This window comes from Pseudarthrobacter sp. S9, from assembly GCF_050156545.1.
In the GTDB taxonomy this organism is placed as follows: domain Bacteria; phylum Actinomycetota; class Actinomycetes; order Actinomycetales; family Micrococcaceae; genus Arthrobacter.
Genome location: NZ_CP189577.1, coordinates 1 through 112057, shown reverse-complemented (window position 1 = coordinate 112057; position 112057 = coordinate 1). Strand labels below are relative to the sequence as shown.

General features: G+C 64.6%; 99 protein-coding genes, 13 pseudogenes and 2 other annotated features. Of the genes and pseudogenes, 54 read left to right on the top strand and 58 right to left on the bottom strand.

Going from position 1 to position 112057, the window contains the following annotated elements:
* Nucleotides 1-6: 6 nt before the first annotated feature.
* From ACQCSY_RS22545 to ACQCSY_RS22535, 3 genes are read right to left on the bottom strand one after another with little or no spacing between them, the layout of a single operon-like run.
* Entirely contained in the window at nt 7-786 is a 780-nt protein-coding gene (locus ACQCSY_RS22545; protein ID WP_427136553.1) for a carbon-nitrogen hydrolase family protein, read from the bottom strand.
* A 36-nt stretch (nt 787-822) separates the two neighbouring features.
* Nucleotides 823-2178: an APC family permease gene (locus tag ACQCSY_RS22540; RefSeq protein ID WP_427136552.1), complete on the bottom strand. Its 1356-nt coding sequence runs from the start codon at nt 2176-2178 to the stop codon at nt 823-825.
* A 9-nt stretch (nt 2179-2187) separates the two neighbouring features.
* Nucleotides 2188-3066, bottom strand: a complete 879-nt coding sequence (locus ACQCSY_RS22535; RefSeq protein WP_427136551.1) for a carbon-nitrogen hydrolase family protein — start codon at nt 3064-3066, stop codon at nt 2188-2190.
* Between the two features lie 94 nt (nt 3067-3160).
* On the opposite strand from ACQCSY_RS22535, the gene ACQCSY_RS22530 reads away from it, so the two are divergent.
* Nucleotides 3161-3922, top strand: a complete 762-nt coding sequence (locus tag ACQCSY_RS22530; RefSeq protein ID WP_427136550.1) for a FadR/GntR family transcriptional regulator — start codon at nt 3161-3163, stop codon at nt 3920-3922.
* Between the two features lie 700 nt (nt 3923-4622).
* The gene (locus ACQCSY_RS22525; protein WP_211878316.1) at nt 4623-5915 is read left to right on the top strand and encodes an IS256 family transposase; all 1293 of its coding nucleotides are present in this window, start codon (nt 4623-4625) and stop codon (nt 5913-5915) included.
* Nucleotides 5916-6309: 394 nt separating this feature from the next.
* Here the strand turns inward: ACQCSY_RS22525 and ACQCSY_RS22520 are convergent.
* Nucleotides 6310-6850 (bottom strand): annotated as a pseudogene (locus ACQCSY_RS22520) (MmgE/PrpD family protein); the annotation flags it as partial.
* A 98-nt stretch (nt 6851-6948) separates the two neighbouring features.
* A complete protein-coding gene (locus ACQCSY_RS22515) occupies nt 6949-7092 on the bottom strand; it encodes a hypothetical protein (RefSeq protein WP_211878314.1) in 144 nt (47 codons plus the stop codon).
* 41 nt (nt 7093-7133) lie between these two features.
* Here ACQCSY_RS22515 and ACQCSY_RS22510 point away from each other — a divergent pair, with 41 nt between their 5' ends.
* Nucleotides 7134-7418 (top strand): cupin domain-containing protein, encoded by a 285-nt coding sequence (locus tag ACQCSY_RS22510; protein WP_211878312.1) that lies wholly within the window; start codon nt 7134-7136, stop codon nt 7416-7418.
* Here ACQCSY_RS22510 and ACQCSY_RS22505 read toward each other — a convergent pair.
* Nucleotides 7329-7724, bottom strand: a complete 396-nt coding sequence (locus ACQCSY_RS22505) for an alpha/beta fold hydrolase (protein WP_211878356.1) — start codon at nt 7722-7724, stop codon at nt 7329-7331. The genes ACQCSY_RS22510 and ACQCSY_RS22505 overlap by 90 nt on opposite strands.
* A 285-nt stretch (nt 7725-8009) precedes the next feature.
* On the opposite strand from ACQCSY_RS22505, the gene ACQCSY_RS22500 reads away from it, so the two are divergent.
* From ACQCSY_RS22500 to ACQCSY_RS22480, 5 genes and pseudogenes are all read left to right on the top strand, one after another.
* A complete protein-coding gene (locus tag ACQCSY_RS22500; protein ID WP_211878310.1) occupies nt 8010-8669 on the top strand; it encodes a GntR family transcriptional regulator in 660 nt (219 codons plus the stop codon).
* 41 nt (nt 8670-8710) lie between these two features.
* Nucleotides 8711-10339, top strand: coding sequence for a BCCT family transporter (locus ACQCSY_RS22495; RefSeq protein WP_211878308.1), 1629 nt, complete (start codon nt 8711-8713; stop codon nt 10337-10339).
* Nucleotides 10340-10341: 2 nt separating this feature from the next.
* On the top strand, nt 10342-11481 hold the full coding sequence (locus ACQCSY_RS22490) for a mandelate racemase/muconate lactonizing enzyme family protein (RefSeq protein WP_211878307.1): 1140 nt from the start codon (nt 10342-10344) through the stop codon (nt 11479-11481).
* Nucleotides 11478-11786 (top strand): annotated as a pseudogene (locus ACQCSY_RS22485) (hypothetical protein); the annotation flags it as partial. The gene ACQCSY_RS22490 and the pseudogene ACQCSY_RS22485, both read left to right, overlap by 4 nt.
* A 34-nt stretch (nt 11787-11820) precedes the next feature.
* Nucleotides 11821-12594 carry an enolase C-terminal domain-like protein gene (locus ACQCSY_RS22480; RefSeq protein WP_427136549.1) on the top strand — a complete coding sequence of 258 codons (774 nt, stop codon included), beginning with the start codon at nt 11821-11823 and terminating at the stop codon, nt 12592-12594.
* Between the two features lie 269 nt (nt 12595-12863).
* On the opposite strand, the gene ACQCSY_RS22475 is transcribed toward ACQCSY_RS22480, so the two are convergent.
* The 9 genes and pseudogenes from ACQCSY_RS22475 to ACQCSY_RS22435 form a co-directional block, all read right to left on the bottom strand.
* Nucleotides 12864-13091: a hypothetical protein gene (locus ACQCSY_RS22475; RefSeq protein ID WP_246527397.1), complete on the bottom strand. Its 228-nt coding sequence runs from the start codon at nt 13089-13091 to the stop codon at nt 12864-12866.
* A 47-nt stretch (nt 13092-13138) separates the two neighbouring features.
* A pseudogene (locus ACQCSY_RS22470) lies at nt 13139-14619 on the bottom strand (NAD-dependent succinate-semialdehyde dehydrogenase).
* A gap of 50 nt (nt 14620-14669) precedes the next feature.
* Complete coding sequence (locus ACQCSY_RS22465) at nt 14670-16355, bottom strand: thiamine pyrophosphate-dependent enzyme (RefSeq protein WP_211878301.1); 1686 nt, start codon at nt 16353-16355, stop codon at nt 14670-14672.
* Nucleotides 16356-16662: 307 nt separating this feature from the next.
* The gene (locus ACQCSY_RS22460) at nt 16663-17991 is read right to left on the bottom strand and encodes an MFS transporter (RefSeq protein WP_211878299.1); all 1329 of its coding nucleotides are present in this window, start codon (nt 17989-17991) and stop codon (nt 16663-16665) included.
* Between the two features lie 97 nt (nt 17992-18088).
* Nucleotides 18089-18469 (bottom strand): RidA family protein, encoded by a 381-nt coding sequence (locus tag ACQCSY_RS22455; RefSeq protein ID WP_211878297.1) that lies wholly within the window; start codon nt 18467-18469, stop codon nt 18089-18091.
* The gene (locus ACQCSY_RS22450) at nt 18466-19206 is read right to left on the bottom strand and encodes a hypothetical protein (RefSeq protein WP_427136548.1); all 741 of its coding nucleotides are present in this window, start codon (nt 19204-19206) and stop codon (nt 18466-18468) included. Before ACQCSY_RS22450 ends, ACQCSY_RS22455 begins: the two co-directional genes overlap by 4 nt.
* The gene (locus ACQCSY_RS22445; protein ID WP_211878293.1) at nt 19199-20191 is read right to left on the bottom strand and encodes a membrane dipeptidase; all 993 of its coding nucleotides are present in this window, start codon (nt 20189-20191) and stop codon (nt 19199-19201) included. Before ACQCSY_RS22445 ends, ACQCSY_RS22450 begins: the two co-directional genes overlap by 8 nt.
* Nucleotides 20188-21906, bottom strand: a complete 1719-nt coding sequence (locus ACQCSY_RS22440; RefSeq protein WP_246527396.1) for a hypothetical protein — start codon at nt 21904-21906, stop codon at nt 20188-20190. Before ACQCSY_RS22440 ends, ACQCSY_RS22445 begins: the two co-directional genes overlap by 4 nt.
* Nucleotides 21907-21908: 2 nt before the next feature.
* On the bottom strand, nt 21909-23360 hold the full coding sequence (locus ACQCSY_RS22435) for an aldehyde dehydrogenase family protein (protein WP_427136547.1): 1452 nt from the start codon (nt 23358-23360) through the stop codon (nt 21909-21911).
* 128 nt (nt 23361-23488) lie between these two features.
* On the opposite strand from ACQCSY_RS22435, the gene ACQCSY_RS22430 reads away from it, so the two are divergent.
* From ACQCSY_RS22430 to ACQCSY_RS22420, 3 genes are all read left to right on the top strand, one after another.
* On the top strand, nt 23489-24388 hold the full coding sequence (locus ACQCSY_RS22430) for a LysR family transcriptional regulator (RefSeq protein WP_427136546.1): 900 nt from the start codon (nt 23489-23491) through the stop codon (nt 24386-24388).
* A gap of 466 nt (nt 24389-24854) precedes the next feature.
* Nucleotides 24855-25277 carry a hypothetical protein gene (locus ACQCSY_RS22425; protein ID WP_427136545.1) on the top strand — a complete coding sequence of 141 codons (423 nt, stop codon included), beginning with the start codon at nt 24855-24857 and terminating at the stop codon, nt 25275-25277.
* A gap of 217 nt (nt 25278-25494) precedes the next feature.
* Nucleotides 25495-25794, top strand: a complete 300-nt coding sequence (locus ACQCSY_RS22420; protein WP_427136617.1) for a helix-turn-helix domain-containing protein — start codon at nt 25495-25497, stop codon at nt 25792-25794.
* Between the two features lie 298 nt (nt 25795-26092).
* Here the strand turns inward: ACQCSY_RS22420 and ACQCSY_RS22415 are convergent, their stop codons facing one another.
* A complete protein-coding gene (locus ACQCSY_RS22415; protein ID WP_427136544.1) occupies nt 26093-26821 on the bottom strand; it encodes a hypothetical protein in 729 nt (242 codons plus the stop codon).
* Nucleotides 26822-26865: 44 nt separating this feature from the next.
* Entirely contained in the window at nt 26866-27249 is a 384-nt protein-coding gene (locus tag ACQCSY_RS22410) for a hypothetical protein (RefSeq protein WP_427130533.1), read from the bottom strand.
* An 842-nt stretch (nt 27250-28091) separates the two neighbouring features.
* Between ACQCSY_RS22410 and ACQCSY_RS22405 the strand changes: the two genes are divergently transcribed.
* On the top strand, nt 28092-30581 hold the full coding sequence (locus ACQCSY_RS22405; RefSeq protein ID WP_427136543.1) for an ATP-dependent Clp protease ATP-binding subunit: 2490 nt from the start codon (nt 28092-28094) through the stop codon (nt 30579-30581).
* 36 nt (nt 30582-30617) lie between these two features.
* On the opposite strand, the gene ACQCSY_RS22400 is transcribed toward ACQCSY_RS22405, so the two are convergent.
* Nucleotides 30618-30821 carry a cold-shock protein gene (locus ACQCSY_RS22400; protein ID WP_427130535.1) on the bottom strand — a complete coding sequence of 68 codons (204 nt, stop codon included), beginning with the start codon at nt 30819-30821 and terminating at the stop codon, nt 30618-30620.
* A 624-nt stretch (nt 30822-31445) separates the two neighbouring features.
* Between ACQCSY_RS22400 and ACQCSY_RS22395 the strand changes: the two genes are divergently transcribed.
* Together ACQCSY_RS22395 and ACQCSY_RS22390 are read left to right on the top strand one after the other, a co-directional pair.
* Nucleotides 31446-32003, top strand: a complete 558-nt coding sequence (locus ACQCSY_RS22395) for an NADPH-dependent FMN reductase (protein WP_427136616.1) — start codon at nt 31446-31448, stop codon at nt 32001-32003.
* A gap of 254 nt (nt 32004-32257) precedes the next feature.
* Nucleotides 32258-32842 carry a recombinase family protein gene (locus ACQCSY_RS22390; RefSeq protein WP_427136542.1) on the top strand — a complete coding sequence of 195 codons (585 nt, stop codon included), beginning with the start codon at nt 32258-32260 and terminating at the stop codon, nt 32840-32842.
* A gap of 41 nt (nt 32843-32883) precedes the next feature.
* Here ACQCSY_RS22390 and ACQCSY_RS22385 read toward each other — a convergent pair whose 3' ends face one another.
* The 3 genes and pseudogenes from ACQCSY_RS22385 to ACQCSY_RS22375 all read right to left on the bottom strand — a co-directional run.
* Nucleotides 32884-33270 (bottom strand): VOC family protein, encoded by a 387-nt coding sequence (locus ACQCSY_RS22385; RefSeq protein WP_427136615.1) that lies wholly within the window; start codon nt 33268-33270, stop codon nt 32884-32886.
* A 206-nt stretch (nt 33271-33476) separates the two neighbouring features.
* Nucleotides 33477-33908: a DUF309 domain-containing protein gene (locus tag ACQCSY_RS22380; RefSeq protein WP_427136541.1), complete on the bottom strand. Its 432-nt coding sequence runs from the start codon at nt 33906-33908 to the stop codon at nt 33477-33479.
* A 128-nt stretch (nt 33909-34036) separates the two neighbouring features.
* Nucleotides 34037-34162 (bottom strand): annotated as a pseudogene (locus tag ACQCSY_RS22375) (VOC family protein); the annotation flags it as partial.
* A gap of 745 nt (nt 34163-34907) precedes the next feature.
* Between ACQCSY_RS22375 and ACQCSY_RS22370 the strand changes: the two are divergent.
* From ACQCSY_RS22370 to ACQCSY_RS22345, 6 genes are all read left to right on the top strand, one after another.
* Nucleotides 34908-35501 (top strand): hypothetical protein, encoded by a 594-nt coding sequence (locus tag ACQCSY_RS22370; RefSeq protein ID WP_427136540.1) that lies wholly within the window; start codon nt 34908-34910, stop codon nt 35499-35501.
* Nucleotides 35489-36190 carry an ABC transporter ATP-binding protein gene (locus tag ACQCSY_RS22365; RefSeq protein ID WP_427136539.1) on the top strand — a complete coding sequence of 234 codons (702 nt, stop codon included), beginning with the start codon at nt 35489-35491 and terminating at the stop codon, nt 36188-36190. The genes ACQCSY_RS22370 and ACQCSY_RS22365 overlap by 13 nt, the downstream gene beginning before the upstream one ends.
* Complete coding sequence (locus ACQCSY_RS22360; protein WP_427136538.1) at nt 36187-36873, top strand: ABC transporter ATP-binding protein; 687 nt, start codon at nt 36187-36189, stop codon at nt 36871-36873. Before ACQCSY_RS22365 ends, ACQCSY_RS22360 begins: the two co-directional genes overlap by 4 nt.
* Complete coding sequence (locus tag ACQCSY_RS22355) at nt 36870-39530, top strand: FtsX-like permease family protein (protein WP_427136537.1); 2661 nt, start codon at nt 36870-36872, stop codon at nt 39528-39530. Before ACQCSY_RS22360 ends, ACQCSY_RS22355 begins: the two co-directional genes overlap by 4 nt.
* Nucleotides 39527-39769: a hypothetical protein gene (locus ACQCSY_RS22350; RefSeq protein ID WP_427136535.1), complete on the top strand. Its 243-nt coding sequence runs from the start codon at nt 39527-39529 to the stop codon at nt 39767-39769. Before ACQCSY_RS22355 ends, ACQCSY_RS22350 begins: the two co-directional genes overlap by 4 nt.
* Nucleotides 39770-39855: 86 nt before the next feature.
* Complete coding sequence (locus tag ACQCSY_RS22345; RefSeq protein WP_427136533.1) at nt 39856-40515, top strand: histidine phosphatase family protein; 660 nt, start codon at nt 39856-39858, stop codon at nt 40513-40515.
* 671 nt (nt 40516-41186) lie between these two features.
* Here ACQCSY_RS22345 and ACQCSY_RS22340 read toward each other — a convergent pair.
* Both ACQCSY_RS22340 and ACQCSY_RS22335 read right to left on the bottom strand, forming a co-directional pair.
* A complete protein-coding gene (locus tag ACQCSY_RS22340) occupies nt 41187-41576 on the bottom strand; it encodes a nuclear transport factor 2 family protein (protein ID WP_427136531.1) in 390 nt (129 codons plus the stop codon).
* A gap of 166 nt (nt 41577-41742) precedes the next feature.
* Complete coding sequence (locus ACQCSY_RS22335) at nt 41743-42120, bottom strand: VOC family protein (RefSeq protein WP_427136529.1); 378 nt, start codon at nt 42118-42120, stop codon at nt 41743-41745.
* 252 nt (nt 42121-42372) lie between these two features.
* On the opposite strand from ACQCSY_RS22335, the gene ACQCSY_RS22330 reads away from it, so the two are divergent.
* Complete coding sequence (locus tag ACQCSY_RS22330; protein ID WP_427136527.1) at nt 42373-42756, top strand: hypothetical protein; 384 nt, start codon at nt 42373-42375, stop codon at nt 42754-42756.
* Nucleotides 42757-43385: 629 nt separating this feature from the next.
* Here the strand turns inward: ACQCSY_RS22330 and ACQCSY_RS22325 are convergent.
* Both ACQCSY_RS22325 and ACQCSY_RS22320 read right to left on the bottom strand, forming a co-directional pair.
* Entirely contained in the window at nt 43386-44327 is a 942-nt protein-coding gene (locus ACQCSY_RS22325) for an alkaline phosphatase family protein (protein WP_427136525.1), read from the bottom strand.
* A gap of 508 nt (nt 44328-44835) precedes the next feature.
* A complete protein-coding gene (locus tag ACQCSY_RS22320; RefSeq protein ID WP_427136523.1) occupies nt 44836-45312 on the bottom strand; it encodes a hypothetical protein in 477 nt (158 codons plus the stop codon).
* 566 nt (nt 45313-45878) lie between these two features.
* On the opposite strand from ACQCSY_RS22320, the gene ACQCSY_RS22315 reads away from it, so the two are divergent.
* Nucleotides 45879-46070 (top strand): hypothetical protein, encoded by a 192-nt coding sequence (locus tag ACQCSY_RS22315; protein WP_427136521.1) that lies wholly within the window; start codon nt 45879-45881, stop codon nt 46068-46070.
* A gap of 418 nt (nt 46071-46488) precedes the next feature.
* A complete protein-coding gene (locus tag ACQCSY_RS22310; protein WP_427136519.1) occupies nt 46489-46881 on the top strand; it encodes a hypothetical protein in 393 nt (130 codons plus the stop codon).
* A gap of 126 nt (nt 46882-47007) precedes the next feature.
* Here ACQCSY_RS22310 and ACQCSY_RS22305 read toward each other — a convergent pair whose 3' ends face one another.
* From ACQCSY_RS22305 to ACQCSY_RS22290, 4 genes are all read right to left on the bottom strand, one after another.
* The gene (locus tag ACQCSY_RS22305) at nt 47008-47181 is read right to left on the bottom strand and encodes a hypothetical protein (RefSeq protein ID WP_427136517.1); all 174 of its coding nucleotides are present in this window, start codon (nt 47179-47181) and stop codon (nt 47008-47010) included.
* A gap of 292 nt (nt 47182-47473) precedes the next feature.
* Nucleotides 47474-47989: a hypothetical protein gene (locus ACQCSY_RS22300; protein WP_427136515.1), complete on the bottom strand. Its 516-nt coding sequence runs from the start codon at nt 47987-47989 to the stop codon at nt 47474-47476.
* 457 nt (nt 47990-48446) lie between these two features.
* Entirely contained in the window at nt 48447-49907 is a 1461-nt protein-coding gene (locus ACQCSY_RS22295) for an ATP-binding protein (RefSeq protein WP_427136513.1), read from the bottom strand.
* Nucleotides 49904-50602 (bottom strand): response regulator transcription factor, encoded by a 699-nt coding sequence (locus ACQCSY_RS22290; protein ID WP_427136511.1) that lies wholly within the window; start codon nt 50600-50602, stop codon nt 49904-49906. The genes ACQCSY_RS22295 and ACQCSY_RS22290 overlap by 4 nt, the downstream gene beginning before the upstream one ends.
* A gap of 474 nt (nt 50603-51076) precedes the next feature.
* Between ACQCSY_RS22290 and ACQCSY_RS22285 the strand changes: the two genes are divergently transcribed.
* Together ACQCSY_RS22285 and ACQCSY_RS22280 are read left to right on the top strand one after the other, a co-directional pair.
* On the top strand, nt 51077-52348 hold the full coding sequence (locus ACQCSY_RS22285; protein WP_427136509.1) for a hypothetical protein: 1272 nt from the start codon (nt 51077-51079) through the stop codon (nt 52346-52348).
* A gap of 386 nt (nt 52349-52734) precedes the next feature.
* Nucleotides 52735-53568: a hypothetical protein gene (locus ACQCSY_RS22280; protein WP_427136507.1), complete on the top strand. Its 834-nt coding sequence runs from the start codon at nt 52735-52737 to the stop codon at nt 53566-53568.
* 561 nt (nt 53569-54129) lie between these two features.
* Here ACQCSY_RS22280 and ACQCSY_RS22275 read toward each other — a convergent pair.
* From ACQCSY_RS22275 to ACQCSY_RS22265, 3 genes and pseudogenes are all read right to left on the bottom strand, one after another.
* Complete coding sequence (locus ACQCSY_RS22275) at nt 54130-54336, bottom strand: hypothetical protein (RefSeq protein ID WP_427135274.1); 207 nt, start codon at nt 54334-54336, stop codon at nt 54130-54132.
* A gap of 207 nt (nt 54337-54543) precedes the next feature.
* Complete coding sequence (locus ACQCSY_RS22270) at nt 54544-55155, bottom strand: hypothetical protein (RefSeq protein ID WP_427136505.1); 612 nt, start codon at nt 55153-55155, stop codon at nt 54544-54546.
* Between the two features lie 73 nt (nt 55156-55228).
* A pseudogene (locus ACQCSY_RS22265) lies at nt 55229-55495 on the bottom strand (ATP-binding protein); the annotation flags it as partial.
* A gap of 192 nt (nt 55496-55687) precedes the next feature.
* Here ACQCSY_RS22265 and ACQCSY_RS22260 point away from each other — a divergent pair.
* The 3 genes from ACQCSY_RS22260 to ACQCSY_RS22250 are packed head-to-tail and all read left to right on the top strand — an operon-like array spanning nt 55688 to nt 58802.
* Nucleotides 55688-56887: a tyrosine-type recombinase/integrase gene (locus ACQCSY_RS22260; protein ID WP_427134901.1), complete on the top strand. Its 1200-nt coding sequence runs from the start codon at nt 55688-55690 to the stop codon at nt 56885-56887.
* Nucleotides 56884-57816 carry a tyrosine-type recombinase/integrase gene (locus ACQCSY_RS22255; RefSeq protein WP_427134903.1) on the top strand — a complete coding sequence of 311 codons (933 nt, stop codon included), beginning with the start codon at nt 56884-56886 and terminating at the stop codon, nt 57814-57816. Before ACQCSY_RS22260 ends, ACQCSY_RS22255 begins: the two co-directional genes overlap by 4 nt.
* Nucleotides 57813-58802 (top strand): tyrosine-type recombinase/integrase, encoded by a 990-nt coding sequence (locus ACQCSY_RS22250; RefSeq protein ID WP_427134905.1) that lies wholly within the window; start codon nt 57813-57815, stop codon nt 58800-58802. The genes ACQCSY_RS22255 and ACQCSY_RS22250 overlap by 4 nt, the downstream gene beginning before the upstream one ends.
* On the opposite strand, the gene ACQCSY_RS22245 is transcribed toward ACQCSY_RS22250, so the two are convergent.
* Together ACQCSY_RS22245 and ACQCSY_RS22240 are read right to left on the bottom strand one after the other, a co-directional pair.
* On the bottom strand, nt 58803-59456 hold the full coding sequence (locus tag ACQCSY_RS22245) for an ATP-binding protein (protein WP_427136503.1): 654 nt from the start codon (nt 59454-59456) through the stop codon (nt 58803-58805).
* Nucleotides 59453-60037: a CYTH domain-containing protein gene (locus ACQCSY_RS22240; protein WP_427136501.1), complete on the bottom strand. Its 585-nt coding sequence runs from the start codon at nt 60035-60037 to the stop codon at nt 59453-59455. Before ACQCSY_RS22240 ends, ACQCSY_RS22245 begins: the two co-directional genes overlap by 4 nt.
* 85 nt (nt 60038-60122) lie before the next feature.
* Between ACQCSY_RS22240 and ACQCSY_RS22235 the strand changes: the two genes are divergently transcribed.
* From ACQCSY_RS22235 to ACQCSY_RS22215, 5 genes are all read left to right on the top strand, one after another.
* A complete protein-coding gene (locus ACQCSY_RS22235; RefSeq protein WP_427136499.1) occupies nt 60123-61328 on the top strand; it encodes an IS4 family transposase in 1206 nt (401 codons plus the stop codon).
* Between the two features lie 233 nt (nt 61329-61561).
* Nucleotides 61562-61702 carry a hypothetical protein gene (locus tag ACQCSY_RS22230; protein WP_427136497.1) on the top strand — a complete coding sequence of 47 codons (141 nt, stop codon included), beginning with the start codon at nt 61562-61564 and terminating at the stop codon, nt 61700-61702.
* A gap of 116 nt (nt 61703-61818) precedes the next feature.
* Nucleotides 61819-62238 (top strand): SRPBCC domain-containing protein, encoded by a 420-nt coding sequence (locus tag ACQCSY_RS22225; RefSeq protein ID WP_427136495.1) that lies wholly within the window; start codon nt 61819-61821, stop codon nt 62236-62238.
* A gap of 390 nt (nt 62239-62628) precedes the next feature.
* Nucleotides 62629-62814, top strand: coding sequence for a three-helix bundle dimerization domain-containing protein (locus tag ACQCSY_RS22220; protein ID WP_427136493.1), 186 nt, complete (start codon nt 62629-62631; stop codon nt 62812-62814).
* Between the two features lie 80 nt (nt 62815-62894).
* Nucleotides 62895-63107, top strand: coding sequence for a helix-turn-helix domain-containing protein (locus tag ACQCSY_RS22215; RefSeq protein ID WP_427136491.1), 213 nt, complete (start codon nt 62895-62897; stop codon nt 63105-63107).
* A 241-nt stretch (nt 63108-63348) separates the two neighbouring features.
* Here ACQCSY_RS22215 and ACQCSY_RS22210 read toward each other — a convergent pair.
* The 9 genes and pseudogenes from ACQCSY_RS22210 to ACQCSY_RS22170 form a co-directional block, all read right to left on the bottom strand.
* Nucleotides 63349-64467: pseudogene (locus tag ACQCSY_RS22210) on the bottom strand (IS630 family transposase).
* Between the two features lie 277 nt (nt 64468-64744).
* On the bottom strand, nt 64745-65944 hold the full coding sequence (locus ACQCSY_RS22205) for an alkaline phosphatase family protein (protein WP_427136489.1): 1200 nt from the start codon (nt 65942-65944) through the stop codon (nt 64745-64747).
* A 123-nt stretch (nt 65945-66067) separates the two neighbouring features.
* Nucleotides 66068-68128, bottom strand: coding sequence for a phosphocholine-specific phospholipase C (locus ACQCSY_RS22200; protein ID WP_427136487.1), 2061 nt, complete (start codon nt 68126-68128; stop codon nt 66068-66070).
* A gap of 645 nt (nt 68129-68773) precedes the next feature.
* Nucleotides 68774-69025 carry a hypothetical protein gene (locus ACQCSY_RS22195; RefSeq protein WP_427136485.1) on the bottom strand — a complete coding sequence of 84 codons (252 nt, stop codon included), beginning with the start codon at nt 69023-69025 and terminating at the stop codon, nt 68774-68776.
* A gap of 586 nt (nt 69026-69611) precedes the next feature.
* Nucleotides 69612-69884, bottom strand: coding sequence for a hypothetical protein (locus ACQCSY_RS22190; protein ID WP_427136483.1), 273 nt, complete (start codon nt 69882-69884; stop codon nt 69612-69614).
* A gap of 39 nt (nt 69885-69923) precedes the next feature.
* Nucleotides 69924-70154, bottom strand: coding sequence for a hypothetical protein (locus ACQCSY_RS22185; protein ID WP_427136481.1), 231 nt, complete (start codon nt 70152-70154; stop codon nt 69924-69926).
* Nucleotides 70155-70744: 590 nt separating this feature from the next.
* On the bottom strand, nt 70745-71833 hold the full coding sequence (locus tag ACQCSY_RS22180; protein WP_427136479.1) for an ABC transporter substrate-binding protein: 1089 nt from the start codon (nt 71831-71833) through the stop codon (nt 70745-70747).
* A 69-nt stretch (nt 71834-71902) separates the two neighbouring features.
* Nucleotides 71903-72775, bottom strand: coding sequence for an ABC transporter permease (locus ACQCSY_RS22175; RefSeq protein ID WP_427136477.1), 873 nt, complete (start codon nt 72773-72775; stop codon nt 71903-71905).
* Entirely contained in the window at nt 72772-73629 is an 858-nt protein-coding gene (locus ACQCSY_RS22170; RefSeq protein ID WP_427136475.1) for an ABC transporter ATP-binding protein, read from the bottom strand. The genes ACQCSY_RS22175 and ACQCSY_RS22170 overlap by 4 nt, the downstream gene beginning before the upstream one ends.
* A 513-nt stretch (nt 73630-74142) precedes the next feature.
* Between ACQCSY_RS22170 and ACQCSY_RS22165 the strand changes: the two genes are divergently transcribed.
* Together ACQCSY_RS22165 and ACQCSY_RS22160 are read left to right on the top strand one after the other, a co-directional pair.
* Nucleotides 74143-75750 carry an ATP-binding protein gene (locus ACQCSY_RS22165; RefSeq protein WP_427136473.1) on the top strand — a complete coding sequence of 536 codons (1608 nt, stop codon included), beginning with the start codon at nt 74143-74145 and terminating at the stop codon, nt 75748-75750.
* A complete protein-coding gene (locus ACQCSY_RS22160) occupies nt 75728-76402 on the top strand; it encodes a response regulator (protein ID WP_427136471.1) in 675 nt (224 codons plus the stop codon). The genes ACQCSY_RS22165 and ACQCSY_RS22160 overlap by 23 nt, the downstream gene beginning before the upstream one ends.
* 354 nt (nt 76403-76756) lie before the next feature.
* On the opposite strand, the gene lgt is transcribed toward ACQCSY_RS22160, so the two are convergent.
* The 3 genes from lgt to ACQCSY_RS22145 all read right to left on the bottom strand — a co-directional run bounded on the left by lgt (nt 76757) and on the right by ACQCSY_RS22145 (nt 79525).
* Nucleotides 76757-77656, bottom strand: coding sequence for a prolipoprotein diacylglyceryl transferase (gene lgt / locus ACQCSY_RS22155; RefSeq protein ID WP_427136469.1), 900 nt, complete (start codon nt 77654-77656; stop codon nt 76757-76759).
* A 55-nt stretch (nt 77657-77711) separates the two neighbouring features.
* On the bottom strand, nt 77712-79052 hold the full coding sequence (locus tag ACQCSY_RS22150; protein ID WP_427136467.1) for a dihydrolipoyl dehydrogenase family protein: 1341 nt from the start codon (nt 79050-79052) through the stop codon (nt 77712-77714).
* A gap of 101 nt (nt 79053-79153) precedes the next feature.
* Nucleotides 79154-79525: a DUF427 domain-containing protein gene (locus ACQCSY_RS22145; RefSeq protein WP_427008681.1), complete on the bottom strand. Its 372-nt coding sequence runs from the start codon at nt 79523-79525 to the stop codon at nt 79154-79156.
* A gap of 326 nt (nt 79526-79851) precedes the next feature.
* Between ACQCSY_RS22145 and ACQCSY_RS22140 the strand changes: the two genes are divergently transcribed.
* The 5 genes from ACQCSY_RS22140 to ACQCSY_RS22120 all read left to right on the top strand — a co-directional run bounded on the left by ACQCSY_RS22140 (nt 79852) and on the right by ACQCSY_RS22120 (nt 83344).
* Nucleotides 79852-80853: an acetamidase/formamidase family protein gene (locus ACQCSY_RS22140; RefSeq protein ID WP_427008680.1), complete on the top strand. Its 1002-nt coding sequence runs from the start codon at nt 79852-79854 to the stop codon at nt 80851-80853.
* A 142-nt stretch (nt 80854-80995) separates the two neighbouring features.
* Nucleotides 80996-81592, top strand: coding sequence for an acetate uptake transporter (locus ACQCSY_RS22135; protein WP_427136464.1), 597 nt, complete (start codon nt 80996-80998; stop codon nt 81590-81592).
* A gap of 19 nt (nt 81593-81611) precedes the next feature.
* On the top strand, nt 81612-82373 hold the full coding sequence (locus ACQCSY_RS22130) for an SDR family NAD(P)-dependent oxidoreductase (protein ID WP_427008678.1): 762 nt from the start codon (nt 81612-81614) through the stop codon (nt 82371-82373).
* A gap of 68 nt (nt 82374-82441) precedes the next feature.
* Complete coding sequence (locus tag ACQCSY_RS22125; protein ID WP_427136461.1) at nt 82442-82876, top strand: recombinase family protein; 435 nt, start codon at nt 82442-82444, stop codon at nt 82874-82876.
* Between the two features lie 36 nt (nt 82877-82912).
* Nucleotides 82913-83344 (top strand): recombinase family protein, encoded by a 432-nt coding sequence (locus ACQCSY_RS22120; RefSeq protein WP_427136459.1) that lies wholly within the window; start codon nt 82913-82915, stop codon nt 83342-83344.
* Between the two features lie 378 nt (nt 83345-83722).
* Here the strand turns inward: ACQCSY_RS22120 and ACQCSY_RS22115 are convergent, their stop codons facing one another.
* The gene (locus ACQCSY_RS22115) at nt 83723-85018 is read right to left on the bottom strand and encodes an MFS transporter (protein ID WP_427136457.1); all 1296 of its coding nucleotides are present in this window, start codon (nt 85016-85018) and stop codon (nt 83723-83725) included.
* Complete coding sequence (locus tag ACQCSY_RS22110; protein ID WP_427136455.1) at nt 85015-86388, bottom strand: MBL fold metallo-hydrolase; 1374 nt, start codon at nt 86386-86388, stop codon at nt 85015-85017. The genes ACQCSY_RS22115 and ACQCSY_RS22110 overlap by 4 nt, the downstream gene beginning before the upstream one ends.
* A gap of 107 nt (nt 86389-86495) precedes the next feature.
* On the opposite strand from ACQCSY_RS22110, the gene ACQCSY_RS22105 reads away from it, so the two are divergent.
* The 4 genes and pseudogenes from ACQCSY_RS22105 to ACQCSY_RS22090 all read left to right on the top strand — a co-directional run.
* A complete protein-coding gene (locus ACQCSY_RS22105) occupies nt 86496-87191 on the top strand; it encodes an ArsR/SmtB family transcription factor (RefSeq protein ID WP_427136453.1) in 696 nt (231 codons plus the stop codon).
* Nucleotides 87146-88359, top strand: a pseudogene (locus ACQCSY_RS22100) (cysteine desulfurase family protein). The gene ACQCSY_RS22105 and the pseudogene ACQCSY_RS22100 overlap by 46 nt, the downstream one beginning before the upstream one ends.
* A 40-nt stretch (nt 88360-88399) precedes the next feature.
* A complete protein-coding gene (locus tag ACQCSY_RS22095; protein ID WP_427136451.1) occupies nt 88400-88753 on the top strand; it encodes a DsrE/DsrF/TusD sulfur relay family protein in 354 nt (117 codons plus the stop codon).
* Nucleotides 88754-88912: 159 nt separating this feature from the next.
* Nucleotides 88913-89059, top strand: a pseudogene (locus tag ACQCSY_RS22090) (ISAzo13 family transposase); the annotation flags it as partial.
* A 129-nt stretch (nt 89060-89188) separates the two neighbouring features.
* Here ACQCSY_RS22090 and ACQCSY_RS22085 read toward each other — a convergent pair.
* Nucleotides 89189-89947, bottom strand: a pseudogene (locus ACQCSY_RS22085) (IS630 family transposase); the annotation flags it as partial.
* Nucleotides 89948-90131: 184 nt separating this feature from the next.
* On the opposite strand from ACQCSY_RS22085, the pseudogene ACQCSY_RS22080 reads away from it, so the two are divergent.
* The 3 genes and pseudogenes from ACQCSY_RS22080 to ACQCSY_RS22070 all read left to right on the top strand — a co-directional run.
* Nucleotides 90132-90392, top strand: a pseudogene (locus ACQCSY_RS22080) (transposase); the annotation flags it as partial.
* Nucleotides 90393-91039: 647 nt separating this feature from the next.
* Nucleotides 91040-92524, top strand: a complete 1485-nt coding sequence (gene ltrA, locus ACQCSY_RS22075; protein WP_427136427.1) for a group II intron reverse transcriptase/maturase — start codon at nt 91040-91042, stop codon at nt 92522-92524.
* A gap of 60 nt (nt 92525-92584) precedes the next feature.
* Nucleotides 92585-92699 (top strand) — a sequence feature (AL1L pseudoknot).
* Nucleotides 92625-93527 carry an IS3 family transposase gene (locus ACQCSY_RS22070; protein ID WP_427136429.1) on the top strand — a complete coding sequence of 301 codons (903 nt, stop codon included), beginning with the start codon at nt 92625-92627 and terminating at the stop codon, nt 93525-93527. It overlaps the preceding feature by 75 nt.
* A 137-nt stretch (nt 93528-93664) precedes the next feature.
* On the opposite strand, the gene ACQCSY_RS22065 is transcribed toward ACQCSY_RS22070, so the two are convergent.
* Nucleotides 93665-95002, bottom strand: coding sequence for an alpha-hydroxy acid oxidase (locus ACQCSY_RS22065; RefSeq protein ID WP_427136449.1), 1338 nt, complete (start codon nt 95000-95002; stop codon nt 93665-93667).
* Nucleotides 95003-95094: 92 nt separating this feature from the next.
* Between ACQCSY_RS22065 and ACQCSY_RS22060 the strand changes: the two genes are divergently transcribed.
* Together ACQCSY_RS22060 and ACQCSY_RS22055 are read left to right on the top strand one after the other, a co-directional pair.
* On the top strand, nt 95095-95418 hold the full coding sequence (locus ACQCSY_RS22060; RefSeq protein ID WP_427136447.1) for a FadR/GntR family transcriptional regulator: 324 nt from the start codon (nt 95095-95097) through the stop codon (nt 95416-95418).
* Entirely contained in the window at nt 95400-96839 is a 1440-nt protein-coding gene (locus ACQCSY_RS22055) for a DDE-type integrase/transposase/recombinase (protein ID WP_427136445.1), read from the top strand. Before ACQCSY_RS22060 ends, ACQCSY_RS22055 begins: the two co-directional genes overlap by 19 nt.
* A gap of 19 nt (nt 96840-96858) precedes the next feature.
* Here the strand turns inward: ACQCSY_RS22055 and ACQCSY_RS22050 are convergent, their stop codons facing one another.
* Nucleotides 96859-98094, bottom strand: a complete 1236-nt coding sequence (locus ACQCSY_RS22050; protein WP_427136443.1) for an IS110 family transposase — start codon at nt 98092-98094, stop codon at nt 96859-96861.
* Between the two features lie 325 nt (nt 98095-98419).
* Here ACQCSY_RS22050 and ACQCSY_RS22045 point away from each other — a divergent pair.
* Nucleotides 98420-98893: pseudogene (locus ACQCSY_RS22045) on the top strand (FadR/GntR family transcriptional regulator); the annotation flags it as partial.
* Here the strand turns inward: ACQCSY_RS22045 and ACQCSY_RS22040 are convergent.
* From ACQCSY_RS22040 to ACQCSY_RS22025, 4 genes and pseudogenes are all read right to left on the bottom strand, one after another.
* A complete protein-coding gene (locus ACQCSY_RS22040) occupies nt 98862-101366 on the bottom strand; it encodes a tyrosine-type recombinase/integrase (protein WP_427136441.1) in 2505 nt (834 codons plus the stop codon). The pseudogene ACQCSY_RS22045 and the gene ACQCSY_RS22040 overlap by 32 nt on opposite strands.
* The gene (locus tag ACQCSY_RS22035; RefSeq protein WP_427136439.1) at nt 101251-102627 is read right to left on the bottom strand and encodes a tyrosine-type recombinase/integrase; all 1377 of its coding nucleotides are present in this window, start codon (nt 102625-102627) and stop codon (nt 101251-101253) included. The genes ACQCSY_RS22040 and ACQCSY_RS22035 overlap by 116 nt, the downstream gene beginning before the upstream one ends.
* A gap of 392 nt (nt 102628-103019) precedes the next feature.
* Nucleotides 103020-103118, bottom strand: a pseudogene (locus ACQCSY_RS22030) (LexA family transcriptional regulator); the annotation flags it as partial.
* 372 nt (nt 103119-103490) lie between these two features.
* Nucleotides 103491-104141, bottom strand: a complete 651-nt coding sequence (locus ACQCSY_RS22025) for a helicase associated domain-containing protein (RefSeq protein ID WP_427136437.1) — start codon at nt 104139-104141, stop codon at nt 103491-103493.
* Between the two features lie 210 nt (nt 104142-104351).
* Between ACQCSY_RS22025 and ACQCSY_RS22020 the strand changes: the two genes are divergently transcribed.
* From ACQCSY_RS22020 to ACQCSY_RS22005, 4 genes and pseudogenes are all read left to right on the top strand, one after another.
* Nucleotides 104352-104954 (top strand): DNA-binding protein, encoded by a 603-nt coding sequence (locus tag ACQCSY_RS22020; RefSeq protein ID WP_427136435.1) that lies wholly within the window; start codon nt 104352-104354, stop codon nt 104952-104954.
* Between the two features lie 1057 nt (nt 104955-106011).
* Nucleotides 106012-106317 (top strand): annotated as a pseudogene (locus ACQCSY_RS22015) (IS110 family transposase); the annotation flags it as partial.
* 76 nt (nt 106318-106393) lie between these two features.
* Nucleotides 106394-107656 (top strand): tyrosine-type recombinase/integrase, encoded by a 1263-nt coding sequence (locus ACQCSY_RS22010; RefSeq protein ID WP_427136433.1) that lies wholly within the window; start codon nt 106394-106396, stop codon nt 107654-107656.
* Entirely contained in the window at nt 107653-108639 is a 987-nt protein-coding gene (locus ACQCSY_RS22005; protein WP_427136431.1) for a hypothetical protein, read from the top strand. Before ACQCSY_RS22010 ends, ACQCSY_RS22005 begins: the two co-directional genes overlap by 4 nt.
* On the opposite strand, the gene ACQCSY_RS22000 is transcribed toward ACQCSY_RS22005, so the two are convergent.
* The 3 genes from ACQCSY_RS22000 to ACQCSY_RS21990 form a co-directional block, all read right to left on the bottom strand.
* Nucleotides 108607-109509 (bottom strand): IS3 family transposase, encoded by a 903-nt coding sequence (locus ACQCSY_RS22000; protein WP_427136429.1) that lies wholly within the window; start codon nt 109507-109509, stop codon nt 108607-108609. The genes ACQCSY_RS22005 and ACQCSY_RS22000 overlap by 33 nt on opposite strands.
* Nucleotides 109435-109549 (bottom strand) — a sequence feature (AL1L pseudoknot). Its footprint overlaps the gene before it by 75 nt.
* 59 nt (nt 109550-109608) lie before the next feature.
* Nucleotides 109609-111093 carry a group II intron reverse transcriptase/maturase gene (gene ltrA, locus ACQCSY_RS21995; RefSeq protein ID WP_427136427.1) on the bottom strand — a complete coding sequence of 495 codons (1485 nt, stop codon included), beginning with the start codon at nt 111091-111093 and terminating at the stop codon, nt 109609-109611.
* 563 nt (nt 111094-111656) lie between these two features.
* The gene (locus ACQCSY_RS21990) at nt 111657-112028 is read right to left on the bottom strand and encodes a transposase (RefSeq protein WP_427136425.1); all 372 of its coding nucleotides are present in this window, start codon (nt 112026-112028) and stop codon (nt 111657-111659) included.
* Nucleotides 112029-112057 lie beyond the last annotated feature (29 nt).

Below are 112057 nucleotides of genomic sequence, written 5' to 3'. Positions count from 1 at the left end.
TACTGGTTACAGCCGGCGTTGGCGGAACATCGGGAACAACTCCCGCACCCGCGCCACCGTCTGCGGGGAGATGTCCACCGCTGCGACGCCGACACCGAGCCCGAGATCGGCTTCGGTGACCCCCATCGGATCGACCAGAATGCTGCGCCCTACCGAGACCGGCGGCGCCTGGCACACCCCGGCTACGTAGAGGCTGTTCTCGATGGCGCGCGCTGTATTCAGCGCCAGCCACTGCTCGGTTTTATGGGTGCCCGGCACCCAGGATGAGCAGACGAGCAGGACCTGGGCGCCGGCGTCGGCCAGTTCCCTGGCCAGCTCCGGGAAGCGAAGGTCATAGCAGGTCATCAGGCCAAAGCGCGTTCCCCCGTGCTCGAAAACCACCGGATCAGTGGACGGGCCCGGCTTGATGAACGTCGACTCCCCGAAGCCCTGCGCATCGAAGAGGTGGATCTTCCGGTAGCAGGCCAGCCGGCTTCCGTCCGGCCCGAACGCCACCACGGTGTTGTACGCCTTGCCCGGCTCCTCCGAGCGTTCCACCACGCCCGCCACCAGCGCGATGCGGTGGCGGCGGGCAGTGCCGGCCAGTTCCTGGCAGATGGGACCGTCCAGCGGCTCAGCCATCACGGGGAACGTAGCGTCCACCTTCTTCTTCTCGTACGTGGCATATTCCGGGAATGCAACCAGCTCGGCGCCCTCGCGCACGGCTTCGGCGGCGAACCGGTCGATCACGGCGAGGTTGGCCGGGATATCGGTGCCCGACTCCAGCTGCCCGAGCGCTATCCTCACGGTTGTTCCTTCCCTCCGGTCAGGCGGCGGCCCGGCTCAGGCTGCAGCCTCAACCGTCGCCCTCTCCGTGGCCGACATTTCCGGCGGCGCCGCTTTGAAACCACGTGTGATCAGGGCCAGGACCACGACGCCCAGCACCAGCCATGACAGTCCCAGCGTAATCGCGTTACCGTCCAGCTGGGAGAGCAGGTAGGCGCAGATGATGGCTCCCACCACCGGGACCACCACGTAGGACACGGCGTTGAGCTGATGCCCGGCACGGCGCTGACGCACGTAGTGGAACACCACGGAGACGTTGACGAGGGTGAAGGCGGTGAAGGCGCCGAAGTTGATGAACGAGGTCGAGGTGGCCACGTCCAGGAAGATCGCGATCAGGCCGACAATGCCGGTAAGGATCAGGTTCACCACCGGGGTGTGGAACTTCGCGCTGAGCCGGCCGAAGACCGCCTTGGGCAGCACGGAGTCCCGGCCCATGGCGTAGAGCAGGCGCGAGGCGCTGGCCTGCGCCGCGAGGCCGGAGGCGAACTGAGCCACCACCAGGCCGGCGAGGAACACGGCTCCGAAGAGCTGACCGCCGATCTGCAGTGCGATGGAGCTGGCCGCGGAAGCCGAGTCTTCGAACACCCCGCCGGGGTGCACCAGCTGGGTCACGTAGGACACGGTCACGAAGATGCCTCCGCCGATCAGGGCGATGAGCATGATGGCGCGCGGCATGTTCTTGCGCGGTTCGATGGTCTCCTCGGTGAGGGTGGTGACGGCGTCGAACCCCAGGAACGAATACGCAGCGATGGCCGCACCGGCGGAGATGGTGGTGAAGCTGGAGGTGTCGTTGAAGAACGGCTGGGTGCTGGCCGGGCCGCCGGCACCGGAGGTGGACACCACGTTGCCGATGGACAGCGCCACAAAGAACACGATGACCAGCAGCTGGAATGCCATCAGCACGTAGTTGGCCTTGTCCGCCACCTTGATGCCCAGGATATTCAGGGCCGTGGTGATGAGGATGAAACCAATGACCCAGCCACCGATGGGGATTTCGGGGAACTGCGCGCTGAGATAGGAGCCGCCGATCAGCCAGATCACCATGGGCAGGAAGAGGTAGTCCAGCAGGATGGCCCAGCCCACCAGGAACCCTACCCTGGGATCGATGGACCGCCGGACGTAGGTGTAGGCGGACCCGGCCACCGGGTGTGCGACGGCCATCCGGCCGTAGCTGTGCGCCGTGAACAGCATGGCCACGAGCGCCACCAGGTACGCGGACGGTGAGGCCCCGCCGGTGGTTTCGGCGATGATGCCGAAGATCCCCAGGACAATCAGCGGGGTCAGGTACGCGAGGCCGAACAGGACCAGGGAGGGCAGTTTCAGCGTGCGCGTGAGGGTGGGTGTTGTTGTCACGGTGTTTCCTTAGGCGTTGAAGGACTGGGGAGCCCAGGTGGCCGGGGTGATCCGGCCCTGGTAAACGGGCAGTTCAATGGCGTCTTCGCCGTCGCGGAACTGGGACCAGGGGCGGTTGAGGTTTTCGGTGCCGTGGGTCCTGACATGCTCGACGGCGGCAAGGTCAAGTTCGGCTGTGAGCAGTACCGGGGTGTCGTCGGGCGCCTCGGTGAGGGTGTTGCCCTCGGGGTCCACGATGATGCTTCGGCCTGTTCCGGTGGGACCGGCGCAGTTGACGCTGACCATAAAGACCTGGTTCACGATGGCGTTGGCCTTGGCGAGCACCAGTTCCTGCCTGCGGTCCGGCGTGGTGGTTTTTACGACGTTGAGGATGACTTCGGCGCCCATCCAGGCGAGCTGGCGGGACACCTCGGGGAACCACGCGTCGTAGCAGATGTTCAGGCCCACCCTCCCAATGCCGGCGAGGTCCACGGTGGTGAACCGGTCACCGGGATCGTAGGGCTCGAAGGGCCGCCAGGGGAAAACCTTCCGGTAATAGCCGGCAAGCCCGCCCTCCGGGGAAAGGACCAACTGGGTGTTGAACAACTGCCCTTCCGGGCCCCGCTCGCACACACTGCCAGGGACCAGCCAGATGCCAAGATCACCGGCGATCTGCCGCAGTTCCTTGACCCGGGGGCCCTCCAGCGGTTCCGCGGAAGCCTGGAGCGCTTCCGTGCGCTGCTGGTCGGGATCGGAATCCCCGAACAGGTGAAGCTCCGGAAAGACCACCAGCCTGCTGTGGGGCTGGACGGCGAGGGCGGCTTTGACCTCGTCCGCAAACGCCGAGACTGGCTCGCCGATGAGCCGGGGCCGGGTCTGGGCTGCGATGAGGGGAAGGATGCGTTGCATGGTTATCTCCACGTTGGGGGTGTGATCTGCACTATATTAGATCAGAATGATCTAATTATGGGAAGAGGAAGGATTGGGCCGTAAAGTAGCGGATATGACCCGTCAGTTGGAGGACACCGCCGACACTTCGCCCATCGAGGCCGGAAGCCTGGCCGGCATCGACCGTCGCAGCGCCATTGACGCCGTGCGGCTTCGGATCGGCATGGCAATTTCCCTGGGCCTGCTGAAGCCTGGCGATCGCCTGCCCGATCAGGAGGACGTCGCCCTGGGACTGTCGGTCAGCCCGATCACCGCCCGCCGCGCGCTGGCGAGCCTGGCGGAGCACGGTGTGGTGGTCCGCCGGCGCGGCCGGGGCGGTGGAACGTTCGTGGCCGACGAGCCCCCGCGGAGCGTGCTGGCTGAACTCTCCGCATCACCGGCCGAGTCCCGGGCCGTGAACCGGATGGTGGACCGGAGGCTGCTTTTCGAATGCGCCGTGACGCACTACGCGGCGGTAAACGCCACGGCAGAACAGCTCGATGAGCTCGAACGGCTGACTCATGACATGGCCGAATCTGCGGACTGGTCCGACTACCACAAGGCAGACGAGCAGTTCCATCAGCTGGTGGGCACTGCGTCGGGGCTGGGCACCGCGGTGCAGGAGTACCACGAGACTCTGGCACAGCTCTACGCCTACTTCATCCCCTACCCGATCCAGCTCCTGCACAAATCGAACTACGACCACATCGCACTGGTGGCGGCCCTACGGGGACGCGATGTCCATGAAGCCGTGGAGGTCTCGCGCAAACACGTGGACATCCTGCACCGGACGATGTTCATGGGCCTGACGAACGGCGGCGCCACCTCCGAGGGATGAACGACGGCATCGACTCATGGTGGATGCCTTTCGGGCATCCGGGGGAGCCCTTGTTGACCCATGTCCAGAGGTCCGGGAAGGCGCCTTGGTTGCCCGATATGGGAAGTCCCGGTTCGGCGACAGTTTATAGATGCGGTGTTGACGTCCCGTGGTGGCTCTTTAGCTTGAGAGAGGGCTTCGACCTCTGCCGTGAGCCCTTGGATCCAACGGGGCCGATGCATCCCCGTTAGCTCTGCGTGGCCTCCAGCAACAAGTCAGGCTCACCCAGCGTGGCCACAGACGACAAACGCGCTGCCTACGACGCAGGCCCTTACATCCCGGAGTTCGGTCACCGCCGTCTCGGCCCCCTCACCAGCGACGCGGGCTCGGCCTGCATGGCACACAAACGCCCACGGCGTCCCTCCACGCCGTGGCCGAAGGCCAATGTGGGCTCCGACTAAGATGACACAATCATGCCATCACGGGCAGCACCGTTCCGCTGCCCACAACCGGGGACAATCCTCACGGGTTATCCACCGCTACGGAGGCCCGTGAACTACCCCCCAACGGCTCCCAATTTCCAGCCGCCGATATCCCTGACTGGCCCCTCGGCTGCGGACAGCTCAAAGTCACCTTCAGCTCCGGCTGGACGGGACTGTGGAATTAACGGTGTATCCGGCTCGACACGCCAGGCGGTGTGCCTGGCAGGAATGAGCTGGTTATGACGGTGACACTGGATGCCGTGAAGAGTGCGGACACCACTGCGAAACTGAACGAAACTTCCGAGGCTGAGGCCGCCCGTGAGCTGGTGAGGATGGCCCGGGAACGGGGATTGTCCCTGACCGGTCCTGGCGGGTTGCTCAAACAGCTGACCAAGACGGTCATCGAGACTGCGTTGGACGAGGAGCTCACGGAACACCTTGGCTATGAGAAACACGACGTGGCCGGGAAGCAGACCGGCAATGCCCGCAACGGGACCCGGTCCAAGACCGTGCTGACGGAGACCACCGGGCCGGTGGGCATCGACGTTCCGCGGGACCGCGACGGCACGTTCGAGCCGGTCATTGTCCCCAAGCGCCAGCGCCGCCTGACCGGGGTGGACGAGATGGTCCTCTCGCTCTACGCCAAAGGCCTGACGACCGGCGAGATCAGTGCGCACTTCGCCGAGATCTACGGGGCGTCCGTTTCCAAGGAGACCATCTCGCGGATCACGGACCGGGTGCTCGAGGAGATGAATGAGTGGCAGAACCGGCCGCTGGACGAGGTCTACGCGGCGATCTTCATTGATGCCATTGTGGTCAAGATCCGCGATGGTCAGGTGGCCAACCGGCCGATTTACGCTGCCATCGGCGTCACCCTGGACGGGGAGAAGGACATCCTGGGGCTGTGGGCCGGGACCGGCGGTGAAGGCGCCAAGTTCTGGATGAGCGTGCTGACCGACATCAAGAACCGTGGTGTGAAAGACAGCTTCTTCCTGGTCTGCGACGGACTCAAGGGCCTGCCGGAGGTGGTGGGCAATGTCTGGCCGCTGACGACGGTGCAGACGTGCATCATCCACCTGATCCGCAACACCTTCCGGCTGGCCTCGAAAAAGGACTGGGACGCGCTCAAACGGGACGTGAAACCGATCTACACGGCGCCGAATGCTGCGGCGGCCCGGACGGCGTTAGCGGAGCTCACGGAGCGGTGGGGCAAGAAGTATGGCGCGATCGTGCGGTTGTGGGAGAACGCGTGGGAGGAGTTCATCCCCTTCCTGGATTACGACGTGGAAATCCGGCGGGTGATCTGCTCGACCAACGCCATCGAATCGCTCAACGCCCGGTACCGGCGGGCGGTGAAGGCACGCGGTCATTTCCCGACCGAGCAGGCCGCGCTAAAGTGCCTGTATCTGGTCACCCGGTCACTCGATCCGACCGGTGCCGGCAGGACCCGATGGGCCGTGCGTTGGAAGCCCGCTTTGAACGCCTTCGCCATCACCTTCAGCGACCGATTCCCGGCAGCTGAAAACTACTAAAGGAAACCGCCGGATACACCGTTAATGAGATAGTCCCGGCTGGACGGCCCAGGAATCAACCTTTGTCCTTGACAACATCATTGAGATTCCTTTCGAATTGCGGGGGGTGACCGGGGGCCGCGGCGTAAGTAGACGGTGGCCCCGTCCGCCGGATCCATCGCCGCTACAGTCTCGGACTGTCCGTAGTGTGCTCCTGCCATCCGCTGTGGTGCCGGTTTGCAGAGCAGGGGAGGTGTGCCGGTGTGCCGCCGTGGGAACGGTGATACCGCCGGTCAACAATGTGGGCATTGCCACGGACCAAGCTCCTGGCAGGGCCGCCGACGCGGGCTGGCTGTGCCCGCTGCCCGCCGAGGCGCATCCTGTCCGTATATCTGCGGGTGCCGGATCGGGCCGGGATGCCGGCCGCGGTGGAGGGGCCCAGGTGCGCAACGTGGTCATCTTGTTCCTGTGCAGGCAGACGGCCGTCACCAGGTTGGCCTAAAGCTCGTAGCCGGTGGTGATATCGCGGACCAGCTCCTTGCCACTTGAGCCGATGTGCTGCGCCACAGCGAGGATCGGCGGAATGTAGTCCCCGGGGTGGGAGTACTCGGCTGCCAGGAATGTGTCCTAGCAGGCCAGCTCGCGCACGGCAACCCCGTTTGCTTGATTCGCCCACTCGGGCGACATCTGCTCCCCGATGCCGAACACGTTGTAGCCCTTGCCGTCCGTCGAAGGTGGATGAGGGCCTAGGCGCGGGCAGCCACAATGGGGGAGCGAATCGGCGATGAAATGGCCACAGAGGCGTTGTCGATGATGCGGTTGATCACCATTTCGGTTACGTCAGCCGTCACGGCTACCGGGTCGGCCGCAACGACTGTGATCTTGTGAGGCAGCTGTTCCTCGCTCGGCAGGTTGTCCTCGCTCTTGTAGACGCGGACGTGCTGTTTCTTAACCATGGTGGCTCCGTGTTAATTAGGTGTGTGTAGTCGAGCGGACTTCCCAAGCAGTGCGATGACGTCAGCTGAGCTGCGTACCCCTCGTCAGCCGTAACTGGTCAGGAGCGATGTGAGAGGTGGGACGGCGGCGTTAGCGTCGTGCGCCATCGAGAATTTCCCAGATGGCTCAATCCCATGAATTGGCTGCTTCCCCAGTTAGGCTTTCTGTCTTTATCGACCAGCGCAGCACGGATACCCTCCACAAAGTCCGGCGTGGGAACTCCCCCCGGGCGGATTCGAAGGTATGCATGCCCATACTGAGAATGACATCCCGCTGGAGGAGATCTATATCGTCATCGAAGGTGCCGGACGCATGCGTATCGATGACGAGACCTTCGACGTAGCTACGGGAGATTCGGTATTAGCCCGTGTTGGGACGACCCACGATTTGCGCAATACCGGCGACGGGCCGCTAAAAATACTGGTCGTCTGGGGAAAATCAGGGACAGCGGACTATTCGGATTTCGGCTCCGCCAAGCTGGCACAGGCTGCACGTGCACACGATGTTCCACAGGCTAAGCCTGCATAGCGCCTCCCTTCGATGTTCGTGACGCACGTGTCCGCAAAGTCGTCTGCGGACGTCACTCGTCTTAAAATGTGAGCCGAACGGGGTGGGGGCATCGAGGGCGAGCCATTGGGCGACGCGCCCGCCCATCGAGTGCCCGTAGACGTGCGCACACGTTACTCCCGCAGAGTCGAGAACGGCACAGGCGGCTCGGGCGAACGAGCACGTTTTGTACGCGCGTTCCTCCCCCTCGTCACTTGCCCCGGTTCCCCGATGATCGAACGTGATCACCCGGTGCCGGGCGCTGAATGCCGCAGGACCGCATCCCAGGCAGACGAATCCACACCCTGCCCGAAGACGAGCAGCAGAGGTTCACCGGCCTGATCTCGGAACAGGCCAGCGCCGCTCCATCCCGTATGGTCGCGGCGGGTTGCTTCGGCGGCGGTTCGGTGGAGCGGCGTGCGTGACGGCAGCGGACGCGGCCGCGGTGAGCCGCGTCAGGTCATGCGTCCCCAGGAATTGTGGATGTGACGATTGCCGCTGTCCAAATGTGGGGATACTCACTATAGTCAGATTGTCGACAATCGACCGTTAGTGTTTTGAGGGAGTAGAAACATGGGCAAGTTGGAGAGAATCTCGATGAAGGACCGTCTCGCGACGGAGCTTCGGCGCAAGATCCTGGCTGGCGATCTTTCTCCTCACTCTCGCGTCGTCGAACAGGATCTTGCCGATGAGTACGGGGTGAGCCGGGCGGTGGTGCGGGAAACGATGTTGGTCCTGGAGCTGCAGGGTCTCATCATTTCCACTCCGTATAAGGGTTCGGAAGTCGCTTCGATTTCGAGAACGGAAGTTGAGGGGCTGCTGTTGCCGCTTCGTGTTCACATCGAGCAGTTTGCCATCGCGGAGGGCCTTGCCCTTTTTGATGCGGACACGTTTGAAGACTTCGGACGTGTTCTCGTTGAAATGGAGCGGGCGATCTACAACAAGGACATCAACGCGTTCAACGAAGCTGACATGCGGTTCCACGCGATCATTGTCGACGGCTGCCCGACCGATTCCGCGCGAAGCATCTGGGATTCCATCCATCCACGGATCAGGATGCACTTCGCTATGCAAACCGGACGGACCGGCGCGCTCTCGGAATTCCTTGAGGATCACAAGCGCCTGGTGGATGTGTTCCGGACCGGAGACGTCGCGGCCAGCCGTGAGGCGATCGCGGCCCACATCATCGGGACGAACGAGCCCCACCTGGGTCTGCTCGATGAATCCGCGTAGTCACACCCCATACGTATCAAATCACTGCCAAAGGAGACATCGTGATTGAAACCCAGGCTGCCGTTGAGGCGCCAAGCAAGAACCAAAAGCACAGACCCACGGTTGACAGGGTGCTCGTCGTCGGGGCCGTGATCGTTGTGGGCATAGTCGTGGCAGCCCTGCTGCTGTGGCCCAACGAGGCCCAAGCCTCTGCAAATATCCTCTTCGACGGGTCCACGCGCATCTTCGGGGCCCCTGTGCAGGTACTGGGGCTGGGCTGCTTCCTCTTAGCTGTCCTGCTCGCCGTATCCAAGTTCGGGCGCATCAAACTCGGTGAAGGCAAGCCGGCCTATTCCACTTCCAGCTGGCTGTTCATGTTCATTTCCGCCGGCCTCGGATCCGCCACAATGTACTGGGCTTTCATGGAATGGGCTTATTACTATCAAACGCCCGGACTCAATATCACGCCTGAGTCCCGGGAAGCCCTGGACGTCAGCATGTCGTATGCCTTCTTCCATTGGGGTCCCATCCCGTGGGCAATGTATGTGGTCGCCGGAATCTCGATGGCCTATTACATCCACGTTCGGAAGGGCAAACGGCTCAGCTACGCCGGAAACGTCGAAGCAGTAATCCCGAAGGTGAAAGCTGCCGGCATTGGCGGACGCGTCATCGATCTTTTGTTCCTGTTCGGCACGTTCGGCGGGCTGATCCTGACGGTCACGGTCACGGTCAACACCGTCTCTGCCGGTGTGGCAGGACTGATGGGCATCCAAAACGCTTTTTGGCTCAAGGCCATCATCCTCACCCTATCCACCGTAGTCTTCGGACTCAGCTCCTTCATTGGCATCGACAAAGGATTGCAGAAGCTCGCCAAAACGGCCGTCCTGGCGGCGTTCGTCTTTGCCGCCGTGGTGTTCCTGATCGGTCCGTCTGAATTCATCGTGGCCAACGTCGTTAATGCGGCCGGCCTGGAGGCCCAGAACTTCCTCCACATGAGCCTGTTCACGGACCCCAACGGCGGGAGCTCTTTCTCGCGCGACTGGACTGTCTTCTATTGGCTCTACTGGATTTCCTACCTGCCCGGCGTCGCCATCTTCATCACCCGCGTTTCCAAGGGACGAACCATCCGGCAGACCGTTATCGGACTGATCGTTGGCGGATCCGCCGGCATCATGTTCTTCTTCGGCATTCTTTCCAGCTACGCCATGAACCAGATGAACCACGGAACCGTGAACGCCCCACAGGTACTGACCGATAGCGGCGGGGACAACGCCGTGGCCCAACTGCTCAACACCTTGCCCTTTGGCACCGTCTTTTCCGTCGTGTACTTCCTGATCATGCTGGTCTTTTTGGCCTCGCACATGGATGCGACGTCCTACACGGTGGCAGCCGTCAGCACCCAGAATCTCCCCAACGGCACGGACCCGTCACGAAGCCTTCGACTGTTCTGGGTCATTATGCTGGCGGCGGTGCCGATGGCAATGCTTGCCATCAACGCCAACCTGGGCACGTTGAAAACGGGGCTGACCCTGACAGCCATCCCGTTCCTCTTCCTGCTGGTCACCCAAATCTGGGGCCTCATCCGGTGGTTGAGACAGGATTCGGACCGCATCGACACGAAAACCGGCCTCATCCTCCCGACGAAGCCGGAACACGCAGCAGAGCCAGCACCCTCGGAAGGCACCCGCTGACCATGAAAATTATTGACGTCGAAGCGATCTGGCTTCGGATCCCTTCCTTCGGTGAACGGTGCGAGTGGGGCGAGGACGCCTTCCTGGTAAAGGTCCACACCGATACCGGCCTGATCGGCATCGGTGAATCCGATAGCGCCCCGGCCGTTCTCAAAGCCTTGATCGAGACGCCTTCCTCTCATTCCACAAGTCGAGGACTACGGGAAGTCCTGCTGGGGGAAAACCCCCTCGACATTGACCGGCTGTGGAACAAAATGTATGACGAGTCCTCCTACATGGGGCGGCGTGGCGCGGCCATTCATGCCATCAGCGCCATCGACATAGCCCTGTGGGACATAGCATCACAGCACTACGGCGTGCCGATCCACACGCTGCTCGGCGGCAAGGTCCGCGACGAGATAGCCGCCTACGGGACCTTCATTCCCAGGGACAACCCCGCCGACAACGCATCTCTGGTCGAGGGACTGCTGGAGACTGGGTTCTCCAGCCTGAAGTTGGGCGGAGGCCTGTTTGGCAACGATCCAAGCCATGACCACGAGGTCCTGCAGGTCGTCCGGGATACGGCAGGTGACAACATCGACCTTGCCATCGACCTGGTCTACCGGTGGAAGAACTACCGCTACGCCAAAACCCAATGCGACCAGATGGGCGAGTTTAACCTCAACTGGATCGAAGAACCACTCCCCAGCGATGACCACCTCGGGCTCCGGCGCCTGGCGGAATCATCGGAGAGCAGGATCTCCGGGGGTGAAGGACTGTCCACCGTGGCCGAATTCACCGAATTCATCCGCGAGTCACGACCGGACATCATCCAGCCGGACATCACCCGGTGCGGCGGCATCAGCGAGATTCGAAAGATCCACGACGTCGCCACACGCTACAGCACACAACTCGTCCCGCACGGATTCAGCACCGGCATCCTCATGGCAGCTACGGTGCAGTTCCTGGCCAGCATCCGGGACGGTGAACTCATTGAATTCTCACAAAGCACCAGCCCGCTCTCCCTTGACCTGGTCACCAATCCCATCGTCCTGACCAACGGCAAAGTCACCGTGCCGGACACGCCGGGCCTGGGCATCGAGCTGGACGAAGACCTCATTGCCAAGTACCGCGTTGAGATGACGTTAGGAGCCAGGCCATGACTAGCACGATCGACTCCGTCGACGTGTTCGTCCTGACAAACCCCGAAGCACGGTACCGGACCTCGGCACACTACGACGAGCTGCAGATCACCAACACCGTGGTGCGAATAAACGCCGGCGATACGTTCGGCGTCGGCGGGGCCATCTCATGGACCGAAGGTGGCGTCGATACGGCCTTGGGCAAGGCCATCGAACACGTGGGAAGCGTCCTCATCGGTCAAAACGCCCTGAACCGGGAACGACTCCACGGGCTGATGTCCAACAGGTGCGCATCCATGTTGCCGCTCTCGCTGGCACCGCTGGACATCGCCTTGTGGGATTTGGCCGGAAAAGCATTCGATGTCCCCCTCTACCAGCTCCTGGGGGGGACACCGGGATACGATCCCGGCGTATGCCAGCACCCCCTTCTTCGACACCATCGAGGAATACCTGACCATGGTTGCCCAGTACCTCGACGAGGGGTACCAAGCAATCAAGTTCCACACCTGGTGCTACCCGGACAAGGACCTGGAGCTCGTCAACGCCGTCGCGGAAAAATTCGGCGGGCTGGATATCACCTGGATGCTGGACGTGGAAGGACGCTACAACAGGCACGACGCCCTGCGCGTCGGACGCCGGCTCCAAGAACTCGGATACACCTGGTTCGAGGCACCCTTGCCGGACAGCGACCTGGAAGGGTATCGCTGGCTGCGCAGCAAGCTGGACATCGAAATCATTCCCGCTGGCAACGAACTGGTGACCCTTGGCCTGATTCAGACCGGGATGTCCATGGGGAGCTGGGACCACGCACGGGTTGATGCAACACTCGCCGGTGGCATCACCGGAACCCGGCACATCATGTCAGCCGCTCGGGCTCATTCGATGAATGTCGAATTGCAGTCCTGGGGCTATACCCTCTCACAGGCAGCCAATCTGCACCTGATGCTCGCGTTCCCGAACTGCCGGTACTTCGAGCAGGCCATGCCGCAAAAGCCGATGGAATTCGCCGCATTGGACCCCATCCGCATTGATTCTGCCGGAGATGTGCGGGCATCAGACAAACCAGGACTCGGTGTCGACCTGGACTGGGACCTGATCGACAAGCACGCCCTGATCAAATACACCCTCAAATAGTGCTGCCCCGGCGTGCTAAAAAACGGGGTCCCTCCACACACTGGCGGGTCCCCGTTAAGCAGCCTGAATGGGCGCCCAGACGGCAGGGCTGGCCAACACGCCAGTGCCGGGTGCTGGAACGCGGCGGACTCGAACGATAAAGCCGTGGTCATCGGGCGAAGCAGGGTGGCATAGTGCCCGTCATCGCTGAAGGCGACGGGCCGCGCCATCGTTGTCAGTGTCCTGGAAGCGGACGGGAAGATGGCTGCGTCCGCTGAGGGAAATGATGCTTAGATCGAAGGTCCGGCTGATCGCTCGATCGTTTGTCCGAAGGGCACTTCGTGGCTCACGGTAACCGTGAATTTTGTGTCATCGTGCCGGGTAACGAGAATCCCGAATTGTTTGCCTTCTAGGGCCATCTCAAGGGCTTCATCGACCGCCGCATTGAGTTGGGCGTCAAGCTGCCCCGGCCCGTCGGTCATCACCTCAAGAACGAGTGGTGCTTGTGCTGTTGTCATTCGTTGACCTACTTTCAATGTCGGAACGTGTCCTGGTCCCGGGGGAGTTAGCCGGCGTAGGGGTTGTTGATGCCGATGTACTGGGTGTAGAGGTATTCCTCGATGCCCTCCAGGCCGCCTTCGCGGCCCAGACCGGACTGCTTGACCCCGCCGAACGGAGCGGCCGCGTTCGAGACCACACCGGCGTTCAGGCCCAGCATGCCGGTCTCGAGGCGTTCGCCCATCCGGATCCCCCGGTTCAGGTCCTTCGTGAAGACGTAGGCGACCAGGCCGTATTCGGTGTTGTTCGCGAGCCTGACGGCCTCATCCTCGGTGTCGAAGGTGATGATCGGGGCCACGGGGCCGAAGATTTCCTCTGACAGGATCCGGGTGCCCTCGGTGACGCCCTTGAGGAGGGTCGGCTGGTAGAAGTAGCCCGGGCCCTCGACGGCGGAGCCGCCGGTCACGGCCGTAGCGCCGGAGGCCACGGCGTCGGTGACGAGCTCGTGGACTTTGTCCCGGCTCTTCGCATCGATCAGCGGCCCTACCTTGGAGTCGGCCTCGGTGCCGCGGGCTGTGGTCATGCCGGCCATCTTCGCTGCGAACTTCTCCGCGAACTCGTCGGCGACGGACTCGTGGACGATGAACCGGTTGGCCGCGGTGCAGGCCTCGCCCATGTTCCGCAGCTTCGCCAGCATTGCCCCGGCGACGGCGGCATCGACGTCGGCGTCTTCGAACACGACGAACGGGGCGTTCCCACCCAGCTCCATCGAGGTCCGCAGCACGGTCTCAGAGGCATCCGCGAGCAGCCGGCGGCCGACCTCGGTGGAACCGGTGAAGGACAGCTTCCGGAGCCGGGAGTCCTTGATCAGCGGACCCGTCGTGGCACCGGCGGTGGACGTGGGGATCAGGTTCAGGACGCCGGCGGGCAGGCCGGCTTCCATCATGACGCGGCGAACAGCTGTGAGGTCAGCGGGGTCAGGTTCGCGGACTTGAGCACCATCGTGCAGCCGGCGGCGACCGCCGGGGCGATTTTGCGGGTGGCCATCGCCAGGGGGAAGTTCCACGGCGTGATCAGCAGGCAGGGGCCCACCGGCTTCTTGGTCACCAGCAGCCGGGACTTCCCGTCGGGGGAGACGGAGTAGCGTCCGAACGCGCGGACGGCTTCCTCGGAGAACCAGCGCAGGAACTCCGCCCCGTAGGTGACCTCGCCGCGGGCCTCGGCCAGCGGCTTGCCCATCTCCAGGGTCATCAGCAGGGCGAAGTCCTCGGCGCGCTCGGTCACCAGCTCGAAGGCCCGGCGCAGGATCTCGCCGCGCTCACGGGCCGGGACTTTCGCCCAGGACTCCTGTGCTGCGGCGGCGGCGTCCAGGGCAGCGGCGCCGTCCTCGGGGCCGGCGTCGGCGATGCTCAGCAGCACCTTGCCCGTCGCCGGGTCCTCGATGTCGAAGGTCTTCCCGGACGCGGCCGGACGCCAATGGCCGTTGATCAGCAGGCCGGTCGGAACAGAGGCCAGCAGGGCTTTTTCTTCGTCAGGGGTGACGGGCATTCATTTTTCCATTCGTTCAGATGAATCCGGGGGACAGCTTGTGGATTTTCCTAGTAGGCCTTGACGCGTTGTTCGACGATGAGGTGGATGAGGGCGAAGACCTTGTCCTCATCGATGGCCTGCAGCGCCGCCGTGATGGCTGCAGGGACGTCCTGGTCGTTGTCGACTTTGATGCCGTAGCCGCCGAAGGCCCGGGCCATCAGGGCGAAGTCCGGGTTCTTGAGCTGGGTGCCGGAGACTCTGTCCGGGTAGTGGCGTTCCTGGTGGGTGCGGATGGTCCCGTATTCCTGGTTGTCCATGACGATCACCAGCGGGGTTGCGCCGTATTGGGCGGCGGTGGCGAGTTCCTGGCCGTTCATGAGGAATTCGCCGTCTCCGGCGATGGTGACCACGCGGCGGCCCGGGTAGGCCAGCGATGCTGCGATTGCGGAGGGGATGGAGTAGCCCATGGATCCGTTGCGGGCGCTGATCATCGAGGCGTAGCCCCGGGTGGGGAAGTACCGGTGGGCCCAGTTGGTGTGTTCGCCGGCGCCGAAGGTGACCATCGCGTCGTGGGGCAGGGTGGGTACGAGGTTGGCCATCAGGGTGTCCATCCGGGCCTGGCCGTCACCGGGGCCGGCCGGCGGGAGTGCGGCGAAGGATTCCTGTTCGGCACGCATTCGGGCGGTCCAGGCCTTCCATTCGGGCTTGACCTCGGGTTCGATCCTGGCCAGGTCCCGGATGAACCCGTCGGGTTTGGCGACGATCTGGCGTGAGACGGGTCCGGAGCGTCCGCGGAGGGAGGGGTCCATGGTGACGAGGAAGTTGGTTTTGTTCCAGTCCTGGCGGCAGAGGAACCCGTCGGTGATGACGTCGCCGGGGACGGTGCCGACGAAGACCAACAGGTCGGTCTCCTCCAACAGATCGTAGGTGGGCCGGGGCCGGCCGTAGCCGATCGGTCCGACATAGGAGGGGGAATCGAACGGGACGGTGCCTTCGGTGCGCCACTCGGCCGCGGCCGGGATGTGGTGTTGTTCCAGCCACCTGGTCAGCTGTTTAGCACCTTTCTGGGTCCAGTCGTTCCCTCCGGTCACGAACAAGGGCTTGGTCGAGGCGGCCAGAGCCGCGACGAGTGTTTCGGTGTCCGCGTTGGTCATTCCGCCGGTGGCGACGGGGATGGGCGGGTGCAGTTCCGGGGCGATCTGTTCGAGGATGACGTCTTCGGGGAGCCCGATGACGACCGGTCCGGGGCGTCCGCTCATCGCGGCGAAGAAGGCTTCTGCCACGATTTCTGAGGCGCGTTCGGCGTGGTCGAGGACCATGACGCGTTTGGCGCCGGTGTCGAACCAGGCCTTGATGTCGAATTCCTGGAAGGCTTCCCGGTCCCGGTGGGCGAAGGGTATGAGGCCGACGAAGAGCACCATGGGGGTGGAGTCCTGCCAAGCCGTGTGCAGCCCGACGTGGGCGTTTGCTGCGCCGGGTCCCCGGGTCACCATGGCGACACCTGGCAGCTGGTTCATCTTTCCGTCGGCTTCTGCCATGTAGCTGGCGCCGCCCTCGTGACGGCAGACGATGGTCTCGATCGGAGAGGTGTGCAGCCCGTCCAGGACATCGAGATAGCTCTCTCCGGGTACCACATGGGCGCGCCGGACCCCGTGGGCGAGAAGGGAATCGACAATGACGTGACCTGCGGACTTCCGCGCGCGGGCGCCCCCGGAAACAGGGACGGACTGTGGTGCGATGGCGGTCTGGGTCATCGTCCGCCCGCTTCCGGGTCGAGGGGCCCGGCCGCCGTGTCCTGATGGCTGCCCGCCCAGCGAGCGTGGCCGGCTGTCGGATGATCGGTGTTGCCGGATAACTTCATTGTTGTTTCCTTGTCTGCGTCTTGCGGGCTTGTCGGGCGGCTGCGGGGCGGTGGGGGACTTTATGGCCGGTGGATGGACCGGGAACCCTGCTGGCTGGCTTTCTTTCGGACACGGATGCGGTGGAGCCGCCGGACGCCGCGGCGGGAGCCCTCATCCCCGAAGGGACGGGTGCTCCCGCTGCGGTGGGTGGGTAGCGGTGTCAGGCGTGGAGGGCGGCTGCTTCTTCGAGGTTCTGGCCTTTGGTTTCGGGGGCCATGAAGTAGCTGGCTGCGGCTCCGAGGAGGGCGATGCCGGCGGCGATCCACATGGTGCCGGAGAGTCCGAGGTGGGTCAGGGCCAGCGGGGTGGCGAAGGTGCCGATGGCGGCGCCGATGCGGCTGGTGCCGGTGCACAGTCCGACGGCGGTGGCCCGGACTTTGGTGGGGAAGAGTTCGTTGGGGTAGATCCATTCCAGGATCGAGGGGCCGCCGTTGAAGATGGCGTAGAAGGCGAAGGCCAGTGCGATCAGGCCCAGGGGCGCGGTCGGGAAGAGCGCCAGGAACAGCAGCCCGACGCCGGAGAGGATGAAGCCCCAGATCAGGACGGGCCGGCGGCCGAGCTTGTCCACGACGAGGAGGGCGACGACGTTGCCGACGAGGAAGAAGAGGTTGATCAGGCCGTAGCCGATGTTGGCTTCGTCGCCGGACTGGAGGTTGAACAGGGCCAGGATCTGGGGTCCGAAGGCGTAGATGGAGAACAGGGTGACGATGGTGCAGGTCCAGAAGATGGAGATGAAGATGACCCGGTGCAGGTAGCCGCCGGTCAGGACCAGTTTGAAGGCCTGGGCGCTGCTGAGTTTGGCCGCGTTGGGGTCGTGGGCGGTGATGCCGTCCAGGGTGGCGCCTTCGCCGATGGTTTTCTTCAGGATGTCCAGGGCCTCCTGGTGGCGGCCTTTGCCGACGAGCCAGTGGGGGGATTCGGGGATGGTGGCCCGGGCGATGAGGATCAGGACGGCGGGCACGGCGGAGGAGAGCAGCATCCAGCGCCATCCGTCTTCGAAGGAGAGGAGCCAGTAGCCGACGAAGGCGGCGACGGTGGCGCCGACGAACCACATGGCGTTCAGCCCGCCGAGGAGCCGGGCACGCCAGGTGGCGGGGACGAATTCGGCGACCAGGGCGGTCGCGATGGGGTAGTCGGCTCCGACGGCGATGCCGATGAGCAGCCGCAGGACGAACAGCTGCCAGGGTTCCTGGACGAAGAACTGGGCGATGGAGAACACGATGATGGCCATGAGGTCGATCGTGTACATGAGCTTGCGCCCGATTTTGTCGGTGATGTTGCCGAAAACGAGCCCGCCGAGGAAGACACCGATCAGGGCGGAGGCGCCGATGAGACCGTTCCACCAGTCATTCATCTGCCAGGCCGGGATGACCTGGACCAGGGCGATGCCGATGATGGCCAGGATGTATCCGTCCAGGAACGGGCCCCCTGAGCTGAAGAGGGTGAGGCGTTTGTGGAAGGAGTTCAGCGGCGCTGAATCGATGGTCATTTGAGACGCAGGTGCTGCGTGGGAAAGCATGGTGGTTCCGATCTGGGAAGAGGGAAAGCGACGTTGGTAACCCAACAGATCCGTGGCCGTGGTCCGGTCAGGCTGTTACGGCTGCGACCGCATCGATCTCGATGCGTTTTTCGCCTCTGAACCGGGCCACCTCTACGGTGGTCCTGGGAGGCAGGGGGTGGCCGCTGAGCCTGGTGAGGTAAGCGGCGTTGTAGTCATCAAACTCGTCAAGGTCGGCCAGGAAGACCGTGAGCTTGAGCAGGTGGGACAGGCTGGACCCTGCTTCTGTGAGAGCGGCTTCGAGGTTGTCGAACGCCTGGGTCACCTGGCCTGCGATGTCGGCCGGGACGGTGCCGTCTGCCCGGGCCGGTATCTGCCCGCACAGGTAGATGATGCCGCCGGTTGCTGCGGAGGCGGAGTAGGGACGCGGTTTACCGTCGGTGAACTGGGTCCGGGCGATCGCGCTCATGCGTCCGGCACCAGGTACTTCCGGGACAGCCGGTACATGCTCTGCCATTGTTTCTCCCGCACTTTCAGCGCTTTGGGCGCGATGTTGGTTGTTTCCGGATCTGTGTTGACCGGTTCGGGCAGGACCATGACGACGGTGCTGTCCGCGTTGGTTTGGGGCAGGAGGGCCGTGACTGCCTCCGACGCCAGGGTCTGCGTGGCCGAAAGCACCCCGTCCTGGACGGTGAGGTAGTCTGTGGCGTCTCCGTCATCCGGTGCCGTCCCGGCATGGGCCGTGGCGATGACGATCCGGCGGCGCAGGGAAGCGGTATGCCTGAGCAGCAGGTCGTTCCAGAGAAGTCCCGGGATGCGGGGGGCCGGTGTGCGGGTCACGGATATCTCGCCGTCTTGGGTGTCGCTTGCGAGGTCGAGGAGTTGGAGGGCGGTCCGCAGGGGCGGCTGTCCGGCGGAGTCAAGCTCGCGCAGGGTGCCTCCCGCCCAGGACGCGTCCCTGGCGGCTGCCGGCCGGAGGGGTGTCGTCCAGTCCGCGTCCAGGAGTTGTTCGAGGAGGCGGAGGCCGGCGTGTTCTTCGGCTTCGGCGCGGAGGACTGCGAGGGCTCCTTCCTGGGCTTCGAGGGGGTCGGCGCCGGCGGCGCAGAGGGCACGGAAGGCCGCTTCTTTGATTTCGCGGGGCTGGACGTCGATGGTGCGGTCCGTCAGCTGGCGATCGGGGGCGTCTCCGGTGGTGGTGTCAGACATGCGCGTGTTCCTTTGTGGTGTCCATGACGTGGGTGAACAGCCGGGCCCAGTTGCCGCCCATTACGGCGGCGATGGTGTGGTCCGTGAGGCCTGCGGCTGCGAGGCCGTCGGTGAGCCGGGGGAAGTCCTGGGGGCCGGTGAACCAGTCCGGCCACAGGGGCCAGGTGGGAGTGTTCTGTGGGTCGGTGGGTTGCCAGCGGCCGTTGCGGAGCCAGCCGACGAATTCCTGGTCCCAGCCGCGGGTGCAGTCGCTGCCGATACCGACGCTGCCAGGACCATACTGGTCCACCATGCGCGCCACCATGGTGCAGAAGCTTTCGATGGTGACGTGTTCACCGCCGCTGACGGTGGGGTAGACGCAGCAGCCGATGACGCCGCCGCGGTCCACGAGGGGCTGGATGACGTCGTGGGGTTTGTTCCGCGGGGTGTCAAAGAACCAGAGCGGGTTGGAGTGGGTGACGGAGACCGGCACCGAGGACGCTTCGATGGCGTCGCGGCTGGTCCGGTATCCGACGTGGGAGAGGTCGATGAGCATGCCGACCCGGTTCATCTCTTCCACTATCACCCGCCCGTAGCGGGTCAGGCCGGCATCGTCGGCTTCGAAGCAGCCGCTGCCGATCAGATTCTGGTTGTTGTAGGTCAGCTGGGCGATCCGGACGCCGAGCCGGTGGAAGAGCTCAACGTAACGGTAGTCGTCTTCAAACGGGCTGCCGTTCTGGAACCCCAGGAACACGGCGATCCTGTTTTGCTGCTTCGCGGCGTCGATGTCTGCCCCGGTGGCGGCGAGGAACACCAGGTCCGGGTTGTGGTTGACGAGGTCCAGCCACTGACCGACGGACCGGAGGGTGTCCGCGGCGTTTTCCCAGACAGCGCAGGTCGCGTTGACCGCGCTGACGCCGCCGGTACGCAGTTCCTCCAGGACGGGGCGGCTCCAGTTGCTGATCTGCAGCCCGTCCACGACGGTCAGCTGCTCGTGCAGGCTCATTGTTCCGGCCCCTTCGGCGCCGTCGGGAAGAGCCAGTCGTCCTCGTCCGTCCCGTGGTTGATATCCACCGCGCGGGGGGCCCCGCTGAACAACGTCACGCGCAGCCAGTCCGTGGACTGTGGACTGAAGTTGTTCATCCCGTAACTGGCCAGCTGGAAGCGCTGGGTACTCAGGGGCAGGAACTCGGTGTCGATGAGGTTGTCCTGCAGCTCCCCGTAGAGGTAAGGCCGGGTCTGCTGGACCCGGGCCGCGGCGAAGCGGTGGCCGGGGTGTGCCAGGAGGAAGTCCGCGATGCTGCGGTGGGCCGGGAACCGCTCGAGGTCCGTGGCGAGGGCGTTGATGCGGCGGGCGATGTCTGTGCAGTGCTCGGCCGCGCCCGCGGCCCGGGCCGTGCGCAGTGCACGGCGGGGTTCTTCGTTGGCTGCGGAGGAGAACCAGTAATAGCCCGTCCGCTCCGGATCGGTGAAGTCGTAGCCGCGGGCCCAGGCGTAGTTGGTCTCCAGTAACTGCTTCAGTTCCCAGCAGCGCATGGCCGCGTCGAACGGCGCGGCGCCGTCAACTCTGAGCAGGGACTCGGCGTCCTCGTCGAAGTCGGTACGGAGTTCGATGACGATGGAGGCAAAGATCCCCCGGGCCTCCGGGCTGAGGCTGGCTGCCCTGTCGTGGAGGCGTGCCAGGACCGGCGCGGGTTCCGTCGCGGAGGCCGTGTGGGTCTGCAGCTCGCTCAGGAGTTGCTGCAGCTGGGGCCGGATCGCGTCGGTGGGCAGGAACGGGGCGGTGTGGAGGGCGTGTTTTTCTTCAAGGTGGCGGTCAGCCTTGACGAGGAGTTCCGCGACGCGGGAAAGGTCCGGGTGCCCGGGGGCGTAGTCCCGGCCGAGGCCGGCGGCGAGGGGAGTTTCCCGCAGCCGGCACCAGGCGTCCAGGTAGTCCGGGTGGTTGATCACGAACGGGACCATGCCCAGCCCGGTGGCGTTGCCCAGTCCCAGGTATTTGCCCCACTCCGGGTCCAGGGGGACCGCGGTGGTGCCGGCCGCCGTGGCTTTTGCGCGGGCGACGTGTTCCACCATGTCCATGCTCAGTTCACGCAGCAGCCAGGCGGTGAGCATCTGGGACCGGTAGGGGACGGCAAGCGGGTGGTCCGCGGGGATATCCGCGAATTCCTTGAGCCCGAATTTTCCGTTGCCGTAGAACGCGGTGCTGCGGATCAGGTACGGGCTGGGGCCGATGAAGTCGACGTCGGGCTGGACCCCGGAGGCCAAACAGCCGCTGACGTAGTCAAAGAAGCGTGCGCTGCGGTTCGCCCGGGTCAGGATGATGGTGTCCGGGTCGACACGGCCGCGTTCCTGGACGGGGACATTGAGCCGCAGTTCGGCTTCGCGCTCCGGTGTGAGGTCTCCTTCGATGAGTGCCGCGGTAACGTCCCAGGCATCGGCGATGACCCGGTCGGTGCGTTCGCTTTCCTCCAGGGTGCGGCAGAAAGCGATGAAAGTCAGCTGCCGGCCTTCGGCGTCGACGGTGTAGACGGCAGTGCCCCGGGCATCGGCGTCCAGATCCAGGCGGGTCCTGGACACGGCCCATCCCTGGGCCGCGGCGCGGCGGAGCATGGTGCGGGCAAAGCTGTGCCGGGTGGCCCAGGCGCCGTTCATGTCGGTACCAGAGAGCACTTCCTCCGGGGTCCGGAGCCCGTGTGCGGTTCGTTCGTCCTGAAGTGTCATGATCATGCCTTCGCTGGTGCCAGACGGAGATATGCGGTCTTTTCGTGGGTAAAGAAGGCCGCGGCGACGGTACTGTTCTGTTCCCGGGGGCCGGCAAAGGTTGAATCCTTCATCCCGCCGAACGGGGCGTGCAGTTCGGACCCGGTCGAGGGAGCGTTGACCTTCACGAGACCGGCGTCCAGGTAGGTCACGCACTGCCGGGCGGCGCGCTCGTCGCTGGTGAACACCGCGGCCGTGAGGCCGAAGTCGGTGTTGTTGGCCAACGCGATGGCTTCGTCGAGGGTGGCGGCGCGGAGAACGGTGACAACGGGGCCGAAGACCTCTTCGCGGCAGATTGTCATCGACGCCGGCCCGGTCAACACGGTAGGCAGGACGTAGTGCCCCTCCGCAGCGGGAGCGGTGGCCTGGGCCAGAATTTCCCCGCCCTCGGTGATGGCCGTCTCGATCGCGGCATTGATTTCATCGCGGGCGGAGCCGGAAACTACGGGGCCGATCTGCACCGACGGGTCAGTGCCCGGGCCCAGGACAAGTGCGGAGACTTTCTCCTTCACCTTGGCCAGGAATGCCTCGTGGCCGTCGCCGACGAGGATGATCCGCCGGGTGGCCGTGCACTTCTGGCCGGTGGAACCCATCGCGGCGTTGACGGCGCTGGACGCGGCCAGTTCGACGTCGGCGTCGGGCAGGACGAGAGTGGCGTTGTGTCCGCCGAGTTCCATCTGCAGTTTCGCGCCGCGTCCACAGACAATCCCGCGGATGTGGTGGCCCACCGGAACGGATCCGGTAAACGTCACGCCCGCCACGGACGGATGGGAAACGAGTTCAGAGCCCAGCGGACCCGGGCCAAGGAGCAGGTTCGCGACGCCGGCCGGCACACCGGCCGCGGCCAGGATGTCCATCAGCAGGACGGACACTCCGGGGGTGTTGCTGGCGGACTTCCAGATCACCGTGTTGCCGTGCAGCAGTGCCGGTGCGATTTTCCAGGCCGGGATCTGCAGCGGGAAATTCCACGGCGTGATCACACCGACGATCCCCAGCGGGCGCCGCACGGTCAGGATCCGCTCCTCGGGGTGGCTGGAAGGGTATTCGGTGCCGACAGGGTTCCTGGCAGAGCCTGCGTGGTACTCGAACGTGTCGGCGGACGCGTCGACCTCCATCCTGGACTCCGCCAGGGTCTTGCCGTGCTCGGCCGTCATGACGCGGGCTATCTCCTCGGCCCGTTCCCGGATCAGTGCCGCCGCCGCCGACAGAATCCGGCCCCGGGCCAGAATCCCCAGCCTGTCCCATGCCGGTGCGGCGTCAGCAGCAGCCTGGATCGCCTGCGCCAGCTCCGCGGAACCGGCCTGGTGATACGTTGTGACCGCTTCCTCCGGCGCCGAGGGGTTGAACCGGGACGTCGTGTCCCCGGTCCCTTCAACCCAACTACCGTTGATAAAGCTGCTGGCGGGCTTGGTCATGACGGGCATTCTCGAACCTCTTAGTGTTTGTTGATCTGTGACTGTCCTCACGATCAACGGTAAACCCGAAACCCGGCCCAAAGAAGTATCTATTTGACTCCCATCAATACTCACTTAGTCTTGTTCGTATGAACCTTCGTCGCCTGGAGCTTTTCGTCGCAGTGGCCGAAGAACTGCACTTCAACCGAGCCGCCGAGCGGCTGCACATGGCCCAGCCGCCGCTGAGCCAGCAGATCCGCAAACTCGAAGAGGAATGCAAGACCCAGCTGTTCGTGCGCAACTCCCGCAACGTGCAGCTCACCGCCGACGGCGAACTGCTCCTGAAGCACGCTCGTAAAGTCCTCAGCCAGTACGGCGCCATGACCGCGGCCCTCCGGCAGGCCCGCGACGGCGAAATCGGCAAACTGCGTCTCGGCTTCGTCTCCTCGGCGGCCATTTCGGCACTTCCACCCGTGGTCCGGGAACTCCGGTCCCACTGGCCCGGCATCGACCTCGAGCTCCGCGAGGAAACCACCGACGCCCAGATCGAGCTCATCACCGCCGGCGCCCTGGACGCCGGAATCGCCCGGGAAGTCCGGACCGTGCCGGGCCTGGGCACCACACTCCTGCAAAACGAACGCCTCGTAGTTGCCGTCCCGACAGACCACCCCCTGGCGACCCGCACCTCAGTCGGGCTCGGAGAACTGAAGGGGGAGAGGTTCATTGCCTTCCCGCGGGACCGGATCTCGCGGCTTTTCGACCACATCGCCGCCTTGCTCCACGCCGCCGACGTTGACTTCGATCTCGCCCAGCAAGCCGTCCAGTTCCCCACCATCCTCGGGCTCGTCGCCGCCCACCTGGGCATCGCAGTCGTCCCGGAATCGCTCCGTGCCTTCGCCATCCCCGGCCTGGCCTACCTGGACATCGAGGACACCAGCGCCATCTCCCGCGTCAGCCTGATCTACAGCAACGACATGACAGACTCGCCCCTCGTCGCCAAAGTCAGGGACGCCTGCCGGCAGACGATGGGAGCGCCGGAGACCGGCTAGTGCGGAGTCGAAGAGGGGGTTTCAGGTGAAATCATCCGGGCTGCCAGATATGTGCCACCTCAGCTGCCGACGGGTGCTGGTGCTCTCCCGCAGCTCATGTTCCGCATAGTTGCACCATTTCGAGTCCTCATCGAGGACAAGGCCAGGGCCGCGACGAAATCGAAGGGGCCTCACTGCGCTCGGACAGCACAAGCATTTCTTTGACCTTTTTTGCTGCTGTCCTGCGGATCCTACGTGCCCGCTCCACCGGCTCAACCGTCCTGCGGACGGCCGCGCAGCGGATGCCTTGTGCTCGGCGCTGCGCTTATTTCCTCCCACAACTCATCCGTTGCTTGCCCTTCGGGTTGCCCCGGCTCCGTCGGGCACAGCGACGCGATGCTCCGCCAGCAGGCAAAAACATGGTGGGGGAGAGAGAAGCCCGTTCTTCAGGCACCCGCCCCGCCCGAGCGAAACGGAGCATCACCTTATGAGCACAACAACCATGACCCACACGGCCGACACCGCCGAGCCGGTCACCGCCCCGGACCTTCCCTCCGACGACCGGTCAGGGGACGGCTACGACTGGATGGAAACCCTCGAAGGCACCGCCTGGTCGGTCCTGCCGAACTGGGGCAGCGAGGGATGGGACGCCGGATCCTGGCCCTACATCATCTTCACCGTCGCCCGCACCCGCGACGGGAACGGGGAACTGTTCGGCTACGGCACCTACGTTGAGGGCGACACCTTCACCTATTGGTTCCGCTCCCAGGACGCGTGCTTTGAAGCGATCACCGCCGAGGTGTTCTTCCACTGGGCCTCCGGCCAGTCCGACGGTCCGGACAACCTCCCCGAAACAGCCGCCGCCCTGCCGGAGAAGGACCGGAAACCCTACCCCGGCTGGACTGCCTAAAACTTCCGGTGCCCCGGCCGCCAACCGGCCGGGGCACCGGGGCGGCACCGCCGACATCCGTTGACAACATCATTGAGATTCCTTATGGTGTTGACGGGTGGCTCCGTGGCAGTTGTAGTGTCGTGGCTACCCAGGGGTGGCGGGTATGCCATCTTTTTCTTCATCTGCGTGGGCCTCATCCTCGCCGGTCTGACCGTCCTCATCGGCATCAACCTGGATCTGCGGAACCAACCGCAACCCCAGAGCCCGGCCGGGCCGGCCGCCGCTGCAGCCCGGCCGCGGCCCAGACGGAAAGGCCCCGGTACTCGCTGGCTCGCACCGGGCAGTACTCGCGGCGGCAGCGGCCAACAACCGAGGCGGGGGCAGGCCCCGAAAAGCCGACGACCCTACTGCCGCCAGGGCACGGGAGATCAAAGGTAAAGGAATCAGTGCCGGCGACATCGGCAAGATGCTCGGAGTCTCCCGCGCCACGGTCCACCGGTACCTCGCAGGGGAGGGCATGGATGCTTCGGCCTAGACAGAACAGTCCCAGAATGTGACCGTTAAGCCCACCCTGGAAAGCATCCCTTCGGCGTCCGGATTAAGCGACAACGAAACCGCCAACCGATCCTGCGATTTAACCGCGATTCTCGGCAAACAGTCACACGTTGAGCGTGGAAAACAGCTTGACTAATTGATCAGAACCCATAGCCGAAATCAAAGGGCGTCAAGACCGTCGGCAGGGGGTTTTTGAGCTGATGGGTGTAGAGGTGGCCAGAGGTGTAAACCGTCAGCTGGGCTGGTCGGTCTGCCATGGCCGCGGCCGCCAAACGCCGTTAGCGGGAGTTGATGCCGTGCCGCTTCAATGCGAAGTCATAGGCCGTGTCGTCCTGGCGGATCTCCGTCCCGGCGTCTGCGCTGACGGGATCATCATCCAGGCCGACGTCGGCGCGGCGTAGCCACAACGCCCGGCAATAGCCGTGCCCCTGGCCTACCGCACCGTGCTTTGAGGGGAAACGTATGCCCATCGGGTAGGATCCGTCATCGGGGATCTGGTCTCTGATCCACGATGCCAGGAGGGTAGTAACCTCGCGCCGGCCGCCGGTTACCTCGGCCAAGGTCAGCGTCTCGGGAACATCGACCTCGTACAAGAAGCTACCCAAGGCCTCGTTCAAGGCCGCGATGCTGTCACCGTGGGCAATATCGACCCAGGAACCGGATTCAAACCGCATGGAGTAAACGAGACGGCCGTCGCGCCAGTTCGCGAGTATCCAGCCGGGGATCATGTGTCCGTTGGCATGCCACTCGTCTTCGACCTCTTCACGGAATTTCTCTACCGGTTCACCGAAGAACGCAGCGGTCTTTTTGAGGTACTCCGCGTGTTGGGTTGTCATCCGCGCCCAGGAGAGGGCCTCAAGGAACGCCGTCTCCTGATCTTCGGCCGCATAGACAGTCCGTCCGGGCGTGTCGAAGCGGTACCAGCCCGATCGGTCCTCGGACAGCAGCCCCCGCTCCTGTGGCCTGAGCGGGCCATAGGATTCCTTGGCCACACGGTAGGCGGTCACCGGTCCTTCAATCAATGCGAGGCCGGTCTTTTGGCAGACCCGGATCAACCGATGAACCCGTCGTCCACCATAGCGGCCGCGGCAGCGGCCACCTCACGGAACCTGTCGTCCCGGATGGCATCGATCGGTGAGTCCTGGTCCAGCCACGGATTGGCGCCAATGAACCACATCCGTGCCACATGCTCGCCTTCCGCCTCGGAAACCACAAGCCACTGGGCGTAGGCGAACTGCAGCCGTTTCACGGCAGCGTCGTTGGGGGTGGGCCCATCCTGCTGGGCCCACTTGTAGCTGATTTTCCGGTCTTTACTTCCGGCTGTCGCGGCAACGAGAGTGGCACCCAGGGCAGCATTCAAGCGGCGGACGATCTCGCGGATGCCGAGTCTGGCTGTTCTGGCGTGGGCTGCACCTGAGATGGTGGCGATGCTCATGATGGTCCGCCTCCTAAGCTGGTTAACCATCCACACTACTCTGAGTCAACCTGAAAAGCGACATAAAATCTACTCTTCATCGAATGTCCAGGGCTATACGGGTGACGAAGCCTGTTAAGATCACGTCGATGCCGCGGTCCCGGGGATTCTTGATCAGGCGGTGGTGGTGCTGGACATACGACTATTTCGCTTGACGTGCGAACGGCCGCCGGAGTTCCCTGCAACGACGGGCCTCCGGTGGACGGTGCGGTAAACGGAGATGGCCCTGGCGATCGACGAATCTGCAGCTTCTGAACCTCACCGAATGACCTTAAAACCCGGGGAACCGCAGGCAGGGAAACACCGTACGGGGGAACGGTCTCACAGACCCTCGAATTCGCATCAGATGCGGTTCGCCGGGTTCTCCCGCACGTATGCGCCGTCGTCGGCGTTTGGCCGTTCTGTTTGTTGGTCGTTCGGCGGTCAGCCCAAGGTGGGGACCCCGCTCACTCCTCGCCCTAAGATCACCAAAGTCAAGACGAAATGATCGCCGTTCACGCAACGTCAGCGCTATGGGTTGACTGCCAGGCCACGGGATGCGGGAGAAGAACGAGGGCCCGCTCTTTCGTGTTCCAGATAGCTGCTGTCATATCCTGCCCCCGAAGTAACGGCCCTTTCGAGGCCGGAGACGAAGGGGAGCCCCACAAGGACCCGCCGCGGGTCTTCATGCGTGGTCGGTGTGGCGGATATTCTCTGGCCCACGCGGAACCTGGCCCCCCCGAATATCTTGCCTCCGGTGAACACCCCGATACGGCCTGCATCCACGTAGCATCAAAGTACGTGTTAGCCGGGAGCGTGGCGAAATGTTTGAGCGATTTACCGACCGTGCCCGACGTGTTGTGGTGCTGGCCCAGGAAGAGGCCCGCACGCTGAACCACAACTACATCGGCACCGAACACATCCTGCTGGGTCTTATCCGCGAGGGTGAAGGTGTTGCCGCCAAGGCCCTTGAATCCCTGGGCATCTCACTCGAGGGCGTCCGCGAGCAGGTGCAGGAGACCGTCGGCCAGGGCCAGCAGTCCCAGCCCGGCCACATCCCCTTCACCCCGCGCGCCAAGAAGGTGCTGGAACTGGCACTGCGCGAGGCCCTTCAGCTCGGACACAACTACATCGGCACGGAGCACATTCTGCTGGGACTGATCAGTGAGGGTGAAGGTGTTGCCACGCAGGTGCTGGTGAAGCTGGGTGCGGACCTGGACCAGGTCCGCCAGCAGGTCATCCAGCTGCTCGCGGGCAGCCAAGGCAAGGAGCCTTTGGCCGGCGGGGGCAGCCAGCTAGAGCGAATCCCGGCCGGCTCCGTGGTGCTGGATCAGTTCGGCCGCAACCTGACCCAGGCCGCGCGGGAGAACAAGCTGGACCCCGTGATCGGCCGCGGGCAGGAAATGGAACGCGTGATGCAGGTCCTTTCCCGCCGTACCAAGAACAACCCGGTGCTGATCGGTGAGCCGGGCGTGGGCAAGAGCGCCGTCGTTGAGGGCGTGGCCCAGGCGATTGTCCGCGGTGACGTGCCGGAGAACCTCAAAGACAAGCAGCTGTACACACTGGACCTTGGCTCCGTGATCGCAGGCTCCCGCTACCGCGGTGACTTTGAAGAGCGGCTGAAGAAGGTCCTGAAGGAGATCCGCACCCGCGGTGACATCATCCTGTTCATCGATGAGATCCACACCCTCGTCGGTGCCGGCGCCGCCGAGGGGGCGATCGATGCGGCCTCGATCCTGAAGCCGATGCTGGCCCGCGGCGAGCTCCAGACCATCGGTGCGACCACGCTGGATGACTACCGCAAGCATGTTGAGAAGGACGCCGCGCTGGAACGCCGTTTCCAGCCGATCCAGGTCCAGGAACCCTCCGTGGCGCAGACCATTGAGATCCTCAAGGGTCTGCGTGACCGCTACGAGGCGCACCACCGCGTCAGGATCACCGACGGCGCCCTGGTCGCCGCGGCGAACCTCTCGGAGCGCTACATCTCGGACCGCTTCCTGCCGGACAAGGCAATCGACCTCATTGACGAGGCCGGCGCCCGGCTGCACATCCGCCGGATGACAGCCCCGCCCGAACTGAAAGCCCTTGATGAGCGCATCGCCGAGCTGAAAACGGCGAAGGACCTGGCGTTGGATGCGGAGGACTATGAGGGTGCCGCTTCGCTGCGCGACAAGGAGCAGAAGCTCGTCTCCGAGCGCCGGGAGAAGGAGCGCCGTTGGAAGACCGGCGGCATGGACGACATCTCCGAAGTCGATGAGGAGCTCATTGCCGAGGTGCTGGCGAACGCCACCGGCATTCCGGTCTTCAAGCTCACCGAGGAGGAATCCGGCCGTCTGCTGAAGATGGAGGACGAGCTGCACCAGCGCGTGGTGGGCCAGGACGAGGCCATCAAGGCCCTGTCCCAGGCGATCCGCCGTACCCGTGCCGGCCTGAAGGACCCGAAGCGTCCGGGCGGCTCGTTCATCTTCGCCGGCCCCACCGGTGTGGGTAAGACGGAGCTGGCCAAGGCCCTCGCCGAGTTCCTGTTCGGCGAAGAAGACACCCTGATCACCCTGGACATGTCCGAGTACTCGGAGAAGCACACGGTGTCGCGTCTCTTCGGTGCCCCTCCGGGCTACGTGGGCTACGACGAGGGCGGGCAGCTGACCGAGAAGGTCCGCCGTCGTCCGTTCTCCGTGGTGCTGTTCGACGAAGTCGAGAAGGCCCACGCGGACCTCTTCAACTCGCTGCTGCAGATTATGGAGGACGGCCGTCTCACGGACAGCCACGGCCGGGTGGTGGACTTCAAGAACACCGTGATCATCATGACCACCAACCTCGGCACCCGGGACATTTCCAAGAGCGTGGCCACCGGTTTCCAGTCCGGCACGGACACCCGGACCGGCTACAACCGTATGCGCGCCCGGGTCACGGAGGAGCTCAAGGCCCACTTCCGCCCCGAGTTCCTGAACCGTGTTGACGACGTCATTGTCTTTCCGCAGCTGACCCGGGACGAAATCATCGAGATCGTGGACATGATGATCGGCCGGCTGGAGAAGCGCCTGGCGGACAAGGACATGGGCATCGAGCTCACGACGGCGGCCAAGGTGCTGCTGGCAACCCGCGGCTACGATCCCGCGATGGGTGCCCGGCCGCTGCGCCGCACCATCCAGCGCGAGATCGAGGACCAGCTCTCCGAGAAGATCCTCTTCGGGGAGCTGCACGCCGGCGACATCGTGGTGGTGGATGTGGACGGCGAAGGCGACGACGCCAGATTCACCTTCGCCGGAAACACAACGCCTCGGATCCCGGACGCACTGCCCGCCGGGGCGTAAGCGGCCGGGACGTGCTCCTGCTGAGGGGACGACCGGTCAGAGCGGGCGGATGTTCTCCGCCTGCGGGCCCTTGGGGCCCGGGGTGATGTCGAATTCGACTTTCTGGTTCTCTTCCAGGGACCGGTATCCGCTGCTGGCTATTGCCGAGTAGTGGGCGAAGACGTCCGCGGACCCGTCGTCGGGGGCGATGAAGCCGAAGCCTTTTTCGCCGTTGAACCATTTGACGGTGCCTGTTGTCATGAACATTTCCTTCGGCAGTGTCTTCTGCCCGGCAGCTCGGGCTGCCGGGCGCGGGGATGTGGCCCGCCTGCCTCAATGTGCGGTGCCGCGGACCCGGCGGCAACAGGCGGCAGGTGCCGGAACCGGCTGCAGGTCCGGCCCCGGATCGGCCCGCAGCTCTCACGGATGGGCAGCGCCTGAGCCATGAGCCATGAGCGATGAGGCTGCGCAGGGCGGCCATGAGTTGGTGGCGCGGCTACCTCGCGGAGCACGGAGTTACCGCCCCCTGACCGATGACCATCAATGTGGATGCTGAGGATCTGCCGAACCACGAGCAAATTGACATAATCGGCTTTGACCTCAGCGGAAGAGGATCCCGGGGCACCCGCTTGGCCCGGATTCACGCTCCCCGGCCTGCGGGCCGCTGATGTTCTCGTTTATTTCCTTGAGTTCCGGTTTTGTCTGCGGGGCGGCACGACCTTGCGGTTCCAGACGCGGGACTGCCAGGGCAAGGGCGGCCGGGAGAACGACGCCGGTTCTTGTGGCGGTGAAGGAGCGGCGGGCCCCGGTCTCCGGGGAAGAAGCGGCCGTCTCCCAGTGTTTAACCGGATGAAGAGTCCCACGGACGACGGGAGACGGGACTTCATGCTGAGGATAGCCGTCGTGCTCGGAAGCACCCGCCCGGGCCGGAGAGGAAACGCCGTCGCCGACTGGGTGTATGAACAGGCGGCAAAACGCACGGATGCGCAGTTCGAACTCATCGACGTGGCCGACTTCGGGCTTCCGCTGCTGGATGAACCGCTCCCGCCATCACTCGGGCAATACCGTCACGAGCACACCAAGGCCTGGGCCGAGATCATCGGGTCCTTCGACGGGTACGTTTTCGTCACCGCCGAGTACAACCACTCCGTACCCGGGGCGCTGAAGAACGCCCTGGATTTCCTCTACCTGGAGTGGAACAACAAAGCGGCGGGGTTCGTCAGTTACGGCGGCAGCGGGGGAACCCGGGCGGTGGAACACCTACGGCTCATCGCCGCGGAGCTGCAGATGGCCGATGTCCGCGCGCAGGTCGCCTTGCCTTTGGCCACGGAGTTCGAAAACTACACCACCTTCACCCCCTCGCCCCGGGCGGTGCAAGGCCTGGGACAGGTCTTCGATCAGGTCATCGCCTGGGCCGGAGCCCTCAAACCACTGCGCCACTGAGTGGTCCCGCCGCAGCGTCAGCCCGGCTTCAGCCCGGGTCCCCGAACCGGGCCGGCTGAGCCCGCCGTCAATGCCCCAACAGCGGCTAATGCGCTTAAAGTAGCGCCACGGGTTGACTGAGTGTCGACTAACGTCCGTTCACGAGACACAATTAATTACGGCAGACCCGCCGCGTCAGTCCGGGATTGTTTCTGTAAAGCTTCCCGAGTACGCGCCTATGTAAAGCACAGCGGTGTTTCTGTTACATTTTGGGGATGAGAATCGGATACGGGCGGGTCTCGACCCGGGACCAGCACCCCGAGGCCCAGTCCGACGCACTGCGGGCCGCCGGCTGTGAGCAGGTCTACCTGGACACGGCATCGGGGAAACTCGCGCGCCGGCCCGAGCTCGACAAGGCGCTTCTCTCCGCGAACAGGGCCGGGGACCAGCTCGTGGTCACGAAACTGGACCGGCTCGGCCGGTCCTTGGAGCACCTCATCGACCTTTCCAACACCCTGCAGGCACGCGGGGTGGACCTGGTCGTGCTGGACCAGAGCATTGATACCTCCACGGCCCTGGGACGGATGTTCTTTCAGATCCTGGGTTCAATCGCCGAATTCGAACACGCCCTGATGTCCGAGCGCACCAGGGACGGCCTCGCGGCCGCGCGTGCCCGGGGCCGGACCGGCGGACAGAAACCCAAACTCGAACCCCGCCAGGTGAGACTCGCCCGGGACATGTACGAGGAGAAAACCCCTGACGGCAGGCGCGCTCACACCGTCCAGCACATCGCCGAGGAATTCGGCGTCACCCGGCCCACCATCTACAGACACCTCACCGAACGCAGCGACAAGCAATGAGGGACTGCCTGGCGAGTGATCTTAGCGGTGAGAGCAGATATTCACGTCCTGCGGGGTTCACCCCGGTAGGTGCCGAAGGACCACCGGCTACCTTCGGGGTCACGTAGGGCGAAGTCGCGGGATCCGTAATCGGTGTCATGGGGTGGTTCGGTGATCTCTGCGCCGGCCGCGCTGGCCCGGGCGAACAACTCGTCGGGGGCGTCGGTGACCACGTAGGCCCCGAAGCTGCCCGGCTGGAGCGCCCACCGGTCGTCGCCGCCGGATGCCCCGCCAGGGTCCCGGACCGAGCCGAGCATGATCCCGCCGCCGGGCGGCCATGAGAGCTCGGCATGATCGACCCGGGTGCCTTCACCATAGACAACCGTCTCCTCGAAACCGAGGACATCGACGAGGAAACGTATAAGCGCCCGCGCATCGCGGGCGCGCAGAGTGGGCCAAACCCTGGGGTTGCGGCGTCTTTTCGTTCGGAATGTTCATGTCACAGAAGCTACCGGCCGACAGGTGGGGATGGCTAGGATTTTCCGAACTCGGGCCGCTACCAGTCAGCGACCCCAACTTAATGGTCAAGCAAGCTCTCAGCAGTCCCCCGGAAATAGTGCCTCCGCCGCCTGCCGCGAGGATGCTGGTCGCCAGCTCAGCGGCCGGTGCGCATCCGATCACGTGCGCAACTCACAACGGCGGACAAGTCGAGCCCGTAGGTCGGCCCTTCGCCGGAACCGTACTCCTCGAGTCGGGCCGCACCGCGCTCGAAGAGCCGGAGCGCGCCAACGCTGTTCCCCCGGGCGGCGTGGGTGAGCCCGACGCAGATCTGGGCGAGACCTTGCCAAAGGTTGCGTTCTTCGGCCGGCCCGGCTTTCCAGCGGGCCTCGAGTACCTCATGGGCGGCGAAGGGCCGGCCAGCTTCCACCAGACTCCGGGCCGAGACCAACGTCTGCGCCGGCGGCAGCGGCTCCTCCGAGACCGGCTCGACGCCAGCGCTTCCGTACGGCAGCGGCCGCCCAAGAGCGTCACGCGGCCGGGCCTGCCGCGGGCGCCTTGAAGCATCCCGATCCCTGTCACCGGTCATTGCGGTTTCCGCCCCGAGCGTCCCCGGACCTCACCAACCTTCATACGCCCAATGCTAAGACCCGGCCCCTCGGACATCCGTTCCGCCACAAAGGATGCCGTCGGGACGGCGGCCGCGAGAAGAAATGATCACCGCTGGTCGCGTCGCAGGGGGTGATCCTTCGGAACCTCAACGAGCACGATGCGTACCCCGTCGGGGTCCGCGATCCGCATCTCCACCAGCCCCCACGGCTCCTGCTGCGGCATGCGGATCACCGGCGGCCGGGATGGTCGCGGCTGTTTCGGCGCGGACGATGAGGGTTTATCGAAGCACCGGGCGTACACGGCCGGGAAGTGCCCGCAGGCGGAGCTATCGGCAAACAGGCGGCTGCTGCTCCCTCGCCGGCAGCTTTTTGACCGCTGGTATGCCACGGGTGTCCCTGAGTAACTTGGCGAACCACCGTTATGAAAATTCAGGACTTGTGTACGTCGAATGGGGTCCGTGGGGACGTACAGCGGGGCTGCAGGAATCTCTCATGCAAACCACAGACGCACATCACATAGTTGGTCCCATCAACGATGAAGGGAAGGCCCATGGCTGGGAGGCACGGCGACTACACATCTGAAGGCCGTGTGCTGTCGGTGATACAGCCCTCCTCGGCTGCGCGGGCTCCGCACCCAGTACTTTCGGTCCCTGGAACGGTTCGGACGGAGCGGATTACGCCCGGCTCCCCGCGGATTCCGGCGTACCGGTGGCCCCTCTCGAGGGTGAGCACTACGATGCAGGCCAGCCGGGGCACCAGTTCTTCGCCCCGATATAGAGCAGGCAGGCGACGACACCGATCCCGGTGGCGCACCCGGAACCCCCTGGCACGACACCGTCCAGCACCGCCCTGGCCGCTCGGGTTCTGATGAATCGTCGTCGCGTGCGCGGGGGCTTTAATGGTTTTTCATGCGCTTTCCTGCCGCCGGGCCCGCCATCGGACGCTGAAGCCAGACACAATCCTGACAGGAGGTTTTCATGCCAAGCCGACGCATTCCCGCAGCGGCACTTTCGGCCCTCGTGGCCGCGGTGATCGGTCTTGCTGCCTGTTCCGTCCCGGCTGGACCCGGCGTCCCGCCGTCGTCCTCGGCGGCTGAAGCCAATCAGGGCGGGGATATTCCTGACAATCAGGCCTTCGTTTCTGCCAAGGGGGTGTCCGGCGATTTTGAGGTACAGATACCGGAAGGCTGGGCCGAAACCCGCACAGGAACCTCCAAAGGATTCACTGACAAGCTCAACAGCGTAACCATGGTCCAGAGTCCGGCCCCGGTCGCACCGACCGTCCAGTCGGTCACATCGCAGGACGTGCCGGACCTGCAAAAGTCCGTGCCCAGCTTTGTGCTCAAGGACGTCTCGGTGTTCACGCGCAGCGGCGGCAGCGGCGTGCTGATCAGGTATTCCGGTGATTCGGCCCCGGATCCGGTGACGCACAAGAGCGTCCGCCAGGCCATTGAGCGGTACGCGTTCTGGAGCAACGGGAGAATGGCCGCACTGACCCTCGCCAGCCCGGACGGCACCGACAACGCCGACCCGTGGGCCAAAATCAGCGGATCGTTCCGATGGCTCCGGTAGCCAACGTGTCGCGGCCCGTTCTCGAAGTCCAGGAGCTCTACCGGTTCTTCCGCAGTGACGAGGAGGAGACACTGGCCCTCCGCGGAGTGACGCTGAGTGTGCGCGGGGGCGAGCTCGTCGCCGTCGTCGGGCCGTCCGGTTCGGGAAAGTCCACACTGCTTGCCTGCGCGGCCGGACTCGACGAACCGGACGGGGGCACCGTGCGGATCGCGGGCCAGCGGATGAATTCGCGGCCGGAATCCGAACGCGTGGCGCTGCGCGCCGGGCATATCGGGGTCCTGTTTCAGTCCGAAAATCTGTTCGGCCACCTGACGGTGGCCCAGAATGTTGCCCTGGTGCGGCGGCTTTCCCGAAAGCAGCCCGGACGGCCCCTGGACCTCCTCGAATCCCTGGGTCTCGGCGCCCGTGCAGACGCCTACCCGGCCGAACTCTCCGGTGGTGAAGCAGCCCGTGCCGGGCTCGCCGTCGCTCTGGCCAACGGCCCGGAGCTTTTGCTGGCGGATGAACCCACCGGGGAGCTCGACGGCGGGGCCGGGCTGCGCCTTCTGCAGCTGCTTCGGCGGCACGCCGACAACGGGTACGCCGTTCTGGTCGTGACACACAGCCCCGACGTTGTCGCCGCCGCCGACCGGGTCGTCCGACTGGCCGACGGCCGGGTTCAGGAACCCGGCCAGGAGGCGTCACCGTGACAACGGCAGACCCCCAACTGATTCGTTGCCGCCGGGTCGGCCATACCTTCGGTACCGGCCCCAACGCGGTCATGGCGGTGCGTGATGTCAGCTTCGACATACCGCCGCGCGCCCGCATCGCACTGATGGGACCGTCCGGCTCAGGCAAATCCACACTGCTGCACATGCTGGCCCAGCTGGAGATGCCGACCTCCGGCACGATGTCGGGAGCCGTGCTCGAAGCGGGCAGCGGACCCGGCCCGGGCACCATCGGCCTCGTCTTTCAGGGCCCAAGCCTGATCCCCGCGCTGGACGTCCTGGAAAACGTGGCCCTGCCGCTGATCCTCGCCGGCGCCTCGGACACACAGGCCCGCAGCGCAGCCCATGCCGCCCTGGAACTCCTCGGCCTGGGCTGGCTGGAACGCAAACTGCCCGAGGAACTCTCGGGCGGGCAGGCCCAGCGGGCCGCAATCGCCCGCGTTCTGGCCTGCCGTCCGTGCCTGATCCTGGCCGACGAACCCACCGGGCAGCTCGATCATGCCACAGCCCGCTCCGTCCTCACGGTCCTGCTCCAGACCGCGGACACCCTTGGGGCGGCCGTTCTGATAGCAACGCACGATCCGGCCGTCGCCGGTCTGCTTGACGAAGTGTGGCACATGCAGGACGGCGCCCTGACGGGCTCTCCGGAACCGGACACATCATGACCTGGATCTGGCTTCGCGGGCTGTTGAGCCGCCGCAGGGGACGGCTGCTGGCTACGGCAGCCGGGGTCGCCGTCGCCGTGGCCCTGGTCGCCAGCCTGGGTTCCTTCCTTGCCGCGGCGCAGGGATCAATGACCGCCCGCGCGGTCGCGGGTGTCGCGGTCGACTGGCAGGTCGAACTCAGCCAGGGGGCGGACGAGGCGGCCGCCCTGACAAGCATCGCGGCGGCGCCCGGAATCACCAAGGCGCTGCCTGTCGGTTTTGCCAAGGCGGCCGGCTTCCAGGCCGCTAGCGCCGGCTCCGCCCGGACCACCGGTCCGGGCATCGTTCTGGGACTGCCGGAAGGGTACACGGACGCCTTCCCTGCCGAGATTCGATCCCTGACCGGTTCCCGCAGCGGCGTCCTCGTGGCGCAGCAGACCGCTGCCAACCTGCACGTAGGTCCCGGCGACCGGCTGTCCATCCAACTCGCAGGGGCCCGGTCGGTGACGGTCACCGTGGACGGGGTCGTGGATCTGCCGCAGGCCACTTCGCTGTTCCAGACCGTCGGGGCGCCGGCCCAGTCCCAGCCCGCAGCACCACCGGACAACGTCGTCCTGCTGCCTTCCTCCGGCTTTTCCGCGGTCAGGACGGCCCTCTCGGCGACGCGACCGGACCTGCTGGCCACGCAGATCCATGTGGCACGGTCCCACAGCCTTCCGGCTGCTCCGGCCGATTCCTTCGTCGCCGTCAGCGAAGCGGCCCACAACCTGGAGGCAGTGCTGGCAGGAACCGGCAAAGTGGGCGACAATCTCGGCGCAGCGCTGGACGCGGCCCGCAGCGACGCCGGCTACGCCAACATCCTCTTTCTGTTCCTGGGCCTTCCCGGGGCCGTGCTGGCCGGAATCCTGACCGTCAGCTTCGCCACGGCCGGGACCCTGCGCCGCCGCCGTGAACAGGCACTCCTGCGCACCCGAGGTGCCACAGCGGCACAGATCATTCGGATGGCGGTGATCGAAGCCGCTCTCGTGGGAGCCGTGGGCGGCTTGACCGGTCTCGGCGGCGCCGCAATCCTCGGCGCCCTCTCCTTCGGCTCGCCCGGCTTCGGGGCCACGCCGGCCAGTACCATCCTGTGGGCCGCCGCGGCAGTCACCGGAGGTCTGGTCATCGCCGGAATAGCCCTGGTCCGACCGGCTGTCGGAGACTTCCGGGAGAGCACCGTGACCGCCGCCCGCAAGCAGCTCCGGCGGGAACATCCGCCGCGGTGGATGCGGTTCGGCCTGGACCTGGTGGCGCTCTTGCTGGCGTTGGCCGTCTTTCTGGCCACCACCCAGTCGGGCTACACCCTGGTGCTGGCGCCCGAGGGTGTCGCCTCGATCTCCGTCAACTACTGGGCCTTCCTGGGTCCGGCGCTCCTGTGGATCGGAGCCGGGCTCGCGACCTGGCGCGCCGTGGACTTCTTTCTGCGCCGGCGGTCGGCCGTGTCCCGATTCGTCAGACCCCTGGCCGGGAGCCTCGCCCCCACGGCGGCCGCCGGCATGTTCCGGCAGCGCTCACTGATCGCCCGGTCCGTGGTGGTTCTGGCACTGGCACTCGCGTTCGCAGCCTCAACGGCAACCTTCAACGCCACGTATGAACAGCAGGCCGAGATAGACGCGCGGCTGACCAACGGAGCGGACGTCGCCATCGCCGCGCCGCCGGCCGGAACCCTTGATGCCCGGCTGGTCCAGGCCGTCTCCGCCGTGCCCGGGGTGGTGTCCGCCGAGCCGCTGCAGCATGGTTTCGCCTATATCGGCACCGATCTTCAGGACATCTATGGAGTACATGCCCAGACCATCGCCCGGGCCACGTCCCTGCAGGATGCCTACTTCCAGGGCGGCACGGCGGCGGAGATGATGCGCCGGCTCGCCGCCTCGCCGGACGCCGTCCTGGTCAGCGCGGAAACCGTGAAGGATTTTCAGCTGCACACCGGTGACACCCTGACGTTGCGGCTGCAGGACGCCAGGACCAGGACACTCATCCCCGTGAACTTCCGCTATGCGGGTATCGTCAGCGAATTTCCCACCGCCCCGAAAGACAGCTTCTTCGTGGCCAACGCCGACTATCTGGCGGCGCAGACCCACAACACCGCCGCGAACATCATTCTGGTCAACACCGGCGGGCAGAATGTTTCCTCCCTAACAACCGAGATCGCGGGAAAACTTGGCCCGCCGGCGGTCGTGACGGGCATCGACAGCGCGAGAGCTTCGATCGGCTCAAGCCTGACCTCCGTAGACCTGGCCGGCCTGACCCGCGTGGAACTCAGCTTCGCGCTGCTCCTGGCATGCGCCGCCGGCGGACTCCTGATGGCCCTGGGACTCGTCGAACGCCGCCGCACTTTCGCCATAGCCACCGTCCTGGGCGCCACCAGAGCCCAACTGCGGGGGCTGATCGTCAGCGAAGGAGCCGTGATCACCGTTGCCGGCGTTGCAGCCGGCGCCCTGAGCGGCTGGGCGCTCTCCCAGATGCTCATCGCGGTGCTCTCCGGCGTATTCGACCCGCCCCCCGCCGTGCCCGCCGTGCCCGGACTGTACCTGGCGCTTCTCCTCCTTGTGAGCGCGGGCAGCATTCTGGCAGTTGACCTGCTCGTCTTCCGGCGGGACCGGCGCCCGGCCGTGGAGTTGCTGCGGGAGCTTCAATGATCAGCCCCGGTGAACGGGGACCTGGTCCTGACCGGCGGCGCCACCCGCGGCGAGTGCCGGTGCCGGCTGCGCGCGGACGTTCTCAACCGCCCGTCATCCTCCCGCGCAACGCCGAACCCGCTCTCGGGATGGCCCTGCTCGCCGCCTCCCGGGGACGTCAGAGCACCGACGTCGCCGCCGAAATGGTCCAGACCGACCGGATCATCGACCCCCCGGCCCTCAGCCCATGGCAGGTATGACGGCCCGTACCTGAACCTCGTCGGCGAACTCGAATAGCGCGGGTGGCTCCCGGCGGCCGTCGCCGCCCACGCCCGGAAGGGACACCATGAAAACGCTGCTCACCCTCGTCCGGCACGGCGAAACCGTCTGGCACGCCGAAAACCGCTACGCCGGCAGCAGGGACGTGGCCCTGACCCCCCGCGGCCGCGAACAGGCCGCCGCGCTGGCCCGGTGGGCGGCGACCGCGGACCTGACGAGCATCCGGTCCTCGGACCTCAGCCGGGCCCGGCTGACAGCCGAAGGATGCGCCGCCGCCGCCGGCCACCAGCTGACGATCGATCCGCGGCTGCGCGAGCTCGACTTCGGTCAAGGCGAAGGACTGACCCCGGCCGAAATGCGCCAACGCTTCCCCGAAGCCCGCAAGGCGTTCCAGGCCGACCCCGTCGGACACCACCTTCCCGGCGGTGAGAACCCCGTCATTGCCGCAGAGCGCTTCACCGGTGCGTTGAAAGACGCCGCAGCCGCAGATCCCGGCGGGCACATCCTCGTTGTCGCGCACACCACCGCCATCCGGCTCGCCCTGTGCCGGCTCCTGGGCATCCCGCTCGGTGAGTACCGCCGCGCGTTCCCCTCCCTGGGCAACTGCGCCCTGAGCACAATCCGCGTCCGGGACGGAGAAACCGGGCTCCTCCGGTACAACTCACCCCTCGGCCCGGCCGCTGTCCGATCCCCCGCACCGCCGGCCGCCGGCCAGACAAGCAACTGAAGGCACACCCAGGAGCTTCCCCATGAGCACCCGCATCCTCGCCGCCGGCGACCACTCTCCGGGCCATCCTTTTTGAATGTATGTCAATCCGATCGGTGACCTGCAAGGGCGGCTTGATGGGGCCCGCCCTCGTCCTCTGAGTCCTCGGGGCCAGAATGTTCTGGGCAGGCAGCCCCGACGTGAATTCGTGGCCAAGTCAGAGAAATCAACCTCAGCCTCAGCACCGGGGGCCTGCTCCTGCGGGACGAAATCTCCAGCCGGCCTCCGGCTGCCACGTCAATCTCTGACGATGTCTCGGACCGGCTTCTCCGTCAGCGCGCGAGTCTCCTCGACGGGGGCCGCCGGACAGGACCGTGGAGTTCTGCCACTGCGGGAGGGCCATCGTTGAGGAGATGACGTACTTCTGCACTCGGTTGAGGTAGTCGGTGATGCCGGTGGCGTCGTCGGACTGCTGGGCCACTAGCCGCGCATATCCTCAAACGTCCGGCGGCCCGCGAGAAGCCCATCGGCCTGACTGTCTTGGCGGTGCAGCTCCTCGAGCAGATCTGAGCTGTTCACGCCGGCCCGACCCTGGGGTCAAACCGGTCCCCAACAGCTAAATCGAGCCGTCGACCGTCATGTCTCCGTGAACACGAGCCTACGCAAGTATCCTCCTTGGGCTGGTTCGTTGCTCATGCGTTCGGACGCCCTGGCGGCGAAGCGATCGGGCTCAGGTGAATGCCGGCGAACTGCCAGTGGTCGCCGCTGCGCACGAGAATGTGCGTCGCCCGGAACGCTCCGTCGGATGGCGTGCCGCGGTAGGCCGCCTGCTGGGTGTGCCGGCCGATGGCGACGGCGGTCGTGGCATACTCGCGCACGGCCACGTTGTCCCAGGTGAGTGAGGAGGTGACCAGGTCGCCGCTGCGGTAGCGGTCGAGCCACTGCTGCTTGTCGAGGACGAACCCGAGCGGGCCGACCAGGGTGAAGTCGGCGACGGTCATGGCGTCGAGGGCGTCGACGTCGGCGCGCACCTCGGCGTCGGCCCAGAGCTGCCCGAACGCGCGGATCTCGGTATCGGTCATGATTGGTCCTTTCGTAGTGGACGGTCGTGCATGAACGGACGGCGGGCCGCCGTGGCAAGGGGGGTGCGGCCACGGGGAACACGGCTGCAGCGCGGCGGCGAACACTGCGCCGTGGTCGGCCACCCGGGCCGGACCGCCGGGTGCCCGGAACGGCTGGGTGGTCGCGTCAGCCGCCGTAGGGGCGGGTGAGGATCTCGAGGTTGTGCCCGTCCGGATCGGACCAGTAGACGCCGCGGCCGCCGTCGTTGGTGTTGATTTTGCCTGGCTGGTGGTGCCCCGGGTCTCCCCAGTGGTCGAGGTTGCGCTGTTTGATCCGTTCGAAGATCTCGTCGGACTCGTCTTCGGAGACGAGGAACGCGTAGTGCTGGGGCGAGATGTCGGGGCGCAGGTCGAGGAAGTCGAGCGAGACGTCGTTGCGCAGGGACAGGACCATGAAGTGGCTGAACGGCTCGGCGGCGGGGAGTCCGAGGATTTCGGCGTAGAAGCGTGCCGAGGCCACTTTGTCGCGGACGTGGACGATGGTGTGGTTCAGCGTGACGGTCATGATGTTCCTCCTCGGATGGCGGGTGGGTGCGTCAGCGTGTGTGCGGCGGGCGGGCGAGACGTGCGCCGGCGATGCCGCCGATGAGGTATCCGGAGAATCTCCCGATCGGGATCACCCAGCCGGCGTTCTCCCAGCGGAAGTAGAGGGGGAGAGGACGCCGGCGGCGGCGGAAACCAGGCCGCCGGCGGTGGCGGCGGTGCCGAGCAGGCCGGTACCGCCGGGCAGATCGTCGGCAGGTCTCGGGCGGCCCAGGTGAGCCAGCGCGAGACGGCGGCTACAGTTACCGTGATGGCCGACGTGGCCACGCTGGAGCGGGAAATCCTTGTGGAGCGCACCAGGGACGGGCTGGCAGCCGCGCGGCAACTGACCCCTGAAGGGAAGGGCAGCTCGCGATTGCCCGAGCGCTGCGAGTCAGCCGGGGACGGCTGCCAGGCTGGTAGGGCTCAGCCGGCAATAGCCAACATACCGACTCCCCCGTCGGTGACCACATCAGTGGTCGCGGCCGACGGCGGGCCACCGCCGCGCCGCCTCGTCCTGCTCGGCCTCGCCGAGGGGTCGCTTCCGGGAGGCTTCCCGCGCGACGAGCTTCGAGAAGAAACGTACGACGAGAAATATCACGAAAAACACCACATTTAGCCGGCCATCCTGGCTTAGCGCCGAAGCGCGCCATTTCCGGCGGTTCCTTCACCAGAACTCGCTGCTGCCTATCACCACAACCGTGTGATGGGAAGGCAACCCGTTTGGGAATGTCAACCTGATTTGAGACCACTTTGGCAGCCTGACTTGAGCCCACCTTGGGCGGCCGCTTCCTACCGGGACCAAAAAACCGGCGCGAACGACTCGCCAGCACCACAATCAAATCTTGCCAACCACAAAGCCCCGAACCATCGTTCGCAATTTTTACCTAGGCATTTCACCCGGGTGGGTTCGGAGAGCTTCAGGGCTGAGAAAAAGCGGCAGAGGTAGTCGTAATAGTAGTAGTAGGAATACTACTATTTAGGAATTCTGCCTTATGCCTTCAGTCCCTGCCAGGGATCGGGTGTATTTCGCCGCCGGGATAATCAGTGCGGAGCACAGTCCGACCGTGTCCAGCGTCCGCGAGGCCCGCCGCGGTATCCAACGCCGACGCCACCCGTTACCTCAAAGAATGGCGGGATGAGAAAGCTTCCGCCGACAGCCAGCTCGCGGCGACCCCGCACGGCATCGTCGAGCAGTTGCTGCGACTGCTATTCCGCGACGACGTCAGACCGCCGTACGGGTGCGGGCTAGGGCCGGGCGTTGAAGACGTCGGATCCGAAGCGGTTCAGCCCGGGTGCTCCGGCGTAGCCGAGGTAGGGCAGCGAGAAGATGTCTTCGATGCTGGCCAGCAGGCTGTAGTGGTTGTACATCGTCTCCGAGGTGGTGTCGGCCTTGATCAGGGGCGAAAGAAGCAGCGCCCCGATCCGGCCGCCGGCTGTGCCTCCCGGTATCCCGGAGGGCCCCGTCGCGTTGCCCTCGGCCTCATCGAAGGTGATGACGAGGACACCATCCTTTTTGAAGGCCGGCGAGTTCAGGATGGTCGGGACCTGCTGTTCCAGCCATGCGTCGGCGCTGGCGAGTCCGCCCGGACGGCCATCGACGCATGGTGAGTCGTGGCCATCGTTGCACAGGTTCGGGGCGATGTAGGACAGGTTCGGTGTCGTCTGGACCGAGGCCAGGTCGGTAGTCAGATGGCTGTAATTCACGTCGTTGCTCTGGCAGTCGGTGGAGGTAATGCTTCGGAAGTAGACGAATGGATTGTGCCGGGTGGCGTACTGATCGCCCATCTTGGCGCCCTGGTGGCTGTCCTTGGCTCCCAGTTCCGGGTGTTGGCAGGGCGTGGGCATGTCTTCCATGTAGCCCTTCCAGGTTTTCCCGGCTGAGGTGAGCTGGCCGGCGAGGGTGGGAACCGAGCTCGGGTAGACGCAGCCGGTCCCCTGGATCTGGCCCTGGGCGGCAGTTCCGCTGGAGCTGAGTGGGGAGAAGGTGGGACAGTCCTTGCGCGTATCGGCGTTGGATCCCTGGCCGGAGATCTGCGCGAGATAGTTTCCGGCGGAGTAATGGGCGATGCCGTAGTACTGGGTCAGCAGCACACCCTGACTGCGCAGCGTTTGGGCCAGGTACGGAGCCTGCGATCCGGACCCCCAGACATTGTCATAGCCCTTGTTTTCCAGATTGATCACAAACACGTGCCCCACTTTTCCTGATGCTGTGGAGCCCGTGGAAGAACTCGTGCCGGACGAGGAATTGGAGGACCCGGTACCGGCAGATTCGCTGCCTGATTCTGAACTGGATTGTCCGGAGGAGGAACTCGGCCCCGTCGTTGTGGCACCGCCGGGCGGGGGTGTCGGTTGGCATCCGGTGAGCGCGGTCAGCGCAAGGATCACAGTGGCCAGCCGGGTGACACGGCGCTGCCTCATCCGTAAGGAACTGCCTCCGGCGCTGCTGCGGCTCATCTGTCCCGGCTTTCTCCTCGACCATGTTCAATGTATGGCCCGGCGGCGCTTGAGACAATGCGATTGGGGATACTCTCAGCGAAGTGTTCTGCGCCTCCGAACCAGAAATGCCCGGTCGACGGCGTTTATGCACTCTCGATCGCGGCATCGTAGGCGGCCGCCGCGAAGCCGTGGAAATATTCCGACACACCGATTAGCCCACACCAGACAGCAGCAGTCCTAGTGGTTTTAATGCCCATGCTCAGAAAGTGCTGTACTCCATGGATGATGTCTTCCAAAGCTCTGTCGCATCGGTCAGGGCGGTTTCGATGTCTTCGCCCGTGACTGAGAACGTCGTTTCAATATCCTGATCCGTCCAGGTGAACACAATTGACAATGCTGCTGCTGCGACGTCGTGATCAACCCAAAATGAGATGGTCCAGAAGTTATTGTGCCCCTCATGCGTGATAATTTCAGCAGTGGAGCGCCCGGAGTTTTCTTGATCAACAGTTAGTTGAGGGCTCTCGGCCTGAGAGTTCCGCAGATAGGCGCCGACCTGGCGATTGATTTCCCGCTGCTGCTCGATTGTCAACGGGCCCTTAAACCTGACACTCAATTGAACCCATAAACCAAAGGGGTAAACCTCAGCGAAGTTGAGGCTGCAGCCGGCTCCGCTCAGAAGAACGGAGCCCCTGCCGGCCACAATGCCCGGTTGCCAGTTGTACGGTCTCCTGAGCATGTGAGCTCCTAACAAGTAACCAAACGGGCGGGCTGTTTGTCGATCCTGTCTTGGTTGTGATGATACGACTTATCACCAGCAGCACCCAGCAAACTCGTCGATGGGTACCGTTCTAGCCGTCCTGGTGGGCTCCAAACAGGTTGACACAGCCAGGATGGCAAACCGTCATCATGGGCTACCAGTGAAAAGCCGTCATTTTAAGGTCAACAACCGTCGTCATTAGGAATCGGAAGCGATACGGTGAGCCATGAATTCTCCGCAGCGGAAGCGCAAGGCGTTCCCCGCCCTGAGTATGTCAACTTGATTCAGGACCGTCGAGACGGCCTGATCCAGGACCGCCCACGACCCTGCTGACCAGCGCCAGCGAATGCGGGCAGTCTAGTTTGGAGGTGCGGGGACCCGCCAATGCAACGAAGGATCTATCGGATTCTCACAGTTCGTGGTTCAGTTCATTCATGCCGTCTCAATCCTCCAAAATGACCGGCTGGCCTCCTGGCGGAGCAAGCCCTGAGGTGAAACGCAGGCTCCGTCGCGTCATCTACTGGATGTGGACCTGCTTGTTGGTCATGACCATCCTGAACTTCTTGCCAATTGACACTGAACCGTGGCTTTGGACGAAGCTCATCCTCATCGGTGCTGCGGTCGTTGTGATGGGCATCAAGGTGACTCGGTTTTCGTTGTGGCAACGAGATGAGTACTGGCGGGAGCGCGGCAAGGACCCCAAACATCCCGAACGTATTGTCCCGCCGGCCGGCTGAGCGAACTCGGCTGGCGCCCTGTGGCCGAAGCCGTCCGTATGAGGGGCCAATCCGGGGCAGTTTTCACGTGAAAAATCGTTAGAGAAGGGGATCCTGGGAGTCACGCCCTCGCGTGCGAGTGTGCCGTTGCAGGGAACCCTCAGCGGTCGTTTTCTCGGTTGGCTCCCGAGCCGGGATTCCGGATTTCAGCTTGCCCTTGCGGCAACGGAAGCTTTCACATGGCAGGAACCGGGGCCGGCTCCTCGACGATTCGATGTGGGCCTATCGCGCAGCGCCCATCCGACGGTATTCGGGCGGCCGGAGCCCGTCTTCGGGATGGGCTGTTTTGGGACATGACTATGGTTTACGCTCTGGTCATGGCAAGCGGAACGGAGGCCCGGTGAGTGCCCGGAAGGAGGGAAGGAAGCCACCGTTCGAGGTGCTCTTCGCTGTTTGGGCGTTGATGGCGGCCATAGCAGTGATGGACATTCTTGGCGTTCTGGCCATCTTAGAAATGGCGACAGAACCGAAACCGGCATGGGTTCCCTGGCTCTTCGGATTCATCCTGCTGCTACTTTCCGTGATCGGCGCCAGCTTCGTACAAACCCTCACAGACGGCGATCGAAACATCCGCTATTACCTGAGCTACACCGTCGTGCTGTGTGGATTCGGCTTCTCCTGGCCGCCGTCTTGGAAGTGGCTGATCTTCCTGGTCCCGATTGTCCTCATCGGCCCACTTTGGCTGCCGCGGGCTCGGCGTTTCTTCGACGATGCCCCGGATGACTCCTCTTCGGATACTGCTGGCCCGCGTGCGCGCGGGCCTGTCCCATGAGGAAGTGCGAAACATTTCTCGAACCGCCGCCCGCCCTGACCGTCCCGTTAGACGGTCTTGGTTCAAGACGCGACAACGGTCTGAACCAAATTCAGCTCACCCTGCGATTGTCCCTACAATTGACCGTCAGACCTTCGAGTTCAAAGCCTTGCGTGCCAGGTCGGTAAGTACCGCCATCTTTCGTTGGCATTCCTCTTTGAGGACGAGGTTAGTCCCGGCATCCAGGTACCAGCCCAGCATGTCGTAGGCGCGGACCTTCACGATGCTGCCCATTGTGGTCTCGTCCAAATCGACCGTCATTCCGACCGGAACACTCTTACGACCCCACGGCAGCATTGTGCCCCATATACGGAGGAAGAAATTCGAGCCCGTATGGGCCCGTGGGGAACATCGGAACGAAAACCATCGGTAGCGCTACCAGAGGCCGGCGAAGGCGGGAGCTGCGGCGGCGTGTGTACCGTGACGGAATCACGGACCGAAGGAAAAGTGGCGCCACGGAACAGGAGGCGCCCCGGACCGTGCCGAACCCGGCGGCAGGAACCGCGCCACGCTCGCCCGGGAGGGGCTCCTGCCTGCGTGGGCTGAACGGCGGTTAGAAGTTCGGGTTCACCGCGGCGGCTCCTGCCTCCGTAACGACCCCGGTGCTGTCGAACGCCAGCGAGTACCGGATGGACACCGTGGGCCTGATCGGGTCCGCGGGCAGGACCGGGTCCAGCGGCTGGAGCCGGTAGGTGAGGGTGAAGGACTTGGTGGACGCGGGGGCGAACTGCGTCTTTTCGGCGCCGATGACCCTGAAGCTGCGGGTCCCGTTCGCCGCGAAGGCCTGGATCAGGTTGGTGTTGATCCTCGTCACTGCTGGCTCGATCGGGTCAGTTGGGAACTGCCTGATGACCAGGTGGGCGGTGCCGGACAGGGTCAGTGTCCCCAGACCGGGCAGGGTGAACGTGCCGTTCAAGGGCACGTCAAGGTTTTCCGTGGTGGAGGTTGCCGCGCTGGCCGGTGACACCGTGCCGGTGATCATGGCCAGGACGGTCAGGGCCAGGACCAGGGCCGTGGACAGCCGGTGGCGGCCGCGATGGCGTGTGGAGGGTGCTGCGGGTGTGCTCATGGTTCTCGCCTTTTCTCTTTGTTGGGGTCCGCTCATTTTGGAGCAGTCGATCTCACGTCGCAGCTGTGCCTGGGCCTCAGGGCTCGCTTCAGTGACAGGTCTCCGTGAGTGACAGGAGACCCTAAGCGTGTCCCCAACCCGATCTCGGAGCTCGAATCTTTGATCGGCCTGAACGGCACATGAGGACCCCAGTTGTGCAGGTAATCCGCCGGTTTCGGGTCCTGGCCGTGTCAATGACCTATCGGAGAAAGATCGAGCGAAACGATTGGCTGTCGTGACATATTTACGGTTCTTATTGGCGCTGCCCCCTGGGCCTTTTGACCCCTTTCGGGTCGGCAAAAAATGACTGCGTTCTCCTGGCACACGAAGAGTCGGTAGTCTCACCACCAGCTGGGCAATGTCGCCGTGTTTCGTCGGCGAGCCGCACTGTGGCCGAGGAACAACGCGGATTCCGGATTTAACTGCCGTTCCCCGTCCTCGAGGGACTGTTGCTATCCAAGGCAGGTGCAGTTGCATTATTCGGCCCCGCCTCTAAGTTCTCTCGAAGAGGGTCGGGGCGTTCCTGGGTTACGGGGATCGTCAGTCGCACGATAAGGCCGGAGTCGGCTGCGTTCTCGAGTGTGACGGTGCCGTTGACTGAGGCTGCGGCGGCGGCGACGATTGCTAAACCCAAACCGGAGCCGTTCGCGGTGCCGCGCACTTTGTCTTCTTGCGAGAATCGGTCGAATGCGTGGGGAAGGAACTCCGGATCGATGCCAGGCCCGTTGTCGGTGACGAAGGTGATGAGGTGGGGGGGATCCAGCCTTATGGTGGCGGTAATCTGTCCTTTCCCGTCGAGGGCGCGGACGGCGTTCGACAGCAGGTTGTCGAGCACCCGACCGTAGAGAAGTGCAGGCATCGCGATCGGGGCGGCGTGGTCGGCGTGGTCGGGCATGATCAGGTCAATCTCGACGTCGTCGCTCATTGCGCGGAGCCGCGCTCGGTCGATTGCGCCGCCGGCCTCGTCGACGAGGGCGCCGACGGTGGTTGGTGTTGGCGGGCGTCCAGCATCTAGGCGGGATAGTTCGAGCAGACTCTCTACGAGTTCCGTGAGGCGGGTGGTTGCCCGTTCGGCGGCGAGGATGTCGGAGTCGATGCTGCTGCGGTCGCCGGTGCGGAGCAGCTCTAGTTGCGCCTGCAGAACGGCCAGTGGTGTGCGGAGTTCGTGGCTGGCGTCCGAGACCAACTGTCGTTCTCGGGAGGCCGAGGCTCGGAGGTCGTCGATGAGACGGTTGAGGGTCGTCGCGAGGTCGGTGATTTCATCTTTCGCTGGGCCCACGGGCAGCAGCTCTTCGGTGTCGGAGGCGACGATCGCTTCCGCGCTTCGGCGCAGCTGGGTGACTGGGCGGAGAGCGGCCCCTATCAGACGCCAAGAGACTGCGCCGAACAGAAGGGTGAGGGCGCCGAGGCCGAGGGTGAGGCCGGCCGTGAGGTCGGTGAGGACCAGAGCGGATTCTTCCTGGTTGCGGGCAGAGATGATGGTCCAATTTCCGGCGCCGGTCTCGACGGTTTCGACGGCGACCAGGTAGGTGGCGCCACCCGCGACCAGCTGCTGCGGGCCGGTGCCGGCGAGGTCGATGAGGGCCATATTCGAGGTGATCGAGGCCGGCAGTGTCGAAGTCTGGGTGGCTCCGGCGGGATCGATGACAGCGACGAGCTGACCTTCGCCGGGATTATCGCCGGGTTCGTTCGGCTCCTGCTGGATGGCCGTCTCGAACGGGGTGGCGTCGTTTTGGAGCACTTCGAACGCTGCGTTCTGCATGATCATATCGACCTGCTGCCGCACGACGAGGGAGACGCCACCGAAGAAAACGGCGGCCAGCAACAGCGTGCCCATCGTGATCCGGGCGCGGATGGAGAGTCTGTTGAGGGCTTTCATCGGTCGCGCGCAAGCTCGAAGCCGACCCCTCGTAGGGTGCGCAGGCTCACCCCGGTCGGGAGGCGTTCGAGTTTGCGGCGGAGGTAGCTGATGTACTGGTCGACGATATTCGGATTGGTGTGCTGAACCGTCCCCCAGATCTCCATCAGGATCGCCTCGCGTTGCACCGTCTCGTCGACGTTTTGGGCCAGAAATCGCAGCAGCGCGAATTCCTTCGGGCTTAGCGGAACCACCTTCTCGCCCGCTCGCACTACATGGTCGTGACTGTCGATCATCAGCCCTCCGACCTCGATCCGAGGACTGATAGCCAGACTCTCCCGGCGACGGAGCGCCCGGAGTCGGGCGGCGAGTTCGCTGAACGCGAAAGGTTTGGTGAGATAGTCGTCGGCACCCGCGTCCAGGCCCCTCACGCGGTCGCTGACGTCGTCTCGGGCCGTGAGCATCAGGATGATGAGGGCACCGGAGGCATCGCGTAGCCGCCGGCAGAGTTCGAAGCCGGACATCCCCGGCAGCATCACATCGAGCACCGCGATGCCGTAGTTCTCTGCCTGCGCCGTGATCAGGGCCGTCGTGCCGTCTTCGATCCAGTCTGTTTCGTAGCCCTCGTTGGTGAGGCCGCGGGCGAGGAGAGGGCCGAGCTCGGTGTCGTTTTCGACGACCAGAACGCGGACGGGACGGTCGGATAGTGCAGCCATGGAGCAATTCTCGCCGTGGTGGCGCTTTCTGAACAAATCTTTATGGATCACGCCCCGGTTCGCAGTCCGTCGACGTGCGCGTTCAGTAGCGTCGAACCCCGGCGCTCAGGGGTGCCGGGAAACGGAGCTGCGCGAAGAGGAATCTGGCTGTCGAAGACGATCATCGGATCGTCGACAACCTCCGCCGTGCGTGGACCGAGTCAGGGTATCCTGCCGATGCGCGGATGTCAGCCCCGGATGCCCTGTTCGCCTTAGACGGACATCTATGACCTGGCCATCCTCGATCTGATGCTCCCCGGCATGGTCTGCATCAGCACCGGCCTGGTGAGTGTCGCCCTCGTCGTCGCCATCGCGCTCTGCGTTGCGCTTCTCAGCCGCCGGCAACGGCCTCCACGCGCGTTCATGTGAGAATTCTCAGACCGAGCTGCTTCCTTTCGCAGTTCCGCTGAAGCGTCGACTGGAAACGTGCAGTTCATGAGCACACGAGAGATGACATCCCCGCCCTCAACCAAGCGGCTGCTGAGCAAAGTCCCCGAGATCACGATCTGGTTCTGGATCATCAAGATCCTCTGCACCACGGTCGGAGAGAGTTTCGCCGACTTCATTAACGTGGACCTCGGAGTCGGCCTCGTCACAACTGCAATCATCTTCACCGTCGTCACTGCCGTTGTGCTCGCCGTTCAGATGCGTCTCCGGCGCTATCTCCCGGGCGCGTACTGGCTCACCGTCGTCGTGATGAGTATCACCGGAACCCTTTACACCGACCTCCTCATCGACCAGGCCGGCGTACCCCTCTGGATCAGCGCCGGCGTGTTCTCGGCAGGGCTCGCCGCTGTCTTCACCATCTGGTTCATCAAAGAACGAACCCTCTCCATCCACAGCATTGTTACCGGGCGCCGCGAAGCCTTCTACTGGCTCGCCGTTCTGGTGACCTTCGCTCTCGGCACGGCCCTGGGTGACTGGACCCTCGAGCTCACCGGATGGGGACCTGGCATCTCGATCCTGCTGCCCCTGGTCCTCATCGGCGTCGTCACCGCCCTCTGGCGATTCGGCGCCAACCCCGTACTCGCCTTCTGGATCGCCTACATCCTCACCCGCCCCCTCGGCGCGAACATCGGCGACTGGCTCGGCCTCACAGCCGCCGAGGGCGGCCTGGGCCTTGGCACCCTTCTGACGAGCATCATCTTCCTCGCCGCGATCTTCTCCACCGTCGTGTATCTCTCGATCAGCAAAGCCGACGTCGTCGAACGCGCATCCGACAAGACAGCCCCAGCAGTGCCCACCGCACGCCGGCGAACCACGCTGGGCATCCTGGCCGCTGTCGCGGCCGCTACCATCGCGCTCCTCGCCTACACGAACAGCCTCCCGCACACGAGCCCTGTCGCCGACAAAGGCCCGGCGCCCAGCTGTGGTGCCGGCACTGCCGCACTGACCCGGTCTGAGGCCCAAGCGGCAGCGCAAGCAAACTTCCCCGCCTCAAACATCACCGAGTTCCGAACCATCACCTCCGACACCCTCGCACTCGTCAAAAAGGGCGACCAGCCCGCTGCGGCGGCCCGTGCCACCGACCTCGAGACCGCCTGGGACAAGAACCAACATGCGCTGAACGCCGCGGACTGCTCCGCGTGGACCTTCATCGATAAGCAGATCGATCCCGTCCTGACCGCTGTTCGCTCGCGCACTCCCAATCTGGCGACAGAACAGACAGTCTTGAAGCACCTCCTGACGACTCTCGGAGGTGCCTAACCAGCCCGCGCAATACACAGCTCACTTCACTCAGCGAGAACAAAACTAGGGAAAAGGGCCGAAAATCGCTGCGCAGAGTCAGGCACGGAGGGATGCGTTGCCTCCAGGTGATGACAGGTGCTTATTGCCTTGCAGCCAATGAGGTGGGGGATGCGGCCTGCGCAGGCCGATCAGGAAGACCGTCAACGACGGCCCGCACGGTGCGTTGTATTGCGAAAGGGAGGGCGGGCGACGCCTGGGTGATTCAAGCCTGTTGGGACGTGGGAAGGTACCCGTTCCGACGGCGACCGGGCAGCTCCCGCGTAAGGAAGCCCGTTCTTCCCCGCCAGGGCGGGTTGCAGCGTCATGTTCAGGTAACGGTAGGGACTATGGGGCACAATCGCGGAATGACAGATTCCAGACAGCAGGACATTTTACGGAACGGCGCCGCGTCTGCCGTCCTGGAGGTACGGGTACCGGCCCGGGGATGGGCGTCCGCACGTTTGGACGGTACCAAGGTCCCGGAAATCACGGCCTGGTTCTGGGCGGCCAAGGTGCTCACGACCGGGATGGGCGAAACCACTTCTGACTTCATGGTCCATCAGATCGACCCGGCGGTGGCGCTGGGCCTCGGCGGGTGCGGGCTGGTTGCATCGCTTGTTCTGCAGTTCGGTGTGCGTCGTTACATTCCATGGGTTTACTGGCTGGCCGTGGTCATGGTCAGTATCTTCGGAACCATGGCTGCCGACGCGGTGCATGTCGTGCTCGGCGTCCCGTATCTGGTGTCCGGGGTGTTCTTCCTCGTCGCACTCTCAGTCGTTTTTCTCCTCTGGTACAGGTCTGAGAAGACGCTTTCGATCCATAGCGTAGACACGCGGCGTCGCGAGGCCTACTACTGGGCCGCCGTCCTGGCCACGTTCGCCCTTGGCACCGCGACCGGCGACATGACCGCGTACACCCTGGACCTTGGCTATCTTGCTTCGGGCGCCGTGTTCGCCGCGGTGATCTGCGTGGCTGCTCTTGGGTATTGGCGTGGCCGGCTAGGGGCGATATCGTCGTTTTGGTTCGCGTACATCCTCACCCGGCCGCTCGGGGCGTCCTTCGCCGACTGGACGGCTGTTTCCGTCGATCGCGGCGGTCTCGGTTGGGGGACCGGCCCTGTCAGTCTGGGCCTCGCCGTGTGCATCGCGGCAGTGGTCACCTATCTGTCCATCGCGGGTAAGAGAAACGCTTCCGCTTAGGTAGCTCACGTTGTGGGCAGGCAGCCGTGATTTCATTCGCGGCGTACTTCGGGGCAAAGCGGAGCGAACCCGGCAGCCCCCGGTGTACCAAGGCGGGGTCCGGGCCAGCGCAGCCACTCCAAAGATGACCTGGCTGATTCTGATCGTACTGCTGGGACGGGCCGCGCCCCGCTATCGGTGCCGCGTGGCTGCTGAGCGTTGGGCTGCAGGTGGTGTCCCTGTCTCCGACGGGTGTGGGCCGTCCCTGGCACCGGGTTCCACCGTGCGGGTGCGAACGATCGGCTTCTGCATGCGGGACTTCTTGGCTCGCGTCAGCTTCGCTGTGCGATGCTTTAAGTGTTGGCCGCTATCCAACACACAGTAGAAAGGGAGCGTCCTGGTCCATACCGGGGCGCTCCCTTTGCTCTGGTTGGGGAAATAGGCCGTAGGCCGTGGTCCTATTTCGGTGCTGACCTGCTGTTCATGGTTGCGATTGAAGTGGGGCCTCCTTTGATGCCTGGCGCTCTCGGGCCGTCAATGGAGACGGCACCGGCTCCCCTTCAAAACCAGGTTTTTGAATGGCTATTCGGCAAGCTTGGCTACTGCCTGTGCCCAGAGGAAGAACTTGTTCGTGCCCAGATCCTTGACCGTCTTGATCCCGAGTGCGGACTGAAGCTTTTCGGCGTCCGTATCCGAGAGGCCCTGAAGGGCTCCGACGGGTGCCTTAGCCAGGTCTTCCACGCTCTTGCCCTCGTAGGCCTTATCGAACTTCTTATCCAAACCTGCCATGGTTGATCCTCCGTTTCACGGCGGCCGACAGCATGCCGGCCGCAGCCGATACAGTCAGTGCCAGAGGGCACTGTTGCCCAGTCAATCACACCGCGTGGCACGCGATCAGAATGCCGGCCAGCGTCGGCTCCTTAACCCGCCGGCTGTTGATGAATTCAACGTCCTACGTGCGGCAGATGCTTCAGCCTGCTCCACCGCGGTGGGGCGCTATTGACCGAGCAGGGAGACGGCGTGGGCGATGACGAGTGCCAGCAGCACGAAGCCGCCGAAGGCCTCCATCCCCATAAGCGATTTCGCCCGGGCGGAAAGCGGCATGGTGTCCGTCGGGCTGAAGGCCATGGAATTGGACAAGGAGAAGTAGACGTAGTCGATGAACGACGCGGTCCAGCCTGTCTTTACCGAAGACCTGGCAGCGACTTCCTTCACGGCGTCGTGGTCCTCATCCTGGGGGAAGCGGAAGTCCGCTCTGGGCAGTTCATGGCGCGGGGTGTGTCGCCGGGCGACGAGGCCGGTCCCGTTCCCAGTAAACCAAGGCAAGGCGATGACGTTCGTCACCCACACCTGAAGTGCGGCGAGCAAAAGTGTTGGGCCCTTGCTGTTGTTCGAGTTCGTGAGGACAATGACCAGCTGGTCTTCGCGCACGCCTGGATCATGCGTTTTCAGCGCCCGTACCTGGGCTTGCATGTAGGCCCCAAGCACCGCCGAGGCCGGGCCTTTGCGCGTCGGTTTTGGCGGGACCGCCGGCCCGGCAGGGTGGTTGGTGCCCAGGGCCCGTGCAAGCTTCGAGGGCAGCGCCGCCGGGTGCTGGCCGGATGTCAATGCTTGGCTAAAATTGACCCCTTTTTGCTGTTCTAAAATTGACCCCTTGACGGGGCTAGGGTCTGTAGTTTTGTTAGTCCTTGATGGTTGTACTGGCGAGCTGATCGCGCCGGTTCTTAGTCCGGTAGGAGTCCCCTTTCAGGGGCACGACCTCGGCGTGATGGACAAGGCGGTCAATCATCGCGGCGGCGATGATGTCGTCATTGAAAACCTCTCCCCACCGGGAAAACGTCATATTCGAGGTCAGAATCAGGGACGCATGCTCATAGCGGGAAGAGACAAGCTGGAAGAACAGATTCGCGGCATCGGCGTCGAACGGGATGTAACCTACTTCGTCAATCTATGCGGATATCCGCATAGATTGACCTATGCCGAGCCCGCAACTATGCCGAGGCAATCCAGGGGCGGTTGGTAATTTGGGTGAGGGTGCTGGGTTTTCTCGTCGGGGCGGGCGTTCGCGTGTCGGCATAGTTCCCGGGGGTGGAGCCTGATCATGGGAGCAACCGTGCTTCCGTGAAGGAGGCGAAGTGCAGTGTCGGGAACGAGAAGGAAGGCCGGTCAGCTGGGGCCGCAGGTCGAGGGCTATCGGGCTTGGTTGGCGAAGCGGGGCTACACACCGGGCACGATCGTGAACATGCTGAAGGATTTGGGCCAGGTTGGTCTGTGGCTTTCTGCCGAACGGCTGAGGACAGAGGATCTGAACGAGGAACGGTTGGCAGCGTTCCAGTCTGCCCGGCGAAGGGGTGGCCGGAGCAGGAGCCCGGGTCCCCGTGCGTTGGTGCCGCTGTTGAGCTACCTGCGGGAGACGGGCATCGCCCCTGAGGCCACGCCGTTGGTGACGCCGCTGGGTGCGCTGCTGCTTCAGTATCGAAGGTGGATGATCCAGGAGCGGGGTCTTTCGCCGACCACCGTGCTCCGTTATGAGAACACCGCACGCCGCTTCCTCAAGGAGTCCTCGGCGGGCTGGGTGTTCGCTCCGGCGGATCTGACCGGGGCGGACATCAATGCGTTCCTGCTGCGGGAATTCGCTCGGGTGTCTGCCGGGTCGGCGAAGGGCCGGGTGGCCGAGCTGCGTTCGATCCTGCGCTTTCTTTACCTGCAAGGCATCACCGGATTGAGTCTGGGGGCGTCCGTTCCTGCGGTGGGTGGATGGCGTTTCGCGACCCTTCCGCCGCCGGGGATGTCTGCGGAGGATGTACAGCTTTTGCTCGACAGCTTCGATCGCAGCACGCCGGTCGGTGTGAGGGACTTCGCGATAGTCATGCTGGTGTCGCGGTTGGGGTTACGGTCCATCGAGGTCGCCAGGATGGAACTGCGTGACGTGGACTGGCGGTCCGGCGAACTTGTGGTCCGCGGAAAGGCGCGGCGACAAGACCGGTTGCCGTTGCCAGCCGAGGTCGGCGAAGCCCTGGCAGCCTATCTGTCCTGTGAACGGAACCCTGCTGCTGCCCGTCATGTGTTCCTGACCTGCCGGGCTCCCCGCGGACCGATCCGTGCCGATTTGGTCGGTGATGTTGTCGAGCGGGCCTGTAAACGTGCAGGCGTGCCCAAGGTTGGACCGCACGGGCTGAGGCACGCGCTGGCCGGTGAACTGCTCCGCAGGGGCGCCGGCCTGGTAGCGATCAGCCAGGTCTTGCGCCATCAGGATCTGGCCACCACGGCCCTCTATGCCAAGGTTGACCTGGTAGCGCTGCGCCGGGTGGCCCAGCCGTGGCCGGGGGCCGTGCGGTGAGTGCGCTGGAGCGGGATCTCGCGGATTACCTGCAGCTGCGTCGATCGCTCGGACACGAACTGGCCGAGGCCCGCTGGCTGCTCCCAGGCTTGGTGGCTTACCTCGACGCTCACGGATCGCCAACCGTGACGATCCAAGCGGCACTGACGTGGGCGCAGCAATCCCCGACAGGCCAGGTGACGACCGTGGGACCGCGACGGATGACGGCAGCCCGGGGCTTCGCCCGGTACTTGGCCGGCATTTACCCCGGCACGGAGATCCCGCCGTCGGGTCTGATGCCACACCGGCAACGATGGCGCCAACCATTCATCTACTCCACCGCCGACATCGAGGCACTGATGAACAAGGCCCGCCGCTTGGCCAGCTCACCGCTGCGGGCCGCGACCTACGAGACACTCATCGGGCTGCTTGCCTCGGGAGGTCTGCGGATCGGCGAGGCCATCAAGCTCGACCGCAGCGATGTCGACTGGTCCGGGAACGTGCTGCTGATCCGCGAGTCCAAGTTCGGAAAATCCCGCCTCGTTCCGCTTCACAGCACCGCCATACAGGCACTGAGCGCATACGCTGCACTGCGCGATGAGCTGGATCCGCGACCGAAGGAGCCAAGCTTCTTCATGTCCCTGACACACAAACGGCTCTGCTACACCGTCGTCAGCCAGACGTTCCGGAAGCTCGTCAACAACGCCGGTATCGGGACCGGGGCACCATCGGCACCGAGACTTCACGATCTGCGCCACACTTTCGCGGTCCGCACCCTGCTCAGCTGGTACCGCACCGAGGAGGACGTGCAGGCGAAGATTCCATCGCTGTCGACCTACCTCGGACACCGCGAACCCGCATCGACCTACTGGTACCTCTCGGCCGCACCGGAGCTGCTCGCCCTGGCCGCGGCACGCCAACACACCGGCTGGACGGCAGCGCGCTCATGACGCTGATCGCACCGACACTGCAGATGTTCTTCACCGACCGGCTCGCCCAACAGCGCCAAGCCAGCCCTCGGACCATCGCGGCCTACCGCGACGCCCTGAAGCTGCTCCTGGATTTCATCCACGGGCAGACCGGCAAGTTGCCTTCACAACTGGACTGGGACGACCTGGACGCGACCACAATCTCAGGATTCCTCACCCATCTGGAGAATGAACGGCACAACAGCGTCAGGACCCGCAACGTCCGCCTCACCGCGATCCGCTCCCTGTTCTCCTACGCCGCGCTGCGTCACCCCGAACATGCGCAGCTGATCCAGCGCGTGCTCGCCATCCCGCCGAAGCGGTTCGACAAGCGCGTCGTGACATTCCTGACGGCACCCGAGATCGACGCTCTCCTGGCCGCCCCGGACCAGTCCAGATGGGAAGGCCGGCGCGACAGGGCCCTGATGCTCCTGGCCATCCAGACCGGCCTGCGGGTTTCCGAACTCACGGGCCTGAACTGCGCCGACGTCATCCTGGGCACCGGCGCGAACGTCCGCTGCGAAGGCAAAGGACGCAAACAACGCGCTGTCCCTCTCACGAACCCCGTCGAGGCTTTACTGCGGGTCTGGCTGGCCGAACGAGCCGGACTCCCGGACGACCCATTGTTCCCGACCCGCACCGGACGACGGCTCAGCCGCGACGCTGTCGCGCTGCGGGTCAGCACGCACGCGAGAACTGCAGCGCAAAACTGTCCGTCACTCGCGGGCAGGCAAATCCACCCGCACGTGTTCCGCCACAGCTGCGCCATGTCCCTGCTCCAGGCCGGCGTCGACACCTCAGTGATCGCACTCTGGCTCGGCCACGCCGGTGTCCGGTCCACCGACGCCTACGTCCATGCCGACATCACCATCAAGGAGAAAGCCCTCGCTCTCACCACACCAGCATCCGCGAGCCCCGGCCGCTACCATCCACCGGACAAGGTCCTCGCGTTCCTCGAGAGCCTGTAACTATGCCGAGCCCGCGACTGGCCGACACCCCACATAGCAGACCAACATGGCAGCAGCCTCGGCATAGTTGCGGGCTCGGCATAGGTCGATTATGAGTAGCGGGTAGCGGGCGAGCCTGGCCAGTTCGGTCGGGAGTTCACCCTTGGCGTGAGCCTGCTGCAGTCGGCTGATCCAGCCTGCGGCCGTATCGAAAAGCACCCGGTGCCCGGCGTGGGCGGCCTTGATGCCGAGCCCGATGGCCAGGTGTGTTTTCCCGGTTCCCGGCGGCCCTAGCAAGATCACGTTCTCCGCCGCATCGATGAAGGACGTGGTGCCCAGATGGGCTATCGTCTGCCTGGCCAGTCCAACGTTGTGGGTGTAGTCATACTCCTCCAGGGACTTCCGTGCGGGGAAATGCGCGGCGTTGATCCGCAGCTGGGTGCCGTTGGCCGCCCGGGCACTGACCTGGCGGTCCAGCACGGCGGCCAGGTACTCCTCGTAGGCCCAGCCTTCCGCCCTGGCACGTTCGGCGAGACGTTCATAGACCTCCGCGACCACCGGCGCCCGCAGCGCCCTGGCCAGGTACGCCAACTGCGCCGATGGCTTGACGGCTCCCGCAGTTCCTGGGCCCGGCTGTCCGGCCGCCGGGGCGGACAGTTCGGCAGCGGTCGTCATGACAGCGCCGGAACGCTCGAAGCGGCGACACCGGACGCCGCCAGAAGCGTGTCTGCCGCCTCAAGCAGGTCACGGCGCCCGTCAACAAGTTCGATCTCCCACTCCCGCCAGCTGCTGGATTCAGGCTGGCCAAGGACCGTGCTGGCCTCCACCCGGTCATCGCAGAATTCGGCCAGGACCGTGTCGGCGGGCCCGTACAGGGACAGAACCGTGCGTCGTGTGCTCAGGCGCACGACGGGGACAAGCGCGCGGTCGCGTGTGTGAACGAGCACGGGCCGCCGCAGTCGTCCCGGCGCGGTGTCGGGGTCGTTTCCCACGGCCTCGGTCATCTCGCGACGTTCCCCGGCCCCGAGGGGCAGTTTCAGGTGCCAGCCGGCGTCGTCTCCGCCGCTGCGCCGCCGCAGCGTGATTCCGTGGGCGGCCAGCGTGAGATCCCGGGTATCAAAATAGACGGCATCCAGGTTTTGTTCTTCAGGCGTACCGACCCGGACCACCCCCGCGAGCATGACAAGTTCCGGCAACGGGGCATCCTGCTCGACTTCGTACTTTCGTTCCAGCTCTACGGTGTCGGGCCCGGTCATGCTCCAGTCTAAGTCCGCCGCCCCGTTCACAACCGGGCTAAGAGCAATACCGTTCAGTTAAGATTGTTTGCGGTATCGTGGTGGGATGCCTCGTTCAGGACAAGTGAAACCAACCTCTGATACGCGACTGCCGGATGTTATCTCGGTGGGATTGCTGACGAAGGTGTTCCCGGCGCACGTGATCGATGAGGTGATAGCCGAGGCCGGGCGCACCCAGCAACGCAGCAGGGCGCTTCCGGCTCGGGTGATGGCGTATTTCTCCATCGGCATGGCCTTGTATTCCGATGGCTCTTACGAGGATGTGTTCGAGCACCTGACCGACGGGCTCTCCTGGTCCTCGGGATTCGCGGAATCATGGGCCCCGCCGAGCAAGTCCGCGATCTTCCAGGCGAGGGCGCGGCTGGGTTACGAGCCGATGCGCGACCTGTTCACCCGGGCGGTCCGCCCCCTGGCCGCGCCCGGCACTCCCGGTTCCTTCCTGGCCGGGCGGCGCCTGCTGGCGGTCGACGGAACCTGCCTGGACCTGGCCGACACGCCCCGGAACGAGGAGTTCTTCTCCCGCCCGGGCACCGGGCGGGGGGAGAAGTCCGCGTTTCCGCAGGCCAGAGTCGTGGCCGTGGCCGAATGTGGCACCCACGCGATCCTGGACGCCGAGATCGGCGCATGCAGCACCTCGGAAATCACCCTGTCCCGGGAACTGGTCTCCCGATTGAGGCCGGGAACGCTGCTGATGGCGGACCGCGGATTCTACGGATTCCACCTCTGGAAGCTGGCCTCGGCCACGGGCGCGGACCTGCTCTGGCGGACCAAGACAAGCCTGCGGCCACGGTACCTGGAAACCTTGCCCGATGGATCCTGGCTGGCCGAAATCAATCCTTCCTCGACCAAGGACCGCCTGGACAACCCGCCGCTGACGGTGCGGGTCATTGACTACACGATCGATGACGGCCGGGAAAACCCGGAGGAGTACCGGTTGCTGACCACGATCCTGGATCCGGAGGAGGCAGGCGCCGAGGACCTTGCCCTGGCCTATGCCCAGCGGTGGGAGATCGAGAACACCTTCGATGAACTCAAAACCCACCAGCGCGGGCCCCGGGCCGTGCTGCGCTCCAAGTCCCCGGACCTGGTCCTCCAGGAAATCTGGGGGCACCTGTGCTGCCACTACGCCATCCGGACCCTCATGGCAGCCGTCGCCGCCCAAGAAGGGCACGACCCGGACAGGGTCTCGTTTGTCGCGGCCCTGCGCATCGCCCGGCGCTCGGTCGCCCAGGGCGCTTTTCCCCCCTCATGAGACCGGGATGCTCACCGCGCTCTGGAACACGGCCATCGGCAAACTCCGCAAACGGCTCAACCCGCCCCGGAGACGACGCTCCAACCCCCGGGTCGTGAAACGCAAAGTCCTCAAATGGCCAGCCAAACGCTCCCATCACGCCGGGCACCCGCAACCCGCCTATGGGCCCGACGTCCACATTCACGAACTTAACTGAACGGTATTGGGGCTAAGAGTCCCGACTTTGGCCCAAGGTGACGGACCTGGGGCTGTTCTGGATCGTGGACGCCCTGACCGGCGGCCGGAGGCCGCTGGACATGGCCGAACTGGAGATTGTCCGCGTCCAGAGCCCGGTTATCCGTGATGCCGCGGTCACGGGGCCGGCCGCCGCCTGAACCGTCGCGGCGGCGTGCCGGCCCTGTGGCCAATGCCATGGTTCGTGGCCTGATGTTCACCATGCATAGGCCCAAAACCTGGCACAGTATCCGGCTGCGCCGGATACTGTGAGGCCATGCAATCCGTCGAGGCCGAGACACTGATCAAGGCCCGAAGCTCTACCGTCTGGGACATCATTACCGACGCCGGGAACTACACCGTCTGGGACTCCGGCATCACGCACATCACGGGCGAGGTGCGCAACGGTGGCACCATCAGAATCCGGACCAGCACCGGAGGGAACCGCATCGTCCGGCTGCGCGTCCAGCAGATGCCTGGTGAGGTGATGACCTGGACCGGCGGCCTGCCCCTGGGTCTGTGCACCGGCGTGCGCACATTTACGCTTGACCACCAGGGCGGGATTACGCGCCTGCGGGTGAAAGAGGACTTCACCGGTCCGCTGCAGGGGCTGCTCTGGAAGGTCACGCCCGACATGCAGCAGGCTTTCACCGACTATGTCAACGCCGTCAAGGAACGCGCCGAAATCCTCGGCTGACACGCTCAACCCGGGGTGATGAGCGACGCCAGAAGCAGCGCCCTGTCTCCAAGAGCGCGGGACGCCGATTGTCCGGACCACTGAGTCTGCCTATCTCCACCCTGAACACCCTATGTCCGCCCGAACCTGAGGGACTTCCAGCGCGGCGTTCACCGGGCCCGCTCCGACGGTTTTGGCTGCAAACAGTCTCCACACGGTCATGGGGTCCGTCGGTGCCCGGGGCCGGCTGCCGACCCCGGTCCTGCCGGATCTGCCGCCACGGCAGCCTCGAACACACACGCTGCGCGGGCGTGCCCACTGATTCCTCGAATACCGCCACGCGGGGCATCTTTGATGAGTTATCGTTTCGTGACCGGCCGGCGCGGCCAGCGGGAAACTGGGGAGGTGAATATGGACGATGAATTGAAAGCCGTCGACAATGTGGTCGAATGCCTCGCCGAACGATTCCCGCATATTCCGCGCCCGAGCATTGAACAGGCTGTCCGGGAGGAACACCAGGCTTTGGACGGGGGCCGGATACGTGACTATGTACCCGTTCTCGTTGAGCACGCGGCCAAGGCCCGCTTGTCCCGCTGACCGTGCAGCCAAGGGCCCGCTCACTTGATCAATCGGTGCGGCATTATGACAGGATGGGCGTCCACCGAAGGCGAGGGACCATGAGCGACACCGTTGAGTTCAACACACCGGATGAGGCTGTGACGTTCGTGCGGGAACGCCGGAAGGCACTTCATCTGACCCGTACCCATCTGGCTGAGAGGGCAGGAGTTTCGCGCGAATTCGTCGTTGCCCTCGAACGCGGCCAGACGAACAACGAGCCCGACCAGACACTGCAGGTGCTGACAGCCGTCGGTTTCCGGATCCGCGCCTGACGCACCGCGGCTCGGTCCGCCTGGTCGATGATCTTCAAGGTCGGGCCAGCTCGGAGCGACATGCGCAGGTTCGCTCCTAGCCTAGGAGCGCGCCAGCGCATAAAAGCCGGCCGGCCTTTTGGACGGACTGGATCTCTCGTCCGAGACGACCGGCGGCACGGAGGCCTGGCCTCCCGTGGCTAGTTCACCGTGCACTGTGTCAGCGGAGACAGTGACCGATCAGGGTTCCCCTTCCGGACACTCAGTGACGCGTTGCCTTGGCAAACAGCGAGTGTCCTGCGCCTGAAATCCGGTTCAGAAGTCGGCCCAGGGATTCGAGGATTTGTTCGGCGGTCTTTGTCCAGATGAATGGCGTGGGGTTCTCGTTCCAGTTCTTGACCCAGGCGCGGATGTCGGCCTCGAGTGCCTGGACGGAGCGGTGGTCGCTGCGGCGGAGCAGGTCGTCGGTGACGAAGCCGAAGAACCGTTCGACCTGGTTGATCCAGGAGGAGTACGTGGGGGTGAAGTGCATGTGGAAGCGGGGGTGGTTCACCAGCCAGGCCCTGATGGCCGGGGTCTTGTGGGTCTGGTAGTTGTCACAGATCAGGTGGATGTCCAGGTGGGCGGGGACCTGGGTGTCGATCTTGGCCAGGAACTTTCTGAACTCCACCGCCCGGTGCCTGCGGTGCAGGGACGAGATCACGGACCCGTCGGCGGTGTTCAGGGCCGCGAACAGGGTCGTGGTCCCGTGCCGGACGTAGTCGTGGGTGCGTTTCTCCGGCATCCCTGGCATCATCGGGAACGCCGGCTGCGAGCGGGCCAGCGCCTGGATCTGGGATTTCTCGTCCACGCTGAGTACCACAGCCGATTCCGGCGGGTTCAGGTAGAGCCCGACCACGTCGTAGACCTTGTCCACGAACTGCGGGTCGGTGGAGAGCTTGAACCCGTCGGCGCGGTGCGGCTTGAGTTCGAACGCCTTCCAGATCCGCCCGATCGTGGACTTCGAAAGCCCGGTCCGCTCGGCCATCTTCGCCCGGGACCAGTGCGTCGCGTTCTTCGGTGTCGATTCCAGGGGTGCCACCACGACGTCCTCCACCTCCTCGGCCGTGACCGTGGCCGGCCGGCCCGGCCCGGGCTCGTCGAGCAGCCCGTCCAGGCGCTGTTCCAGGAACCGCCGCCGCCACCTTGCCACCGTATGCGGCTCGACCCCGCACCGGGCAGCGGCCGCCACGTTCGTCAGCCCTTCGGCGCTGGCCAGAACGATCTTCGAGCGCGTCGCCGACGCCTGGGACGACTTCGCCCGGCGGGACTACCGCACCAGGGCCGCCCGCTCCTCATCCGTCAGTTCCAGCAAGGCCTTCGGCCGCCCGACATTCGCCATGCCCCATTCTACAATTAGGAACCGAATTTCAGGCGCAGGACACGAGTTTTCCTCTTCCATTTCTTGAGCTGACCGAGTAGATACCTGCCTCCGAACGCCCCTTAGCGTACGATTTTTTCCGTTTTCTGAAGCGGCCCCCTTATGCGGATAGTAGCCAGGCCGGATAGCGCGACTGCCTGCCCGCATGGTGTGCGGGCAGGCAGTCTGTCCTGGCTGGTGTATCGGTTCCTCTCAGCCCCTTCTATCAGGACCGGGATCGCCGGGGTCGTTCTGCGGGTTAGGGGCGGAAGAGCTCCTCGAAGGTGCCCGATGTGGTGGGCGAGCACGTGTTGGCCAGGCAGCCCAGGTGCCACAGGTGCTCGATGGTGGAGAGCAGGGTGTAGTGGTCAGCAAGCTTGTCCGCTGTCTTGTGCGGGCCTTCAGCGGAGTTGATGACAATCATCGGTGCGTGGCCGCCGCCGAGGACGGCCCCATTCTGCCCGACCGGGCTGCCCGGTCCGCCAGAGGATCCGGAGTAGTCGTTCTCGTCCCATGCGAGGACGATACTGGACTTGGTCGTCTTCCACGTCGGGGAGTCCATGATCTGCTGGACGGTCTGCTTGACGTAGGCGTCGCCGAGCTGGATCGCGCCGTGGTCAAGGCCCGAGTCCGGGTAGCCGCACTGGGGCAGGTTGATGAGGGCCGCCCCGGAGGGGGAGATTCCGTGCATGTCGTGGCACTGGTTCGGGCTGATCCAGACGAAGTTCGGCACGGTGCCGTTCGCCAGGTCGGTCTTGAGGTTGTTCTCGAGCGGCACGATGTTTTGCAGGCGGGGGCTGCCCGGGTAGTTGATGTCCGAGAAGTACATGAAGGGGTTGTGCTTTTGCGCGTACAGCTTCACTGTTGTCGAACCGATCGTGGGCGCGTATTCGACCTGCGAGCCGGCGCTTGGAAGGTTCTCCATGTACGCCTTCCAGCTCAGCCCCTTGTTCTCGAGCTGGTCAACAATGGTCTGGCCCGAGAACATGTGCGGAGTGGATGAGGCGCTGGCGGCCTGCTCCGGGGTGAGGCTCCCGGTGACACCTGCGTCGCCGGAACCCGGGACAAACTCTTCGGGGGCGCACGTGACGTTGGCACCGGCCTTGCAGTCATCCCAGATGCCCTGGGGGCTTCCCGAAATGGTTGCAAGGTAGTTGGGCAGGCTGGGGTGGGTGACGCCGTGGTAGTTCGCCGCGGTGTTGTAGCGCTGGGCGAGTGAATTGATGTACGGCGCGTCGGAGGTGTTGCCGATGACCTGGTCGTAGCCGTGGTTCTCCATCATGATGACGAAAACATGGTCAGGACCGTTCGCCCCCTGCCCGCTGGCATGGGCCACAGTGCCCGACGTCGTTTGCGCGTCCGCGGGTGCAGCCGCACCAACGGCTGCGAATCCAGTGAACGCGACGGTGGCAGCAAGCGCCGCTGCGCCTGCCCTCCGGTTCTTCAGCATACTGAGCATTGAATAATCCTTTCGGGTTGCGCCCCGGGACGGAGCGCCTGTTTCTCGGGTAAAGCAGCAAGGTAAGGCCCAGTTGCCGGCAGAGGGAACGACAGCCTGCAGCCCTCGCCCCGGCCCGGCCTCTTATCGGCCCAGCTGGGGGTCGCTCGTGAGCGGCCGGCCGTTCTCGAGCCGGCCGGCGAGGACGCGGATGAGCTTCGGGTCACCGGCGGAGGTGATCGTCAGGTCGTACCAGCCGCCTTGGGTCGGGATGACGACCGTCTTGCCCTGGTCCGGGTTGAGCGAAAGCGTCTGGGAACCGGCGCCGTAGGCGTCCTTGAGGGTTAGGGCCATGCCCGCGGAGCCGGTGTTTTCGATCTTGAACTGTGCGTGCGGCGACGTGCCGTCAGCGGTGACTGCCACGCGGAGGTCCGCGGCCGCGGTCGTGCCGGCAAGGCGCCGGTACCAGCCGGCCGGGCCGTGCATGTGCACGTCGTACTCGGCGCCGAGCGCCCAGGACGCGTCGAGCGAAGCCCTGGCTCCGATGGTGTATGAGTATGGAGCCTGCGGCAGGAGGTTGGAGCGGACCTGCACGTGCGCGCCGAGCGGGCCGTGGTTGGACCAGTGGGCGGTGAGCGTGCCGCCCGCAATGGTGGCCTCGACGTCGAGGGCGTAGCCCAGCGGACGGGACGGGCGCGTGCCTTTCTCCTGGGACGGCATGCTGTTCACAGCCGGCGGCGTCGGAACGTAGTTCGGGTGGCGGTTGTGGTCCACCGGCTTGTACGCCGACGTGTCCGGCAGGGCCGGCGCCGCGCCGCCGGCGGCGGTGAAGTCGAACGCGCTCGTGAGGTCACCGCAGACAGCGCGGCGCCACGGTGTGATGTTCGGCGACGCGACGCCGAAGCGGGTCTCGAGAAAGCGAACAATCGATGTGTGGTCGAACGTCTCCGAACACACCCACCCGCCCATACTCCACGGGGAGGCCACGATCATCGGCACGCGCACACCCAGGCCGAAGTGTCCCGGGACGTCCTTGCTGCCGTAGAAGGTCGGGGTGCCGTCGTACCATTCACCTGCGGTCGAAACCGTGGACGCACCCGGGATCTGCGGGGTATTCGGGTGCGGCGGGACGATGTGGTCAAAGAAGCCGTCGTTCTCGTCGTACATGAAGAGCACGGCCGTCCTGCTCCACACGTCCGGGTTGGACGTGAGGATGTCAAGGATGTTGGCCGCATACCAGGCGCCGAAATTCGGCGGCCAGTTCGAGTGCTCCGTGTAGGCCTCCGGGGCCACGATGTAGGACACCTGCGGGAGCTTCCCCGAGGCGACGTCCTCGCGGAAGATGCTGAAGAGGTCCTCTCCGGCCTTGGCGTTCGTGCCGGTGCGCGCCTTCTCGTACAACGGAGTTCCGGGCTTCGCGTCCTGGTACTGCTTGAAGTACAGGAGCGAGTTGTCGCCGTAGTTGCCGATGTACGCGTCGCTAGTCCAGCCCTCGAAGTGCGCCGGGTCGAGTCCCTCGCCGATGTCCTGGTAGACCTTCCACGACACGCCGGCCTTCTCGAGCTCCTCGGGGTAGGTGCTCCACCAGTAGCCCTTCTCGTCGTTCCACAGGTCCGGCCCGCCGCCCTTGCGCTCCGGGTCGTCGCCGCCGGCGAACATGAAGTAGCGGTTCGGGTCCGTGGGGCCGAGCACTGAGCAGTGGTACTGGTCACATACCGTGAACGCGTCCGCGAGGGCGAAATGGAACGGAATGTCCTGGCGCCCGTAAAAGGCCATGGTCGCGTCCGACTTCGCGGGCAGCCACCGGTCGTACTTGCCCGCGTTGAAGGCCTCGTGGGTCATCTTCCATGAGTGGTCGAGGTCCTCCATGAACTGCATGCCCAGGTTCGGCGCGTCCGGGTGGTACGGGAGGACCTCACGCGTGCCGTTGTTCTGGTGGAAGGCGTCCTTGCCGCTGGGCAGGACCGCGGGGTGCGGGTCCGAGAACCCGCGCACACCCTTCAACGTGCCGAAGTAGTGATCGAATGCGCGGTTCTCCTGCATGAAGATCACCACATGCTCAACATCCTTGATCGAGCCGGTGGCCCTGTTGGCCGGGATCGAGGCGGCGCGTGCAACGCTTTGGCCGAGCATCTCGGCGATCGCGGTGCTCGCAGCACCCGCGCCCGCGAGCTGAAGAAAACGTCGACGATCGAGACCGGGCATGAACTGCTCCTCATACTTGATTACTGGCAAACCCCCGAGGCAGTGTTCCAGCACCAGGTAAAGCACAGGTTTCGACACGGCAAACTCTCGGCGGAGCCCACGGTGGGCGAGCACCGATAGCAACCACCGGCAATGAACCTCCACCCAACGAATGCTCATGACGCAAAGACGTTCCCGACCAACTGGTCCACCGCTGGAGGCACCAGTGACCTCACCAACCAAACATGGCATCAGTCTGCCGGGTTTTCCGGTATCAGTTGTGCCCTGACTCAAGTCTTTGGCTGGGTGGTCTGATGGGCGTCCAACAAGCCCGCGTTTCTCACTCCATTGTTCGGGCCCTATTTCTAAATTTTTTGGAACTAACGGATCCCGGCCACTCGTCCACTGCCGTCTCAGCAAAGGATCCTTTGCTGAGATGAACAGCGGACGGAGAATTGTCGGGTCCGGTCAGGGCTGGATCAGCACCTGACTACCAGGCGGGAAGCCCTACGGGCCCAACCTGTGGTCACCCCGTCCGGTAGCCTGTGCTCTTCCTGGTCTTCGAAGGCGGTGGATGGCGCGCATGTCGGCCGGCATCGCGATGGTCGGGTACGTTGTACCGCCGCACCACAGGCCCCGGTGTCTGCTGCCTCCGGCTTTACGGCTTTACGGCTTGCCGGTGGAATGCTGTGTCTCGTTGTCATCCTTTTTGCGGTGACCTGACTGGCTGGCGATCAGGTCCACGCGGTCCACGGCAGAGAGCCAGTCATCGTTCTGAATAGCGGCAATGTCGCCGCCATCCGCGTCCTCACGGCCGGCCGTCCCCGTTTCCGGGTCGGTGGTGTTGGTGGTGGGCCTCTTTGTGGCGGGCTTCATCCAGACGGTGTCCCATCTTGGTTCCACCACGCTCTGTGCCATGGCGACACTCGCTAAAGTAGTAGGAGGAGTAGTAATTCTACTCCTCCTACTGTCGTTTCTTTAGAAGTGTCGTTCCGAGTCGGGCCCGGTGGACCCAGCCCGCACCGGTGCCAGCGGTCTGCGGCGTGGCCCACAAGAGGCTTCTGCCCAGCTCTTGCATCGAACCCGGGTGAATGCTGCGCGGCCCGGTTACGGGGCGGGATCGACGGCTGCAGAGGGGGATTCAGGTGAGCGTCGGAGGGAGCAGGGTGGCTTGACCGCCACCCTGCTCCCTCCCGCGTGGGCGCTGTTCCCGCGCCCGGCTTTCGGGCTGCCTGTTGCGAAGGAATGCGGATGGGCACCCGCGCGTGCCCGGCAAAGGGCCGGCATACGGTGTTGATGGTCCGCCCGGGGACCTGGTTCTAAGCCCGGAAGCGTGGGGACATCGATCCTGGCGCTTCGTCACGAGCCGGCTGTTCCTTGAGCTTGGCCGGATGCAACCAGCCGCGTATGGCCAACGGGCACCTGAGCGGCGGGATCAACGGAGTGCATCCTGCGAGGTTCGCGTGTTTTGGTTCGAAAAGACGTGTGAGAGTCTCCGAAGGCGTTAACGCGGTTCCGTGAGGAGATGGGCCGTGTCGAGATCAAATGGGTTGGGGGCCTTTATGGTTCGGGCGGCTTTTTCGTGGATTGTTCCGCAGGGGACGGAAGGGTGTACCTCGAGGGTGTATTTGGCGGTGTCGTGTTGGGTGACGAGTATTCCGTGCCTGTGCTCCAGGGCGGTGGGTATCAGTTGGTTGACGGCGTCGGCGAGCTGGTCGTCTCTGCTTTGGGTCTGGCTGACGACGATGTCGAGGCGGAACGGGGTGGTTTCGTCCACGGTGGTGTCCTTCTCTGGGGCGGGCTTCGCGGCTGCGGGTTAGTTCCGCGGGGAGGGTGTTGACGTGTTGGTGCGGAAGGCGAGGATGCCGCCCTGGTTGTTGAACATGGACCGGCCCTTTCCGGCGGGTTGGATCAGCCACAGCGTGTTCCCGTCGTGGGTGACGCCGTCGGCGAGTCCGCGGGCGATTTCCTGGTTGTCCTTGCTGAGTTTGATCTCGTCGCGGGTCCGGATCTTTCTCCAGTCGCGGACGTATTCCTCGGTGGTCATGGTCCTCTTTTCTGTGGGTAGTGCACGGTGCGGGGGTTCTTTTTTGCGCAGCTGTGTTGTGGGGGCAGGCACCCGGGTAGTACTGGGCGGGCACCGTAGCGGTAATTTTTGGCCGACGCCTGGTCCTGGATGTGCTTTAACGTCTTGACGTAGATGTCTTGGCGTGGATATTGACGGGTTTCTGGGGGAACGTCCTTGTGTGCGTCCACGCAAGCCGTGCCCATGGAGAGTGGCTGGCTGGCCCGGCCGAAGGTCTGCTGCGCACCGGCAACGGTCCGTGAGCGGTTGAGGATGAACGCTTTATGGTGCCGGCCGGCCGGCGGGACGGTGGTTGCGCGGTCATGGTGCAGTCGGTGTTCTTGTGCTCCTTCATCGGCGGTGAGGGAAGCGGGCCGTGCGTGCCTTCGCCACGGCCGTTCGAAGGTCCGACCCGGGGGGTGGGCGATGGACGTCTCCGCCGTTCATCTGAGGGGGCCCGGAGGGAGGTTCGATCGGCCTGCGTGGGGTACCACGCAGGCCGATCGAGGGGCCGCTGCTCGGTGGCGTTTGGAACGCCTATGCCTGCTTAGGCCTGTTGTGGGGGGATTGGATCATCCGTCGGCGCCGGCAGGGGTGGTGGTGGGGGTGATGCCCAACAGTTTGTTGGCAACGTCTGCGTACTTGTTGGTGAACGTGTCGGAGATCTTGACCTTGGAAGTGTCGACGCCGATGGTCTTCTCCATGTCGAAGATCGTCTTGGGGCCGCCGGCGGGCATGATCCCGTCGGGCAGGAACTGACCCTTGTCCTTGTCCAGCGCGGAAACGTACTGGTCCTTGCTGATGGTGCTGTTCTGGACGTAAGAGGCGGGCAGCTTGTCGGCGATTTCTGCTGCCGAGTGGCTGGTGATCCAATGCATGGTCTCCACCAGTGCGTTGACGACCTTCTGCGCCGCGTCCTCGTGGGTCTTGACCCAGTCGGCTTGCGCCAGGAGGCCGGCGGCCGGCGCCTCACCGCCGAGGGCGGCCTTGGCTCCCTCAGCGGTGGCGAGGTCGATCGTCGAAACGGCGAGGTTCTTGGTCTCGAGGGCACCCACTGTCGGCTGTGTGGTCATGACGCAGTCGGCGGTGCCGCGCTGGATGGCCGCGATCGCGGTTGCTCCGGAGCCGACGGCGAGCGTGTGGTAGTCCTTCGTCGAGAGACCCGCCTTCGAGGCGAGGAACTGGGTCAGCTCATCGGTTCCGGACCCGAGGTCGGTGACCCCGATGGTCTTGCCTTTGAAGTCGGCTGCGGATTTGACGTTGGCATTGGGGCTGCACATCACCCGTTCCCCTGGGGCGCCTGAGAGCTGAACGAGGTTGATCACGTTTTTGCCCTTGGCCTGGAAGTCGATCGTGTGGATGTACCAGGCACCGGTCATGTCGACCTGGCCCGAGGCCATCGCGTCCTCGGCTCCGACGCCGCCGTGCTGCTCGGTCGAGAGTTCGACGTTGACTCCGTATTTCTTGTAGTAGCCCAACTGTTCGGCGAGCTGGTAGGGCAGGTAGATCTGCTTGTCGATGCCGCCAACCATGAGCTTCACGGTGGGCATCGAGCCATTGTCAGCGGCAGCGCTGCCGCTTCCAGTGCTGCTGCCGCAGGCCGCGAGGCTCAGTGCGATCACTCCGGCAGCGCCGACGGCGTAGATCTTGTTCTTCATCATGGATGTACGTTTCCTTTGTTTATGTTGAGGATTCGGGTGATGGGTAAGTGGAATGGATGGCGGCGAACGTCAGATCGCCTGTGCTTCAGAGCGGCTCGGCGGCCGCCATTTCAGCAGCGAGTTCTCCAGCAGGGAGATAAGGTATTCCGCGCCGAGGGTGACCACGGCGATGATCACCATGCAGGCGAAGACCGTGTCGGGATCGAAGGTCCCCTGCGCCTGACTGATGATCAGCCCGATTCCGTGCTGGGCGCCGAGCACTTCGGCAACGAGCGCGCCGATGATCGCGAAGCCGAACGCGCTGTGCAGGCTCGCGATGATCCACGTCATCGCCGACGGGATGGTCACGTGCGCTGCGACCTGAAGCGGCGATGCACCCAGCACGCGCACGTTCCCGACCAGGTTCTGGTCCACCTCACGGACGCCCTGGAAGGCGTTGAAGAAGACGATGAAGAAGACCAGCACCGCCGCGAGCAGCACCTTCGGGAAGGTTCCGAGGCCGAAGGCCACGATGAAGATCGATCCGAGCACGATCCTGGGGATTGAATTCACGATCCGGATGTACGGGCCGACGACGGCTGAAAGGTACTTGTTCGAGCCCAGGAGGATTCCGAGCACAACCCCGACGAACGTGCCGAGCAGGAAGCCCATGAAGGCCTCCTGCACCGTGATCCAGAGGTTCTCCCAGATGGTGCCAAATGCCGTGCCCTCAGTGAAGAGCACGACCAGGCTGTTCCAGATTCCGGACGGCTGGCCGAAGAAGAACTTGTCGACCCACCCGACGGCCGTGAACCACTGCCAGCCCCCGATCACGATCACCGCGAGGATGGCCCGCCCGATCCAGATCCACATCGTGCGGATCTTCATGGCGCGCCGGGCGGAATCCTGTTGCATTGTCGGCTGCTGGTGTGTGCGCGCGCCGCGGTGGGTTGTCGTTGTCATGCTGCTGCACCTGCCGTTTGCTTGTAGGCCCGGGTGACCTCATCTTTCAGGGATTCCCAAATCCGGCCCTGCAGTTCCAGGAAGCGCCCCTCGTGGCGGATCTGCTGCACATCGCCACGCGGTCTGGGAAGATCGATGTCGAAGACATCCTTGATCGTGCCGGGGCTGCTGGTCATGATGACCACCTTGTCGGCCAGGGCCACGGCCTCGTCGAGGTCGTGGGTGATGAACAGGACCGAGGGGCGCAGTTCTTCCCAGAGCTGCAGCAGTTCGTTCTGCATGATCGCCTTGGTCTGCACGTCAAGGGCGCCGAAGGGCTCATCCATCAACAGGATCCGCGGGCTGTTGATCAGCGCCGCAGCCATGGCGACGCGCTTGCGCATGCCGCCGGACAACTGGTGCGGATAGCGGTCCTCGAAGCCGGCCAGGCCAACCCGGCGCAGCCAGTCCATGGCCAGCACGGTGGCTTCGCGCTTGGGCGTGCCGAGCAGGACCGGGCCGATCAGCACGTTGCCCAGGACGGTCTTCCAAGGGAAGAGCGCGTCCGCTTGGAACATGTAGCTGACGCCCTTCGTGATGCCGTCCACGATCTGATCGTGGACGCTCACCGAGCCGGCGCTTGGCTGCTCCAGGCCGGAGACCTGCGCCAGTGTCGTGGACTTGCCGCAGCCCGTCGGTCCGACGATCGCGCAGAACTGGCCGGGTTCGACTTTAAGGTTCACGTCTTGGATGGCAGTGAATATTTCGCCCTTGGGCGTGAGGTAACGCTTGGTCAACCCGACGATGTCGATACCTGCCGCGTCCTCGGCTCTCCCGGGGGCCGCGGGCGGGCGGTGATGATGGTTAGCATCCATGTGCTAAGACCTCTCTGTCTTTCGGTTCATGTGAGCACTCGCTACCAGACGCGCCGCGCAGGTGCGTCAGGGAATCGAGACGGTCCGGTGTTTCTTTCCGGTTCAACGGCATCGTGAAACTACGGTTTTGGTGGTGAATACGGTTTTGGTGGTGAAGTTGCCGCACGTTTCCAACGGAAGGCCCGCTCCATGCCGGCCCTCCGGAGTCGGGGGCGGCTTGCAGCAGCCCGGGGCCGGACCGCCGGCCTGGGGGCTGCTTTTTTCTCGTTCTGACACCGTTGTCACTCGGATCCCTTCCTTGGGAGTCGCTTCCTTGCGTGATGTGGATCACGGAAACTATGTAAAGCTTAGAAAGTGATTGTCCGTGCCAGAAGTCTTCAGTAAGTTGTTGCGCCTTAACAGCAAAAGTGCACGTTTTGTGCGTTTTCTGCACACCGGTAAATGCCGAGCATGGGTGCGGTTCCGGTGAGCCGCGCGCCAGCCGCACCGCGCCTCCGGGCCGGCGGTCATTCCATGACCCTGACCACCCAGATCCTCCTTGGCTCGCTCTCGCTGCTGCTGCTCACTGTCGTCCTGGGCGGGTTTCTGTTCACGCTGATCAGCAACCAGACCCTGGAGCGGCAGTACCAGCTGCGTGCCCTGGGCATCGCGACCACCACCGCGCAGATGCCGGAAATCCGCTCCGCCCTGGCGGCAGGGGATCCCAAGCACATCATCGACGGTCTCGCCCGGGACATCACGGGCGCCGCGCAGTCCGCCTACGTCGTGGTTACCGACCGCGACGGCATCCGGTTCTCCCACCCGGTCCCGGCACTGATCGGGCACAAGCTGGAGGAACCCGTCGCAGTACTGGACGGCCAAACCCATGTGGGCTTCAACGAGGGCAGCCTGGGCAGGTCTGCCAACGCCAAGGCCCCGATCTTCGGGGCGGACGGCTCGGTGACAGGCCAGGTGTCGGTGGGCATCGAGGAGACCCATGTGTTCGAGAACGAGGTCCAGAACATCTGGCTGATAACCGGGTTCTCTGCGCTGGTCCTGGCCCTGGGCGTGGGCGTTTCGCTGTTGCTCTCCCGCCGGATCAAGCGCGTCACCTTCAACCTGGAGCCCGCCGAGATCGCGTCCCTGTTGCAAGAGCGTGAGGCGCTGCTACACGGGATCCGGGAGGCCGTCGTCGGCCTTGACGACGACGGAAGGGTCACGGTGATCAACGGCGAGGCCCGGCGGTTGCTCCAGATCGAGGGGGCAGCACTGGGAAAGCCGGTTGCCGAGCTCATTCCGGACGGGCGGCTTCGGGACCTGCTCACCGGCAAGATCCGCGGCGCGGACCAGGTCGCGCTGACGGAGGACGCCCTGCTGGTGGTCAACCGCATGCCCGTCGCCAGCGCCGGGCGGAGCATCGGTTCCGTCATCACCCTGCGGGACCGCACAGAGATCGAGAGCCTGGTCCGGGACCTGCACTCCGTCCGGGGCCTGATGGAGGCAATGCGCGCCCTGGAACACGAATACGCCAACCGGCTGCACATCGTCGACGGGCTGCTGGAGATGGGGGACGTGGAGCAGGCCAAAAGCTACGTCTCGCAGGTATCCGCCATGTCCACGTCGCTGGGCGAAGGGCTGCGTGCAAGGATCGCGCCGCCGGAGCTGGCAGCCCTGCTGCTGGCCAAGATCACCGTTGCCGCCGAACAGGACGTACAAATCGAAGTGAGCCCTGAGTCCCGGCTGGAACACCCGCAGGTGGACCAGACGGAACTGCTGACCATCGTGGGCAACCTCCTGGACAACGCCGTGGACGCGCTGGCCAACACGCCCCGGCCGCGCACGGTCACGGTACAGTTCGACGACGCTGACGGCGTTTTCATCGCCGTGCGCGACAACGGCCCCGGCGTCCCGGCAGACAAGATCGACCAGGTGGTGGTGGACGGCTACTCCACCAAGGACCCCCGGCCGGGAATGCGGCGCGGAATCGGACTGGCCCTGGTGGCAAGGATCGTGCACCGGGCAGCGGGAACCCTGGACGTGTTCCCGGGACCCGGCGGTAAGTTTGAGGTGTGGCTGCCGGCAATCCCGCACCACCGGACAAGGACAGGAGTGGCGGGCATTGATCAAAACATTGGTGGTTGACGATGATTTCCGGGTCGCCGGAATCCACGCGGCCCGCGTGGCCAAAGTTGAGGGCTTCGAATGCGTGGGCCAGGTGTACAGCGCCGCAGCAGCCCGCGAAGCAATCGCCCGTCTACACCCGGACCTGCTCCTGCTGGACGTGCACCTTCCCGACGAGGACGGGCTCTCCCTGCTGCGGTCCCTGCAGGCGGCCGGAACCCAGGTCGATTGCATCATCATCACCGCCGCCCAGGACCTGGCCACCGTCAAGTCAGCCATGAGCAGCGGCGCCGTCTATTACCTCGTCAAGCCCTTCAGCTCTGACCGGCTCCGCACACAGCTGCAGGCATACCAGAGATGGCGGCACGAGCTGGCGTCCGCATCAACCGCCAACCAGGCAACCGTCGACAGCCTCTACAACGCCCGCTCCGCCGGAGTCAGGCCCGCAGCCCCGGCCCCGCGCCTGCAGCCCACCATGCAAAAAGCGCTCGACGCCGTCCGTGCCGCCGGCGGTCCCGTCAGCGCCGCGGAGATCTCCGACCGGCTCGGGATCAGCCGCCCGACCGCCCAACGCTACCTCAGCGCACTCGAACGCAAGGGCCTTCTCATCCTGGACCTCACCTACGGCAGCACCGGCCGGCCCCTGAACACCTACACTGTTCCCCAGCCCTGAGCGGCGAGAACCCAAGGTGAAGATCTGACAGGTCCCAACCCAAGCAAATCAATCCGCGGACCAGAAGCGTCGATGTCAGTTCCCTGGACGAAATGTACGAGGTCCTGGACACGGTGCGCGCCATGGGAGTCTGTGGCAAGTGCGGAGTACGCCTTATGCCGCCCAACGGGAAATGACCTCCGGCCGCGGCAGGATTCTCCCGCACGACAGGCCGATGGCCCGTTGACGGACAGCCGTCTCAGGCGCCGATGGGGCGTTTCGGTTAAATGGCAGGCAACCGCCTGTGGCCTGCACGGCATAAGGAGCAGATCACGGATATCGGTGCCCGGGGCGGCAGTCCGGGCCGTAGCTGCCCTATGGGGAACCTGCATCCTCCAGGGCCGGCGTCCCGGTTCTATGGAGCTGGACCTGGGCTGCTCTGCGGGCGCGCATCATGGCGAGGGCGAACCCGACGGCGCCGCCGAGGAACACCAGCCCTGCGACCCACGTGTTCACGCGCAGACCGAGAATAAGGTTGGCGTAGTCCGAACGCATGAGCTCGATGACGAAGCGCCCGGCCGTGTAGATCATGACGTAGAGCGAGAACTCTGCGCCGCGAGGCAGCCGGAAGCGGCGGGAGAGGACGAGGATCGCGATTCCGCCGAGGGTGCACCACAGGGCCTCGTAGAGGAATGTCGGTTGGAAGTAGCCGATGACGATCGGGTTTCCGTTTGGCCCGGCGGCGGCACCGCCCGTGGCGGGGTCCATCTGGTGGATCTCGAGGCCCCACGGGAGGGTGGTCGGATCGCCGTAGAGCTCGTTGTTGAACCAGTTGCCGAGGCGCCCGAGGGCCTGCGCGAAGAGGAGACCCGGCGCCACGGCATCGGCGAACGCCGGCAGGCTTGCCTTCGCCCGTCGGCAGCCGATCCAGGCGCCGACGCCGCCCAGAGCGACCGCCCCCCAGATCCCGAGCCCGCCGTCCCAGATTGCGATCGCGTTCCACGGGTTCTTGCCGGGCAGGAAGTAGAGCTCGGGGTCGGTGACGACGTGGTAGATGCGCCCACCGAGGATCCCGAAGGGGACCGCCCACAGGACGACGTCGGGCACCTCGCCGGGCTTGCCCCCGCGACGGGCCCAGCGGCGGCTCGTGAGCCACATGGCCACGCCGATGCCCGCGAGGATGCACAGCGCATAGAAGTGGATCGGCAGGGGTCCGATTCTGATCGCGTTGACCGTGGGCGAGGGCAGGTACGCGGGGAGAGCGAGGTGGCTCACCGGGTGTCCCCGCGCTTCTTCTCTGTCCGCTCTTCCAGGAGGCCGGGTTCGTTGCTCATGTCAGCCTTCCGAGGGCGTCTTCGATGGCGCGGTGGAAGGTGGGGTAGGCGTAGATCATCTCCCGCAGCCGGCTCAGGGGCGTGCGTTCGTGGACCGCGAGGGTGAGCATGGAGAGCACCTCGCCTCCGGTGGGGCCGGCTGAGGTGGCACCGACCAGGATGCCCCGGTCGGTGTCGGCGACGAGCTTGATGAACCCGTGGTTGCCGGCCTTGTGGATCCAGCCGCGAGTGGAGTGCGGGATCTCGGAGACCGCGGTGCTGATGGTCATGCCCTGTTCCCGGGCCTGCTGTTCGGTGAGCCCGACCGATCCGACCTCGGGGTCGGTGAAGGTCACCCGGGGCACGGCGTGGTACTCCGCCTGGGTGGTGTGCTCGCCGAGGATGTGGCGGGCCGCGATCCCGGCCTGGTACATGGACATGTGGGTGAAGGCGCCGTGTCCGGTGATGTCGCCGATCGCGTAGACGCCCTCGGCGATGCGCAGATACGGGTCTGTGTCGACGGTGCGCCGGCTGGTGTCCACGCCGATGGAGGCGAGTCCGAGGCCGGCGAGGTCGCTGCGCCGGCCGGTGGCGACCAGCAGCCGTTCGGCGGTGAGGACGGTGCCGCCGGCGCGGACGGTGAAGCCGGCGCCGTCGTGGTTGACTTCTTCGGCCGTGGTTCCGGTATGGATGCCGATCCCTTCGGAGGCGAGGACTTCTTCGACGAGCCGGCTGGCTTCGGGCTCCTCGAGGGGAAGGAGGCGGTCGAGGGCTTCAAGGATGTGGACGCGGGTGCCGAAACGTCCAAAGGCCTGGGTCAGTTCAAGTCCGACAGCTCCGCCGCCCAGGACGATCAGCGATTCGGGTGCCTCCTTGGAGGCGACCGCGTGGCGGTTCGTCCAGAACGGGGTCCCGGCAAGGCCGGGGATCGGCGGGAGAGCCGGGTCGGTGCCGGTGTTGATCACGATCGCCCGGCGGGCTTCGAGTTCCCGCCCGTCGACGCTGACCGTGCCGGGGCCGGTGATCCGCGCGATGCCGCGGACGAAGCGTCCGCCTGCTTTCTCGAAGCGTTCGACGGCGACTGTATCGTCCCAGTTGTCGGTGGCCTCGTCCCGGATCCTCTCAGCGACGCGGGCGAAGTCTGCCTTGACGTCGGCTGTTCCGGCCAGGGATGCGACCCGGTGCGCTTCGGCGAGGACCATCATCTTGGTCGGGATGCAGCCGTAGTAGGGGCATTCCCCGCCGACAAGGTTCTTCTCGATTCCGACCACGGACAGCCCGGCTTTGGCCAGCTGCGCTGCTGCGGCCTCCCCTCCAGGGCCCATGCCGATGACGATGACGTCAGCATTGTCTGCCATGTTCAGTTCCTCTCGCCTGTGCTGTGCGGACGGGCCACTCCGGGTGCCGTCTTCGGGTTTCGGGCTTCTCGTGCCTGTGCCTGGGCTCGTCATGGCCGGTCTCAGATTCGGCCGAGGATTCGGGCCAGGAGGCCTCTGGCTGGTCTCTCGTCTGCGGGTTCGGACTTTCCGGCCTCGAGGACCCGCACGCCTTTCCAGAAGGCGATGTGGCCTTTGATCTCGCGGGCGGCCAGGCTCGGGACCGGGTAGTACCAGGCCGCGTCCCGGTTGGTCCTGCCGTCGACCTCGAGGGTGTAGTAGCTGGCGGTCCCCTTCCAGAAGCAGACGGTCGTGTGGTCGCTCGGGCGGAAGTACTCGGAGTTGATCGAGCCGGGCGGGAAGTACTGGTTCCCTTCGATCTGGACGGTCCGGTCCGATTCGGCGAGCACGGTGCCGTTCCAGATCGCCTGATAGGTCTTGCGCGGTTCGGGCATCTTTCCCTCCTTCATCCTGTTGTGGCGAGCTTAGCCCGCAGGCGAGGGCTGATCTGTGATCTGCATTGCAGAGCCACCGGTCCGCGCGTGGCGGTGTGTGGGAGGGCCGCGTCAGCGGTGAAGGCCTGACGGGGCTGCCCGGTGTGCCGGTGCGGATCTGGATGCGGATGTGGCCCCTGCGGCGTAGCCGGATTTTTGGGTCGGGTTTGTTGTGTTCGGGTCGGGTTCGGCCGGTCTCAAATGATTCATCGAATACGCGCAGGCGGGCATCTTTGATGAGTCGCGGATGGTTGCACTACCCATGTGGTCCGCCTAGCATCACTAGCATGGATGCTCTCACTTTCAAGCCGGAACGCGGGCAATATGTTTATACCTTTGGTGGTGCCGCACCCGTGATGACTGTGAAGCCGGGTACCGTTCTGCACCTGTGGTCGGAAGATGCCTTCAACAATGCGCTCACGTCCGTGAGCGATGTCGCCAGCCAGAAGCTCGACTTCCGGTACCTCAATCCGCAAACGGGGCCCTTCTTCGTAGAGGGGGCGGAGCCCGGAGACACCCTTGTCATCCATATCGTCGATCTGACGCCGGCTCGCAGCTGGGGGGCGTCCGCGGCAATCCCGTTCTTCGGCGGGCTCACGAGCACGGACCGTAGCGCGATGCTTCAGGAGGCGCTTCCCGAGGCGACCTGGATCTACGAGGTGGACTCCGAGGCGGGCACGGTTGGCTTCCAATCGCGATTTGGCGATTTCGAGGTCGCGCTGCCGCTCGCCCCGATGCTCGGCACCGTCGGAGTCGCGCCTTTGGGAGGCGAGGTTCGCTCCTCGCTCGTTCCGGAACGGTTTGGCGGAAACATGGACACGCCCGAAATGAGGGCGGGGACAACGGCCTACCTGGGTGTCAACGTCGAAGGAGCGTTGTTTTCGATCGGGGACGGACACTATCGGCAGGGGGAGGGAGAGGCGTGCGGCACCGCGGTCGAGGGCGCGATGAACTCGACCATCATCGTGGAACTGATCAAGGGCGGCGCCCCCGCCTGGCCTCGGCTCGAGACGGACGACTACTGGATGGTCGTGGGCTCCTCCCGCCCGATGGAGGACTCGTGGCGCATCGCGCAAGTCGAGATGATCCGGTGGTTCGGTGAGCTCTTCGACCTGCACCAGATGGATGCCTATCAGTTGCTGACGCAGATTTCCGAGGCGCCGATCGCCAACGTCGTCGACCCCAACTACAGCGTCGCCATCAAGGTCCGCAAATCCCTCCTCCCCAGGAAGAATGCGTTCGATGGCATGCATCATGAGTTGCGCACCGCGGCGAGCACACGGCGTTAGCAGGCCCGTTCGGCCCGGCATGGCTGTCACTGACAGGTGCGCTTAGCCGAGGCATTATACTTCATGAAGATCAACGACTGATATGATTTTGTTATCGAGTTGTGATCGTGACCGGCTTTTCCCGTAATGAGGAGGATCTGCTGTGAGTGACTCAAATGTCGTGACTGAAGCAAAGGTCGACCTGTTGGCAGACCCCATTCCTCTTGGGCTCCTTGGGTATGGCATGACGACCGTTCTGTTGAGTCTGGCGAATGTCGGGTTATTTCCGGTGGATGGCATGGTTTTTACCATGGCCATTTTCTTTGGTGGAATCGCCCAGGCGATAGTGGCCGTGTTGTTGTTCATGAAGGGAAACAGCTTCGGAGTGACCGCATTCGCGGGGTATGCGTTCCTTTGGCTGTCGTTCGCGTTCCTGAATATTGGTGCAGGCAATGGTTGGTGGCATGTCACCAGTGGCGCGGTGGGCGCATATCTGCTCGTGTGGGCACTGTTCACGCTCGGGCTGGTGATCGCATCGGTCGTCGCCCCCAGAGTGTTGACGGTCATCTTGGTCCTCACCGTCATCCTTCTCGGATCCCTTGGTGCGGGTGCACTGACGGGCAGCGCGGGGCTCAACCTGTTCGGTGGCTATGAGGGCATCCTGACCGGTGCGCTGGCGATCTATCTGGCGTTCGCGTTCCTGATCAATGAAATGTTCGGGAAAGACGTCCTCCCAGTTGGCAAACCGTTCCGAGCTTGAGACAGAGGAGGACAAAATCGTGGACCTGCACATCAAGGGAAAGACTGCTTTGGTCACCGGCGGCACACGAGGCATCGGTCGCGCCATAGTCGAAACGTTCGTCGCGGAGGGTGCCAATGTGGCTTTCTGCGCCCGTAACGCTGACGAGGTGGCGGCAACCGAGGCCGACTTCGCCTCAAGCGGCAACAAAGTTGTCGGCACGGTAATGGATGTCAGAGATGCGGACGCGATCTCCGCATGGGTCGACGGCTCCGCCAAGGAATTCGGTGGCATCGACATGGTCGTCAGCAACGTGAGCGCGCTGGCGATTCCGGACACGGACGAAAACTGGGTCGAATCGATCGAGGTGGACCTGATGGGCACCGTCCGCTTGGTCAAGGCTTCGATTCCGTACCTGGAGAAGAGCACGGCGCCATCGATCGTCGCGATTTCCAGTGTGTCCGGTCGCGAAGTGGATTTCGCATCCGGCCCATACGGGACCGCGAAGACGGCGATCATCGGCTACATTGCCGGCGTCGCGTTCCAGCTCGCGGAAAAGGGAATCCGGGCGAACACCGTGTCACCCGGGAACACTTATCACGACGGCGGCGTGTGGCCGAGCATCGAGCAGGGCAACCCGGAACTCTTCAAGTTCGCGATGGGGCTGAACCCAACGCACCGGATGGGGACGCCACAGGAAATCGCATCCAGCGTGGTGTTCCTGTCCAGCCCCCTGTCCAGCCGCACGACCGGAGCCAACCTGCTGATCGATGGCGCGTTGACCCGCGGGATCCAGTTCTAGGAGTCGGCTGTCCGGTGGGCTCCTGCCCGAGCTCCGCCGGCTGCTGATCGGTGACGCGATGTTCCTGAATGGCGTCGTCTTCGGTGACACGCACGCTCCCTTCTCCGATCGACCCCGAGGGAATTTCGATCCCCGCTCAACGGGTCGCCTGCCAGAAGAAAGCTGAACAGCTTGGACTGACCGTCATCGATGAGTGTGTCGAGCCTGGAAAGTCAGGCACCACTATGGCCAACCGCATTTCATTCCAGCCGATGCTCGAACGTGTCCGACACCTCAAAGACATCGACTACATCATCGTCCACAAGCTCTCTCGGCTGTCGCGCAACCGTTACGACGACGCCGTCGTCATGGCCGACCTGCGCAAGCGAGGCGTTACCCTCATCAGCGCCAGCGAGTCCATCGATGAAACACCGGTGGGCCAGCTCATGCACGGCATCCTGGCCGCGTTCAATGAATACCGGTCACGGGAGGATGGCGCCGACATCACCTACAAGATGGGCTAGAAGGCCAAGAAGGGCGGCACAGTCAGCCGCGCCCTCTTGGGCTACACGAATTCCATCGACCGCTTCGAGGGCCGTGAAATCCGTGCCGTGGAAATCGACGAAGCACGCGCACCCCTCGTGAAGCTGGCCTTCGAGCTGTACGCGACCGGAGACTATACGCTGGCCGACCTCGCCGACGAGCTGGGTGACCGTGGTCTGTTCAGCCGACCGACCGCGCGGCGCCCCAGCCAAGCAGTCTCAGTCAGCAAGATCGCCCAAATGTTCCGCAACCGCTACTACCTCGGCTACGTGACATACAAGGGCCAAGAGTACGACGGACGCCACGAGGCGATCATCGACGACGAGACTTTCGCCCAAGTACAGACCTTCGCAGCGCCGGCATGCCGGTCGACGGCATGGAGCCGGACTGGCGGCTTGACCGCGAAATCTATCGCCTCGATTTCCCCGCCCGTCCTTGGGTCGACCTGACCCATCCGGACACTGTTGTCGCGATCAAGGCATCCGGCATCGCCGCCGCCGACCGGATGTCCCTGGCCGACCTGACAGGTGACGATCGGGCGCTGACGACCGCAGTGGATCCGCGCACAGAGACTGGACGGCGGCACGCAACCGGCCGGACTGAGGTACCCGTCAAAATTCGGCTTCTCCGAGGGCGACTACTGCTATGCCGGCTTCATAGCCAAGCCCAACAGCGGCTGTGGGTGCACTGGTTCGGAGTTTCCAGCGACCGACCCTGACCTGGCCGAAGCCGTCAAGCGAACCGGCCAATCGATGGCCGGGTGCGGCTCCTGTGGGAGTGGTTCTCGGTGCCGGGATCCTGTATGGACGATACGGAAGGGATGGCGCTTATGCGGGGTGTGGGGCCGGTTGGTGGTCGGATCCGCGCATCCGCACGGCGACGATGATTCCGGAGGCTGCGGTGAGGGCGCCGACGGCGGCGACGGCTGTCGGGATGCCGTAGGCGTCCGCGAGGAGGCCGGAGAGCAGGGCCCCTACGGCGAATCCGCCGTCGCGCCAGAGCCGGTAGATCCCGACGGAGCGTGCCCGCCAGTGCGGGTGGGCGACGTCGCCGATGGCGGCGAGCAGGGTGGGGTAGACCATAGCGGTGCCGGCACCGAGGAGGATGGCGGCGGTGAGCCAAATCCCGAAGCCGGTGCCGAGCGCGGTCATGCCCAGGGCGGCGGCCTGGATGAGCATGCCGCCCGCGATCAGGGGCTTGCGGCCGATCCGGTCCGAGAGCGCCCCCGTGACCAGTTGGCCGGCTCCCCAGACGGCGGGGTAGACCGCGGCGAGGATGCCGATGCGTTCGATGGTGAGTCCGGCGGCGGCGAAGAGGACGGGGAACAGGCCCCAGGCCAGGCCGTCGTTGAGGTTGTTGACCAGGCCGGCCTGGCTGACCGAGGACAGGGACTTGTCGCGGAAGCTGGTCAGGGTGAAAATTTCCCGGTTGCTCAGTTCCGCGTGGGCGTCCGCTTGCGTGGAGGCGTGGCTGGCGGCTTCGAGCCGGGCGTGGTGGCGGGTTTCCTTCACGGCGAGCACGGAGAGTCCGAGGCCGAGGGCGATGTACGCGGCGCCGAGCAGGAACGGGCCCGGCCGGAGGCCGTAGTTCGCTGCGATGTAGCCGGTGGCCAGGGCTGTGGCGGCGACGCCGAGATAGCCTGCGGCTTCGTTCAGGCCCATGGCCATGCCGCGGCGGGAGGGGCCGACGAGGTCCATTTTCATGATCACGGTGGTGGACCAGGTCAGGCCCTGGCTGATGCCCAGAACGATGTTGGCCGCGACGATCCAGGCCCAGGAGGGTCCGAAGATCAGCATCAGCGGGATCGGCAGGGCGATGATCCAGCCGGCGACGAGCACGGGTTTGCGTCCGTACCGGTCCGAGAGGGTCCCGGCGAAGTAGTTCGTGGCCGCCTTGGCCAGGCCGAAGGCCAGGATATAGGTCAGGGCGGACGTGTACTGGTCCAGGTGGAAGACCTGCCCTGCCAGCAGGGGCAGGACGGTGCGTTCCTGGCCCAGGGTGCCGCCGACCAGGGCGTTGACCGCCACGAGGAGCATGAACTGGGCGAGGTTCTGGCGCAGACCGAGGCTAATCCCTGACTTCCGGCCGGCGGGATCGGCCCGGTGGGTTGATCCGGTGCTCATCGGCTTGTCTGAATGGCTTTGCCGGTCGCGTTGGTCCAGTCGCCGGGTCCGCCGTCCAGGACGCTGATGCCGGTCCGGCCGCCGGCGGTGAGGATGCTGGCTGCGCTCATGGCTCGTTCGCCGTGTCCGCACATGACCAGCACGGGGCCGTCCGGAACCTCGGAGAGGTGCCCGGCCAGGGCGCCGAGTTCGATGTTGCGGGCGCCGGGGACGTGTCCTGCGGCGTATTCGCCGGCCTGCCGGATGTCCAGGATGGTTGCCTCCGGGGCGATGAGGTCCGCGGGGACCAGCGGGGCGACAACCTCTGCATCGGGTGCGTCGGCGGCGGCGTTCCAAGCCGATAAGCCGCCGGCGAGTTCCCCGGCGAGGGCGTCGAAGCCGACTTTGGCGGCCTCCCAAGTGATGTCCTCCGGGTCCTGGTCCGGGGCGCGGACGATGATGACCGGCTTGCCGGGGTCAGCCAGCCAGCCCAACCAGGTGGCGAACACCGGGCGCAGCGTGTTGGACAGGGACCCGGGGATGTGGCCGGCGGCGAAGTCCGCCGGGGTGCGGACGTCGATAACCTGCGCGCCGTGATCCTGCAGTTCTCTGACACGGCCAGGCGTCAGAGCGGCCAGTGCCGGGGCGGCGCCGAGCACGGCGGGGCCTTGTTTGTTGATTTCCCCCAGGCGCAGGAAGTAGTCCGGGAAGGTTCCCAGGGAACCGAGCAGGGCCTCGACGAAGGCGTCTTCGCCGCTGACCTGCAGCAGCGGGTTGGTGGCCCGTTCCCTGCCGATGGTGCTGACGCGGTCCCCGCCGGCCGCGGCGGAGCAGAAGGAGCCGGCGCCGTGGGTGGGCCAGACGGGTGTCTCATCGGGCAGCTCCATCAGCCGCTGCAGCGAGTGGTACTGGGCCCGGGCGAGCGGGACCGTCTGGTCCGGGCTGACCAGATCGGTGCGGCCGGCGGTTCCCACCATCAGGGACCCGCCCGTGAAAACGCCGGCGATCCGCCCGTCGTCCAGGACCAGATAGGACAGGTGTTCCGGGGAATGCCCGGGTGTAGCCACCGCCTGCAGGGACAGTGCGCCGAGGCCGACCGTGTCGCCGTCCCGCAGCCCCGGAAGAGTGAAGCCGCGGGGACCGACCTCGGGTGCCAGGATGGTCGCGCCGTCGCTCCCGGCCAGTTCCCGGACTCCGGAGATGAAATCGGCGTGCAGGTGGGTTTCGGCGGCGTAGGCGATGCTCCGCCCGAGGCGCCGCGCCTGTGCGCGGACGCCGCGGATGTCCCGCTCCGGGTCCATCACCAGGGCGCGGCCGTCACCGAGATCGAGGATATACGTCGAGTTGCCCAGTCCCTCGTCGATGACCGGAATCAGATCAAGTTTGGCCATGGCCGGATGCTCCTTCGGGGTGGACCGCCGGACAGCGGTACGCTGGTATTCCAGATAAACATGGAATAAACTCTATTCCAGTATTACATGGAAATTTGGAGGATGTAGTGGGTGACCGGGGCAAGAAAGCCGCACTGTTCGATCAGTTCGCGCGGGTGGGCAAGGCGATGGGTAACGGCAAACGCCTGGAGCTGATCGACCTCCTTTCCCAGGGGGAGCGCAGCGTCGAAACTCTCGCTGCCGCCGCGGGCCTGGGGCTGAGCACGGCATCGGCCCACCTGCAGGCCCTGAAACAGGCGGGCCTGGTCACCACCCGCAAGGAGGGCACCCGGATCCACTACGACCTGGCCGGCGATGATGTCCTCCGGCTGTATGAGCTGGTCCGCACGGTGGCCAGGGAACGGGTGGCCGAAGTGGAAGAGCGGGGCAATGACTATCTCAGTGCCGGGCGCGCCGCGGAAGCGGATCTGGACGAGACGGCCCGGGAAATGACCCGGGAGGAACTTCTGGCCCGTGCCGCCGACGGCACGGTGACGGTCCTGGACGTCCGTCCCCCGGAAGAGTACCGTGCGGGGCACATTCCCGGTGCCGTCTCGATCCCGCTGGAACAGCTGGCCGAGCGGATCAGCGAGCTGCCCCCCGGGCGTGAAATCGTCGCCTACTGCCGCGGCGCGTACTGCGTGCTCGCCTACGAGGCCGTGGACCTGCTGCGCAGGGGCGGCCGCCCGGCGCGCCGGATGGCCGAGGGCATGCTCGAATGGCGCCTGGCGGAACTGCCGACCGACAAGAGCCTGGCCGCGTGAGTGCCGCGGGCCATCCGGGCCATTTAGGCGGCCCGGTGTACCTGGAACACAACGCCACGACACCGGTGGACCTGCGCGTGCTCGAGGCAATGGAGCCCTACCCGGGCCGGTGGTTCGGCAATCCCTCCAGCGACAACGCCTACGGCACCGAACCCCGCAACGCCCTGGCAGCGGCTCGGGCCCGGGTCGCCGCGCTGATCGGAGCGGGCCCTGAGACCACCGTGTTCACGGGGTCCGGATCGGAAGCTGACCAGCTCGCGATCCGCGGCGCGGTCCTGGCGGCAAAAGCAGCCCGGCCGCATGTGATCACCCAGGTCACGGAGCACCCTGCGGTGCTGGAGAACTGCAGGGCACTGGAGCGTCTGCACGGCGTGCGGGTGACCTATCTGCCGGTGGACGCCAAAGGCCTGGTCGATCCCGCGGGCCTGTCCGCGGCATTGACCCCGGACGCGGTGCTGGTGTCGGTGATGGCCGCGAACAACGAAACGGTCGCCATCCAGCGCATCGCCGAACTCGCCCGGATCACCCGGGACCACGGGGCCTGATGCACTGCGATCCTGCCCAGGCCGCAGGAAAGATACCCCTAGACGTCGAAGAGCTCGGCGTGCACCTGCTCACCGTGGTCGGGCACAAAATGTATGCCCCCAAGGGCATCGCTGCCCTCTACATACGGAACGGCGTGAGGCTGGAACCAGTCATCTACGGCGGAAGACAGGAACACGGAATGCGCGCAGGCACAGAAAACGTCGCCCTCGCGGCAGGCCTGGGTGCGGCAGCGAAGCTCGCCGCTCGGGACCTCGGCAACGGCGCCCAACATCACCTGGCCTCCCTGCGGGACGACCTCCACGGCCGCCTCCTGAAAGGGCTTCCCGGCCGGATCACCCTGAACGGGCCGGCCGCGCGGCGGCTGCCGAACACCCTGAACATCAGCATCGAAGGCATCCACGGACACGAATTCCTCGCGGCTCTGCCCGGAATCGCGGCATCGACCGGCTCCGCGTGCCACAGCGGAAACCACACCCCCTCACCGGTCCTGACCGCCATGGGCATCGGCCAGGACCGGGCACTCGCCGCACTGAGGCTGACGCTGGGCCGCTGGAGCACGCCGAAGGACATTGAGATCGCAGCAGAACTGATCACGACGGCCGCCGCGGCGGCGAAGGACTGATCAGCTCTCTTCGTCGGCGCGAACCATGCAAGGACCGGACATGACAACCCTCATGATCATCAACGGCGCCGCGTACGGCCAGGACACCACCTACAACGCCCTTGGCCTCGCCGTCGCCTTGTCCAAAAGGGATGGAGTCACCGTGCAGGTCTTCCTGATGGGTGACGGGGTCACAGCCGCCATGGACGGCCAGAAAACACCCGACGGGTACTACAAGCTGGACAAAATGCTCTCCGCCGTGGCAGCACACGGCGGCCGGATCGGATGCTGCGGCACCTGCATGGACGCCCGCGGCATCACCGACGCACTCCTGACCGGCGCCGCGAAAAGATCCACCACCATGGAAGACCTGGCCGACTGGATCCTCGCAGCAGAGAAAGTCCTGGTCTTCTAACCGGACGAAAATCTCAGAGACAGCAGATGCCGCGCCAGTTCCCCCGGGAGCGCCCGCGGCCGGAAGCCAGGCCTTCCCGCTCCCAACCCCATCGTTCAAGCCGCTAAGGGCGCGCCGATAAATAAACAAGTCTAATTACGTTTTAGGTGAAAATGGTGTATGCCCGTTTCTGCTGAAACCGTCGAATCGCTGAGTGCAAAATTCGATACGATCATGCCCCACCTGGATGAGCGCTCCGCCCGCTTGGTCCTGGCCGCGGAGGCCCGCGCCTTGGGCCACGGCGGCATCGCCGCGGTGGCCAGGGCGAAGGACTGGCCGGCCAGGGCGGTCTTGCGGAAGATCCGCCACCAGCCTTCCTGCAGGTTCAGCGTTTCCCGCGCCGACCGGGATGAAGGCGTGGCTGATCCGGGGGTGGTCCTCCAGCCAGGTGCGGGTGGAAAGGCTGCGGTGGGAGGAGAGGTTGTCGGTGACCACCACGATCTCCCCGTCCGGGTTGTCTTCCTCCACCGCGTGCAGGAACTGCTGGTACCCGGCGCTGTTCCGCGAGGATGCGGTCATCGTGACCTCGCGGCCATCGGAGGCCCGCAGCGCCCCGTAGACCCAGGTCTTCTCCGGCCCGCGGCTGTAATCGAGTTCGCTTTTGATCCGGTGCCCGTCCACGGACCAGGCCGGCGCCGGGGCAAAGGTGCGCGGGATCACCGGGCCGGGTTCATCGAGGCAGAGGACCGTCGAGCCCTCGGGCGGGCGGGTGTAGAGCTCTTGCGATCCGTGTTCTTTTGGGACGAAGTCCGGATCCTTGCTCCGGATCCAGGACCGGGTGTGCCGCCACCGGACCCCTTCGGCAAGCAGGATCCGCCGCACCTGGCTGCGGTGGACCTCGATACCGGCGGTACGGGCGGCGTCGGTGAGGGTGTCCAGGGTCCACTCCGGCGCCCCGGTCTCCTCGGCGGCGGCCAGATCGCCCTGGCTGTCGCGGACGAGGCGGCCGGGCGGGGCCTGGCCGGCCAGGGCGATGATGCGGGAGCGCTCGTCCTCGCTCAGGCGGCGCGGGCGTCCGCTGATCGGCTTGTCGCCGAGCCCGTCCAGGCCTTCGGCATTAAAACGGTGCAGACGCTCCCGCACGGTCTTGGTGTGACAGCCCAGCTCCGCGGCGATGACACTGACGGGTTTGCCCGCCCAGCTGCCGGTAATCATACGGGCCCGGCGAATCCAATCGGCGGGAGCATGCCGGGCACCGGCCAGCATACGGATCTTACGTTCCTCGTCCGGATCACGCGGCGGACGGGCATACAAAGACGTGAATCGCCCCGGGTTTAATGGAGGGTGTTGAGTCCTTGAAAGGATGAGCACCATGCCAGCACCTTAAAAGTATCCTGACGAGCTTCGCCAGAGGGCGGTCCGCCTCGTTATGGACGCGCAGAAGGATCCCAGCGATCGGCGGGGTGCCTGCACCCGGATTGGTGCGCAGCTGGGCATCCCGGCAGATACCATCCGTGGCTGGGTGCGCATCGTGGAGATCGATCAGGGCGTGCGCCCTGGCACTACCACCGATGACGCGACTCGCCTGGCCGAGCTTGAGCGTGAAGTTGTTGAGTTGCGCCGGGCCAATGCGATTTTGAAATCAGCATCAGCTTTCTTCGCGGCGGAGCTGTGCGCCACGAGGCGCTGTGTGTGTCGAGGGGCGGTGAGAGACCGTCCTGGTTGGGTCGTCGCAGCGGCCTGATTGAGCTGGGGGCAGCCTGAGCTGGGGAACGCCGGTGAGGGTGGCAAGCGGCCCCGACAAAGGCGAGACGTGCCGGGACTACCAGACGGCGCGGGTTCGTCGAGCAAGGTCAGAAGGTACAACGTGAGTGAACTGGTGTTTGACGCCCTGTAACCGCGAAGCCGTGCTCAAATCTGGTGGATATGGGCCGGTGTGCAGCGCACTGGATGCCATGCGTGGCGTCTGGACTCCGAAGCCGTTTCGTTCTGTCGGCGGGGAGGCCACGGTGAAGGCCTGCGGCGTAGCCGTGGCGATGCTGCCGGGGTAGAGCCAGGTGCCTCCCTGACTGATCGATCATGCAGTGAACGTGGGAACCATTTCGTGGTTCCCCAACCGGTAGGTAGCCAGCCTTCCGGTTGGGGTAGGTCCGTTGCCGACCGAAGACCACAAGGTGGGGCGGAGGCCTCGTAGTAGTCGCGGGAGTAACGACCCGTCATTGGGGATCGGGAAAGCCGGTCACAGGGCGAAGGGGGCCAGCAAGTTAGCAGATTGAGTGAATGGAATGTCAGGAGGAATAGTCGCCGGTGAATATCGACGAACTGGAGCACGCCGTAGTTGCGGCGGAGCGACGGGTACTGAAGATCCAGACCAAGCTGCATAGTTGGGCCCGTGATGATGCTCATCGTCGGTTCGATGACCTGTTCAACCTCGTGGCTGACCCAGGCTTCTTGTTGGTGGCTTGGGACCGGGTGCAAGGGAACAAGGGTGCCCGTACTGCGGGTGTGGATGGCCGCACGGCGGCATCCATTCAGGATGGTGAAGGCGTCGAGGTGTTCCTTGACAGGCTGCGGTTGTCTTTGCGCGACCGCAGTTTCGTCCCGGTGCCGGTGCGGGAACGGATGATTCCGAAGGCGGGCGGGAAGATGCGCCGCCTTGGCATCCCGACCGTGGCCGACCGGGTCGTCCAAGCCAGCCTGAAATTGGTGTTGGAGCCGATCTTTGAGGCGGATTTCCACCCGTGTTCCTATGGGTTCCGTCCGAAGCGTCGGGCCCATGATGCGGTTGCCGAGGTGCGTTATCTCGCGACGAGACCACGTTGCTATGACTGGATCGTCGAAGGAGATATCAAGGCGTGCTTCGATGAGATCGACCATATTGCCCTGATGCGTAGGGTCCGGTCTCGCATCGGTGACAAACGCGTCCTGGGACTGGTGAAGGCATTCTTGAAGGCTGGGATCCTCTCCGAGGGTCAGCAGCTGAAGGAAACCACCGCTGGAACCCCTCAGGGTGGGATCCTTTCTCCACTGCTGGCCAATGTGGCGTTGTCGGTGATTGACGAGTTCGTCGCTCAAGCTCCCGGCGGGCCCTCGACCAGCGCAGTGGAGCGAGCCCGGCGGCTGCGCCATGGTCGACCAAATTTCCGCCTGGTGCGGTATGCGGACGACTGGTGCCTGATGATTCGCGGCACCAAGGCCGATGCCGAAGGGCTCCGGGAAGGGATCGCGGAGGTCTTGGCCACGATGGGTTTGCGCCTGTCGGAGGAGAAGACCTTGATCACCCATATTGATGAGGGCCTCGACTTTCTAGGATGGCGCATCCAGCGCCACCGTAAGCGAGGAACGAACGAGCACTACGTGTACGTCTATCCGGCAAAGAAGGCCGTGCAAGCGGCCAAGCGGAAGATCAAGACGTTGTGCCGACAGGTCACCGAGAACCAGTCGTTGGATGAGCTGCTGCGTCGATTGAACCCGATGCTGCGGGGCTGGTGCGCCTATTTCCGTCCCGGCGTTTCGTCCGCAGTCTTCTCCTACCTGAGCCACTACACGTGGCAGACGGTGTGGCGATGGCTGCGGCGGAAACATCGCCGGTCCACGGTCAAAGAACTCCGTCGGCAATACTGCGGCGGAGGCTGGTGGCCAGCAAGCCAAGAGAGGGAAATGTTTCGTCCCGAGAAAGTGGGCACGAGCCGATACCGCTACCGCGGGTCGATTATCCCCTCACCTTGGCCCACGACCGATGAAACAACCACCACGCCGCTTGACCGGCTTGTGGAGAGCCCGGTGCATTGAAAGGTGCCCGCCGGGTTCGGGAAGCGGTCCGGGGAAACGGGCCAGCCGTAAGGCTGGCACCGCGCCCCGGGCCGACTTTCACCGACCGCCCCTCACGACGATGATCTCTTACATCGATAATCACAAGGACGAATACGGGGTCGAGCCGATCTGCAGAGAGCTGCCGATTGCCCCGTCGACCTACTACGCTGCCAAGGCACGACCGGAGTCCAAACGGTCAATAACCGACGCCGTGACGGCGGAGAAAATCACCCGGGTGCACCGGGAGAACTACAGTGTTTATGGGGCCAGGAAAGTTTATGCGGCGCTGAACCGAGAGGGCTACAAAGTGGCCCGGTGCACCGTGGAGCGGCTGATGCGCCGTACCGGGTTGCACGGTGTTCGCCGTGCCAAGGGGCCCCGCACAACGGTGCCAGGACCCTTGTCGGAGCGGCCGGCGGATCTGGTTCGGCGACAATTCAGCGCACCTGCTCCGAACTGTCTCTGGGTCGCAGACATTACCTACATTCGAACGTTCTCCGGCTGGGTTTACGCGGCCTTTGTTTTGGATGTTTTCTCCCGCCGGGTGGTCGGCTGGCAGCTGTCCACGACCATGCACACAGCCCTGGCACTGGACGCCCTGGAGATGGGGTTGTGGACCCGCCGGCGCGACGGGAAGGACGTCTCCCAGCTCGTACACCATTCCGACAGAGGGGTGCAGTATCGTGCCATCCGATATACCGAACGCCTTGCTGACGCCGAAGCAGTCGCCTCCGTGGGAGCCAAGGGTGATAGCTACGACAATGCCATGGCAGAGGCGCTCAATTCCCTCTTCAAGGCCGAGCTCATCCGGAACAAAGGTCCGTGGACCGGCATCAACGACCTTGAAATCGCCGTCGCCGAATACATCGATTGGTACAACTACCGGCGTCTCCACGGGGAGATCGGGTATATACCGCCGGTAGAAGCAGAAACCATTTTCCACTCAAATCTACCCACCATCAAAACGATGGAACGGGTCTAACAAACCCTCCACCAAACCCGGGGCTTGACAACGTGAACATAACGCTGCCCTCCGCTACCCATGATCCGCCGTCCCACACCGACGGTCCATACCTCCTTTGAGGAATGCAGCACTAGGCCAGCTGAGCTAGGGCAGGGCTACTTGCCGAGGAGCCGGACGTGGTCCGGGGTCAGCTCGGAGAGCTTGCTGACACCCAGCAGGGCCATGGTGCGGGCCATGTCCTTTTCCAGGATCTGGATGGCACGGTCCACACCTGCGCGGCCGCCTGCCATCAGCCCGTAAAGGTAGGCGCGGCCAATCAGCGTGAAGTCGGCGCCCAGGGCAAGGGCTGCAATGATGTCCGCGCCGCTCATGATGCCGGTGTCCAGAATGATGGCGGCGTCGCTGTTGTCGGTCTTCAGCGCGGCAGAGACCTCCGGTAGCAGGTGGAACGGGATGGGCGCCCGGTCCAGCTGGCGGCCGCCGTGGTTGCTGAGTACCACGCCGTCGGCGCCATGGTCCACTACCTTGCGGGCGTCGTCAACGGTCTGGATGCCTTTGACCACCAGCTTCCCCTTCCACGTTTCGCGCAGCCAGTCCAGGTCATCGAACGTGAGTGTGGGATCAAACATCGAGTTGATGAGATCAGCCACGGTGCCGGTGTACCGCGACAGCGACGCGAAGGTCAGCGGCTCGTGGGTGAGGAAGTTGAACCACCAGGCCGGGCGGTAGGACGCATCCAGCACCGTCTTGATGGTCAGCGCCGGCGGGATGGTCATGCCGTTGCGGACGTCCCGCAGGCGGGCACCGGCGACGGCGGTATCGACCGTGACCATGAGCGTGTCATTGCCGGCTTTGGCAGCTCGCTCGATCAGTTCAAGCGAGCGGTCGCGGTCCGTCCACAGGTACAGCTGGAACCAGTTGCGGCCGTTCGGCGCGGCTGCGGCCACGTCTTCGATAGATGCCGTGCCCATGGTGGAGAGCGTGTAGGGGATGCGCGCGGCCTCGGCGGCCTGGGATCCCGCGTACTCGCCTTCGGACTGCATCATCCGGGTGAAGCCCGTGGGTGCGATGCCCACGGGCAGCCGTGAGGACTTGCCAAGAATGTCGGTGCTCAGATCAATGCTGGAAACGTCGCGCAGGATGCCCGGCCGGAATTCGATGTCGAGGAACGCCTGGCGGGCACGGCGCAGGGTGATCTCGGCCTCCGCTGCACCGTCGGTGTAGTCAAACGGGGCCTGGGGTGTGCGGCGCTTGGCCATGTCCCGCAGCTCCCAGATGGTGCTGGCCCGGCGGAGCTTGGAGGCCCGGCTGAACTCGGGCCTCTTGAACTGCATCAGCGGGGCCAGGTCCGAATACTTGGGGATGCGGCGCTTTAATGCTGGCGGCACAGCCGGTTTGGAGGATGCGGAGGCGGCGGCGCGATGCCCGCGTGGAGTGGGGGCCTCCGGCGCAGTGGGCGCCTCAGGGTTGGTTGGTTCAATGGTCTGCATCATGGCTGCCTCCCGGCGGGTATGACGGTGCTTGATTCTGTGGTCTAACCACACTCTAAAGCATGTGGTCCAACCACATCAACTAGGATGGCGATATGCGCACGCACCAACTTGTCCTGCAATGGATCGAGAAACAGCTCATTGACGGCCAGCTTACGGTAGGCGGGCGGCTCCCTGCTGAGCGCACCCTCGCCGAACAGCTGGAAGTATCCCGGACCTCGGTCCGTGAAGCCATCCGCATATTGGAAGCCATGGGGGTAGTTCGCGCAGGAGTGGGGTCAGGCCCGGACGCCGGCACGGTGGTGATCGCGGATCCCCTACGTGTCAGGCTGGAACGGTACCAGGGGCTCATAGCAAGTCCGTTTAATCGCGTGGGGCGAGAGCCAGGAATCCAGTCATCATGTCCAGTCCAGTTTTGAGTGCGGTACGCGAAGATAGTTCTGTGAGTAGTAGTAGTAGTAGTTCAGGGCCGCGGGCCGGTGGGCCGAGGCCTCGCCGGTCGTTCACCCCGGTCCAGAAGCTCGAGTTCTTGGCCTCGTACGAGAGTGCTTGCGAGAACAGTGAGGGCGGCGCGTTCCTCCGCCGGGAGGGGCTGTATTCCTCGCAGATGACCGAGTGGCGCCGGCTGCGTGACGCCGGGGTCCTGGCCGGGAAGAAGGCCGGGGAATCGATCGGGAAACTCTCGGCCGATCAGGCCGAGAACGCGCGTTTGCGCCGCCAGTTAGAGGTGAGTGAGAGCCGGTTGAAGAAGACCGAGGCAGCCCTGGATCTGATGGGAAAACTGCAGGCGTTCTTAGAGAGCGCCTCAGAGGATATGCCGGACGGGCCCCCGGTCCAAGAAACGCTGATGGCCACGTACCGGTCGATGCTGGAACTGAAGATCCCCTCACGCCGGGCAGCAGCATTGACCGGTGTTTCCAGGACGACCGCGAACCGCCGACCGGTCCCGCCGCGGGACCAGATGACGGTGGTGCCGGCGAACAAGCTCAGCGCCGCCGAGAGGGCGGGGATTCTGGCGGCGCTGAACTCTCCGGAGCTCGTGGACCTGGCACCAATGCAGGTCTATACGAAGCTGCTGGACCAGGGGATCTATCTGGGGTCCCTGTCGACTTTTTACCGGGTGTTGGAGGAGAACAAGCAGGTCAAGGAACGCCGACGGCTGGCCAAACATCCGCCCCGGGCGGTTCCTGAACTGGTCGCCACGGCCCCGGGCCAGGTGTACACGTGGGATATTACAAAGCTCGCGGGCCCGGTCAAAGGAAAGTATTTTGACTGCTACATGATGGTTGATATCCATTCCAGGTTCATCGTCGGCGCGCACGTCCACGCCACCGAATCCGGGGTGCTGGCCGTGGAAATGATGAAGGGAATCTTCGGGATCCACGGCATCCCCCAGGTCGTGCACGCGGACCGGGGAACGTCCATGACATCCAAAACCGTCGCCGCGCTGCTTTCGGATCTGGAGGTCATCAGGTCCCACTCCAGGCCCCGGGTGTCGAATGATAATCCGTACAGTGAGTCGCTGTTCAAGACACTGAAATATGGTCCGGAATTCCCCGAACGCTTCGCGTCAGTCCACGACGCCGGGGCATTTATCGGCGGCTTCGTGGACTGGTACAACCATCACCACCAGCACTCCGGTATCGGCTTCCACACGCCCGCGAACGTCCACTACGGCCACGCCGCCGGCGTCGCCAAAGAACGCTCGGCAACCCTCGCTGCAGCCCGCGCGAAACACCCCGAACGCTTCACCACCACGACCGACCCCAAAATCCTCGCGCTCCCAGGACCAGCGTGGATCAACCAACCCAAGGAAATCACCGAACAGTCAGCCGCCTAGTACGAAAATAAATGGTGGGTCAGGCTGCTGCTGGAGTGAGAGTGACGTCAAATCCGAGGGATTTGAGCTGTCGGAGGGCCCTGGCTTTGGCTTGTTGCGGGTCCCGTTTGAGGTAATAGTCGGCGCCCGGGTCTTGGTAAACCTCGCCGTTGACGAGCATGTGCCAAGTGGCAGTCAGGATGACGTGCTCGATCGCGACAACAGCCTTGATCGGGCCACGACGGGCAGCGATCCGTTTGTATTTGACGCTGAGGTAAGTATCTTTGCTGCGGGCCGCTGACATGGCAGCGATGCCAAGGGCTGCCTTCAAGTGCTTGTTACCGGGCATGGTTTTGGTGGATTTGACCCGGCCAGCGGACTCGTTGGAACCGGGGCAAACACCGGCCCAGGATGCCAAATGTGCAGCCGTGGGAAAGACACTCATGTCCGCGCCGGTTTCGGCAATGATCACATCAGCGACCAAGCCCGAGACTCCCGGGATCGAGGTCAGCGCTTCACGGGCTGGACGAAAGGGCACCATCACCGTGCCAATGCGCTCCGCGAGGGCGTCAATGGCCTTGGTCTGTTGGTCAATTTGGTCCAGATGCAGACGGACGATGAACGCGTGATGGTCAGTGAATCGCCCGGTAAGGGCCTCCACGAGCTGCGGGATCTTTGGCCTCATCCGGCGCTGGGCCAATTGCGCCAGCACCTGTGGATCGCGCTCCCCTGCGACAAGGGCTTCAAGCATCGCCCTGGAGGAGGCCCCCGCGAGATCACTGACGACGGCCGAGAGCTTGAGACCGGAGCCCTCAAGGAACTTCTCGAGCCGTTGGATTTCCCTGGTCCGATCGCCGACGGCGATCGCGCGGGAGCGGGTCAGGTCCCGTAGTTCACGGATCGGTTCGGGCGGGACGAACGAGGCCCGGAGCAGGCCGTGCGCGCCAAGTTGGGCCAGCCATGTTGCGTCTGAAACGTCGGTTTTACGTCCGGGCAGGTTCTTAGCATGCCTGGCGTTGACCAGCATCACCGGCAACGTCGCTTCCAACAAATAGTAGAACGGTTTCCAATAGTCGCTGGTCGCTTCCATCACCACGATGCTGACGTGCTGCTCTTCGAGAAACCCCTTCAGCTCCAAGACCTGGTTCGTGGTCGCACCCCAGGTAGTGACCGTGGAGACGTATTCGCCCCGTGCAGTGCCGGGAACCCGAACACACACCTTCGCGTCGCGCTTCGAGATATCTATCCCCACCGAACGCTCATGAACGATATCCATTTGATCCGACCTCCCAACGTCATTGAACCGATATGAACGTCCGCTGCAGGGAGGACAGGGAGAAAATCAGGAATCTAGCACCCGTGCTCAAAGACAACAATCCACGGTTCCCGTGGAAGCCCTCCACACCACGCTAACTCACAGGCTCAAAACACGGCACCAAGGAAGCATCGGCGTCGACCGCAGCGAACATCACAATCCTTCACCGGCCACCACCACTGCACAAGAACCCGGGAGCTGCGGCCAACCACAAATTTTCAATCCCCACGGCGCGACAGCGTCCCTGGACCGCTAACTCCCCTTGGTACCACCCAGCTTGAAAAATTCCGATCCGACGGCGGCGCTCGGCTCGGCGCTGCGGCTGCACGTTGCCACGCAGCACCTGCCGGTGGCGGACATCGTGGAAACGCGAGTGCTCCTCGAATCCTGGGCGGCCGCCCGCGCGCGTGCGGATTCCCCGGCGCTTGCCGAGGCCGCCGCGCTGCTGGAGCAGATGGACGCAGGCCCGGACACAGAGGATTTCCTGGCGCTGGACGTCCGCTTCCACCTGGCCCTGGCCGAGGCCGCCGGCAACGCCGTGGTCAGCGCCATGATGGGTTCCCTGCGCGAAGCCATCCAGGGTTACGCCGGCCGGCTCACGGCCAATTTGCCGGACTGGGATGCCACCGCCGCAAGACTCCGCTCAGAACACCGCGAGATTCTGGCGGCCATCAACAACAACGACGGCGTCTTCTCCGAACTAAGAAATTGCGGGGAAATCGCCCATATTACGGGCCGTTTCTGGGGTCGGGTTGGCTGATGTTGGTGCGGCCGGCGGCTTGGGTGAAGGTGGGCATGCCGAGTTGGGTTGTGTTGCGGCGTTCGGTTATTTGGTCCATTTCGGCCAGTTTGGCGCGGGCCCCTGCGAGGCTGACTTTGAGGCCTTCGGCTTCTCCGAGCCAGCGGTGGGACTCGGCTTCGGCGATGCGCTCGATGAGGTTGTCGCGGATGTGTGCCAGGCGGGGTCTGGCTGTGGGGTCGGGCCGCAGCAGCGGGCAGCGCAGGCAGCTGTGCTCGTGGATGCAGGGCGTGTCGTAGGAGCGGCCGCAGTCACCGACGGAAACCTTGCGGTGTTCGAAGTGGCCGATGAACTCGGCCCATTCCGCGTCGGTGGGGGTGCGGTATTCCTGGCTGGGACGTAGCGCGCGGCGGCGGGCGATGAATTCACGGTGGCCGTTGATGACTTCTTCGGGGTAGACGGCTTTGTATCCCATGGTGGTGTTGATGTCGCGGTGTCCGGCGACGAGCTGGGCTATGTGGGGTGGCATGCCGTGCATGATTGCATCGGTGATGAAGATCCGGCGGAAGTCGTGGAAGGTGTAGCGCATCGGGCTGCCGCCGCCGTCCTTGATGCCGAGTTCTTGCAGGGCGTGGTCGAGGTAACTGCGTAGCGCGGTTTCTGAGACTGCCCGGTTGTCCAGACGCCGACGCCATTGGAACAACAGGGGCAGGGGCGGGTTGTAGACGCGTTCGTTTTTGTCGTAGGACACTACTGGTGGGACGTGGGGTTGCCCGGCGCGGATCCGGGAGACGATCTGGGAGAGCACGTCAGCGAGTTCGGGCGAGATGACCAGTATTCGCTCGGCATCGGTCTTGGAAGGGGCGATCTGCAGCAGGGGTACCAGTGCTCCTGTGTCGGGTAGCCGGTATTGGATCAGGCTGTGGTGTGAGAGTTCACTGAGCTCTTCGATGCGGATGCCTGTGTGGCGCAGCACCTCGACCATGGCCCAGGTCCAGAAACCACGATGCTCTCCGAACGTCAGATCGCGGCGTGGTCCGCCCTCCGGGTCCTCGGCCCAGACCCGGCCTGTGGCTTCGGTCTTCATGGCCGTGCGGCGCAACGTTTGGCCTGCAGCGGTGAAAAGTTCGCCGGCAGTGGTGCGTTCGCCGGCGGCGAGCAGGTCACTGGTGCGTGCCCGTTCGGCCTGCACCCACGAGACCAGCGCCGGCAGCACCGGCAGCCGTTCGCGGGTGCGTTGGTCCGTGCGTGATTTACGGGCCAACCGGTCTTTTTTGTGGGAGACATCGGTGGCGCTGACCGGGCAACGCACCGCCCACGGACCCCACCGTGCAGGGTCGTCATCGGCCCATTCGGCCAGGTCCAGGTAGAAGGCGCGCACGGCAGAAAAGACGCTGCGCCCATCCAGCCGTGCCGACGTCCTTTGGATCTGCTCCCCGTTGGCAGAGGTGCTGGTGCGGGCACGGGTCATGACACGCTTTTTCCATGACGCTGCGACCTCGCGGGATAGCTTCAGTGATTCGATCCCTGGATGGTGGGCTTCCAGATCGGCCCAGAACAATTTGCCCAACAGGTAGGCGGTGCGTTGCAATGACGAGAAGTCCATCGCCATCTGGCGTTCCCGCAGGTAATCCACGAGCACGTCCCGGACCGGCCGGCACTTGATGTTGTAGCGGTCGATCAGCTGCTCGCACGTCGGTTGGCCGCTGCCGGAGAACATTTCAATGACGGCGGGCGCATCCTCGCCCCAGACATGGTGACGCAGCAGTTGATAGAACAGCGGGCTGCGCGCATTTGTCTGCAGCCGGGTACCGGTGCCGATACCGGTGACGGTCGCGAGCAGCTCAACGCAGTCTCCGACCCTCACCGCCGAGACCAGGCCTCCCTTGGCGGCCATGATGACTGCGATCCGGGTCAGGGCCTGTTGGCTGGTTTGCAATCCAACGTGCGCTTCGGTGCAGGCCTGGTTCAGGACAGCGAACGCCTTGCTGTCCCGGGTGCGGGCCATCTCGGTGGCCAAACTCCGACGCGCCGGGGTGAAACGCAACAGCCAGTCAAGGCCGGGACGGATCACATCAGCGCAGATCAGCACCATCAGGCCGATGCTCAGGTGGGGTGCCGGCGCACCAGGAGCGGTCCGCCCCCGGCCGGCGGCCTCGCCGATGAACAAGTCCCGCCAGTCGCGGGCAGCCTCCGCGCCGCTGGCCTGCCACCGTTGCTGCCAGTTCCCGCCGGGGAAATCGGCCAGCCAGCCCAGCACTGCCAGCACTCCCGTCCGGCGGATCCGCTGGCTGTTCGGATTCTCCAGCCTGAACGGTGCAGCGAGCACGCGGGCCAGCACCGCAGAACGATCATCACAGGTCGAAGGCCACGACGGGTCAACCCCGCGCGCGGGGAACGCGGCCATCAGCTGCGCCCCCGTTTGCGTCACTGCAGGGGCCGTGGCCGCACCACTGACCACCGGCGGGGCGAGTAATTGTTCCCTGCCCGTCATGGCTGGTTCCCTCCGAAGAGGATCTGCAGGCTCTCGGGACGGTAACCGGCGGCAGGTGTGGGGGCACCGGATCACGCAGGAGCTGCCGGGCATGAAAGGCAAGCACTCCGGCAATCACGTCCTCGGTCACCGGGTTCAAATACCGCTGCGTGGTCGACAAAAATGCGTGACCCAGGACCCATTGGACGTCGGTTAACGGCATCTTCGGATCCTGGGCCATCCGGTAGGCGGCCGTGTGGCGAAGGTCGTGCAGGGACCAGTCCGTGCCCAGCGATGCATTCGCCCGATCGAACATCGCCCGCGCCGCGTCATAGGTCAACGCTCGGAACGGGCGCCGCAACGTCCACCACAATGGTTCATCCCTGCCCCGCGGAACCAGGCCCGACACTTGTGTTTGATAGAGACGCAGCCAGACGAACGCGTCCGGCGCGGCAGGCAATGGCTGTAACGCACCGCTGCCCTTGCGCAGCACGGTGATCAATTGCTGCCCGGGATCAACGTCAGCCACCGTGGCCCCCAGCAGCTCCGAGGCCCGGGCACCTGTCGAGACCCAGAACGCGACCAGCGCCCGGTCCCGATGCGAGCCCAGCTGCGCAAACAACTGATCGAACTGGTCATCGGGGATCGCCCGTGGGGCCCGGGTCACGACCTTGGGCCGATAGCGGCCGCGGCGCTGCCCGGAAAACGGTTCCATCGGGTTGTGATGCGCCCGCGCGCGGGTGCCTCCACGGGCGCGGGCCAGGGGGAACGGGTTAAGCATCGGTCCGGTGCCGGCTTCCAAGTGGAAATCGTAGAAGCCGCGCAGCACACTCTCGCAATGCGCAACCGTTACCGCGGCATACCGGTCGCCGTCCGGGGCCTTGCCCGGCCCCGGGATCTCCTTTCCAGCACCGGGTGTCCCGTCGGAACCCGGGCCGCCGCCATCGGGGTACCGCCAATGCGGTCGCACCGGCTTGAGCGCCACCTGCAGCCAACGGCAGAAATCACGCGCTTCGACCTGGGTTGCCTGATCCCACACCAGCTCGAGGGCCGAGAGGAAACGAAACCAGCGCAATAAGTCCATGCCATATGACCGCAACGTCGTCGCCGGCCGCCCGCACGCCACCAACTCGGCGAAGAATGCCGCCGCCGGCCTTATCGTCTCTCCGGCGCCGTCAACCAGCCGATACGGTTCGAAGGGACTGCCGGTGGTCTTCAGCGCACCCGACGGCAGCACCACCAGCCCGGACAGTAACCGCGGAACGTTCTCTTCGTTGACCATGAGAACAGAACCTAGCCGACGCCCGCCGGCTCCGCCCGCGGTTCTCCCGGGTGGACCCGGTTAGTTCGGTTAACACGTCCGTGCCGCCCTGCTGGTGGCGGACCACATCGAGGGGTACTACAAGGAAGCCGGACTGGGCTCCTGGTAGGACTTTGTTAGGTTTTGCTGTGGCGCCTTTTTGATCTTCGGGCGGGGCCGAATGAAGCTCAAGCATTAGGAAAAAGTTTCACAAATACCGTGTGGCACATGACATATGGAAAGACTGGCGGAGACATGTCACTGGGGAGCGGCCTGCGCCCGTCAACCCGGTGATTACCGCATGCGGGGCGGCGCCCCTGCATGCCACCATCTGCAAAGGAGCAGTAACTCATGAGACATTCGAGTTGCGCATAAGGCGAGGGATACCCGGCCGCGACAGCGACCGGAGAGATCAGCACCGACAACAACGACGCACCCGCATCTATCACGCGGGGACCAACAAGAACGCCCACAACACACCTTTTATTCGAATATATATTCGAATAATCATAGCTCTTGGGGCCGACAGAAAGTACCGCCGCCCGCCGGGGCGGGCCTGTGGCGGGGGCCGGGTTGCACGCCAGTGGGGACAACTTTGAGCTGTGCGGAGGGCTCCACCTGACCCCCAATGGGCACAACCCGGCGAAACGGCGCGCTGTACTGAGGGGATGTCGGGCGGCGGACCTTTGGCTGGGGGCATGAGGAAGCCTCCGCGCGAATCAAGGACTCAAGCGTGGAGGCTCCCGGCTCTCCAAGCTGGGGGGACTGGAGAGCCTCAACGAGTCTATCGGGGCCGGGCAGAACATTCAGGGGGTGAGTCTGCCAGCACGGCGCAAAACCCTCGTTTACGTGCGGGGCGGGCGGCCCCGCGTCCTGCCGGTCTGCCACCCGGGGCCGGCGTCGTTCAGGAGCCTGACCTTCTCAGGGTCGAGGTCGCCTCGGCGGTGTTTGTGTCGCTGGGTGTGGATCCACACCCCGAGGGTGTGTTCCCGTTCGGAGGCGTAGTCGTGGTGGCGGGGCCAGTCGTTGCCCTCGGCACGGAAGTCCACCAGCTGGGCGAGGCGGTCATGCCACCGGGCCTCATCCGCGGCTGCCCGGTGGTTTCCCTCCCAGCCGGGGACCCGTGCGAGGCCGTCACGGTAGACCGGGTCCAAGGTGCCCTCGGCCGCTTCGCTCCGGCGCTCCGAGAGCCACCGCGCCATCGACCGTTCGCCCTTATCCTCCGAGCGGTCGCGGGGGAGCCAGCCCCCGGCGGTTATCCAGGCGATGATCTCGCCCATGCGGGCAACGTCCGCGGGGGAGGGGCCGGCTCTGGTGACCGTGGCGGCCTGGTGCGCGGGTTCGAGTCCCGGGTCCTGGCGGCGGGCGATGACCAGGTGATACCCGACGGTGGCCGGTTCGGCACGCACGAGGTCAGCGATGCGCTGCCGGCTCAGTCCGAGCCGGTACATCAACACCCATTCCGCGTCCGGAGCGCGCCGTAACCGCCTGTCCATGATGGAGCCCATCCTGCCATGACCACCCCGCCAGGCAGGCCGGCGACGTGGCGGCCACCGCCGCGGCGCAGCCGGGCGCCCGTCGGCCCCCCGGAGCTCCTGGCGGAGCGGAGAGGGCCGCCGGGCCAGGGAATTCGGCGGCGGCATTGCCATAAAGTAGTAGGAGTAGTAGTTTTGTTACTACTACTCCTACTATTTGAGGTTGTCGCCGTGGCGTCGAGTGTGAAAGACCGTGTGTTTGCTGCTGCGGAGCAGATCAGTGCCGAGCGCCGGCCTACCGTCTCGACGGTGCGGGCAGCGGCGGGTGTGAGCAACGCCGACGCCACCCGTTACCTGAAGGAGTGGGTCGAGGAGAAGCAGGCCGCGGGAGGCCGTCTCGCCGCGACCCCGGCAGCGGTGCTGGAACAGGCCGCCCGCCTGGCCGGTGCCTGCTGGGCCGAAGCCTCCGCCCTGGCGGATGAGCGGCACGCCGCCGCGGAAGCGGTCTGGGCGCAGGAGAAGAAGGATCTGGGCCTGGAGATCTCCGAACTCGTCGCTGACCTGGACAAGGTCAGCGACGAGAAAGACGCCGCCGTCACCGAACTCACCGCCCGGGTCACCGCACTCGATACCCAGGCCGCGGCGATCCAGGAGCAACTGGAGCAGGCACGAGCCGCCGAACAACAGGCCAGCAACACCGCAGCCGACGCAGCGGCCAGGGTGGCCGCGGCCGAGGCCCGGGCCGAGACCCTACAAAAAGCCCACGACGCGCTCCTGCAGCGCATCGTGCCGGAAACCCCGGCCAAGAACGACCGGGGCCAAACGAACCAGTAGCGGAGCCTCCCGGCGTTGAGCTGCGCCGAGGGGCCCCGCCTGGCTTCCCAGACCGTCCGAGACTCGGGGTCACCGGCAATCAAGAACCCGGCTGGCCATGCTCTAATGATGCGGGCATAGTCACCACCCGTTCCGCAGTTCGGCCATCCAGGCGCTGACGGCTCGGGCTCGTTCTCCGGGGGCGTAAAGGCCAGCTGCAGCCACACCTAGTTCCGCCCCGACCGAGTCGGGCCAGTACTTTTCTCCCCTCGATCTTCATGCTTCCGGGCAGACATGGACGTCCGTCGTCGGGCAACCCGGCGGACCACCTCGTGGACAGCCCAGATGGCAGCCGTTCCGATGAAGCCGTAGAAACTGAAGAGCAGTCCGAACAACGCAGACAGGCTGGTGTTGACATCGGTCGTCCGGGTCCCGAGCGCTGTGCCTTCTGTCCTGACGGGTAGATCCGACTGAGCGGCATAGGCCCACCAGGACAGGGCGTAAATCACGGTAAAACCCAGCAAAGATATGACGAAGACCCGACGCAGATCCGCGTTGCGGAAGACGAGGTACACGATGACCATAACGCCGGGCACCCAGAGCCCTATCGGCCAATAAGACCATAATCTCTCAACCATCGACGCCCTGTCTGTTCACTAGTCTCTGCAACCGGCAAAGGCCGGCCCACCATATCAAGGCCCTGATTTCCGCTGCGCTCCAACCAGTTACCGGGCGTCCGCTGGCGCGGCCGGCTGTGGGGTCCAGGGCTGTCCGTCGCAAAGCTCCGGCCCGCCCTGGCCCTTCCTCACGTCTTCGACGTTTTCTGGTTGCTGTCCTTATGTTGTTACCGGGTGCAGTTCCCCGGCCGTTGTAGGGTCGTGGCTACCCAGGGGAGGCGGGTATGGCTTTGGTTGCTGTGGCCGGACAACTCGTGCGTGACGGCTTCGAAGGATTGGCCGCCCGCCACCCCGCGATGACCCGACCGCTGATTGAGAGACGCGACATGATCGCCGAATAAGGACACGACGGCGCGGTTATCTGCTGGGGCCTTACCCATCCAACGGACTGGAGGCTGTTCTTGGTACACCTTTGGGCCGGCATCGACGCCGGCAAAGCCCATCATCACTGCTATGTAATCGACGCAGACGGAAACCGGCTGCTCTCCCAAAAGATCCCCAACGACGAACCAGCGCTGCTGCAACTCCTGGCCAGCGTCCTTGAGATCGCAGCCGGGGATCCGGTGGTGTGGGCGACCGACCTGAATCACGGCGGACCGGCGCTGCTGATTGCCCTGCTCGTCGGCCACGGCCAGAACATCCTCTACATTCCCGGCCGGACCGTGCACCACGCCTCCAAGATCTACCGAGGCGACGGTAAAACTGACGTGTTAACCGAACTAGTCGGGCCCTCCCGGGAGAACCGTAGGCGGCGCCGGTTTGCGTCGGCTAGGTTCTGTTCTCATGGGCAACGAAGAGAACGTTCCGCGGGTACTGTCCGGGCTGGTGGTGCCGCCGTCGGGTTCGCTGGAGGCAACCGGCAATCCGTTCGAACCGTATCGGCTGGTTGACGGCTCCGGGGAGACGATAGGTTCGGCGGCGGCGTTCTTCGCCGAGCTGGTGGCATGCGGGCGGCCGGCGACGACACTGCGGTCATATGGCATGGATTTGTTGCGCTGGTTTCGATTCCTGTCGGCGCTCGGGCTGGCGTGGGATCAGGCAACCCGGGTCGAAGCGCGTGATTTCTGCCGTTGGCTGCAGGTGACGCTTAAGCCGGTGCGGCCGCATTGGCGATACCCCGATGGGGGCGGGCCGGGTTCCGACGCGACGCCCGGGGCGGAAAAGGTGAATTCGGGGGCGGGCAAGTCTCCGGACGGCGACCGGTATGCCGCGGTAACCGTTGCGCATTGCGAGAGCGTGCTGCGTGGTTTCTATGACTTCCATCTGGAAGCTGGCACCGGACCGATGCTCAACCCGTTTCCCCTGGTCCGTGCCCGTGGAGGCACCCGGGTCCGGGCGCATCACAACCCGATGGAATCTTTTGGCGGGCAGCACCGCGGCCGCTATCGGCCCAAGATCGTGGCCCGCGCACCACGGGCGTTCCCCGATGAACAATTCGATCAGTTGTTCGCTCGGCTGGGGTCGCATCGGGAGCGGGCACTGGTCGCCTTCTGGGTCTCGACCGGGGCCCGGGCTTCGGAGCTGCTGGGGGCCACGGTGGCCGACGTTGATCCCGGCCAGCAATTGATCACCGTGCTGCGCAAGGGCACCGGTGCGTTGCAGCCATTGCCTGCTGCGCCGGACGCGTTCGTCTGGTTGCGTCTCTATCAGGCACAAGTGTCGGGCTTGGTTCCGCCGGGCAGGGATGAACCGTTGTGGTGGACGTTGCGGCGTCCGTTCCGCGCGTTGACCTATGACGCGGCGCGGGCGATGTTCGATCGGGCGAATGCATCGATGGGCACGGACTGGTCCCTGCATGACCTTCGCCACACGGCCGCTTACCGGATGGCCCAGGATCCGAAGATGCCGTTGACCGACGTGCAATGGGTCCTGGGTCATGCATTTTTGTCGACCACGCAGCGGTATTTAAACCCGGTGACCGAGGACGTGATTGCCGGGGTGCTTGCCTTTCATGCCCGGCAGCTCCTGCGTGACCCGGTGCCCACACCTGCACCTGGTTACCGGGCCGAGAGCCTGCAGATCCTCTTCGGAGGGAACCAGCCGTGACGGGCAGCGGACAATTACTCGCCCCGTCGGTGGTCAGTGATGCCGCGGCGGCCCCTGCAGTAGGGCAAACCGGCGCGCAGCTGATGGCCGCGTTCCCCGCCCGCGGGGTCGGCCTGTCGTGGCCTTCGACCTGTGATGATCGTTCTGCGGTGCTGGCCCGTGTGCTCGCGGCGCCGTTCAGCTTGGAGAATCCGGACAGCCAGCGGATTCGCCGGACGGGCGTGCTGGCAGTGCTGGGCTGGCTGGCCGATTTCCCCGGCGGGAACTGGCAGCAACGGTGGCAGGCCAGTGGCGCGGAGGCTGCCGCCGACTGGCGGGACTTGTTTTTTGGCGAGGCCGCCGGCCGGGGGCGGACCGCTCCTGGTGCGCCGGCACCCCACTTGAGCATCGGCCTGATGGTGCTGATCTGCGCTGATGTGATCCGTCCGGGCCTTGACTGGCTGCTGCGTTTCGCCCCGGCGCGTCGGGCGTTGACCAACGAGATGGCCCGGACCCGCGACAGCAAGGCGTTCGCTGACTTAAACCAGGCCTGCCTCGAAGGACCCATTGGATTGCAAGCCGCCCAACAGGCCCTGACCCGCATCGCGATCATCATGGCCGCCAAGGGCGGCCCGGTCTCGGCGGTGAGGGTCGGAGACTGCGTTGAGCTGCTCGCGACCGTCACCGGCACAGGGTTACAGACAAATACGCGCAGCCCGCTGTTCTATCAACTGCTGCGTCAGTTTGTCTGGGGCGAAGATGCACCCGCCGCCATTGAAATGTTCTCCGGCAACGGGCAACCGACATGCGAGCAGCTGATCGACCGTTACAAGATCGACTGCCGGCCGGTCCGGGACGTGCTCGTGGATTACCTGCGGGAACGCCAGATGGCGATGGACTTCTCCTCGTTGCAACGCACGGCTTACCTGTTGGGCAAATTGTGTCAAGCCCCGGGTTTGGTGGAGGGTTTGTTAGACCCGTTCCATCGTTTTGATGGTGGGTAGATTTGAGTGGAAAATGGTTTCTGCTTCTACCGGCGGTATATACCCGATCTCGCCGTGGAGACGCCGGTAGTTGTACCAATCGATGTATTCGGCGACGGCGATTTCAAGGTCGTTGATGCCGGTCCACGGACCTTTGTTCCGGATGAGCTCGGCCTTGAAGAGGGAATTGAGCGCCTCTGCCATGGCATTGTCGTAGCTATCACCCTTGGCTCCCACGGAGGCGACTGCTTCGGCGTCAGCAAGGCGTTCGGTATATCGGATGGCACGATACTGCACCCCTCTGTCGGAATGGTGTACGAGCTGGGAGACGTCCTTCCCGTCGCGCCGGCGGGTCCACAACCCCATCTCCAGGGCGTCCAGTGCCAGGGCTGTGTGCATGGTCGTGGACAGCTGCCAGCCGACCACCCGGCGGGAGAAAACATCCAAAACAAAGGCCGCGTAAACCCAGCCGGAGAACGTTCGAATGTAGGTAATGTCTGCGACCCAGAGACAGTTCGGAGCAGGTGCGCTGAATTGTCGCCGAACCAGATCCGCCGGCCGCTCCGACAAGGGTCCTGGCACCGTTGTGCGGGGCCCCTTGGCACGGCGAACACCGTGCAACCCGGTACGGCGCATCAGCCGCTCCACGGTGCACCGGGCCACTTTGTAGCCCTCTCGGTTCAGCGCCGCATAAACTTTCCTGGCCCCATAAACACTGTAGTTCTCCCGGTGCACCCGGGTGATTTTCTCCGCCGTCACGGCGTCGGTTATTGACCGTTTGGACTCCGGTCGTGCCTTGGCAGCGTAGTAGGTCGACGGGGCAATCGGCAGCTCTCTGCAGATCGGCTCGACCCCGTATTCGTCCTTGTGATTATCGATGTAAGAGATCATCGTCGTGAGGGGCGGTCGGTGAAAGTCGGCCCGGGGCGCGGTGCCAGCTTACGGCTGGCCCGTTTCCCCGGACCGCTTCCCGAACCCGGCGGGCACCTTTCAATGCACCGGGCTCTCCACAAGCCGGTCAAGCGGCGTGGTGGTTGTTTCATCGGTCGTGGGCCAAGGTGAGGGGATAATCGACCCGCGGTAGCGGTATCGGCTCGTGCCCACTTTCTCGGGACGAAACATTTCCCTCTCTTGGCTTGCTGGCCACCAGCCTCCGCCGCAGTATTGCCGACGGAGTTCTTTGACCGTGGACCGGCGATGTTTCCGCCGCAGCCATCGCCACACCGTCTGCCACGTGTAGTGGCTCAGGTAGGAGAAGACTGCGGACGAAACGCCGGGACGGAAATAGGCGCACCAGCCCCGCAGCATCGGGTTCAATCGACGCAGCAGCTCATCCAACGACTGGTTCTCGGTGACCTGTCGGCACAACGTCTTGATCTTCCGCTTGGCCGCTTGCACGGCCTTCTTTGCCGGATAGACGTACACGTAGTGCTCGTTCGTTCCTCGCTTACGGTGGCGCTGGATGCGCCATCCTAGAAAGTCGAGGCCCTCATCAATATGGGTGATCAAGGTCTTCTCCTCCGACAGGCGCAAACCCATCGTGGCCAAGACCTCCGCGATCCCTTCCCGGAGCCCTTCGGCATCGGCCTTGGTGCCGCGAATCATCAGGCACCAGTCGTCCGCATACCGCACCAGGCGGAAATTTGGTCGACCATGGCGCAGCCGCCGGGCTCGCTCCACTGCGCTGGTCGAGGGCCCGCCGGGAGCTTGAGCGACGAACTCGTCAATCACCGACAACGCCACATTGGCCAGCAGTGGAGAAAGGATCCCACCCTGAGGGGTTCCAGCGGTGGTTTCCTTCAGCTGCTGACCCTCGGAGAGGATCCCAGCCTTCAAGAATGCCTTCACCAGTCCCAGGACGCGTTTGTCACCGATGCGAGACCGGACCCTACGCATCAGGGCAATATGGTCGATCTCATCGAAGCACGCCTTGATATCTCCTTCGACGATCCAGTCATAGCAACGTGGTCTCGTCGCGAGATAACGCACCTCGGCAACCGCATCATGGGCCCGACGCTTCGGACGGAACCCATAGGAACACGGGTGGAAATCCGCCTCAAAGATCGGCTCCAACACCAATTTCAGGCTGGCTTGGACGACCCGGTCGGCCACGGTCGGGATGCCAAGGCGGCGCATCTTCCCGCCCGCCTTCGGAATCATCCGTTCCCGCACCGGCACCGGGACGAAACTGCGGTCGCGCAAAGACAACCGCAGCCTGTCAAGGAACACCTCGACGCCTTCACCATCCTGAATGGATGCCGCCGTGCGGCCATCCACACCCGCAGTACGGGCACCCTTGTTCCCTTGCACCCGGTCCCAAGCCACCAACAAGAAGCCTGGGTCAGCCACGAGGTTGAACAGGTCATCGAACCGACGATGAGCATCATCACGGGCCCAACTATGCAGCTTGGTCTGGATCTTCAGTACCCGTCGCTCCGCCGCAACTACGGCGTGCTCCAGTTCGTCGATATTCACCGGCGACTATTCCTCCTGACATTCCATTCACTCAATCTGCTAACTTGCTGGCCCCCTTCGCCCTGTGACCGGCTTTCCCGATCCCCAATGACGGGTCGTTACTCCCGCGACTACTACGAGGCCTCCGCCCCACCTTGTGGTCTTCGGTCGGCAACGGACCTACCCCAACCGGAAGGCTGGCTACCTACCGGTTGGGGAACCACGAAATGGTTCCCACGTTCACTGCATGATCGATCAGTCAGGGAGGCACCTGGCTCTACCCCGGCAGCATCGCCACGGCTACGCCGCAGGCCTTCACCGTGGCCTCCCCGCCGACAGAACGAAACGGCTTCGGAGTCCAGACGCCACGCATGGCATCCAGTGCGCTGCACACCGGCCCATATCCACCAGATTTGAGCACGGCTTCGCGGTTACAGGGCGTCAAACACCAGTTCACTCACGTTGTACCTTCTGACCTTGCTCGACGAACCCGCGCCGTCTGGTAGTCCCGGCACGTCTCGCCTTTGTCGGGGCCGCTTGCCACCCTCACCGGCGTTCCCCAGCTCAGGCTGCCCCCAGCTCAATCAGGCCGCTGCGACGACCCAACCAGGACGGTCTCTCACCGCCCCTCGACACACACAGCGCCTCGTGGCGCACAGCTCCGCCGCGAAGAAAGCTGATGCTGATTTCAAAATCGCATTGGCCCGGCGCAACTCAACAACTTCACGCTCAAGCTCGGCCAGGCGAGTCGCGTCATCGGTGGTAGTGCCAGGGCGCACGCCCTGATCGATCTCCACGATGCGCACCCAGCCACGGATGGTATCTGCCGGGATGCCCAGCTGCGCACCAATCCGGGTGCAGGCACCCCGCCGATCGCTGGGATCCTTCTGCGCGTCCATAACGAGGCGGACCGCCCTCTGGCGAAGCTCGTCAGGATACTTTTTTGGTGCTGGCATGGTGCTCATCCTTTCAAGGACTCAACACC

Excerpts from the sequence above, each read along its gene's own strand:
- ACQCSY_RS22170 (WP_427136475.1), bottom strand. The coding sequence starts at position 73,629 with ATGGATGCTAACCATCATCACCGCCCGCCCGCGGCCCCCGGGAGAGCC.
- ACQCSY_RS22200 (WP_427136487.1), bottom strand. The coding sequence starts at position 68,128 with ATGCCCGGTCTCGATCGTCGACGTTTTCTTCAGCTCGCGGGCGCGGGT.
- ACQCSY_RS22285 (WP_427136509.1), top strand. The coding sequence starts at position 51,077 with ATGAGCACACGAGAGATGACATCCCCGCCCTCAACCAAGCGGCTGCTG.
- ACQCSY_RS22065 (WP_427136449.1), bottom strand. The coding sequence starts at position 95,002 with ATGATGCAGACCATTGAACCAACCAACCCTGAGGCGCCCACTGCGCCG.
- ACQCSY_RS22115 (WP_427136457.1), bottom strand. The coding sequence starts at position 85,018 with ATGAGCACCGGATCAACCCACCGGGCCGATCCCGCCGGCCGGAAGTCA.
- ACQCSY_RS22060 (WP_427136447.1), top strand. The coding sequence starts at position 95,095 with ATGCGCACGCACCAACTTGTCCTGCAATGGATCGAGAAACAGCTCATT.
- ACQCSY_RS22445 (WP_211878293.1), bottom strand. The coding sequence starts at position 20,191 with ATGAGCCTGCACGAGCAGCTGACCGTCGTGGACGGGCTGCAGATCAGC.
- ACQCSY_RS22295 (WP_427136513.1), bottom strand. The coding sequence starts at position 49,907 with ATGAAAGCCCTCAACAGACTCTCCATCCGCGCCCGGATCACGATGGGC.
- ACQCSY_RS22245 (WP_427136503.1), bottom strand. The coding sequence starts at position 59,456 with ATGACGACCGCTGCCGAACTGTCCGCCCCGGCGGCCGGACAGCCGGGC.
- ACQCSY_RS22180 (WP_427136479.1), bottom strand. The coding sequence starts at position 71,833 with ATGATGAAGAACAAGATCTACGCCGTCGGCGCTGCCGGAGTGATCGCA.
- ACQCSY_RS22055 (WP_427136445.1), top strand. The coding sequence starts at position 95,400 with ATGTCCAGTCCAGTTTTGAGTGCGGTACGCGAAGATAGTTCTGTGAGT.
- ACQCSY_RS22300 (WP_427136515.1), bottom strand. The coding sequence starts at position 47,989 with ATGAGCACACCCGCAGCACCCTCCACACGCCATCGCGGCCGCCACCGG.
- ACQCSY_RS22305 (WP_427136517.1), bottom strand. The coding sequence starts at position 47,181 with ATGACGGTCGATTTGGACGAGACCACAATGGGCAGCATCGTGAAGGTC.
- ACQCSY_RS22405 (WP_427136543.1), top strand. The coding sequence starts at position 28,092 with ATGTTTGAGCGATTTACCGACCGTGCCCGACGTGTTGTGGTGCTGGCC.
- ACQCSY_RS22205 (WP_427136489.1), bottom strand. The coding sequence starts at position 65,944 with ATGCTCAGTATGCTGAAGAACCGGAGGGCAGGCGCAGCGGCGCTTGCT.
- ACQCSY_RS22400 (WP_427130535.1), bottom strand. The coding sequence starts at position 30,821 with ATGACAACAGGCACCGTCAAATGGTTCAACGGCGAAAAAGGCTTCGGC.
- ACQCSY_RS22340 (WP_427136531.1), bottom strand. The coding sequence starts at position 41,576 with ATGACCGATACCGAGATCCGCGCGTTCGGGCAGCTCTGGGCCGACGCC.
- ACQCSY_RS22390 (WP_427136542.1), top strand. The coding sequence starts at position 32,258 with ATGAGAATCGGATACGGGCGGGTCTCGACCCGGGACCAGCACCCCGAG.
- ACQCSY_RS22035 (WP_427136439.1), bottom strand. The coding sequence starts at position 102,627 with ATGGTCAACGAAGAGAACGTTCCGCGGTTACTGTCCGGGCTGGTGGTG.
- ACQCSY_RS22145 (WP_427008681.1), bottom strand. The coding sequence starts at position 79,525 with ATGCCCGAACCGCGCAAGACCTATCAGGCGATCTGGAACGGCACCGTG.
- ACQCSY_RS22435 (WP_427136547.1), bottom strand. The coding sequence starts at position 23,360 with ATGACCAAGCCCGCCAGCAGCTTTATCAACGGTAGTTGGGTTGAAGGG.
- ACQCSY_RS22475 (WP_246527397.1), bottom strand. The coding sequence starts at position 13,091 with ATGACAACAGCACAAGCACCACTCGTTCTTGAGGTGATGACCGACGGG.
- ACQCSY_RS22490 (WP_211878307.1), top strand. The coding sequence starts at position 10,342 with ATGAAAATTATTGACGTCGAAGCGATCTGGCTTCGGATCCCTTCCTTC.
- ACQCSY_RS22410 (WP_427130533.1), bottom strand. The coding sequence starts at position 27,249 with ATGAGCATCGCCACCATCTCAGGTGCAGCCCACGCCAGAACAGCCAGA.
- ACQCSY_RS22225 (WP_427136495.1), top strand. The coding sequence starts at position 61,819 with ATGCAATCCGTCGAGGCCGAGACACTGATCAAGGCCCGAAGCTCTACC.
- ACQCSY_RS22350 (WP_427136535.1), top strand. The coding sequence starts at position 39,527 with ATGATCAGCCCCGGTGAACGGGGACCTGGTCCTGACCGGCGGCGCCAC.
- ACQCSY_RS22110 (WP_427136455.1), bottom strand. The coding sequence starts at position 86,388 with ATGGCCAAACTTGATCTGATTCCGGTCATCGACGAGGGACTGGGCAAC.
- ACQCSY_RS22095 (WP_427136451.1), top strand. The coding sequence starts at position 88,400 with ATGACAACCCTCATGATCATCAACGGCGCCGCGTACGGCCAGGACACC.
- ACQCSY_RS22025 (WP_427136437.1), bottom strand. The coding sequence starts at position 104,141 with ATGGACAGGCGGTTACGGCGCGCTCCGGACGCGGAATGGGTGTTGATG.
- ACQCSY_RS22395 (WP_427136616.1), top strand. The coding sequence starts at position 31,446 with ATGCTGAGGATAGCCGTCGTGCTCGGAAGCACCCGCCCGGGCCGGAGA.
- ACQCSY_RS22165 (WP_427136473.1), top strand. The coding sequence starts at position 74,143 with ATGACCCTGACCACCCAGATCCTCCTTGGCTCGCTCTCGCTGCTGCTG.
- ACQCSY_RS22280 (WP_427136507.1), top strand. The coding sequence starts at position 52,735 with ATGACAGATTCCAGACAGCAGGACATTTTACGGAACGGCGCCGCGTCT.
- ACQCSY_RS22315 (WP_427136521.1), top strand. The coding sequence starts at position 45,879 with ATGACCATCCTGAACTTCTTGCCAATTGACACTGAACCGTGGCTTTGG.
- ACQCSY_RS22010 (WP_427136433.1), top strand. The coding sequence starts at position 106,394 with ATGGGCAACGAAGAGAACGTTCCGCGGGTACTGTCCGGGCTGGTGGTG.
- ACQCSY_RS22500 (WP_211878310.1), top strand. The coding sequence starts at position 8,010 with ATGGGCAAGTTGGAGAGAATCTCGATGAAGGACCGTCTCGCGACGGAG.
- ACQCSY_RS22345 (WP_427136533.1), top strand. The coding sequence starts at position 39,856 with ATGAAAACGCTGCTCACCCTCGTCCGGCACGGCGAAACCGTCTGGCAC.
- ACQCSY_RS22000 (WP_427136429.1), bottom strand. The coding sequence starts at position 109,509 with ATGATCTCTTACATCGATAATCACAAGGACGAATACGGGGTCGAGCCG.
- ACQCSY_RS22175 (WP_427136477.1), bottom strand. The coding sequence starts at position 72,775 with ATGACAACGACAACCCACCGCGGCGCGCGCACACACCAGCAGCCGACA.
- ACQCSY_RS22240 (WP_427136501.1), bottom strand. The coding sequence starts at position 60,037 with ATGACCGGGCCCGACACCGTAGAGCTGGAACGAAAGTACGAAGTCGAG.
- ACQCSY_RS22220 (WP_427136493.1), top strand. The coding sequence starts at position 62,629 with ATGGACGATGAATTGAAAGCCGTCGACAATGTGGTCGAATGCCTCGCC.
- ACQCSY_RS22450 (WP_427136548.1), bottom strand. The coding sequence starts at position 19,206 with ATGTCTGACACCACCACCGGAGACGCCCCCGATCGCCAGCTGACGGAC.
- ACQCSY_RS22510 (WP_211878312.1), top strand. The coding sequence starts at position 7,134 with ATGCATGCCCATACTGAGAATGACATCCCGCTGGAGGAGATCTATATC.
- ACQCSY_RS22290 (WP_427136511.1), bottom strand. The coding sequence starts at position 50,602 with ATGGCTGCACTATCCGACCGTCCCGTCCGCGTTCTGGTCGTCGAAAAC.
- ACQCSY_RS22465 (WP_211878301.1), bottom strand. The coding sequence starts at position 16,355 with ATGACCCAGACCGCCATCGCACCACAGTCCGTCCCTGTTTCCGGGGGC.
- ACQCSY_RS22185 (WP_427136481.1), bottom strand. The coding sequence starts at position 70,154 with ATGACCACCGAGGAATACGTCCGCGACTGGAGAAAGATCCGGACCCGC.
- ACQCSY_RS22125 (WP_427136461.1), top strand. The coding sequence starts at position 82,442 with ATGGCGTCGTCTTCGGTGACACGCACGCTCCCTTCTCCGATCGACCCC.
- ACQCSY_RS22140 (WP_427008680.1), top strand. The coding sequence starts at position 79,852 with ATGGATGCTCTCACTTTCAAGCCGGAACGCGGGCAATATGTTTATACC.
- ACQCSY_RS22430 (WP_427136546.1), top strand. The coding sequence starts at position 23,489 with ATGAACCTTCGTCGCCTGGAGCTTTTCGTCGCAGTGGCCGAAGAACTG.
- ACQCSY_RS22530 (WP_427136550.1), top strand. The coding sequence starts at position 3,161 with ATGACCCGTCAGTTGGAGGACACCGCCGACACTTCGCCCATCGAGGCC.
- ACQCSY_RS22250 (WP_427134905.1), top strand. The coding sequence starts at position 57,813 with ATGACGCTGATCGCACCGACACTGCAGATGTTCTTCACCGACCGGCTC.
- ACQCSY_RS22050 (WP_427136443.1), bottom strand. The coding sequence starts at position 98,094 with ATGGATATCGTTCATGAGCGTTCGGTGGGGATAGATATCTCGAAGCGC.
- ACQCSY_RS22320 (WP_427136523.1), bottom strand. The coding sequence starts at position 45,312 with ATGCTCAGGAGACCGTACAACTGGCAACCGGGCATTGTGGCCGGCAGG.
- ACQCSY_RS22480 (WP_427136549.1), top strand. The coding sequence starts at position 11,821 with ATGTCCCCCTCTACCAGCTCCTGGGGGGGACACCGGGATACGATCCCG.
- ACQCSY_RS22460 (WP_211878299.1), bottom strand. The coding sequence starts at position 17,991 with ATGACCATCGATTCAGCGCCGCTGAACTCCTTCCACAAACGCCTCACC.
- ACQCSY_RS22150 (WP_427136467.1), bottom strand. The coding sequence starts at position 79,052 with ATGGCAGACAATGCTGACGTCATCGTCATCGGCATGGGCCCTGGAGGG.
- ACQCSY_RS22355 (WP_427136537.1), top strand. The coding sequence starts at position 36,870 with ATGACCTGGATCTGGCTTCGCGGGCTGTTGAGCCGCCGCAGGGGACGG.
- ACQCSY_RS22335 (WP_427136529.1), bottom strand. The coding sequence starts at position 42,120 with ATGACCGTCACGCTGAACCACACCATCGTCCACGTCCGCGACAAAGTG.
- ACQCSY_RS22370 (WP_427136540.1), top strand. The coding sequence starts at position 34,908 with ATGCCAAGCCGACGCATTCCCGCAGCGGCACTTTCGGCCCTCGTGGCC.
- ACQCSY_RS22455 (WP_211878297.1), bottom strand. The coding sequence starts at position 18,469 with ATGAGCGCGATCGCCCGGACCCAGTTCACCGACGGTAAACCGCGTCCC.
- ACQCSY_RS22380 (WP_427136541.1), bottom strand. The coding sequence starts at position 33,908 with ATGACCGGTGACAGGGATCGGGATGCTTCAAGGCGCCCGCGGCAGGCC.
- ACQCSY_RS22440 (WP_246527396.1), bottom strand. The coding sequence starts at position 21,906 with ATGACACTTCAGGACGAACGAACCGCACACGGGCTCCGGACCCCGGAG.
- ACQCSY_RS22365 (WP_427136539.1), top strand. The coding sequence starts at position 35,489 with ATGGCTCCGGTAGCCAACGTGTCGCGGCCCGTTCTCGAAGTCCAGGAG.
- ACQCSY_RS22235 (WP_427136499.1), top strand. The coding sequence starts at position 60,123 with ATGCCTCGTTCAGGACAAGTGAAACCAACCTCTGATACGCGACTGCCG.
- ACQCSY_RS22275 (WP_427135274.1), bottom strand. The coding sequence starts at position 54,336 with ATGGCAGGTTTGGATAAGAAGTTCGATAAGGCCTACGAGGGCAAGAGC.
- ACQCSY_RS22215 (WP_427136491.1), top strand. The coding sequence starts at position 62,895 with ATGAGCGACACCGTTGAGTTCAACACACCGGATGAGGCTGTGACGTTC.
- ACQCSY_RS22070 (WP_427136429.1), top strand. The coding sequence starts at position 92,625 with ATGATCTCTTACATCGATAATCACAAGGACGAATACGGGGTCGAGCCG.
- ACQCSY_RS22425 (WP_427136545.1), top strand. The coding sequence starts at position 24,855 with ATGAGCACAACAACCATGACCCACACGGCCGACACCGCCGAGCCGGTC.
- ACQCSY_RS22535 (WP_427136551.1), bottom strand. The coding sequence starts at position 3,066 with ATGCAACGCATCCTTCCCCTCATCGCAGCCCAGACCCGGCCCCGGCTC.
- ACQCSY_RS22525 (WP_211878316.1), top strand. The coding sequence starts at position 4,623 with ATGACGGTGACACTGGATGCCGTGAAGAGTGCGGACACCACTGCGAAA.
- ACQCSY_RS22195 (WP_427136485.1), bottom strand. The coding sequence starts at position 69,025 with ATGGCACAGAGCGTGGTGGAACCAAGATGGGACACCGTCTGGATGAAG.
- ACQCSY_RS22040 (WP_427136441.1), bottom strand. The coding sequence starts at position 101,366 with ATGACGGGCAGGGAACAATTACTCGCCCCGCCGGTGGTCAGTGGTGCG.
- ACQCSY_RS21990 (WP_427136425.1), bottom strand. The coding sequence starts at position 112,028 with ATGCCAGCACCAAAAAAGTATCCTGACGAGCTTCGCCAGAGGGCGGTC.